This is a genomic window from Ruegeria sp., from assembly GCF_965199275.1.
Taxonomy (GTDB): domain Bacteria; phylum Pseudomonadota; class Alphaproteobacteria; order Rhodobacterales; family Rhodobacteraceae; genus Ruegeria.
On sequence record NZ_CBDAQX010000015.1, the window covers coordinates 342,749 to 455,344 of the forward strand.

A 112,596-nucleotide genomic window follows, 5' to 3' on the forward strand; every position below is an offset into this window, starting at 1 on the left:
TCTTAGGGCATTGTGACCCTGTTGAGGAGCTTAGCTTTCGCCTGTTTCCGAACAGCCCCCATAGGGCCCGGTTTTGGCCGGTGATCCTGCATAGGAGCTTGGTTTGGCCGTTCACGCCCCATTGGGGGCTCCGCCTCCTTGAGCAGGGAGTATAGCCATGGCTTACATAGGTGTCGATCTTCATACGAATTCCTTCACGATCTGTCGGCGTGAGACGGACGGATCGGAAACATTCCAAACCTTTCATCTGTCCGCGCAGGCGCTTGAGCGGTTCTGTCAGAGCCTTGATGCGGATGACGAACTGGCGGTCGAGGCCACCGGCAACACGGCCTGGTTCTGCGGTGAGGTGGAACCCTGTGTCGGCCGGATCGTTGTGGTCAACCCGCGCCAGTTTAAAGTGATCCGCACATCGGTGAAAAAGACCGACAAGAACGATGCGCGCGCTTTGGCCTTCTTCCTGTCGAAGGACATGCTGCCGGAAACCCGGCTCAAGTCCACTCAGGAAAGCGAACTGGCCTCGCTGACCCGGACGCGTGACATGCTGGTCAAACAGCGCACCATGCTGCTGAACGGCATCCACGCGATGTTTGTCCGTCACGGCATGAAGCTGAAGAAGGAAGGGTTGTCCAGCAAGAAGCGCCTGCGCGACCTGGATCTCAGCCGCTTCACACCGCTTGAGCAGGTCGAACTGGCGGCATTGCGGGACCAGGCGCTCGGCCTGACCGAGACCCTGAACCGTATCGACAAGGCCATCGAGGAGGCCGCCTCGGCCATGAAAGGCTTTGAGGGGCTCACCAGCATCAAGGGGATCGGTGCGCGATCTGCCGCGGTCCTGCTGGCGGGGATCGGCAGGGTTGAAGACTTCTCCGACGCGGACAAGCTGGCCGCCTATGTCGGCATCGTGCCCAAGGTGAGTAACTCGAACGAAACCGAACATCACGGGCGGATCACGAAGCGCGGCAACAAGCTCATGCGCACCACGCTGGTGCAATGTACGCTCATCGCGATCCGCTATTCGGGATATCTCAACAGTTATTATCGGCGCATCAAGGAACGCCGTGGCGCGGGCAAGGCGATCATAGCCACGGCCCGCAAGCTGCTCAAGATCATCTATGACACGCTCAAGAACGGCTGGGTCTTCGACGATTTTGCCGAATTTAAAATCAAACAAAATCAATGCCCTGCTTGACAATCATCATAGGAGGTCATTTTCGCCGATGGTGCTCCTTCGGAGAGTTTGTTTACAGGCCCCGAAGCAATCAAGACAATATCGGAAGAGGCCCGAGAAGAAATCTTTATCCTCTTCCCGGAAGTGCAACGTCAGGGCTACGCCCCGGAAACGGCATATCCTGTACCAGCCGGTCGCTTGCAGAAGAAATTCGTCGAGCGGCATCTCAAGAACGGAAAGCTGGTTCTCGACGACGCGTCCACGCCATCGAACCGCCTGCATTAATTGTTCACAACTCGGTCATTTCGCTATTCGTTTCGAAAGTCCGATTTGGTGTAGTCTTCAACCTCCGCGATTGGCCAAGGCCCAGGCGCATTTTAGCTGGAAATTGCCTCGGAAAATGCGGTCAGGCGATCGCTCAGATCGCTCTGCCCATCGGCGCCGATGATCATGTAGCCATAGCCGTCTTCCGCCCAAGTGGCCGTTGCCAACCCGCTGAGAACGGCAAGGTTCACATCCTTGTCCGGTGCCCCTGGCCCTTGACGGATCACGCAAAAGGCAAAGGGCCGCCCCTGATCATCCGCAAAGACGACCTGAACCAGTGGCTTTCCCTTGAAAGACAGAACCTGAGCGCGTTTCAGCTCTGCACCCGGTAAGACGCTCAGGGCTTCGCGATTCAGGGACCGGCCTAGCGTGGCCTCGGCCTGAGCAAACTGGGCCTCAAGCGCCTCGGGTGCGGTGTCTAGTGTGGCAATTGTTTCAGGTGCATAGAGCGATTGGTAGATCGCCGCCTGTTGCGCCCAGCCCAACGGCGCGGGTCGTGTCGCCCACAACGTCGCCGAAACCGCCACAATCGCGACCGAGGCCGCGACGGCCAGCAATCGAAAAGGTTGAGACGCGGGCTGAGACCTCGCGCGATCCGGCAAGGTGATCTGAGGCGCATCCTGCGGAACATCCTTGAAGACCGAATGCACAACGGGTGCAAACGGATCAAGTGCCATTAGGCGCTGTTCCAGTTCTGGATCGGCTTGGACCGCGCTCTCGATCTCTTGCGCGTCAGTCTCGTCCAGATTTCCATTCAGATACGCCAGCAGCGTTTCATCGGAAAACGTCATTTGCCACCCCGTCGAACGGCGTCCACAGCCTCGTGCTGCATCACGGTTTTCAGTTTCTGCCGAGCCGTAGAGAGTCGGCTCATGATTGTTCCAATCGGCACCTCAAGCAAGGCTGCTGCCTCGCGATAGCTATACCCTTCCACGAAGACAAGCATCACGGTCTCGCGCTGCGCTTCTGGTAGGTGCATCACTTGAGTAAACACTTCAGCCGCGAAAATATTCGTTTCTGAATCCGGTCCTGTTGCAATTAATTCGGTTTCGGGGGTCACAGACAAGGCCTGCGCCTTGCGAACCGAACGCGCGCGCACCTCATTCAGCCAGATCGAGCGGCAGATCGTCATCAACCAGCTGTCCAGCCTGTCATGGGATGTCACCTGATGGTGACGCTCAAGCGCGCGCAGGCATGTGGATTGCAAAAGGTCGTCGGCCACATCCGAGGCGCCCGACAGGGCAAGCCCGAACCGCCACACGCGTTTCGAATGCGTCTGGATCGCGCCGCGCACGGCCTGTTCAGAGCTGATTTCACCACTCATCGAATAAATCGCGACCTGTGTGTGTTTGTCTTTCACGGACCGGGCCCGCGGGGTCAGAAATTACATAACCTGAGGAGGGGGTATGAATGATTTGTGATCGGCCAAACGCCCTGAATCTGTTAGAGGATTCGGGGAGGCGGATAGGTCTCAGGCTGAATTGTGTCTTAGGGCATTGTGACCCTGTTGAGGAGCTTAGCTTTCGCCTGTTTCCGAACAGCCCCCATAGGGCCCGGTTTTGGCCGGTGATCCTGCATAGGAGCTTGGTTTGGCCGTTCACGCCCCATTGGGGGCTCCGCCTCCTTGAGCAGGGAGTATAGCCATGGCTTACATAGGTGTCGATCTTCATACGAATTCCTTCACGATCTGTCGGCGTGAGACGGACGGATCGGAAACATTCCAAACCTTTCATCTGTCCGCGCAGGCGCTTGAGCGGTTCTGTCAGAGCCTTGATGCGGATGACGAACTGGCGGTCGAGGCCACCGGCAACACGGCCTGGTTCTGCGGTGAGGTGGAACCCTGTGTCGGCCGGATCGTTGTGGTCAACCCGCGCCAGTTTAAAGTGATCCGCACATCGGTGAAAAAGACCGACAAGAACGATGCGCGCGCTTTGGCCTTCTTCCTGTCGAAGGACATGCTGCCGGAAACCCGGCTCAAGTCCACTCAGGAAAGCGAACTGGCCTCGCTGACCCGGACGCGTGACATGCTGGTCAAACAGCGCACCATGCTGCTGAACGGCATCCACGCGATGTTTGTCCGTCACGGCATGAAGCTGAAGAAGGAAGGGTTGTCCAGCAAGAAGCGCCTGCGCGACCTGGATCTCAGCCGCTTCACACCGCTTGAGCAGGTCGAACTGGCGGCATTGCGGGACCAGGCGCTCGGCCTGACCGAGACCCTGAACCGTATCGACAAGGCCATCGAGGAGGCCGCCTCGGCCATGAAAGGCTTTGAGGGGCTCACCAGCATCAAGGGGATCGGTGCGCGATCTGCCGCGGTCCTGCTGGCGGGGATCGGCAGGGTTGAAGACTTCTCCGACGCGGACAAGCTGGCCGCCTATGTCGGCATCGTGCCCAAGGTGAGTAACTCGAACGAAACCGAACATCACGGGCGGATCACGAAGCGCGGCAACAAGCTCATGCGCACCACGCTGGTGCAATGTACGCTCATCGCGATCCGCTATTCGGGATATCTCAACAGTTATTATCGGCGCATCAAGGAACGCCGTGGCGCGGGCAAGGCGATCATAGCCACGGCCCGCAAGCTGCTCAAGATCATCTATGACACGCTCAAGAACGGCTGGGTCTTCGACGATTTTGCCGAATTTAAAATCAAACAAAATCAATGCCCTGCTTGACAATCATCATAGGAGGTCATTTTCGCCGATGGTGCTCCTTCGGAGAGTTTGTTTACAGGCCCCGAAGCAATCAAGACAATATCGGAAGAGGCCCGAGAAGAAATCTTTATCCTCTTCCCGGAAGTGCAACGTCAGGGCTACGCCCCGGAAACGGCATATCCTGTACCAGCCGGTCGCTTGCAGAAGAAATTCGTCGAGCGGCATCTCAAGAACGGAAAGCTGGTTCTCGACGACGCGTCCACGCCATCGAACCGCCTGCATTAATTGTTCACAACTCGGTCATTTCGCTATTCGTTTCGAAAGTCCGATTTGGTGTAGTCTTCAACCTCCGCGATTGGCCAAGGCCCAGGCGCATTTTAGCTGGAAATTGCCTCGGAAAATGCGGTCAGGCGATCGCTCAGATCGCTCTGCCCATCGGCGCCGATGATCATGTAGCCATAGCCGTCTTCCGCCCAAGTGGCCGTTGCCAACCCGCTGAGAACGGCAAGGTTCACATCCTTGTCCGGTGCCCCTGGCCCTTGACGGATCACGCAAAAGGCAAAGGGCCGCCCCTGATCATCCGCAAAGACGACCTGAACCAGTGGCTTTCCCTTGAAAGACAGAACCTGAGCGCGTTTCAGCTCTGCACCCGGTAAGACGCTCAGGGCTTCGCGATTCAGGGACCGGCCTAGCGTGGCCTCGGCCTGAGCAAACTGGGCCTCAAGCGCCTCGGGTGCGGTGTCTAGTGTGGCAATTGTTTCAGGTGCATAGAGCGATTGGTAGATCGCCGCCTGTTGCGCCCAGCCCAACGGCGCGGGTCGTGTCGCCCACAACGTCGCCGAAACCGCCACAATCGCGACCGAGGCCGCGACGGCCAGCAATCGAAAAGGTTGAGACGCGGGCTGAGACCTCGCGCGATCCGGCAAGGTGATCTGAGGCGCATCCTGCGGAACATCCTTGAAGACCGAATGCACAACGGGTGCAAACGGATCAAGTGCCATTAGGCGCTGTTCCAGTTCTGGATCGGCTTGGACCGCGCTCTCGATCTCTTGCGCGTCAGTCTCGTCCAGATTTCCATTCAGATACGCCAGCAGCGTTTCATCGGAAAACGTCATTTGCCACCCCGTCGAACGGCGTCCACAGCCTCGTGCTGCATCACGGTTTTCAGTTTCTGCCGAGCCGTAGAGAGTCGGCTCATGATTGTTCCAATCGGCACCTCAAGCAAGGCTGCTGCCTCGCGATAGCTATACCCTTCCACGAAGACAAGCATCACGGTCTCGCGCTGCGCTTCTGGTAGGTGCATCACTTGAGTAAACACTTCAGCCGCGAAAATATTCGTTTCTGAATCCGGTCCTGTTGCAATTAATTCGGTTTCGGGGGTCACAGACAAGGCCTGCGCCTTGCGAACCGAACGCGCGCGCACCTCATTCAGCCAGATCGAGCGGCAGATCGTCATCAACCAGCTGTCCAGCCTGTCATGGGATGTCACCTGATGGTGACGCTCAAGCGCGCGCAGGCATGTGGATTGCAAAAGGTCGTCGGCCACATCCGAGGCGCCCGACAGGGCAAGCCCGAACCGCCACACGCGTTTCGAATGCGTCTGGATCGCGCCGCGCACGGCCTGTTCAGAGCTGATTTCACCACTCATCGAATAAATCGCGACCTGTGTGTGTTTGTCTTTCACGGACCGGGCCCGCGGGGTCAGAAATTACATAACCTGAGGAGGGGGTATGAATGATTTGTGATCGGCCAAACGCCCTGAATCTGTTAGAGGATTCGGGGAGGCGGATAGGTCTCAGGCTGAATTGTGTCTTAGGGCATTGTGACCCTGTTGAGGAGCTTAGCTTTCGCCTGTTTCCGAACAGCCCCCATAGGGCCCGGTTTTGGCCGGTGATCCTGCATAGGAGCTTGGTTTGGCCGTTCACGCCCCATTGGGGGCTCCGCCTCCTTGAGCAGGGAGTATAGCCATGGCTTACATAGGTGTCGATCTTCATACGAATTCCTTCACGATCTGTCGGCGTGAGACGGACGGATCGGAAACATTCCAAACCTTTCATCTGTCCGCGCAGGCGCTTGAGCGGTTCTGTCAGAGCCTTGATGCGGATGACGAACTGGCGGTCGAGGCCACCGGCAACACGGCCTGGTTCTGCGGTGAGGTGGAACCCTGTGTCGGCCGGATCGTTGTGGTCAACCCGCGCCAGTTTAAAGTGATCCGCACATCGGTGAAAAAGACCGACAAGAACGATGCGCGCGCTTTGGCCTTCTTCCTGTCGAAGGACATGCTGCCGGAAACCCGGCTCAAGTCCACTCAGGAAAGCGAACTGGCCTCGCTGACCCGGACGCGTGACATGCTGGTCAAACAGCGCACCATGCTGCTGAACGGCATCCACGCGATGTTTGTCCGTCACGGCATGAAGCTGAAGAAGGAAGGGTTGTCCAGCAAGAAGCGCCTGCGCGACCTGGATCTCAGCCGCTTCACACCGCTTGAGCAGGTCGAACTGGCGGCATTGCGGGACCAGGCGCTCGGCCTGACCGAGACCCTGAACCGTATCGACAAGGCCATCGAGGAGGCCGCCTCGGCCATGAAAGGCTTTGAGGGGCTCACCAGCATCAAGGGGATCGGTGCGCGATCTGCCGCGGTCCTGCTGGCGGGGATCGGCAGGGTTGAAGACTTCTCCGACGCGGACAAGCTGGCCGCCTATGTCGGCATCGTGCCCAAGGTGAGTAACTCGAACGAAACCGAACATCACGGGCGGATCACGAAGCGCGGCAACAAGCTCATGCGCACCACGCTGGTGCAATGTACGCTCATCGCGATCCGCTATTCGGGATATCTCAACAGTTATTATCGGCGCATCAAGGAACGCCGTGGCGCGGGCAAGGCGATCATAGCCACGGCCCGCAAGCTGCTCAAGATCATCTATGACACGCTCAAGAACGGCTGGGTCTTCGACGATTTTGCCGAATTTAAAATCAAACAAAATCAATGCCCTGCTTGACAATCATCATAGGAGGTCATTTTCGCCGATGGTGCTCCTTCGGAGAGTTTGTTTACAGGCCCCGAAGCAATCAAGACAATATCGGAAGAGGCCCGAGAAGAAATCTTTATCCTCTTCCCGGAAGTGCAACGTCAGGGCTACGCCCCGGAAACGGCATATCCTGTACCAGCCGGTCGCTTGCAGAAGAAATTCGTCGAGCGGCATCTCAAGAACGGAAAGCTGGTTCTCGACGACGCGTCCACGCCATCGAACCGCCTGCATTAATTGTTCACAACTCGGTCATTTCGCTATTCGTTTCGAAAGTCCGATTTGGTGTAGTCTTCAACCTCCGCGATTGGCCAAGGCCCAGGCGCATTTTAGCTGGAAATTGCCTCGGAAAATGCGGTCAGGCGATCGCTCAGATCGCTCTGCCCATCGGCGCCGATGATCATGTAGCCATAGCCGTCTTCCGCCCAAGTGGCCGTTGCCAACCCGCTGAGAACGGCAAGGTTCACATCCTTGTCCGGTGCCCCTGGCCCTTGACGGATCACGCAAAAGGCAAAGGGCCGCCCCTGATCATCCGCAAAGACGACCTGAACCAGTGGCTTTCCCTTGAAAGACAGAACCTGAGCGCGTTTCAGCTCTGCACCCGGTAAGACGCTCAGGGCTTCGCGATTCAGGGACCGGCCTAGCGTGGCCTCGGCCTGAGCAAACTGGGCCTCAAGCGCCTCGGGTGCGGTGTCTAGTGTGGCAATTGTTTCAGGTGCATAGAGCGATTGGTAGATCGCCGCCTGTTGCGCCCAGCCCAACGGCGCGGGTCGTGTCGCCCACAACGTCGCCGAAACCGCCACAATCGCGACCGAGGCCGCGACGGCCAGCAATCGAAAAGGTTGAGACGCGGGCTGAGACCTCGCGCGATCCGGCAAGGTGATCTGAGGCGCATCCTGCGGAACATCCTTGAAGACCGAATGCACAACGGGTGCAAACGGATCAAGTGCCATTAGGCGCTGTTCCAGTTCTGGATCGGCTTGGACCGCGCTCTCGATCTCTTGCGCGTCAGTCTCGTCCAGATTTCCATTCAGATACGCCAGCAGCGTTTCATCGGAAAACGTCATTTGCCACCCCGTCGAACGGCGTCCACAGCCTCGTGCTGCATCACGGTTTTCAGTTTCTGCCGAGCCGTAGAGAGTCGGCTCATGATTGTTCCAATCGGCACCTCAAGCAAGGCTGCTGCCTCGCGATAGCTATACCCTTCCACGAAGACAAGCATCACGGTCTCGCGCTGCGCTTCTGGTAGGTGCATCACTTGAGTAAACACTTCAGCCGCGAAAATATTCGTTTCTGAATCCGGTCCTGTTGCAATTAATTCGGTTTCGGGGGTCACAGACAAGGCCTGCGCCTTGCGAACCGAACGCGCGCGCACCTCATTCAGCCAGATCGAGCGGCAGATCGTCATCAACCAGCTGTCCAGCCTGTCATGGGATGTCACCTGATGGTGACGCTCAAGCGCGCGCAGGCATGTGGATTGCAAAAGGTCGTCGGCCACATCCGAGGCGCCCGACAGGGCAAGCCCGAACCGCCACACGCGTTTCGAATGCGTCTGGATCGCGCCGCGCACGGCCTGTTCAGAGCTGATTTCACCACTCATCGAATAAATCGCGACCTGTGTGTGTTTGTCTTTCACGGACCGGGCCCGCGGGGTCAGAAATTACATAACCTGAGGAGGGGGTATGAATGATTTGTGATCGGCCAAACGCCCTGAATCTGTTAGAGGATTCGGGGAGGCGGATAGGTCTCAGGCTGAATTGTGTCTTAGGGCATTGTGACCCTGTTGAGGAGCTTAGCTTTCGCCTGTTTCCGAACAGCCCCCATAGGGCCCGGTTTTGGCCGGTGATCCTGCATAGGAGCTTGGTTTGGCCGTTCACGCCCCATTGGGGGCTCCGCCTCCTTGAGCAGGGAGTATAGCCATGGCTTACATAGGTGTCGATCTTCATACGAATTCCTTCACGATCTGTCGGCGTGAGACGGACGGATCGGAAACATTCCAAACCTTTCATCTGTCCGCGCAGGCGCTTGAGCGGTTCTGTCAGAGCCTTGATGCGGATGACGAACTGGCGGTCGAGGCCACCGGCAACACGGCCTGGTTCTGCGGTGAGGTGGAACCCTGTGTCGGCCGGATCGTTGTGGTCAACCCGCGCCAGTTTAAAGTGATCCGCACATCGGTGAAAAAGACCGACAAGAACGATGCGCGCGCTTTGGCCTTCTTCCTGTCGAAGGACATGCTGCCGGAAACCCGGCTCAAGTCCACTCAGGAAAGCGAACTGGCCTCGCTGACCCGGACGCGTGACATGCTGGTCAAACAGCGCACCATGCTGCTGAACGGCATCCACGCGATGTTTGTCCGTCACGGCATGAAGCTGAAGAAGGAAGGGTTGTCCAGCAAGAAGCGCCTGCGCGACCTGGATCTCAGCCGCTTCACACCGCTTGAGCAGGTCGAACTGGCGGCATTGCGGGACCAGGCGCTCGGCCTGACCGAGACCCTGAACCGTATCGACAAGGCCATCGAGGAGGCCGCCTCGGCCATGAAAGGCTTTGAGGGGCTCACCAGCATCAAGGGGATCGGTGCGCGATCTGCCGCGGTCCTGCTGGCGGGGATCGGCAGGGTTGAAGACTTCTCCGACGCGGACAAGCTGGCCGCCTATGTCGGCATCGTGCCCAAGGTGAGTAACTCGAACGAAACCGAACATCACGGGCGGATCACGAAGCGCGGCAACAAGCTCATGCGCACCACGCTGGTGCAATGTACGCTCATCGCGATCCGCTATTCGGGATATCTCAACAGTTATTATCGGCGCATCAAGGAACGCCGTGGCGCGGGCAAGGCGATCATAGCCACGGCCCGCAAGCTGCTCAAGATCATCTATGACACGCTCAAGAACGGCTGGGTCTTCGACGATTTTGCCGAATTTAAAATCAAACAAAATCAATGCCCTGCTTGACAATCATCATAGGAGAAATGAAATGAAACTTCTGTTGAAAGCAGTCACGATTGCGTCTGCAATTGTTGCAACCCCGGCTCTTTCGGAAAGTTGGACTTTGTCCTCGGATGCCTCTCATCTGGCCTATGGCACGATTAAGAAAGACACCGTGGGCGAGGTCAATTCCTTCACCTCGCTGAGCGGTCATGTCAGCCCTGATGGCAAGGCCGAGATCGAGATTGATCTGTCCTCGGTAGAGACCAATATCGACATCCGCAATGAACGGATGATCGAATACGTGTTCCGCAAGGCAGGCACCGCTGCCTTGATCGCTGAATTCGACATGGATGAGGTCTCGGGCCTTGCCGTGGGCGCATCGTCGATCATCGATGTCGAGGCCGCGTTGTCTCTGGTCGGGACCGAGATCGAGTTCGACGCCGAGATGTTCGTGGTCCGACTGGCCGAGACGTCGGTGATGGTTTCCACCAATGATATGGTCTTTCTCAGCACCGAGGATGCAGGCGTGGATGCAGGCGTTGACAAGCTGATGGAACTGGCCGACCTGCCCGGCATCACACGGACCGTACCGATCACCGCGCGTCTTGTGTTCAACATGGACGACAACAAGGCCGAAGCCGCGACCGCCGCTCCGGTTGCAATCGCCGCAGTGGACGGGGATCTCAAAGCGGGCAAGAAGGTCTTTCGCAAATGCAAGGCCTGCCATCAGTTGAAAGAAGGCCGCAATGGCGTAGGGCCCTCGCTGTTCAATGTGGTGGGTGCCACTGCTGGGCAGGTGGACGGGTTCAAATATTCCGGCCCGCTTGCCAATGCCGATCTTGTCTGGACACCGGAAAATCTGGCGGCGTTTCTGACCGACCCCAAAGGGTTTCTGCCGGGGAATAAAATGCAGTTCCCCGGCCTGAAGAAAGAGGCCGACATCACCAATGTCATCGCCTACATGCAGGATGAGGCACAGGGCTAAGGGAAATCAGAGGGAGTGTGGCAGGCCCTGCCACACCCGTTGATACACGCAATGTCTACTGCACGAATTGTTCTGCAACGACCTCGCCAAACTTGTCGAAGAACTTGGCCGAAAGCTTTTTGGCCGTCCCTGCGATCAGGCGGCTGCCCAATTGCGCGATCTTGCCGCCGATCGTGACCTTGGCGGTGTAGGACAGAACCGTCTCATCCCCGTCACCTGACTTCCGACATTTTTTCGTATAAGTCATTGATATTATTATGCCTTGGTTGCCAAAAGGCACTACACGGACTTTTTTCGCCAGCGATTGTTTCGGAGTGTTGAGGGAGCTCAGGCTTTGGTCTGGCCAGTTTTTCGGGTGCGCCCGGGGGGTATCTTGAAAGGGGCTTCGTTCCAGGTCAGGCCGACGCAGGTGAGGATGCGTCTGGCATCGACCGTGGCATGGCTTGGCATGCCGTAGCGGTCAGGGGTGCCTTTGTGGCGCAGGATCGAGAGCTGCAATGCGTTCAACTCGTTGCGGATACGAGCCGGGCTCATCGGGTGTCCGAGCAGGTCCAGATGCTTGCGCAGGTGCTGCAGGCAGCAGAAGGCCATGTAGCAGATGGCGATATGGGCCCGGACCCGACGCGGCGACCAGTGATAGATGGGCCGGATTTTCAGATCGTGCTTGTTGGTGCGGAAGCAGGCTTCGATCTCCCACAACTGGTGATAGCGGGCAATGACGTCCTGTGCCTCCAGTTCGTCCGCACCATGAACAACAATGGCATGCAGCCCGTCCCATTGTGCCGCTGCCTTGATCTTTGCATCATCCAGCGTGACGTCCCCGCTGTCGGGGAAGGCCAGGAAGCGGCCATATCCCCGGCTGCTGAAGCTGCCGGGTTTGCGAGAGCGCTTGAGCTTCTTGTGCAGCTTTTCGATTGCCTTGTCGCGCTTGTGGGCATCATTGCGTGCCCGGGTGGGTGACCAGGTCACAATGACCCGCGCTCCCTCCTGGTCGATCACCTTGTACCAGCCCTTCTCGGTTGCCTCTTCAGAACCGTGTCCAGCCCAAGGCTGGCGTCCCTCCGGGCTCAAAATGTTCGCCTTCACGGCGGCCGGGGCGGACTTCATGCGATAGCCGAGGATGTAGGGCAGACCCTTGTTCTGCAACATCTGCTGGTTGTCCTTGCTGAGCATGGCGGCATCGGCCACGAACGTGACCCTGGCCACGTCGAAGCGTCCCTCCAACGCCTTCAGCGCAGCTTCCAGCGTATGACCTTCCCAGGTGTTTCCCGGGAAGAGTTCATAGCCCACAGGCAGCCCATCGGAGGTGACGATCAGCGCCAGCATGACCTGAGCGCGGTGATGCTTGCCATCCTTGCTGAAGCCCTTGGCCAGAAGATGATCCTGCTCGACCCCGTCCGCATCCTCGGCCGGGTCCTCGCGCTCGGTGTCAAAGGCCAGGGTCGTGCAATCGTAGAACAGCACGGTCACTGGCCCGCCCAGCAACTTCTCTGCCGCCGCGTGAGAGGTTTTGCAAATCCCGTCTATCACCGGCGTATTGATGTAATCCATGCTCCGATAGACCACGTCCAGATTGAGCGTGATGCCTGCCTGGTTCTCCAACGCCTCCACGGTCGCGCGCTTGCTCTCGGGCTGTGCGATCCGCGCCATAACCAGCTCTTTCACAATGCGATTGGCACTTTTACGCGCCGCCCCCAGAAGGGCCCCCCAACCCAGTTGGTCATACATCGTCCCCATGACATCCCGCAGACCCAGAGAGACCCGCGCCTCCTCACGGCACTCGGCAAGATCAACGCCAAGCTTGTCCGGCCGCGGAGCGCGGCGCACCAGCGCCTGCAGATCGGCATATTCCGTGGGCGTGAACAGTTCCATTTGCGGCGAGCGATCAATGCGTAATTGCTCCATCAAGCGGCCCGCCAGACGCTTGATATCCTCAATCTCGCTGTCGTTATGGGCCACACCCACATGGCGCAGGATCTTCTGGCGTACCTTGGAGCCGGTGCGGACGGATTCAACGATCTGGATCCGTGTGCGGTTGAGCTTTGCGTCATGTTTGGTGCGGATGAACATGGGCGAAGAGGTTAGCCATCTGAAGGCCCATGTCAATACTTTTTATAATAATGGGGCACTACAACGCGCCTCTGAGCAACCACACCTGAAAACAAACCAAAAACCCAGTCAGATCAACAAAAAGGTCGGAAGTCAGGAAATATTCCGGCCCGCTTGCCAATGCCGATCTTGTCTGGACACCGGAAAATCTGGCGGCGTTTCTGACCGACCCCAAAGGGTTTCTGCCGGGGAATAAAATGCAGTTCCCCGGCCTGAAGAAAGAGGCCGACATCACCAATGTCATCGCCTACATGCAGGATGAGGCACAGGGCTAAGGGAAATCAGAGGGAGTGTGGCAGGCCCTGCCACACCCGTTGATACACGCAATGTCTACTGCACGAATTGTTCTGCAACGACCTCGCCAAACTTGTCGAAGAACTTGGCCGAAAGCTTTTTGGCCGTCCCTGCGATCAGGCGGCTGCCCAATTGCGCGATCTTGCCGCCGATCGTGACCTTGGCGGTGTAGGACAGAACCGTCTCATCCCCGTCAGTAGTCAACGATACATCCGCGCCGCCCTTGGCAAAGCCAGCAGCACCGCCTTTGCCTTCGCCAGACAGCGAAAACGCATCTGGCGCCTGGGAGTTGTCCAGCGTCACCTCGCCGTTGAAGCGGGCTTTGACCGGGCCGATTTTCAGGACGACTTTGGCCTCGAGATGTTCGGGCGAATGCTGGATCAACTCTTCGCAGCCCGGAATGCATTCGCGCAGCACATCGGGATCGTTGAGTGCACGGTAAACGGTGTCCTTCGGGGCTTTGATGCGGATTTCGTCAGTGAGTTCCATCTGGGTGGTCCTTTTTCAACAACATTTCGGAAAGACACGGAGGGCTTTTTCGGTCGCCTCCTCCGCGGTCACCTCGGGCTGCGCCGCTTTGAAAGCGTGCAGCCAGTTAAGCCATTTTCTCATCATGGGATGTCTCCTGGGATTTGTCAGAATTGCGCCACAGGATGATTTCAGCCAAAATCGAAAGCGCGATTTCATGCGGGTCGATGGCGTGAATATCCAACCCGGCGGGCGATTTCAGGCGATTGGTCTGCTCAGTGCTCAGCCCTTGTGTTTCCAGTTTGGCACACAGCACCTCGGCCTTACGGCGGCTCGCAACCATCGACACGCGGTGCGCAGGTGACTGCAGTGCAGCTTTCAATGCCGCTCCGTCGCCTTTGCCTTGCGACGCCACCACAACAAAATCACGCCCTTCAACGCCCAAAGCGTTCAGATCGTTGGGATCAAAGGGGGTGTATTTCACCGTGTTTTCAGCACCCTCAGGCAAACACACGCGCAACCCAGCCAGTACCGCATGGGACGCCAACGCCTGCGCGATCGGAGAGTCTCCGAATATGATCAAGCGCGGGGCGTGTTGATAGGGTTCGATCAGCATGTCCACTGTCCCTCCGGATGGGCACCCGCTTTTGTAGGTCTGAACACCGTCCGGGTCGGCCATTGACACAACCTTCTCCGAGGGTTTGACGCGGATCATTTTCGGCTCACCTGACACCTGCGCCTCTTGCGCTGCGGCGCGAACCGCGCGTTGCACGCAGGCACCCCCCAGATGGCCTAGAACCGTACCGTCGCGGGTGATGGCGGCCTTGCCTCCGGCCTTGGCTGAGGTCGCATCCGCGGTGCGCAGAACTGTCGCCACGCAAAAGGCATCGCCGGTGCGCCGCAGTTCTTCAATCGTGTCGAAAATGTCGAAACCTGCCATCGGTATATCCTTTCACAGTTTTCTGAATTCAGGTTCCAGCGCCGCCAGCGCCTCAAGCGTATTGGCGGGCAGATGGGCGTCCAAATGAGGTTCTGCGGCCTGCATGGCAGCGGCAACAGGTTGGTAATTCTGCCAGCCTTTCAGAGGGTTCAGCCAGACGACCCGGCGCGCTTTGCGTTGAATCCGTTCCAGAACCTGCCCCAATGCCTGCGGAGCCGTGCTGCAATACCCATCCGACAAGATCAGCACGATCGTCCGTCCATTCAGAGCCCGCGCGCCATAGCCGTCAAGAAAACTCTCAAGACTGCCAGAGATATCGGTCCCGCCGCCAAACCCCTCGGCCATCAGTGAAAGCCGCCCGGCGGCGCGGATTGAGTCGTGATCGCGCAGCGCGTCCGTCACGCGCATCAGACGGGTGTGGAACAGATAGGCGTCGGCTTCAGTTCCGCTGCCGATCAGGCCCTTGAGAAACGCCAGGAAAACGCGGGAATATACGGTCATCGACCCACTGACATCGCATAGCGCAACGATCCGCATCGGTCGCGGCGGTCGCGCACGGCGATAGAGGTCCATCGGCTCTCCACCCCGCGCCAGACTGGCCCGTTGTATCCGTCGCATGTCCAACGTCCGACCACGCTGCGCCTGTTTATGTCGACGCGAGCGGCGGTCGCGGATCGCCCGGGCCAGCTGGGTTGCGGCCCGTTCGGCCTGTCTCAGCGACTCGTCATCCATCAATTCACGCAGATCCCGGCGCGACAGGTTGGCCGTTCGGGTCGCAATTAGCTTCCCATCCATCCCTTCGGCCTCCCCGTCGCCCGGATCAAGAGTGGCGGCTGCCTGATCTCTATCCGTTTGCGGATCCTGTTCGTCTTGTGTTTGCTGCTGCCAGATCTTCGGTTTCGCCGACTGCACCCGTACATGAGCGGTCTGCGCTGTCCCACTGCGCTGCTTGCCGACATTGAACCAGTAGGCGTCGAACAGCTCATCAAAGCGTCGCCAATCCTCGGCGCTGCCTGTCAGCAACACGCACAAGGCCTGCCTGGCCTGTGTCGCATCGGTTGCTTCGACCGCCGCCAAGGCGGCCAGCGCGTCACAGGTTTCGGCGGGACCCACGCGCAATCCGTTCATCCTAAGATGGGCCATGAAGCCGCTCATGCGGTCCGACAAGCTTGCCGCGCGGGAAGGGAACCGGGTGACCTGCATCACGCAACCTTCCCGATCAAGCGATCCAGAACCTCAGGCGGGGCAGCATCATAGTCGGCGGCCGTTTTCAGCAGACACACCAGTGTCGCCTGCACTTCGCCCCGAGACTGGGCCATGTCGTTCACACCTAGCCCAGACAGGGCGGCGGCCCAGTCCAGCATTTCGGCAATGCCCGGCGTTTTCTCGAGGTCTTCCTTGCGCATGGCCTGAACAACCCCGACGATCTGACGTGCCAACAACCCTTCAACAGAGGGCATACGCGCCTTCAGAATGGCCATCTCTGTCTCGCGCGAAGGATAGCCGAGATAGCTATACAAACACCGCCGCCGCAATGCGTCGGAAAGGTCCCGCGTGCCATTGGCCGTCAGGATCACAATCGGGCGGGAGCGCGCCTTGATCGTCCCAAGCTCCGGGATCGTGATCTGAAAATCTGACAATATTTCAAGAAGGTAGGCCTCGAACTCCTCATCTGCACGGTCAATCTCATCAATCAAAAGAACCGGAGGGTCGTCTTCACTGATCGCCTCCAAAAGTGGTCGTTTCAGAAGATAGTCATCCGAGAACAACTGCGCTTCGCTCGTGCCGCCTTGCGCTTCGCTCGCACGGATGGCCAGCAATTGTCTCTGATAGTTCCATTCATAGATGGCATGACTGGCATCCAGCCCTTCATAGCACTGCAGGCGGATCAACCGCGCGTCGTGTTGGGCAGCCAGAGCCTTCGCGACTTCGGTCTTGCCAACGCCTGCCGGACCTTCCAGCAGCAAAGGCCGCCCCAAAGCCTGCGCCAGATGCAGCGCCATCGCCAACCGATCATCAGCGACATAGCCCTGCGCGGCCAATCCGTTCTGCACGTCACTCAAAGTCAAAACCAGGATCCATTCTTCATCTGGCTAAAAATATCCCGGGGGAGGTTCGGAGGGGGCTGGCCCCCTCCGTTCAGTCGGATCGGTCAAGCCGATCCGAACCCTATCACCCATGCATCCCCAACCCATTGGCGATCTTCCAGATCCGCCAGTGGTCATGCGGCATATGGCTCTGCACCAACCCGAAGGGTCGGAACGCATCATGCACCGCATTCGAGAAACAGGGCACGCCACCCACATTCGGGCTTTCCCCAACCCCCTTCGCGCCAATCGGATGGTGCGGGGAAGGGGTCACCGTGTAGTCGGTGATATAGTTCGGCGTCTCCCACGCGGTCGGCAGGAAGAAGTCCATCAGCGTGCCGGTCTTCACATTGCCCATCTCATCATAGGCAATCTCCTGACCCATTGCGATGGCCAAGGCCTCGGTTACGCCACCATGGACCTGCCCGTCGATGATCATCGGGTTGATCCGGGTGCCGCAATCGTCCAGCGCATAGAACTTTCGCACGTCCCACTCCCCGGTATCCACGTCGATCTCCATGACGCAGATATAGGCCCCGAACGGGTAGGTCATGTTCGGCGGGTCATAATAACTGACCGCCTCCAGACCGGGTTCCAACCCCGGTATCGCTTGGTTATAGGCGGCAAAGGCGATTTCTTTCATAGTCTTGAACCGCTCGGGCGCGCCTTTGACAGAGAACCGATCCACGTCCCATTCGACATCGTCGTCGTGGACCTCAAGCAGATATGCGGCAATCATCTGCGCCTTGGCGCGGATTTTGCGCGCGGCCATAGCTGTCGCCGCACCAGCCACAGGCGTGGATCGAGACCCGTAGGTCCCAAGACCGTAAGGTGCCGTGTCAGTGTCGCCTTCTTCCAGTGTGATATCATCGGCGGGCAGGCCGATCTCACTGGCGATGATCTGTGCAAAGGTCGTGGCATGGCCCTGACCCTGAGAGATCGTCCCTAGCCGCGCAATGGCCGAACCAGTTGGGTGGATGCGGATTTCGCAGCTGTCGAACATCCCCAAGCCGAGGATATCGCAGTTTTTGACCGGTCCCGCGCCGACGATTTCGGTGAAATGCGTCAGACCAATGCCCAGCAGTTTGCGGGTTTTGCCAGCTTTAAAGTCTTCGACCCGCTGCGCCTGTTCGGCGCGCAGACCTTCGTAGTCGACAGCCTTCAATGCCTTGTCCCAAGCGGTATGGTAATCGCCCGAGTCATACTCCCAGCCCAGAGCCGACTGGTACGGGAACTGATCGGCCTTGATGAAGTTGATCCGGCGCAGCTCGGCCGCGTCCATGTTCAGCTTGATGGCCAGAACCTCGATCATGCGTTCGATGAAATAGGCGGCCTCGGTCACACGGAAGGAACAGCGATAGGCCACCCCGCCCGGAGCCTTGTTGGTATAGACACCATCCACTGCCAGGTAAGCGGTGGGGATATCATAGGACCCGGTACAAATGTTCATGAAGCCTGCCGGGAACTTGGTCGGGTCTGCACAGGCGTCAAAGCCACCGTGATCCGCGGTAGTATGGCACCAAAGGCCGGTGATCTTGCCGTCCTTGGTGGCCGCGATCTTGCCCTGCATCCAGTAGTCGCGGGCAAAGGCGGTGGACATCAGGTTCTCCATCCGGTCCTCGACCCATTTCACCGGCTTGCCGGTGACAATCGAGGCAACGACCGAGCAGACATAACCTGCATAAGCCCCAACCTTGTTGCCGAACCCGCCACCGATATCAGGGCTGATCACTCGGATATTGTGCTCGGCAATACCGGAGATCAGCGAGACAACCGTCCGGATCGCGTGAGGAGCCTGAAACGTACCATACAGCGTTAATTTTCCGGTCACCTTGTCCATGCTGGCCACAGACCCGCAGGTCTCCAGCGGGCAAGGATGGGTGCGGTGGTAGTAGACCATCTCTTCCGCCACCACGTCGGCTTCGGCCAGAATGGCTTCGGTCGCGTCCTTGTCGCCTTGTTCCCAAGTGAAGACGTGGTTGTGATGCTTGCGAGGGCCGTGCGCGCCTTCGGTCTGACCTTCAAGGTCTTCGCGAAGGACCACATCGGACTTCAACGCCTCGAACGGATCGGTGATCACAGGCAGTTCTTCGTAGTCAACCTCAACCAGCTCCACCGCATCGGCTGCGATATAGCGGTCTTCGGCGACGACAAAAGCGACTTCCTGGCCTTGGAACAGCACCTTGCCGTCGGCCAGAACCATCTGCTTGTCACCGGCAAGCGTCGGCATCCAATGCAGGCCCAGCGGAGCCAGATCCTCGGCGGTCAGAACAGCGATCACGCCGGGCATCGCCAGGGCGGCCTCTTTGTTGACGCTTACAACACGGGCATGCGCGTAGGGGGAGCGCACGAAGTCGCCGAACAGCATGCCGTCCAGCTTGATGTCATCGACATAGTTGCCCTTGCCTTGGGTAAAGCGCACATCCTCGACGCGTTTGCGCGAGCTGCCCATCCCTTTGAGATTGGCGGCGCGTTCTTCGGGGGTCAGTGTCTGGTCGTTCATTCCGCAGCCTCCTTCTGAGCGTTCAGCATGTCAGCCGAGGCCGAGATCGCCTTGACGATGTTCTGGTATCCGGTGCAGCGGCACAGGTTTCCAGCCATGCCGAAACGGATATCCTCCTCAGAGGGGTTCGGGTTTTCCTGCAGCAAACGGTGCGCGCGAGTAATCATCCCCGGCGTGCAGAAGCCGCATTGCAACCCGTGATGTTCGCGGAACATCTCCTGCAATACGCCCAAGCTGCCGTCGTCGTTGGTGAGGCCTTCGACGGTGGTGATATCGGCGCCATTCACCTGCGCCACAAAAGTCGTGCAGGATTTGACGGATTTGCCATCAATATCGACTGTGCAAGCTCCGCAATGGCTGGTCTCGCATCCGATATGAGGGCCGGTGATTTTCAGATCTTCCCGCAAGAAGTGGATCAGCAGCGTGCGCGGCTCGGCCAGACCTTCGACCTGTTTGCCGTTCACGGTGAGTTTGACGTGCATTTTCGACATGGTTTCCTCCCCTCAACCCGCGCGGCTTTGCGCGCGGTCGATGGCGCGGCGCAGCATCACGCCCGCCACATGTTTCTTGAATTCGACAGGTCCACGGTTGTCGGCCACGGGCTCAATGGCATCCAGCATGGCGGCAACGCAGGCGTTCACATCGCCGTCGGCCAATGCAGCGCTGGCGTTTTCTGACCAGATTGGGGTGTCCGCAAGGTTGGTCATTGCAACCGAGGCCGCGCCGTTACCGACCATAACAGCGGCGGCAGCCGTCGCATAATCCCCGATCTTACGCTTTTGCTTCTCATACGCCTGACCGACACCGGCCCCCGGCACAGGGATCGAAATCCGGGTCAGGATTTCCTCATCCTCACGCGCGGTGAAATAGGCGGCCTCGTAAAACTCACGTGCGGCGACACTGCGTGCCCCATCGGGGCCGGACAATTCAAACGTCGCGTTCAGGCATTGCATCAGGCCCGGCATGTCATTGCCAGGATCACCATTGGCGACATTGCCACCGACGGTGCCCATATAGCGAACCTGAGGGTCGGCGATCTGCAAGGCCGCCTCGCGGATCAGCGGAATGGCAGCGGCGAGACCGTCATGGGTGATCAACTCATGCTGCGTCACCATGGCGCCAAGGGTCACGGTATCGGACCCGACCTCGATGCCTTTTAGTTCATCGATGGCCTGAAGATCGATCAGGTGGCCCATCTCGGCCATGCGCAGCTTCATCATCGGGATCAGGCTATGCCCGCCCGCGATCACGCGCGCCTCGTCTCCATGTTCTTGCAAAATGCCGATGGCCGAGGCGATGTCGCCTGGCCGGTGATACTCAAAACCGGCTGGTATCATGTTTTTCCTCCCTGGGTCCAAGTGGTATACCTTGGGGTACCTTCAGTCAGGAAAGACGGACGCGCTCAGCGGTTCCAGCCGCAGGGAACGGGGCGCGCAGCTTGTTTCACGAAATGCGAATGAGCTGCACGAGTTGCGATCACAGGCCCAAAGCGTCGCGGATGTCTGAAAGTCGAGATCGGCTGACAGGTACCTTGCTGAGGGCCTCGACAGAGTCGAAATAGCATGTCCCGTTGTCTTTGTGCCTCTCGAAGCTTGAGACATGTTTGGGGTTCACCAGATAACTTCGGTGGGCGCGGAGGAAGCCATCGGGTTGCAAGCGTGTCTCGGCCTCGGTGATGGACCAGGGGCAGAACAGTTTCTCGGAATCGATATAGAGGATAGTGTAATGCCCCTCGGCCCGGATGGCGGCAATTTGGGCGGGTTCGGCAAAGAAGGTCTGACCTTCGCGTTCAAACGGCACTCCGGCGCGAAGGGTCGGGGTGGGATCGGGCTGCGGTGCAGGTTCCGGTACTGCGGCCGGTTCTGGCTTGGGTTCAATGAAAGTGATCCCGGTCAGAAGGAAGGCCCCACAGATCAGGAAGACTGCAACCGTGACGCCCATCGCCAGAATCTGGTTGTCCAGCGCAGGCCCGGCGGCCCCGGCAGTCTCGGTTGCGACGAAATCCGTGAGACCGGTCGCGACGAAGTGCATGGAAAACACCGCGATGCCGAAACAGGCCGTGCCCAGTAGGATGTTCCGATGGGTTCGGCTGTCATAGGCCACCCAGATCGCCAGAACCGACAGAACAACCGAGGCCGCGGTCGACAAAACGATATCGAACAGGCTGTAGACGGGTCGGCACAGCTGCATCCCGGCCATGCCGACATAGTGCATGACAACGATCCCAAGCCCCACGATCACCCCCGCGCCAACTATGGTCGGCGGTGTTCTGGGACGGAAATGCAAAAGCAGCAGCGCCAGCCCCACCATAAGGATGGCAACCAGCGCCGAGATCAGCGTCACCAGCGCGTCGTAATAAAACAGGATCGGCAGTTGCAGGCCCAGCATGGCAACGAAATGCATGGACCAGATACCGCCACCCAGTATCACGGCTGCGAGGGCGACGATGAATTTGCGCCGTTGATTGTCCAGTTTCGACGCGCCATGCGTCAGGTACAGACCGGTAAAGCCGGCCATCAGCGCCACGGCCAACGAGGCCGCCACGAGCCACGCATTGTGCGAATAGTCCAACATTGAGATGCCGCGCCCTCCCCAGCGCGATCATGACGTTATCAAACTGAAATTCTCCGCACAATCTTTGTTGGACACAGCGGAAGACACCTGTTTCGACTGAGGCGCATAAACGGGTCTCGCCGGTTTTTAGGCTACAGGTCAGCCCCGCTTTTTCGGCGCAAGGTAGGTCCATGTCGGCCCGGCTGTCTCGCCCGATCCGTCCGGCAATGGGATGCGCATCAGTTTTTGCGCCAGCGACTTGATCGAATACATCGTTGGACCAAGGTCGCGCAAAGCGGATTTATCTTCGTTGAAGGCGATGTGCAGACCGTCCAGCAAACCGGACCACGCGGCGTTGAATTCGGCCGAGATCGCGGCGATTTCGGGGGCGGACTTGTAGTTCTCCTCGCTTGGGTCGTCTTTCATCGGAGAGACTGCGCTCCAATCGACGATAAGGTCACCGCCAGTCGGAGGGTCGGTCACAAGATCTTCGGGGCGATAGTAGCGGCTATGTAGGATTTCGTTGAACTTGAAGAAATGTGCAACGTCCTCATGGCCAGCTGGCCCCGGAATGGTGTCTCCGTCGCCAGCTTTGCCACCCCGATCTGCGCCTTCGCCCTCTTCCATGATCTTTTGGATGGCATCAAAAGCCGCCTTGCGACGTTGCGCGGGGGTGCCGGTGATCTCGACAACTTCACCGCCCGCGCCGAAATAGTCGTCATTGGAGATCTGACGCGCGGGGTCGCCGATGAAGATCTCTTTGTCCCCGAACTCCTTACACGCTTCTTCCAGCAGCTTCCTGACATAGGCGTAGAACCCGCCGATGGTGGAATAGTGCCCCCTCAATGCCTTACGGAGGTCTTTCGGCGCGGTTTCGATCTTGCGAAAGCTTTTGACCTGTTTGGGCGAGAATTTGCGCAGACGCACCTCTGGCCCGGCCCCGTTCAAAAGCTCTGTCGGGTATTTCGGCAGCAAGTTGGGATTGTTCAGCTGAGGCGTGCCCCCGATCGCGTTCATCACATTCGCCGCAAGAACCATATGCAACATCTCTTCGACCATGACCTGACGGATCACCTCGATCGGTTCGGCGTTGACGATGGTCGGCTCGGACCGGTCGTATTGCCCTTGCTCGAGGATCGAATAGCAGGCCGTCGCGTAGGGCGGTATTGTCGAAAGCTCTAGCATCAAGGCGTCTTGCAGATGTTTGCAGAGATTTTTACGCGCGGCGTCCAGTTTCTTTTTCGAACTCATTTCGCACCCCTTTTCCGAACGGCCTTCTGGATGGCTCTGGCGGCCCTGAAGGCCATGGCAGACATCGTCAGTGTTGGGTTGGACGTGGCAATCGTCGGCATCGAGCCCGCGCCCACCAGCCACAGATTGTCGTGGTCCCATGCGCGCATCTCGTCATTGGTGACCGAGTTGTGCCTGTCGGTTCCAATCCTGTGCGTACCGACCAGATGGCCTGCACCGAAGAAGGTGTAACCCTTTCCATCATAAGTTAAATACCCCGCATCCGATGGGCTGTAGGAGGTATGGTTCTTGATACCCAGCCGCTGGAAAATCTGCGCGCAGGTGTCATTGGCGGCGGCCAGCCCGGCGCGGGAATAGTTGTCCAGATCATAGCTGATCACCGGGCGGTATTCGCCCATGGGCGTGCGGTAGGCTGGGTCGATGGTCACGCGGTTGGTAGCTCTCGGTAGTTGCTCGACCATCGTGCCAATTCTGACCTGCCGCTGGACATCGTGATAGAGCTTGTCGCGCAGGGCTGTGCCATAGAGGTTGTCCTGCTCGACCAGCCGCGCCACGTCGGAGTTCGGAGAGCCAGCGGCAAAGTTCCATCCCCAATTGCCGATTTCCAACCGGAAGGCTGCGTTCTTGTTCCTAAAGTTCCCGTCCCGGAAATTGGCATAGCTCGAGGTCGATCCCGGCCCACGAAACGGTCCAACCGGCTCGGGCGCGGCACCCCAAGTCATCATGTAAGGGTGATCCATCAGGTTGCGGCCCAGCTCGTCACTGCTGGTGCAAATCCCTGAGGCCAGCGCTAGAGTGACGTTTTCCACCGCACCGCCAGCCAGCACATATTGCTTCCCTCTGGCCCGGCGCAGTTCGTACTGAGGCACACCAGGGAAAGGGTATTTCTTGTAAACGATGCCAGATACACGCCCGCTTTCGGCCAGTTCGACCTTCGAGGCGATGGCCTGCGTGATCGTCTCCATCTGATGCTTGGCTTCGTGCTTGGCATCTTCGAGCGTTTTCATCGCGTTGTATTTGGCCTGAATCGGGCAGATCGGTATGCAACTTGAGTTCCCCTCGCATCGCTGACCCATATAGGCGAATGGTCCGGTTGCGCCGCGCGGGCGGAATTGCTGCCTGCGCTTGTCGCCAACCTGAATGCCCTTGGCAGTTCTTGGCTTGCGCGGAGTTGAGTTCCGGCCCTGCGGCGTGCGCGAGACTTTCAGGTGAACCGTGCTGGTGGCATCCTCGCCGATTTCGATGGGCATCCCATCTGCCTTGGCAAAGAAGCCATCCACGTAAGACGACGGGATCGAATGCATCGGGTAGTCGTATTCCTTGTCGAAATACCCGACATTGTCGTGCCGTCCTGACGTGCGAATACCCAGTGCCTTGGGCGTCTGTTCGTCGGCATCGGCCGAGACACCGATCTCCCACTCGGCGCGCTCATAGTCTGCGCGCAGGTCCTGATAGCCAAAGGGCCAGTCAACGCCTTTGCCAAAGCGGCTTTGCATCTCGAAATCCGCAGGCATCATGCGCAGGCTCGTGCCCAGCCAATGCAATGAGGTTCCCCCAAAGGCCATCAGGTAGTTGCTGCCAAAGGGCAGGGGGCCGCGTTGCACGAAATACCCGTTTGTGTCGGGCTCGGTGCCCCGTACCGCGGTGATGTCTAGCACCGAAGGTGACGGCAGGGTTGGTAGGTTCGGATAGGGAGAGTTCGGCGTCTTAGCCAGCGACAGATAGTATTGATCAAGGTAGGAGCGATAAGTCTCCCACGTCTTGCCATGGTCTTCTCCGGCTTCGAGGATTAGAACCGAATGACCGGCCGAGACCAGCTCCTTTGCCAGAATGCCCCCGGCAAACCCGGCCCCCACGATGACCACATCATAGGTCCGATCGTCATCTGCAATTGCGCTCATTTGCCTGCCCCCCGCTGTTTTGGAGGTTCAAGGCCCCATGCGCCAAAGCCCTGTTGCTTGGCCCCTTGGGGATGCGCTCCGATGGCGTCCCAGACCAGCCCTTCTTTGTAGGACCGGGTCGAGATGATCTTGACCACATCAAACCGCGACGCGCCGTAGCTTTCGCGCCATTCCTGTGAAAGCGGCACCCATTGACCGGTGTACCAAAGCTGGATCAGCGTGCGTGACAGCGGGCCGAGGCATTTGTCCGACAGATAGGTCTGACGCATGATCCGGTCGTCGTCCTGCTTGCCCAGCTTGTCGGAATGGGACAGGAACTCGTTGAGGATTTCGGCGGGCAACACTTGCCGGAACTGATGCCAGTATTCGCCTGCGCATCCGGTGCCTTGCAGCTCGGCGCTGCTGTAGCCTGTCAGGGCGGCGCTGACGGTCAGAAAGGCGTTAAATTCGGGGGTGTCATCATGCGTCTTCATGGCGATCCCCATCAATTGCGTCCACATAGAATCCACGAGGCTCAAAGCAGGCGGGCGGGCTTTCAAAGACCTGCACGGCCACCGGCGTCATATCGGTGAACAGCGTGTGCATGTCGCGGGTCATCGGGAAATCGTTGTTCCCCAGTTTCAGCTTGAAGCTCTTTGCGATGCGTTTGCCCTCTTTCGTGGTCAACATCGCGGTTTCAAACAGGCCCGAGATGGTCCAGCGGGTCCAAACAGTGCGTCCAAGCCCGGTGGCGAATTCGGGGATCGGAGTGCAGTTGGTCAGAGTCCAGTGATCGCCCTTGAGTTTGCCAAGATCCGCCGTCAGATCATAGACGATGGTTTGCGGATCGTCTGGATTGACCAGCTGAATCCACCATTTCTTAGGCGAGATCGGAGGGTGTCCCTTCATCTTGGCATTCAGCGAAGGAACCTTGTAGTTGAACTGGCCCAAAAACTTGGGCTCTCCGAACGCTTGCCGTCCGGCCTTGACGGCCATGGCGTTATCGGCGGCAACGTGAACCCGTAGATGGCCGATGGTTTTCGTCTGATCTCGGCCGTGAAGATACTCGGTCAGGGTCATCTTCGGCACGCCTGGCACCCGGTTCTTGGGATAGGCCAGCAAGTTGAATTCCACCTCGTTCACGAAGCCCAGCGAGTTGTCATAATGCGCGGTATAGCGTTGGAAGTTCAGCAGGATGACTGCCTTGTTCTCGCCGTCTTCATCGGGAAACTCGGCGACACACAGGCCGGTGCCTTTCACAAACTGGCGGGCGACTTCGACCGAGGTGTACCAATACATCCACTGGCATTGCAGCGAGGCATAATAGAAGGGGAACGTGTCAAACTGCTTTGGCAGTTTCGGCATGACGCCGGTGACATCCGTCTGATGGCACGGGTCGCTTTTGGCTTTTTTCTTTGTCATTTGGCTGTGATCTCCCCCACTGGCTGTGACAATTCTACTTGCTCAAACTCCGCCCGATCATGCCTCCGGCTGTTTTGTTTTTAGGGTTTTCAAAATGGCTTTTGCCTCGACCAGCGCGGGTGCCTTGGTCTTGTCGGCTGCCACGGCTTTCGAGATCTCACCAAGGCAGTTTGACGAGGTCTGAAGCTCGGCCAATTCTCGAATGACATGCAAAAGCGGGCCGTAATGGCCCAGTTGCAAAGCCACCATAGCAGCCTCTTTGAGGTGACCGATCCCGGCGCTTTCGTCCCCGTGGGCCATCGCCAACCGACCGCGCAGGCAGGTCAGGCCGACAATCCAGAACTTCTCACCGCTGTCACTGGCGAAGGCTTCGGCTTCGTCCAACAGTTCCTCGGCCAGTTCCAGTTTGCCGTGTAGAATAGCCGCATCCGCGTAGAGGCACAGGAAGAAACTCAGGCCAAGGCGGCAACCGGTATCGCGCCATTCGCGCAGGCCCAAGGCGATCTCTTCCAAGGCCTTTTCGCCATCGGTGCTTCGGCGCACCCAGCCATTCATGACCCGCGCCCAACCGCGCCAGAACTGGAAAGAATACTCCTCAGACAGGGCGATCAATATGGCCGAACTTTCTTGAACCGTCGCCTCATCGCCCCGGAAATGGGAAATCCATCCAAGGAAAGCATTGGCGAAGGACTGGCTGAACGGGTGCGCGGTTTCTTCGGCATGGACCAGCGCTGCCTTGATCGCTGTCAGCGCGCTAGATTCGTCGCCAGACAGCCAGTAGGAAAGCGCGCGATAGCCCTGAAGAGCCACTGCAAGGTCAACAACATCGAAATCGAGGCCCATGAAGCGATGTTCGATGGACAAATTAACCTCAAGCCCGGCCTCAAGATGCTTCAACGCGTCCTTGGGATGGCCCAGATAGGTCTGAAGCGACCCCATGGAACGTTCGGCCGAGACAATGGTCAGCGGGCTCGATAAATCCTGACAGAGCGAGACCAGCCGGTCTGCATTCTGTTTCGAGATCTCATATTCCCCGCCCAGCATGGTCGAGCGGAACTGACCGTAGACCACCTTGAACAGTCGCTCTGTCTCGCCATATTCGCGGCAGAGGGACTGCGCCCGCGCATAGGCGGACAGAACCGATTTGTGCGCATAACCCCGCACGAAGGCCAATGGCACGGCGATCATGATCTGCATGTCGATCTCACGCCGGTCGCGTTTCTGTGACTGCGGCATTTCCTGCAAGCATTCCAGAGCATGCTGCAAATGTGTGATCGCCTCGACATTCGCCGAGTGGTCCAATGCCTGCCGCGCGGCGGTCATCAGTTTGCCCTCGGCGGCGGGGTAATTGCCAGCACGCCAGTAGTGATGGCCCAGAATTTCAGGCTCTCGCGCGACTGTTTCGGCGTATTTCTCCTCAAGAACCGCAGCGATTTGGCCATGCCACCTTGAGGCTGTCGAGCGCAGCATAGATTGATAGGCCGCATCCTGCACCAGGGCATGGCGGAACCGGTAAGCGTCTGCCGTACCCGGTTGGCCTGCGGGAACGATCAGTTCGGTCTCTAGCAGCTGGTTCAGCGCTTCGGTGATGTCGTTTTCGGTCCAGTCCAAAACCTCGGATAGCAGCCTGCGCTCAAAGTTTCGGCCGATTGCGGCGGCGACCTGCACGATCTCGCGGCTGGCCGACAAACGGTCCAATCTGGCCATCAGTGAGTCCTGCAGCGATTCCGGAATCGCCATGGACAATTCGGCCTGACTCTGGCCGCGGTTGACCAAAAGGCCGGATTCCATCGCCATCTTGGTCAGTTCTTCGACGAATAGCGGCACGCCATCCGTACGGTCAGCCAGTTGGCTGAGAACTTCCGGCGACGGCCGCACGCCTGAGATGCTTTCAACCAGTTTGTAGATGTCACGGCGTACAAGCCGGTTGAGCTCCAGGCTTGTGACATGGGATTGGTTGCGCCATGGCGACTGGAACTCGGTCCGGGCGGTCATCAGGATCAGGCAGCGGCGGTTCGACACCTGTTCGATCCAGCCGTTGACGAATTCCAGCGTTGAGGCATCGAACCAATGCACATCGTCGAGCAGCAGCAATAGCGGCTGATGCTGTTCCAGCCCCGCGCATAGCTGCAAAAGTGCCTCGATCAACGCGCCCTTCTCCCGCTCGGGCCCCATCGGCGCGACCAGAGAGGTGCTGTCTTCCAGTCCCATCAGGCGCAGGATAGGTGCGGCGCAGGTTTCAGCATCAAGGTTCAGATCGGTCAGAAACCGGGTGACTTTATCCCGGCTTTCCTCAGGAGGCGCATTGGGCAGCATGCCCGTCAGCGTCGTCAGCGCATTCTTGATCGGGAAAAACGCGCTGCTTTGATGCAATGGCGATCCGAACAGGGTGAACTGGGTGGAATCATCGCTGGTCAGTTTGTCTTTCAAGCCGAAGGCGATCTTGGATTTGCCAACGCCCGCGTCGCCGGTCAGCAGCAGAACCTGCCCCTCTCCGTCCAGCGCGCCGTCCCATCTGGACTGGACCAGAGCGATCTCGGCAGTGCGTCCGATAGTCGGTGTCTTGTCGTGCGCGAAGTCCTTGCGCCCAGTGTCAAAGCCGGAAATCTTCGGCCCGACCACATAAAGCTGCAACGGTGTGCTGACGCCTGCCAAGGGCGGGCTGCCGATCGAGGTGAAATCCAGACGCTCTCCGATCAGTCTACGTGTCACTTCCGAAACAACCACTTGGCCCACATCCGCAGCAGCCTGAATCCGCGCCGCAACGTTCGGTGTATCGCCAAACAACCAGACCTTTTCCGAGCTTGATGTGCCGGCCGCCGTGCCCACCACTACAGGTCCAGTATGGATTCCGATCCGCACATTTGTCGAAACCGATTTGTCCGTCAGCCCCGCATTCCCTTCGCGTGTCGCGCCCGCAATCTCAAGCGCGCAAAGAGCGGCGGAGTAGTGGCTAAGTTCCTGCGCGGTGGGATAGCCGAAGATGGCGACCACACCGTCTCCGGCATAGTTGGCAATCTCGCCGCCGAACTTGGTGACGGTCCGGCCAACCAACTCGCGGTATTGCGTGATCAGTTCACGGTAATCCTCGGGGTCGAGTCTTTCGGACAAGGCCGTTGAACCCACCAGATCGCAGAACATGACGGTCAGTTGGCGACGTTCGGCCACGTCTTCTGGGGAATCCTTGGGCGATGGCGCAGGCGCAACAGGTAAGGGACTGTCCTGACCCGCCAGCGCGGCCCCACAAGCGGTGCAGAACTTTGCATGCGCCATCGCTGACGCACCGCAGGACCCACAGGCTAGGGTCAGTGCATTGCCGCAGCCGTGGCAAAAGTTGGACCCGGCAGGATTGGCCGCACCGCATTTGCTGCAATTAACATTCGGACGTCCCAAAATGGCTGCCCCTGAGCGCTGTAATTGCGCCGAATATGAAACAAAGAAACAATTTCGCGTTCTTTAGTATCACAAAATCTACAATTCGTCGCCCATGAATTGTGCTCGGGTTTTGTGCGCCCGCAAAGGGTTACTCACTGGTGCGGGCTGGCACTGTGGTTAGGACCCCGCCTGCGGTCGCAAAAACCCTCCAATTCTGTCGATGTTTTCGACCAGAAAGAACGGGCTGTCAGAGCCTGGTATGGGCTGAAAAAGCTGCCCATGGTCTTTTTTGAATGCGGTAAAGATCGGGCCGGTCACATGGTCCATAAAAGCTTGGAAGTCCTTGTAGATTTCGATGAAAACGACGGTGCCGTCACTGGAAGGCGGTGCCGAGTTTTCGCCGCCCGTGTGGATGAGGTAGCCCCAGGTGTCCTCTTCCTGCTTCACATCTTGGGCCAGTTGCTTCAGGGCTGCAATCCCCTCGGCCTCCTGTTTGGGCTTCAAATACCAGGTCGCGATTATGCTATACATATCGATAGTCCTTTCGAGAGGCAGGTCTGCGTCCGATCCGTGATCATCCCTACCCAGACGGGTCAAATTGATTGATCTTTGTGGCGCGGCAGCCCCCGGGAAATGAGGGTTCAATATGCCGAAAGATAGCCTGCAATAGGCTCGTTGGATGAGGGCCACGCACCCTTATGCTAGCATATTGTGCGCCGGGCTGGCAAAACTCAGATGTTGCCTGAGGGCTTGAGCGGTCCTGGCTGCCACTGACCGACGGCCTGAATATCAACCCCGCGAGGAGATCTGCCGCAGAGGTCCGTAGGTGGCTTTGAACTGTGCCTTGGCTGCCTCGTAATCTGCGGTTTTGCTGCCGTCGGGCAGAACGCGTTCGCCGATGCCAGGGGGTTTTAGGATGTCTTCCGGGGACGCTCCTGTTTCTGCGATCTGGGCAAGACGTGCGGCTCCTAGTGCCGCGCCGAACTCTCCGTCCTCGGGCAACTCGATCGGGACGTTCAGAACGGTTGCGATCAACTTGACCCAATAGTGCGATTTTGTACCGCCGCCGATGCCGATCAGCCGATCAATCCGCGCGCCGGTCTTCACCAGCGCGCCATACGAGTCGCTTAGGCCATAGGCGACCCCCTCAAGTACGGCGCAGGTCAGATCGCTCTGGTCAGTGTCTTTTCCCAGCCCGGTAAAGCCGCCGCGAATGTTGGCGTCGTTGTGCGGGGTGCGCTCACCTGAGAGGTAAGGGTAGAACTGCACGCGCCCCGGCGCACGTAGCTCCTCGCCCAATGCGCGGGTCAGGTCGGCGGGTTTTTGGCCGGTGATCTGCCCCAGCCAATTCAGGCTGTCGGTTGCAGACAGCATAACGCCCATCTGATACCAGCGATTGGGCACGGCATGGCAAAACGTGTGCAAAGCCGAGGCCGGGTCAGGGTGATAGCCATCGCGCGTAGCCAGCAGCACTCCGGAGGTGCCAAGCGAAATGAACCCGTCCCCCTCGTTCATTGCACCCAAGCCACAGGCAGCTGCAGCGTTGTCTCCCGCGCCTCCTGCGACGGTGACGCTATTGCGCAGACCCCAACGGCTGGCAAGATCGGGGCGAAGGGTACCTGCGGGCTGACATCCCTCGACCAGACGAGGCATCTGAGATTCCGACATCTGCCCAGCGGTCAACAGCTCCTCGGACCACGCGCGGCGCGAGACGTCCAGCCAAGATGTGCCAGCGCTGTCCGACATGTCAGCGACGTAGTCGCCTGTCAGATAGTAGTTCATATAGGCCGCAGGCAGCAGAACCTTCGCGATACGGGAGAAATTCTCCGGCTCATGTTCCTTGACCCAGAGCAGTTTGGGGGCCGTGAAGCCGGGGAAAACGATATTGCCCGAAATCTCGCGAATTCCAGGCAGGGCGTCCAGATGCTGGGCCTCGGCATCCGCGCGCGTGTCGTTCCACAGAATACAGGGCCGGATCACGTCACCTGCGGAATCCAGAAGCGTTGCGCCATGCATGTGGCCCGCCACGCCGACGGCTCGCAGATCGGCAAATTCAGGATGGGCGTCGCGTAGCGCGGCAACCGCCCCTCCAGAGCCGCGACCCAATCGGCGGGGTCCTGTTCGCTCCAACCGGGATGCTTATGTTCCGACGAGCAGGAATGCTCTGCCGAGCCGAGCACACTGCCGTCCTCTGCCAATAGCAGGGCGCGCAGCCCGGACGTTCCCAGATCAATGCCAAGGTAGCTCATACTGCGTCGCCTCTGAATTCACATATTTGCAAACGGTTTATTCTGTTTTTGAGGAGTCTGCAAAGCGCGGATCAGCCCCCGACATAGCTGCCGGTCTTTGGGCGATAGAAAATCTTCTGGTCATGCAGCTTGCCCAGAAGATCATGCATCCGGCGGATGGTGTCTTCGTTGATCTCATTCGCTTCAATAGAATAAGAGGCCATCGCCTGTCGCAGGGCTTGTTCGATCAATTCCATATCCTCGATGGAGAGTTCGAACATGTCATTATATTGCGGCATTGGAGGTCCTCCGGCTGCGGGTGTGAAACCAAAGCATGCCCGGAAAACCCCGAGTTTACCAGATTACCGTCCGTATCAGTCCCTTTGCATCCGCGCTGCATAATATTGTGCAATGGCTTGGGTCCGGTTTTTGACGCCTAGCTTGTCGTAGATGTTCGACAGGTGGAACTTTACGGTGTTCGTCGAAATCTCGAGCTCTTTTGAAAGTTCGCGATTGGACATGCCCTGCGCCAGCGCCTCGAGGATGGAGCGTTCCTTGCGCGACAGACTTTCGATTGGGTCCTGCTGCATTTTCCGGACGTCTATGAACGGAAACACCATCTTGCCCGCGGCCACCTTCTCGCAGGTGTCCAGAAGCCCTTCAACCTCGCCCGAGCGTGCGGCAAACCCAGCTGCCCCGGCCTGCATCGCCAGTCGTGGAACGTCGGCATTGGCGTCGCCATAGACCACGAAGCGCGGTGCACTGACCTGATCGCGCAGCACCTCGATCAGTTTGGCAGCGCCAAGGGCGGGCAATGTCCAGTCCACCACGCCGACCTGAACAGGCACCCGCATGACCGTGCCAAGGAATCCTTCGGCCGTGGCCGAAGTCGCGACCAATGAGAATCGCGGGTCGCGTTCAAAGATCTCTGACATCGCCGACAGGACCAGAGGGTTGCCGTCTGCCAGCATGACGTCGATGGGCTTTGATGGAGCTTCAGCCATATGAATTTGCCCTTAAAGCTCAAAAACTACCCAAATGGGTGGGTACTTTTTTGGTATACTATCGTATTTTTACACCTTTGGGTAGGTAATACCCCATCCTATTAGGCATGCTAAATCAGTAGTAAGTTACGTTGCGTGATCTGGCAAGACCACGTTTTCTACACGGCAACTCAACCAAACGGGCCGCTGAGCCTGAGAAACAGCCGAGGAAGCCGCACAATGACTTTCCAGATTTTCCCTCCGCTCGAAATCCCCGAGACCCTTGCAGCGGGTCCCGGACCCGGCAACACGGATGCTCGCGTTCTGCAGGCCTTTGCAGGGGCAGGGGTCGCCGATCATATGCAGGGCGACGTTCTGCGCGGAATGATCGAGTGCAAGCATATGCTGCGCGAAATCTGGGGCACGCAGAACGCCTATACTTTTGCCGTCGCCGGCACGGGTTGGAGCGCGCTGGACACCATGTTCTCGGCCGTCATGCCGGGCGACAAGGTTGTGGCTTTTGCCAACGGCACATTCTCGGGCATTGATGCGCTGACCCTGCGGATTAAGGCGGCGACGCCCACCGAACACGCAGCCAATCCGCTTGACCCTCAAGCCGCCAGCGTCACCGTGATCGAGGTTCCCCATGGCCAGCCCGTCACCGGCGAAATCGTCGAAGCGGTCCTGGCCGAGCACAAGCCCAAATGGGCGTTCATGGCCCACTGGGAAACCGGGTCCGGCCGGATCAACGATGTTCGCGGCTTTTCGGACGCGTGCGAGCGCCACGGCGCGATGGGTCTGATCGATGCGGTGTCGTCGCTGGGCGTGGATGATTTTTCGATCGACAACTACCCCGGCATCGCGGGTTGGGCCTCTTGCCCGCAGAAAGGTCTGTGCTGCCTGCCGCTGACCTACGCTCCGGTCAGCTTCACCGATGCCTTCATCGACAGCCTCAAGACCAGCGGTGCTTACACCTATGTGCACAACCCGATTTTCGAGGCCCGCCATTGGGGTATCGTCGACGGCCAGGACGTCGAGAAAGGCACCTATCACCGGACGCATTCGGGCTATGCCGTGGCCGCCTTCCACGAGGCGCTGCGTCTGACATTGCAGGAAGGTCTGGCCAAGCGCGCAGCGTCTTACCGCATTCATGAACGCGTCCTGCGTGATGCCGTGGTCGAACTGGGGTGCGAAGTTACCTCGGACATGCCCAGCCTGATCGTTCTGAACCTGCCGCCGGAGCTTGCTGGGCGTGAGATGGAGTTGGTGCAGAACTGCCGTGCGCGCGGATTTGGCATCTGGCCCACGCTCAGCGCGCCGGTGCAGGTGCGGATCGGTATCCTCAACCAATTGAACCGGAAATCCGTCAGCCGGATCGTGCGCCTGTTTGCCGAGGCGATGCGAGAACTGGGCGGGCAGATTGATCGGGACGCAATCGAAGCCCTGCTGGAAAGCCGCTACGGCACTTCGATGGCTGCTTAATTTCACTGCAAGAACGGGAGGATTGCAGATGGATATTCACGAATATCAGGCGAAAGAACTACTTTCGAATTTCGGTGTCGACGTGCCACCCGGTGCTTTGGCCTATAGCCCGGAACAGGCGGCCTACCGGGCGCGTGAACTGGGGGGTGACAAATGGATCGTCAAAGCGCAGGTCCATGCAGGCGGGCGCGGCAAGGCCGGAGGGGTCAAGCTGTGCAACACCGAAAACGAGATCTACACAGCCTGTGATGACATGTTCGGCCGCAAGCTGGTCACGCATCAGACCGGCCCTGAAGGCAAAGGGATTTACCGCGTTTACGTGGAAGCTGCGGTGCCGATTGATCGCGAAATCTATTTGGGTTTCGTGCTGGACCGTTCCAGCCAGCGGGTCATGATCGTTGCATCCTCGGAAGGCGGGATGGAGATCGAAGACATCTCGGCCGAGCGTCCGGACAGCATCGTGCGGTCTATCGTTGAACCCGCTGTGGGTCTGCAAGAGTTCCAGGCCCGTGAAATCGCTTTCCAACTGGGGCTGGAGCCGAAGCTGATCCAGCACATGGTCCGCACGCTGCAGGGCTGCTACGCCGCCTTCAGCGATCTGGACGCCACTATGGTCGAGATCAACCCTCTGGTCATCACCGGGGACGACCGCGTTTTGGCGCTGGACGCGAAGATGAGCTTTGACGACAACGCCCTGTTCCGTCACCCGCAGATCGCCGAACTGCGCGACAAAAGCCAGGAAGACCCGCGCGAAAGCCGTGCCGGTGACCGGGGCCTGTCCTATGTTGGTCTTGGCGGCAATATCGGCTGCATCGTGAACGGCGCCGGTCTTGCGATGGCGACCATGGACACGATTAAACTGGCTGGCGGAGAGCCGGCGAACTTCCTCGATATCGGCGGCGGCGCCTCGCCCGAGCGTGTGGCCAAAGCCTTCCGTCTGGTTCTGTCGGACGACAATGTGCAGGCCATTCTGGTGAACATCTTCGCCGGTATCAATCGTTGCGACTGGGTGGCCGAGGGCGTCGTACAGGCGTTGAAAGAGCTGGATATCGACATCCCTGTCATCGTGCGCCTGGCCGGTACCAATGTGGAAGAGGGTCAGAAGATACTCGCCAAATCCGGTCTTCCGATCATCCGCGCCACCACTCTGATGGAGGCTGCCGAACGCGCCGTGGGGGCATGGCGCAACGACCTTACCCAAGGCACCAAGATGAGGGCTGTGTAATGAGCATTCTTCTCGATCGTAACTCGCGCGTGATCGTGCAGGGTATCACCGGCCGCATGGCGCGGTTCCACACCAAGGACATGCTGAACTACGGCACCAATGTGGTGGGCGGCGTGGTTCCCGGCAAGGGCGGCGAAACCGTCGAAGGCGTTCCGGTCTTTGACACCGTCAAGCAGGCGGTTGAGGCCACTGGTGCGGATGCCAGCCTTGTGTTCGTGCCGCCGCCCTTCGCGGCCGACTCGATCATGGAGGCCGCAGATGCCGGTATCCGCTATTGTGTCTGCATTACCGACGGTATTCCTGCGCAGGACATGATCCGCGTGAAGCGCTACATGTACCGCTACCCCAAGGAAAAGCGCATGGTCCTGACCGGGCCGAACTGCGCGGGCACCATCTCGCCTGGCAAAGCGCTGCTGGGGATCATGCCGGGGCACATTTACCTGCCGGGCAATGTGGGCATCATCGGTCGCTCGGGGACGCTGGGCTATGAGGCCGCGGCGCAGTTGAAAGAGCGCGGGATCGGTGTTTCGACCAGCGTTGGCATCGGCGGCGACCCGATCAACGGCTCGTCCTTCAAGGATATTCTCCAGCGTTTCGAAGAGGATGAAGACACCCACATCATCGCCATGATCGGTGAGATCGGTGGCCCTCAGGAGGCCGAAGCCGCTGAGTTCATCCGCGATCACATCACCAAGCCTGTGGTGGCTTATGTTGCTGGTCTGACCGCTCCAAAAGGCCGGACCATGGGCCATGCCGGTGCAATCATCTCGGCCTTTGGCGAAAGCGCCAGCGAGAAGGTTGAAATCCTGTCGGCCGCCGGTGTGACCGTGGCCGAAAACCCAGCCGTGATCGGTGAAACGATCGCCCGCGTGATGGAGGCCGCGTGATGGTCAAACCCTCGGTCCTTGTTACCCGTCGCTGGCCTGCCGCCGTCGAGGCGCAGCTGGCCGAGACCTACAACACTGTGCTGAACACCGGGGACAAGCCTATGTCCCCGGCCGAAATCCGGCACGCGCTGAAATCCTATGATGCGGTCCTGCCGACCGTGACCGATACCCTCAGCTCCGAGGCTTTGGACGTTCCCGGTGCGCAGACGAAAATCCTGGCAAATTACGGCGTTGGCTACAGCCACATCTGCGAGCCCTCAGCGCGTGGGCAGGGCATGACCGTCACCAACACGCCGGACGTGCTGTCCGAATGCACCGCCGATATCGCAATGACCTTGCTGCTGATGGTGGCGCGCCGCGCGGGCGAAGGTGAACGCGAGCTGCGGGCCGGCAATTGGACCGGCTGGCGCCCCACGCATCTGATCGGCACCAAGGTCAGCGGCAAGGTTCTGGGCATCATCGGCTATGGCCGCATTGGGCAGGAAATGGCCCGGCGTGCCCATCACGGCTTCGGCATGCAGATCGTTGTCTACAACCGCAGCAAAATCGCGCCCGAGGTTCTAGCCCAGTGCAATGCCACGCAGGTCGAAACCGTGGATGATCTGCTGCCGCAATGCGATTTCGTCTCGCTCCATTGTCCAGGCGGGGCCGCAAACCGGCACCTGATAAACGCGCGCCGTCTGGACCTGATGAAACCGGATGCGGTCCTGATCAACGCGGCCCGTGGCGAGGTGATCGACGAACGCGCCCTGATCCAGTCCCTGACCTTCGACATGATCGGAGGCGCAGCTTTGGACGTGTTCGACGGTGAGCCCCGGATTAACCCCGACCTTTTGCAATGCGACAACCTTGTGATGCTGCCTCATCTGGGCAGTGCCACCCGTGAGGCGCGCGATCGCGTGATCTAACACGCCCGCATATCAATTCCCTGCTCTGGTCCCTCCGTGGGGCCGGGCTTCGTACCGTTCAGGAGGAAAGCGTCATGAACGCGCCTAATCGTTCAAATGGTTTTTTCACCCAGTCTTTGTCGGACCGTGATCCTGAGCTATTTGGCTCGATCACGTCCGAACTGGGCCGTCAGCGCGACGAGATCGAGCTGATCGCGTCGGAAAACATCGTCTCTGCCGCCGTGATGGAGGCGCAGGGCTCGGTGATGACTAACAAATACGCCAAAGGCTACCCCGGTCGTCGCTACTATGGCGGCTGCCAGTTCGTCGATATCGCCGAAAACCTGGCCATCGACCGCGCGAAAGAGCTGTTTGGTTGCGGTTTCGCCAACGTGCAGCCGAACTCGGGCAGCCAGGCGAACCAGGGCGTGTTCCAGGCGCTGATCCAGCCCGGCGACACCATTCTGGGCATGAGCCTGGATGCCGGTGGTCACCTCACCCACGGTGCCCGCCCGAACCAATCGGGCAAGTGGTTCAACGCCGTACAATACGGTGTCCGCAAAGAAGACAACATGCTCGACTACGATCAGGTCGAGGCGCTGGCGAAAGAGCATAACCCTAAGCTGATCATCGCAGGCGGCTCGGCCATCCCGCGTCAGATCGACTTTGCCCGCATGCGCGAGATCGCTGACATGGTTGGCGCCTATCTGCACGTGGACATGGCGCATTTCGCCGGTCTTGTGGCCGCAGGCGAGCATCCCAGCCCCTTCCCGCACGCGCATGTCGCGACGACGACAACCCACAAGACCCTGCGTGGGCCTCGTGGGGGTATGATCCTGACCAATGATGAAGATATCGCTAAGAAAGTGAATTCGGCGATCTTCCCCGGCATTCAGGGTGGCCCGCTGATGCATGTCATCGCAGGTAAAGCCGTTGCCTTCGGCGAGGCTCTGCGCCCCGAGTTCAAGACCTATATCAGCCAAGTCATCACCAACGCGCAGGCGCTGTCGGATCAGCTGATCAAGGGCGGTCTGGACACGGTGACCCACGGCACCGACACCCATGTGGTGCTGGTCGACCTGCGCCCCAAAGGTGTGAAGGGCAACGCGACCGAGAAGGCTTTGGGCCGGGCGCATATTACCTGCAACAAGAACGGCGTGCCGTTTGACCCCGAGAAGCCGACCATCACCTCGGGCATCCGTCTGGGTTCCCCAGCCGGCACCACACGCGGCTTCGGCGAGGTCGAGTTCCGCCAGATCGCGGACTGGATCATCGAAGTGGTCGACGGTCTGGCCGCCAATGGCGAAAACGGCAATGCCGAGGTCGAGGCCAAGGTCAAAGCCGAAGTCGCCGACCTCTGTGCCCGCTTCCCTATCTACCCGAACCTTTAAAACCAAGGATTCTTAACCATGAGCTTTCACCCAATCGAACAGGCTCCGGCCCGTCTGAACCGCAGCGAACTGGCTGTTCCGGGTAGCCAGCCCGGCATGTTTGAAAAAGCGGCCAAGTCGGATGTGGATGTGATCTTCCTGGATCTGGAAGACGCCGTCGCGCCCGACGAAAAAGAACAGGCCAGAACGAACATCATCGAGGCCCTGAATGACATCGACTGGGGCAACAAGACCATGTCGGTACGGATCAACGGGCTGGATACTCATTACATGTATCGCGACGTGGTGGATGTGGTCGAACAGGCCGGTCAGCGTCTGGACCTGATAATGATCCCCAAGGTCGGCACCGCCGCGGATGTTTACGCCGTCGACATGCTGGTCACCCAGATCGAGGACGCCAAAGGCTACAAAAAGCGGATCGGGTTCGAACATATCATCGAAACCGCGCTTGACATGCAGAATGTCAGCGAGATTGCTGCCGCATCGAAACGCAACGAAAGTCTGCATTTCGGGGTTGCCGACTATGCGGCCTCGACCCGCGCGCGGACAACCATCATTGGCGGTGTGAATCCGGATTACTCGGTGCTGACCGATGCCGACCCTGAGGGCGGCCGCATGACCCATTGGGGTGATATGTGGCACTACGCGCTGGCGCGTATGGTTGTTGCGGCGCGCGCAAACGGCCTGCGCCCGATCGACGGCCCGTTCGGTGATTTTCAGGACCCCGCTGGCTATCGCGCGGCGGCAAAGCGCGCAGCGGTTCTGGGTTGTGAGGGCAAGTGGGCCATTCACCCCAGCCAGATCGCACTGGCCAATGAGGTCATGTCGCCTTCGGATGCCGAGGTGGACAAGGCCAAGCGGATTCTCGTCGCGATGGCCGATGCAGAGGCGGCAGGCAAGGGCGCTGTCTCGCTGGACGGTCGCCTGATTGACTATGCCTCGATCCGGCAGGCGGAGGTGCTGGTTGAAAAGGCAGGTCAGATCGCTGCCGCGTGATCTGCCAAGCGTTAGACGGAGCGGGCTGTCCCATCGAACGGCCCGTTTCGGTTTTGCGGGCGAAAGGCGCTGATCGGGCGGCCGAATTCACGGGTGAACGACCGCCCCAAGGCCGACGCACAGGAAAACCCGCATCTTAGGGCAATCTGTTCGACACTCAGTCGCGTTTCCTGCGCCAGATAGCGCGCATGTTGCAGACGATAGAGCTTGTAGTATTTGCCAGTCGTCATCCCCAGCTCATCTGCAAACGCGCGGCTGAGGCTGCGCTCGGATAGCGAGACGCGTTCGGCCAGTTCAAAGGTTGTCAGCGGAGTCTCGACGTTTTCGGCAATGACATTCAGGGCGTCCAGCAGTTTCGGCGACCCACGATCCTGCAATTGTTGCGAACCGCGCTTCAGCTCGGATTGGCGGGCAGGGTCGTAGATGAACATGTTCGAGGCATCAAACGCGGCGGCGGGACCGAACAGGTTCTGGATCAGGTCAAGTGTAAGTTCCAGCGCTGTGCTGGCCCCTCCGCAGGTCAGAAACGGGCCGGAATGGACAAACCGGGCGCTGGACACGTTCACTTTGGGAAAACTCTCGCGGAATGCATCAAACTCCTGCCAGTGAATCGTGGCTTGGTGCCCGTCCAGAACCCCGGCTTCGGCCAAAATCCAAGCCGCGGTATCCAGGGCCAGAACGCGCTTGGCAGTCCGAACAGCCTGTCGGATCGCAACTAGAAGCTCTCTATTGATTTGCTGCCGGACGCGGTAACCGGCCACAATGACCAGCGTTCCGGTCGATATTGCTGGGTCGAAGACCCGATTGGGAGAAACTTGTATTTCGCTCGAGCTTTCCACGGGTTCGCCGTTCAGGCTGGTGATCTCCCAACTCGGACTGGCGTAGAGCGCGCGCATCTTTACGTCCCGCAATGGCTCCAGCGCGCTGGCCAGAACCATGTTGGAAAACCCGTCCAGCAACAAGAACTCAAAATGCTCATGAGGGGATGACGACAAAAGTATTCCTCCTGACGAAAAATGTATCGTTTGTTCCGGAGTTTTGAAAGTAGCGTTGCCGCATTCAGTCGCCTGCCAAGGCGCGATTCCTGCTGATCGAAGGACAAAGATATGCCCCTTGCCATGAACCGCGAAGTTTTCATCACCTGTGCCATCACCGGATCGGGTGGGACGCAGGACAAGTCTCCGCATGTGCCGCGCTCGCCCGAGCAGATTGCCAATTCGGCGATTGATGCGGCCAAAGCAGGGGCCGCTGTTGTGCATTGCCACGTACGCGACCCCGAAACCGGCGTGCCCTCGCGCGATCTGGGCTTGTACCGCGAGGTGACAGACCGCATTCGCGATGCTGAGGTCGACGTGGTGCTGAACCTGACGGCTGGTATGGGCGGTGATATTGTGTTCGGCCCGACCGAAAGCCCGTTTCCGGTCAATGAAGCGGCCACTGACATGATCGGCGCGACGGAGCGGATGGCGCATATTGCCGAATGTCTGCCGGAAATCTGCACGCTCGATTGCGGTACAATGAACTTTGCCGAGGCAGACTATGTGATGACCAACACCCCCGGCATGTTGCGGGCGATGGGTCAGATGATGACCGATCTTGGCGTAAAGCCCGAGATCGAAGCCTTCGACACCGGCCACCTATGGTTCGCCAAGCAGTTGGTGAAAGAGGGTATTCTGGAACCCAACGCTCTGGTTCAATTGTGCATGGGTGTGCCGTGGGGTGCCCCCAATGACATCAACACCTTCATGGCGATGGTCAATGCGGTGCCGTCTGATTGGACATGGTCGGCCTTCTCGCTGGGTCGCGATCAGATGCCCTATGCTGCGCAATCGGTTCTGGCGGGTGGCAATGTCCGCGTCGGGCTTGAGGACAACCTGTTTCTGGAAAAAGGCGTTCTAGCCACCAATGCACAACTGGTCGAACGTGCCGTGACGGTGATCGAGAACATGGGCGCCAAGATCATCGGCCCGGACGCCGTGCGCGAGAAACTGGGCCTGACCAAGCGCGCTCCCGTCGCGAAATGAGCAGGCGCGTTCTTGTAACCGCAGGCGCGGCTGGCATCGGCCGCGTCATTGCGGAGCAATTCCTTCAGGATGGATCGCGGGTCGCGGTTTGCGATGCAGACCCCGCAGCTGTTCAGAGCTTTGCCGACGCGCATCCCGGCAGTATCGCCGTGGTGGCCGATGTCACCTCTGAATCCGCTATGGACGCTTTCCTAAGTTCGGTTGAGGACGAATGGGGCGGCATTGATGTGGCCTGCGCCAATGCCGGTACCGGTGGCCCCGCCGGGCCAATCGAAGATCTGGCCTATGACGCGTGGCAGCAATGCCTCGCCACCAACGTGCACGGCGCATATCTGACCTGCCGTTGGGCGGCGCGGGTCATGAAGGCGCAAAAATATGGCCTGATCGTCATGACCTCGTCCACCGCTGGGATCATGGGCTATCCGATGCGGTCCCCATATGCGGCAGCGAAATGGGCCCTGATCGGTCTGACCAAAACCCTGGCGATGGAGCTTGGCCCTTTTGGCATCCGCGTCAACGCGATCTGCCCTGGCGCTGTTGAAGGTGACCGGATGGAGCGCGTTTTGGCCAACGAGGCCGCAGCCCATGGTCAGAGTATTGAGACCATGCGCGCCGCCTATGTGACTGGCGTGTCCATGAAAACATGGGTCACGGCGCAGGACGTGGCGAACAGCATTCATTTCCTTGCCTCGGAGGCGGGGACCAAAATCTCGGGGCAGGTTCTGTCCATTGATGGCCATACGGAGACACTTGCGCCATGACACAAAAAGCAACCATCATCGGCGGCGGCGTGATCGGCGGGGGCTGGGTTGCCCGGTTCCTGCTGAACGGCTGGAACGTTTCGGTCTTTGACCCGGACCCGGAAGCCGAGCGTAAAATCGGCGAAGTGCTAGCCAATGCCCGCCGCGCCTTGCCCGCCCTTTATGACAAGGCGCTACCGGCCGAGGGCACTCTGACCTTTCATGACGATATGGGCGAGGCTTTGGCCGGTGCCGTATGGGTTCAGGAAAGCGTGCCCGAGCGTTTGGACCTCAAGCACAAGATCCACGCGCAGATCGACGAGTTGTCGCCTGCGGATGCGGTGATTGGGTCCTCGACCTCGGGGTTCAAGCCCTCTGAACTGAACGAACACGGCGGTCGCGTCGTCGTCGCGCACCCGTTCAACCCCGTTTACCTGCTGCCGCTGGTCGAGCTGGTGGGGGACGCGAATACTTGCGCCAAGGCGTCAGATATCCTGCGGTCCATCGGGATGTATCCGCTGACCGTCCGCAAAGAGATCGACGCGCATATTGCCGACCGCTTCCTCGAGGCTGTCTGGCGTGAGGCGCTTTGGCTGGTCAAGGATGGCGTCGCCACGACCGAAGAAATCGACGAAGCGATCCGCATGGGGTTCGGCATCCGCTGGGCGCAGATGGGTCTGTTCGAAACCTACCGCGTCGCGGGTGGCGAGGCGGGAATGAAACACTTCATGGCGCAATTCGGCCCGGCGCTGCAATGGCCTTGGACCAAGCTCATGGATGTGCCGGAATTTACCGATGAACTGGTCGACCTGATCGCCGGTCAATCGGATGCGCAATCCGGCCATATGTCGATCCGCGAACTGGAGCGTCTGCGCGATGACAACCTGATCGGGATGATGCGAGCGCTGAAGAAAACCGGCAGCGGGGCAGGCGGCGTTCTGAACGCGCACGAAGCGACGTTGCCTGACCCCGAAGGTGATGATCTGCCGATCACCGTGGATCGTGTCATCCCGCAAAGCTGGACAGACTATAACGGCCACATGAATGAGGCCCACTATATCGAGGTCTCGGCCCAGGCGACGGACAATTTCATGCTGATGATCGACGCGGATGCAGATTATATCGCGGCGGGCAACAGCTACTTCACGGTTGAGAACTTCGTGCAGTACCACGCGGAATTGCATGCGGGGGATCGTCTGACCGTCACAACGCAGGTTCTGCGGGGCGAAGGCAAGAAAATGCACCTGTTCCACCGTCTGCACGGACCGGATGGAGAGGTCGCGGCCACTGTCGAAACCCTGCTGCTGCATATGGATCTGAACGCGCGCAAGACCTCTCTGCCGACCGCGGATGTGGCCGCGAAACTGACCGCTTTCGCCGAAGATCACGCCAAGCTGCCAGCCCCTCAGGGGGCGGGCCGCCATGTGGGGCAACGGGGCTGATAGCAACGCGTGCCGCCTCTGGGTTCATGAATCCGGCGGCGGCATCTACTGGCGGGTCGATCTGCAAAGATCCTGATCCGCCTTTTTTCCGCAAGCCCGGCGGCGTTGTGTTATAATTTCCTCCAATTGTTGTTGTGTTTTGGAGGTAAATTATGATTTTTCGTTTAGTGGCAGCACTTTGTTTGACCTTCGCTTTGTCTACCGCGAATCCCCAGATTGCCAGGGCAGATGCGGGTGACTTCATTGGCGGCGCTGTTGTCGGAGGCGTGGTTGGCTACGCAATCGGCAAAGATCAGCAAAAGAAGAAAGCGCAGCGCTCGACCACCCGGACATATCGGCCAAGCATTCCATCTACTTCGGAAGGGGCGCAGACGCAAACGGCGCTCAACTATTTCGGCTACAATGCCGGACGGGTTGATGGTCAGGTGGGTGGCGGAACGCGGGCTGCAATCCAACGATATCAGGCGTCCATGGGATACCCGGTCAACGGGTATGATTTCCAACCCTATCAGCGCGATTTCCTGATGCAGGCTTATTACTGGGGTACAAGTGGCGGTCAGGCCAGCACTCAGCTCTCTGGTCAGCCATTGTTGATGGCCTATCGTCGGCAAGTTCAAACGGGCACGGCCGTGGCCGCTGCTCCACAACCCGCGCCGCAACCCGTGGCACCTGTGACTGCAACGGCGGCACCTGCCGAACCGGCGCCCGAACCGGAAGCGACCGAAACGGCCACTGCAGCCCTGCCGAGCTTGTTTGCGGGCGGTACAGGTGGCCCGTCGCTGGCCAACCGTTGTAGTGCGGTGATGCTGCAAACCTCGACCAATGGCGGCTACACGACGCTGGCGAACATGTCGGACCCCGATTTCGCCCTGAGCGAGCAGTTCTGTCTGGCGCGCAGCTACGCCATGGCAAGGGGTGAGGATCTGATGGAGGACATTCAGGGCCTGACGCCGGATCAGGTGGCAGCGCAATGCGAAGCCTATGGTGAGATGCTCGCCCCTCAGGTCGTCTCGCTATCGTTGACGTCGAAGGCCGACGCCGAAACGCAGATGCGCAAGCTGGCTCTGGATTCTGGCCTCAGCCCTGAAGACCTTGCCGCGACCAGCAAGGTCTGTCTGGCGATGGGCTACCGTCAGGACAATATGGACAGCGCAGTAGGCTCGGCCTTGATGCTGGTTGCCATGGGTGAACCTGCCTACGGAGAGCTGATTGGCCACCACCTGCGCGAAGGTTTCGGCGTGCAAGAGCGTCGCGATCTGGCGATGCAATGGTATGATGCGAGCCTGTCCGCGCTGGATGCCGGATCTCAGGCCGTGTTCCTGCCATCACAATCGGATCGCCCGGAATTGCTACGTGCGGCGATGACAAAAACACAGTAGGTCTGGCTGACCTATTCCGCGGGCGCATGGATCGCCCGCGGTTTTTTCCAGCGCTTCGATAGCAGGAACTATGATCGGGTGCCGCGCAGACCGGTGCTCTGCGTGACCTGTTCGAAGACTTAGTATCGTAGGGGCTAGTGACAAACCCTTTGGTGCGGGGCAATTCCTATCGCCAAGGGTGTGTCAGCGATCCGCGATCGGTCCCTTGCTTCATTATGCTTGCCTAGGGTTGGTCCACGTTCGAAATTCGCGGGGCGTGCACATGGGTTCGGACGAGTAAGGCCGCGGCTACGCCTGCGATTGCGCCGAACAGATGCGCCTCCCACGAGACGCCGGGCTGGCCGGGCAGAACGCCCCAAAGGATTGATCCGTAAAGCACCCCAACCACCATGGCCACGGCAAGGGTCACGGGCGACCGATCAACCAATCCCCGCGCGACCAGAAAGCCGAACCACCCGAACACCAGCCCGGATGCGCCGATATGGATGGCCGTGTTTCCGAACAGCCAGACCAGCGCTCCGCCCAAAGCGATGATGACGGCGTTCACGACCAATAGCGCCCGTGTTGCCGTTGCCGCCAGCAAAGCCCCCATCAGAATCAGCGGGGGCGTGTTTGAAATGAGATGCGGAAAGCTGGCATGCAGAAGTGGCATGCCAACGATCCCGTCCAACCCGGTGACCTGCCTTGGGATCAGCCCGAATGCGAGGTTCAAGCGGTACCCTATCGCCCAGTTGAGAACTTGAATCGCCCAAAGCACCGCAATGAAGAGCGCCAGGACCTTGAACCGCGAAAAAACAACACGTTTACCGTTTTTATCAATCATCTGAGATAGATAATCCCGGCAGTGAGAACGATCAATACGCCTTGCAGGATGGTCGGATCAGAGTGTGGGCGCTGACGCGCTCAGGTGGCAAAGACCTCGAAATGGATCTGGTTTTCCCCGACCTCTAACGCTTCAAGACCGGATTTCAGGTCGGTCATGAAATCCAACGGACCGCAGAGCAAATACTGAGCGTTGGGACCGGCGTTCAATGCGATCAACTCCTGCGCCGTGATCCGGCCTTTGATGTCAAAATCCGGTCCCGCCACGTCTTGGGCTTCGGGCGCACTGTAGTAGATCCGTTTCCGTGCGGTCGGGCTGGTGGCAATCAGGTTGTCAACTTCGCCGCGCAGCGCGTGAAACCGTCCGTTGCGCGCGGCATGTATGAACCAGACCGGACGGTCAGGGTGCTGTGCCACAGTCTGATGCAACATTGCGATCATCGGGGTCACGCCAACGCCGGCGCTGACGAGGACAAGGGGCGTGTCTCCTGACGGGATCAGGAAATCCCCGGCTGGCGGTTTGCCCTCGATTATGTCGCCCACTTGCACCTTGTCGTGCAGAAACCGGGACGCCGAGCCATTTGGTTCGCGCTTCACAGTGATCCTGTAGTGGTCCTCGGATGGGTTGCCGGACAGGGTATATGTCCGCCGCAGTTTAGTATCATGCGTCGGAACGCTGAGCACAATCGGCAGGTGCTGCCCCGCCTCAAAAGCGGCAAGTGGACCTCCATTTGCAGGTCGCAAGTGAAATGAGGTGATCCCCTCAGCCTCGGCAATCTTATCCGTAACCACCAGCTGTCTCGATGGTGTCGGTTCAGCCGACCATCTCAACGACAGCGCGTTTGGTCGGTCGATCACGGCGTCGACCTGAACGTCGATCATGCGCAGAATATTGGGGTCACGTGCCTCGGCCGGAGCCCAGTCGATCTCGGCTCGCCCGGACAGATGCAGCAGCCCTCCGGTCGCGAAGTCGACGAAGAGCAGCCCGATGCGGGGGTTCTCCAACAGGTTGCCAATCGTGTTGAAGAAGTTGTTGCCGGAATAGTCGGGAATACGCAGACGGTTTGGGCCGACCACGCGGACAAATCCGGGTGTCCCTCCGCGATGAGAGGCATCAAACCCGTTCGACGCCGTCTGTTGCGGACCATGTCGACCGGACCCGATGAACAAGGTATCCGAGGCGCTGATACGGGCCATCTGCGCGGGGTTGAGGTGGTCCGATACCAGCGCCTCTGCCGGTTTATTGCCGGCCACCCGCCGCCAGTCACGTTCATTGATGTACTGAGGGCAGTTGCCGAAGCTCTGACGAATGTCGATAGCAAAACCGGTGTCGGTTGGGCGGGTCCGACCGCTGAACCTATTGCGTCGGCGCGTCGCCAGCTCGATGCCGACAACGCCGATATCAGCCCCTTTTCGCAGGCTTTCTGCCAACGGATCACGCGGGTCGATCACGGTATCAACCGTCAACGTTTGGGCGTCAGGCGAATGAACGAACCCGTCCTCGCCTTCAATGATTGTCGCCCATATGCGGCCTTCTGCATCGCTGGACGCAGCCACCAGAAACGGCTGCGCCTGATAGAAGGCACGATGCTGGTCCGGCAAGTGGTCGCGAATGTACGGAGCGGCCCTGTGGGCTATATCGCCCGCACCCGCCCGCACCTGCGCCGCCAGTTCGCCCGCGTGAAACGGAGTATCCGTGCCAGACATCGTCTTACCTCCTTGGTGTGTGTTTAAAGGCCCAGATCGCTCAGCCCCGGATGGTCGCCCGGGCGACGGCCCAGAGGCCAGTGGAACTTGCGCTCATCCTCTGTGATCGGCAGTTCGTTGATGCTGGCAAACCGGTTGGCCATGTAGCCACTCTCGTCGAATTCCCAATTTTCGTTGCCGTAGGCCCGGAACCAGTTTCCGCTGTCATCTCGGAATTCATAGGCGTATCGCACCGCGATCCGGTTGCCGTCATGGGCCCAGAGCTCCTTGATCAGGCGATAGTCCAGTTCCTTGTTCCACTTGCGGGTCAGAAATGCCTCGATCTCGGCGCGGCCAACAGGGAATTCGGCCCGGTTGCGCCATTGGCTGTCCGGCGTGTAGGCCAGCGCGACCTTGGCCGGGTTACGGTCATTCCAGCCGTCTTCGGCCAGACGGACCTTTTCAATCGCGGTTTCGCGGGTGAAGGGCGGCAGAGGGTGGCGGGGGGCTTCTTGTGTCATTGCACGTCTCCGATGCGGTGTCTGGCGCAAATGTTCAGGCGACGAGGCCCACGGCCGTGGCTGGCATCGGCTCGAATCCGTCCAGCGCCTCGAACCGGGCGATCCATGCCCGCACATTCGGATAGGGGTCGAGCGAGACGTTCCCCTCGGGTGCGTGGGCAGTGTAGGAGTAGGCGGCGACATCTGCGATGGTCGGTCGGTCGCCAACCAGCCAGTCGCGGCCTTCCAATCCCTTTTCAAGTTTTTGCATCGCCTTGGCTGCGGTTGCGGCGGCGAAATCGACGTCCAGAGGTGCACCAAACACCGTGATCAACCGCGCTGCGGCGGATCCGAACGCGATCTCTCCTGCGGCGAGGGTCAGCCAGCGCTGCACCGCAGCTTCGCCCACCGCATCGGTCGGCATCCAATCTGGCGCGTATTGCCGCGCGAGGTATACGAGGATCGCGTTGGAATCCGAGACCACAACATCGCCATCCTCAAGCACCGGGACTTGCCCGTTGGGGTTCATCGCCAGAAACTCGGGCGATTTGTGTTCGCCTGCGACGAGATCGACGAAAACGGCCTCGTGGGCGATACCGGCCAGCTTGGCAAAGACCAAAGCGCGGTGCGCGTGGCCGGATTTCGGGAAGTGGTGGATACGTACTGCGTTCGACATTTGTCAGCTCCTGTCATGCGCGGAATTGCTTCTGCGGCTATAGATACAGCTTGCCATCAGGGGTGATAATGCGCAGTTTCAGGGGATCATTGAGCCCTAGGAGGGCGTAATAACATGGACAAGATCGACCGAATGCGCGCCTTTGCGCTGGTGGCGCAGAATGCCTCGTTCACTTTGGCAGCCCAGCGGCTGGGGCGGTCGTCGCGTCTGGTCAGCAAATACGTGGCCGATCTGGAGGAGGCGCTGGGCGTGCAGCTTCTGAACCGAACTACCCGCAGCGTATCCCTGACCGATGCCGGGGCGACCTACCTGGCGATGTGCGAACCGCTTCTGGATGGGTTTGACGAAATGGAGGAGGCGGTGCGCAATGCGCAGACCTCTTTGCGCGGTGTGATACGGATTTCTGCGCCGACAGGATTTGGCTCTCTACGGCTTGCGCCGTCGCTGGCGGCTTTTGTCGAAACACACTCAGAGGTTGAGATTGATCTCAACCTTTCAGACCGCCGGGTGTCGATCATCGAAGAAGGTCTGGATTTGGCGATCCGGATTGGGCCAACGCGGGACAGTTCCCTCAAGATGCGCCGGTTGGGGCCGATGCCGCTGATTGTGTGCGCGTCTCCGGCCTATCTCGAACGTGCGGGTGTGCCCGCGCATCCAAGCGCCCTTGCCACGCATGAGTGCATTCTGGACGGCAATATGAGCGACCCTGCAGTCTGGCGGTTTGATGTCGATGGCAACGAGGTGGCGGTGCACGTCAATGGTCGCCTTCAGGCCAATGCGCCTGCGGCCTCGGCGCGGCTAGCCGCTGCAGGAGTGGCTGTTGCCAGATGCCCGGCCTACACGGTGGCGGATGCGCTCAGGTCTGGGGAATTGGTCGAGCTATTCGCCGAACACCGCGTCACGCCTTACGTCGTGGCGGCACTTTTCCCGCAAAACCGCAGGCTGACCACGCGGGTCCGCGCGTTGATCGACCATCTGGCAAGCGATGACTTGATCTGCAACGCCGGGGCGTAACGGCTATGCCTTCTGGTGCCTAGGCCCTTGACCAATCCCTAGCCCCTTGTTTTCGTAGGTGCGAGCGATGGGCAACCCTCACTGCACTAAGGGGTCGCCTGCAGCCGGGGAAGGGATGGTATGGCTGAAATCGAACGTTGGCTGAGCAAGCACGGACTGGCCAAATACGCCAGCGCCTTCGCCGACAACGAGATTGAACTGGGCGACCTGACAGAGCTGACCGACGAAGACCTCGTGACCATTGGCCTGCCTCTGGGACGCCGGCGGCGGTTCATGAAGGCGGTGCGCGCAACCACTGATGGCAACGCCCGGCCGCAAAACACGGCGCTGGGCGCGTCAATCGTGGCCGAACGCCGTCAGCTGACGGTCATGTTCATTGATCTGGTCGGTTCGACCGAGATATCGCAGCGGGTCGATCCCGAAGATCTGGCCGAGGTTCTGCGGCTGTTCAAAGAGACCTGCGCGGCGTCCGTCGCTGATTTCGATGGTCAGATTGCGAGCTATTACGGCGACGGGATCATGGTGTTCTTTGGGTTCCCGCTGGCCCATGAAGAAGATCCCGAGCGTGCCATTCGCGCCGGCTTGCGTATCATCCGCGAAGTACCCGAAATCCGCACTCACGCAAAACTCCAGGTGCGGATCGGGATCGCCACCGGTCTGGTCGTGGTTGGTGATTTGCGCGGCGAAAAGATGTTCGAAGACGGCACCGCGATGGGTGAGACGCCCAATCTGGCCGCCCGTCTACAGGCGATGGCGGAACCCGGCACCATGATCGTGTCACCTCGGACGCATCAGTTGGCGGGTGGGGCCTTCGATTATGTGCTGCAAGGGTCCTTCAAGTTGAAAGGGTTCACGAAAGAAGTTGAGGCGTGGCAGGTGATCGGCGCGCGCGATACGGACAGCCGTTTCAGACGTGTTGAGGGTGCTGCCCTCGGCCCTCTGATCGGGCGCATCACGGAATATGAGACGCTCAGCGACAAGTGGAAGCTGGCCAGTGAGGGCGAAGGCCAAATCGTTCTGGTGTCCGGAGAGCCGGGGATCGGGAAATCGCGCCTGATTGAGGAGTTGCGGCAGAAAGCCCCCCAAGGCGCGCATGAGCAAATTCGGCTGCAGTGTTCACCGTATCATTTTGCCAGCTCGTTTTATCCGATCATCCGGCGGCTTCACCATGTTGCCGACCTGAGGTCTGAGGACTCGGATGAGGCAAAACTGGACAAGATATCATCGATTTTGAAAGACCCTTCAGATCAGGTTCTGCGATTGGCTGCGTCCCTATTATCGGTCCCGTTCGAGGATCGGTTGGGGCCGCTGACCCTGACACCGCAGCAGATCATGGATGAGACACATGAGATATTGCTGGACCATTTGCTGGCCGATGCATCCGATAAGCCGGTTTTGCTGTTGTTTGAGGACGCGCACTGGCTAGATCCGACAACAAAGGCGCTGATGGATCGGCTTGTGGACCGTCTCCGGGATCTTCCGATGATGGTCGTGATGACCTTCCGGCCCGAGTTTGACCCAGGTTGGGCGTTGCAATCCAACCTGACAAAAGTGGTTCTCAGGCAGCTTGATTTTCAGGACGTTAAACGCATCGCAAATGAGGGGTCGATTACGGGACAGTGATAAATCGTACGCTAAGCGATTTTGTGCCTCATTTCTCGCCAGATGTACTGACCTATGAGCAAAATGTGCTCCCATCCCAAGGGCGATATGTGCCTGAGCAGGTGTTCGGGCGTGTCCAGGCCTTCGCTTTGCCGCTGCAGGATGGCTTTGCCGATCTGGTCCGTATTCCAGAATATGATGATCGCCGTGAGCAGATTGAGGCAAGCCAGGCGGAAATGCTGGCTTTCCGTGGTCCGATCGCGGATCTCGCCCCGACGGCCGATCCACAAGGCATTCTTCAGCGCATGGTGCGCTTCGCCTTTATTGAGCCCGACAGTAGAGCGGCGCTGCATGTCCATATCAAGGGTCCATTCGATGATGAACAGTGTCCGTTCGATCTGTCCGATTTCCCGCATCGCGATGGCCAAATCGTTCTTGCGCGGCCGGGCTGACAATCGCTTCAGCAGCTGGCTTGGCGGTACCTTCCCGGACCGCATCGTGGCCGTGCATCTCAGCACATCGCCCCAGTTGTCGATGAAGGTTTGTTCCCGGACCTTGCCCCCGACCAGGCACTTGAGTTCCTTGGGAACGCTTTTACGATCGAAGACGTAGAACCGCTTGGATTTCAGATCGCGGATCCGGGGAATGAAGCGATAGCCCAGCAGCGCGCAGGCGGCGAATACGAGATCAGTGAACCCACCCGTGTCGGCGTAGTGCTCCTTGATCTTCTTGCCGATCTCGCTCAGGCACAATCCGTCCAGAATATATGGTGCCTCGTTCACAGTGGCCGGGATCGAATTGATCCAGTACGGCCCGTACAGGTCGGACACATGGGCGTAGGCTTTCAGCCCCGGAACATGCGTGTCGTACTTGGCGTTGATGAGATTCATTGCTTCGCCCTGGCGCGTGGTCGGGAAGAACTGCCCGTCGCTGGATGAGGTCTGACCCGAACCCCAGTATTGGGCCATGGGAAGCCTGGACTGCGCGTCGAGAACGATGGCCAGCGCCTCGTTGATCGCATCGCTTTCGACATGCCAACGCGACAGACGGGAGAGCTGGGAATACTCATGGTCGGCGGTCGCGGCGGCCATCTTGCTCAGACCAACGTTCAAGCCCTCACCGAGAAGCACGGTCAGCAGTCCGATGATGTCCTTGCACGGTGCGCCTGTGCGCAGATGGGTGAACGCGTCCGTGAAGCCTGTGGCTTCGGCCACGTCCTGAAGGATATCGGTGATTTTCGCAGGGGGCAGGCGCCGATAGAGATCGAGAACCAGATCGGCAGCTTCCGCCGGAACATCCGCCTTGAGGCGTTCAATGCGCAACTCACCGGCTTCGATGAGGCCGTTGGGAAGGGTGCCGTCCCTGACAGCCTCCGCAAGCCGCTCCAGACCAACCTGCAACCGATGCTTGCGATCCTCAAGCCAGACCTCGGGATCCAGCGGAAGATCAAGACCTGGCATCGTCTTCGCCGCTTCCAGCGGCACCAGGACTTTCCTGTCATCGGCATATCGGCGGGCATGATCCAGCCAGATATCGTTGGACCGGAAGGCTTCTTGCAAGCGGCACATCACCGCCACGATCCAAAGCCGCTGCTCGTTGGTTTCCGGCTTGCGCAGCTGTTTGTCCCACTTTGAGCGGGCTGGAAGAAAGGCCCGGGATTTGGTCGGGATATCTGCGTCTTCCCGGATGACCGTCGCAGCGTCGAGCAGCGGTTGGGCCACGGTGGCACCCCTGATATCCAGCGCTCTCAACATGCGTTTGCCATAGAGTTTGAAACAGTGAATAGCCTTTTCGATGTGATCCATTGGCTCGGCCATGGCGGGCTTGATCAACTGGGTCGCCATCGCCACGAGTGTTTCCAATCCATCCCATGAGCAGGATGCATCGACGGCACCGCGCAGGGCCGCCTCATCGCCCCGGGCCATCAGCAAGGTCGTTCCCAATGATTGGAACCCGACCAGTGTGTTGGCGATATCTGCCTGCGCCTGTTCGAAGTGTAGCGTGCTGAGTTTCTTCGCCTCCCGCCACATCTTGACTACGATCCGGTCATGGGTGTCGACAACGGTATCTGCGATGGAGGCCGACCACTCCACCACGCAGGTGGCCAGAATGGCAAGGCGACGATTGCCGCTGATGTCCTGCAGGCCGCCCGTGAAGTACCGCTCGCCCTGGCGGCGCAGGATTTTGATCCGGTGTGGCGGGATGTCATTGAGGACGTCAGGCGATAGCTCAATTGCCTTGAGGGCGTCCACCCGATCAAGCAGGCGGTTCATATCGGCCGTGTTCTTGCCAACCTCGAAACCGCGCAGCCACAAGAACACACTCTGCCAGCCGTTCTCCGCCGCGCCCAGCAGATCATTTAGGCGGCGGCGCATCCGGCTGTCCAGGCGCGCGGCAATCCGGCCCTCAATCCGCCGCTCGGCCGCCACAAGGGCATCGGCGCACAGCCGCTCAATGGTCGTGATCCCCGGCAGAATGATCTGCCGGTTTCGGCATTCCTCCACAAAGACCCGCACCAGCCCTTCGCCGGTTTCGGCGGCCTCGGCCTGCTGACCGAGCCAGGACTGCATCTGCTTCGCGCGCTTGCCAGCGAACGGCTTGTAGCCGTAGATTTTGCGCAAGGCACCGAGATGTTCTCGACGGGTTACATCGCGGACAGCGTAGGGCAAGAGATCTTCAGGTTTCAGCCCGAGTTGGGCTGCGATGTAATTGGATACGGCTTCCGGGATCACCTCTCCCGGTTTCAGAAGACGTCCAGGATATCGCAACGCGCAAAGCTGGAGCGCAAAGCCGATCTGGTTTTGCGCGCGCCTGCGCGTTTTGATGTACGCGATGTCATCGTCTGCGAGCGTGTAGTGGTATTCCAGCGATGCCCGGTCAGTGGGCAGGTCGAAGAGAGTATCACGCTGACGTTTCGTCAGAACAGTTCTATGGGCCATGTGTTACCTTTTCAGAGAGAGTGTTGAGGGTCAGATCCCGGGCCTTCGTTATGTTTTTGCCTGTTCGATAGACCTACCTTCAGCGCACAACTCAGACCTCGGAATCCGCACCCATGAAAACAAGGTCTCAGAGTGTCGCAAATAACCCGTCCGATAAAAGTTGCAGTGAAGGGGGTTCAAACGTACAGTCGAGCAATGGAAAAAATCGGATATGCGCGCTGCTCGACCTACAGTCAGGACTTGACCGCGCAGCGGCAAGCGTTGAGTGACCTCGGGGTTCGCAAGGACCGCATCTACACGGATCACGGATTGACCGGCACCAATCGGGAGCGGCCCGGACTTGAACAAGCGCTGGCCGCCGTGCGAAAAGGCGACACTCTGGTCGTGACGAAGCTCGATCGTCTTGCCCGATCTGTTCCGGATGTTCGGGCCATCAGCGATCAACTCGAAGCTAAAGGCGTGAAACTTGCCCTGGGAGCAGCTATCTACGATCCCAGTGACCCGATGGGGAAGATGTTTTTCAACATCGTCGCCACATTCGCCGAGTTCGAGGCAGATCTGCTCAAAATGCGCACCCGTGAAGGCATGGCCATCGCCAAGGCAAAGGGGAAAATGCGAGGAAAGAAGCCAAAACTAACTGAAAAACAACAGAAAGAGCTTCACAAGATGCACAAAACCGGAGACCATTCGATCAGCGATCTCGCCGAGATATTCTCCGTTTCAAGGGCTACCGTCTATCGCACATTGCAGAGAGACCAGAGCGCTTAGCGTACGATTTATCACTGAGCCGTAATCGACCCCAATGAGGTAGCGCGAGGGCAGGACATCCCCGACGCCATGTATGAACTGGTGGCGGCCCGATCCGATGGGGTACCGCTTTACGTAGAAGAGGTGACGAAGGATCTACTGGAAGCAGGCGATATGCCCGATGCTCCAATCGCTCGGGCCAGCGGAGGGGCCTCTGCTGCAAGCTCGGTTCCCAGTGCCTTGCATGATGCGTTGATGGCACGTTTGGATCGTCTGAGCTCGGCCAAGGAAGTGGCGCAGATCGGGGCTGTGATCGGGCCTCAATTCTCGTACCCGCTTATCTCGAAAGTGTCGCGATTCAGCGATACTGTGTTGCGGTCCGGTTTGGACCTGTTGGTTGAGGCTGGCATCGTCACGACCTCAGGAGATGACGAGTTGCAGACCTTCAGCTATCGCCACGCCCTGATCCGCGACACCGCCTACAACAGTCTTCTAAAAACCGAACGCCGGGTTCTGCACGAACGGGTTGCCAAGACGCTGGACCAGAAAACCTCGGCGGTCGAGGATGCAGGCCCCGAAGTTCTGGCCCATCACTACACCCTTGCAGGTATGGTGGATGAGGCGATCGACTGTCGCTATCTGGCCGGTCAGCGCGCTGTCAAATGCTCGGCCAATACCGAGGCGAATACGCAGCTGTCCTTGGCGCTTGATCTGCTGGGCGACCAAACGACCAGTGTTGAGCGTGACAAGCGAGAGATCGAGATACAGACGCTGCGCGCAGGGGTTCTGCGCTCGACGGCAGGTATCGCCGCGGATGAGACCGGTTCGACCTATGCCCGGATACGGGACTTGTGCGAACGCATGGATGAGACAGAGAACCTGTTCCCGGTCCTCAACGGCCTCTATTCCTTTCATTTGGTTCGGGGTGAGTATGATTTGGCGCGGGTTGTGGCGCGGCAACTTTTGGATTTGGCGGAAACATCAGGCGAAACGCAACATCAGATGGTGGCCCATCGGGCGATGGGCGCGGTGCTGTTTCATATCGGAGAGCTGGACCCCGCCCACGCGCATCTCAAACAGGCGCTGGCGCTGTACCGCCCCGACCGCGATGCGCATCTGGCCTATGTCTATGGATCCGACCACGCGGCCATAACCTCTTGCTTTCTGAGCCTTGCCACCTGGATGCGTGGTGAGCCGGACAAGGCGCTGGAAATACAGACTCAGGCGGTGGCCGCAGCCCGCGACCTAGATCATGCCCATAGCGTGGCGCAGGCTCTGACTTACCTGTGCATGCTGCATCTTTTGCGCCGCGATCCGAACTCTGTGACCCGAGAGATGGAGCAACTGGAAGAGCTGTCGAACAAGCACGCTTTCACCTTCATGACCTTGACGGCCAATGTCTGGAGAAGCTGGGTCAAGGCCTACGCATCCCCTGGTCCGCACACCATCAAGGACCTCAAAAGGGCGACGGATGCATGGTGGGCCAGCGGAGCGGGAAATCACAAACCGTTCTTCATGACACTGATTGCCGAAGTAACGCTTGCGATGGGCGACCACGAAGGTGCTTTGACCGCTTTGGCGGAAGCGCGTGAACATCAGCGATTGACTAACGAGGGGTGGGCACAGGCAGAAACCGACCGGGTTTATGCGTTGGCCAAATCCTCGACCAGTCCAGCCGAGACGGATTTCCGGCAGGCATTGTCCCGTGCACTGGATCAGAAGGCGCGGATGTTCGCCCTGCATACGGCCATAGATTTCGCCCGGACATGCGAGCGGTTTCACTGCGCGACGATTGCAAACTCAGAGCTTCAGGCGGCGGCTGAGGCGATCTCGGGCGGGGATCAAACGGTTGAGATGCGCCTCGCTCGTGAATTGTTGGCCGGGGAGGAAACGGCCTAGGCGCGCATCCGTGCGTGTTCAGGATCATAGGGTGAGGCGGGCACGACCTGTGCGTCGACCAAATCGCCGTACATGTCGATCTGCACACTGGTTCCTTCGCCCGCCAGCGCGGGATCAATGAACGCGTAGGCCAGGTTCTGCCCGACCCGATGACCCCAATCGCCCGAGGTGACAGTTCCCACCACAGTGTCGCCTTGCATCAACGAAGCCCCGCCATGAGCAGGCGCGTGGGTGGCGTCAATCTGTAGCGTCACGAGTTGCTTGCGCTTGCCGCTGGTGCGGCGTTCCAACAGGGCCTCCTTGCCGATGAATTCGCCTTTGTTCAGGTTTACGAACCGATCCAAGCCGGTCTCATATGGGTCGAATTCCGTGAGAATGTCGGATTTCCAATGCAGAAAGCCCTTTTCCATCCGCATGGATTCCACCGCGCGGGCCCCGAATAGCTTCAGCCCATGCGCCTCACCGGCGGCTTGTAGCGCCAGATAGGCGGCATAGAGCGAGGCGTTGGGCACGTGGATTTCATAAGCCAACTCGCCCGAGAAGCTGACACCCATAATCGTGGCCGGGGCGAACCCGACGAAGCATTCGCGCACGGACAGCCAGGGGAAGGTCTCTTTCGAAAAGTCGCCCCGGGCGCAGGCCGACAGAACATCGCGGGCCTTGGGACCGGCCAGAACGAGAATGGTCTGGTCATTGGTCAGGGACCGGATCTGAACATCCTCATCTTCACGGATGTGTTGGGTCAGCCAGTCCATGTCATGATACTCACTGGCCGCAGCCGAGCCGTACCAAACACGCTCTGGCCCCCGATCCGAGGCCGGTAGGTTTGCCACAGTGGCTTCGGCCTTGACCATGCCGTGGTGGTTCAGTAGATAGCCTAGACCCACGCGGCCATCGCGCTTGGTGACCGTGCCACAGATCATTCGATCGAGGAAAGCGTGGCGATCGGTGCCGGTGATCTCAAACCGGTTGAAGCCGTTGACTTCGCACAGGCCAACATTTTCCTGCACGTTCTTCACGTCTTCGGCGACGATTTCGAACGCCTCATCGAAGTTGAAGGTGAGTGTGGGGTGAAAATCGGGCGATGGCTTTATGTAGTCCATCCGCTCCCACCCGTTCACGACGGTAAACTCGGCCCCTTCTGCCGCCAAGATGGGCGTCAGCGGGGTTGTCTTGGCCGGTCGTCCGGCGGGGCGATGTTCATGCGGGAAGTGGAACCGGAATTCGTTCTGATAGTCTTCGATAGCCTTCAGTGAGGTCAATTCCACATTTGTATGGCCGGTGAACCGGCGCGGATCGAGGCACCATGTGTCATAGCAAGCCTCACCATGCACGATCTGCTGCGCCAGCAGCCAGCCATGGCCGCCGCCCTCGCCCAGCCCTGCGCGCAGGCCAATGATGCAGAAGGCGTTGCGTTTACCGGGGATCGGCCCGACCAGAGGGGCCCCGTCGATGGTATAGGTGATCGGTCCGTTCACGATGGATCGAATGCCTGTTTCTTCCAGAGCAGGCATGCGTTCAAACGCTCCGGCAAGAACGTCCATGACACGTTCCAGATCATCGGGGCAGAGCGCGTTTACAAAGTTTGGATCAATCCCGTCCATGCCCCAGGTTTTGCAGTCCTGCTCATAGAACCCGACCAGTAGCCCGCCCTTTTCCTGCCGGCAGTAATAATCACTGATTGGGCAGCGCAGTAGAGGCATCCGGTGACCGGCTTCGGCAATACCAGGGATATCCTCGGTCAGGAAATACTGATGCTCCATCGAGGCGACGGGGTGGTGAACCCCCATCATCGCACCCACTTCGTTCACGCGGTAGCCACAAGCATTGACGACGATGTCACAATCAATGTCGCCATGTTCCGTATGCACAGTCCAAGTGTCATCCTTGTGTTGGGTCAGCGCGATGACCGGCGTATTGCGATGGACCTCGGCGCCAGCTTTGCGAGCGTGATAGGCCAGCGCCTGACACAGCTGGGCCGGGTCGATGTCACCGTCCAGAGGGTCCCACAATCCGCCCAAAAGGTTGGTGGTCGAAATCAGAGGGTGCCGGCGTGCGCATTCCTCGGCATTGATCACCTCAAAATGCACGCCCATCCCACGCGCCATTGACGCGAAGTGGCGGTAGCCCTGCATCTGCGCTTCGGTATTGGCCAGTCGGATGCCGCCATCGGCGTGGTGGTAGTTGATCGGATATTCGGGGTTTTCGGAGAGTTCCTTGTACAGATTGATCGAATGCGTCTTCAGCCCGACCATGGTCTGGTTCATGCCGAAATTCGTCACCTGCGCCGCCGAATGCCATGTGGTACCGCTGGTCAGCTCGTTCCGCTCAACCAGAACCACGTCGCTCCAGCCTTCCTGCGTCAGGTGGTAGAGTGTCGAGCAACCAGCAATGCCGCCGCCGATGACAACAACTTTGGTACGGGATTTCATGACGGTTGAGCCTCCGGAGTTCGCCTGCCCTGCATACGAAGTCCGTTTGTCGCCATGTTGCAATTGTAGAGTGATATATTGAGACGTTATCAAAATTAGAAATCTATTTTTTCGAAGTAAAAGAGATGATCTTGCGCCACGGGCAACAATTCCTCTTGCTTGATGTCACAAACCCCCTGTTTCAAAGGACTGGGAAATGGCTGGACAGCGTATCAAGCGAGGTGGACGCAAAGGGCGTCTTGCACAGCGAGCAGCCAAGCCCGCGTTTGATCCATGCCCGCCCGGTCAGATCGGCGGGATGTACAAGCCGCTCAGCGAAGCCGACCTGCGCCACATCTATGATACTGCCCTCGATTTGCTTGAGAAACTGGGTATCGGTGAGGTGCCGGAGAGACTGCGCAACGATCTGTTGGCCGTGGGTGCCGTGGACAACAGTAGAGGACGCGTTCTTTTCCCGCCTGAGCTCGTCGAAGAGGCGATTGATCAAGCCGCAAAGACCTTCACCTTGCATGGCCGCGATCCCAAGAGGTCGATCGAGGTTGGTGGCAATAAAGTGTATTTCGGAACCGGTGGGGCCGCTGTGCAGACGCTTGATATGGAAAGCGCGCTCTATCGGCCGTCGACCCTGAAGGACCTGCATGACTTTACGCGGCTACAGGACACGCTGGCCAATATCAGCTGGTTCACACGTTGTTGCGTGGCGACCGATGTGCCGGACAATTTCGATCTGGATGTGAACACCGTTTTCGCGCTGCTCAAGAACACTACCAAACCGACGGCGACGTCGTTCACGCTGGCCGATTATGTTGCTCCGATTGTCGAGATGTTGGACATCGCTGCGGGAGGGCCCGGAGAATTTGCCAAACGCCCGTTCATGAAGGCGCATATCAGCCCGATGATATCGCCCATGCGCTATGGCGAAGATGCGGTGGATGTCACTTACGCATGCATCAAACATAACATTCCGATCTCGTGCATCACGGCGGCGCAGGCCGGAGCAACGGCGCCTGCGACCTTGGCGGGGTTTCTGGCGCAATCTCTGGCGGAAACCTTGGCAGCCCTATTGATGGTCCACGCAATCCAGCCCGGGTTTCCAATGGTTTTTTCGAACTGGCCTTTGGTCATCGACCTGCGCACCGGGGCATTTTCCGGTGGTAGCGGAGAGACCGCGGTGTTGAATGCCGCGTCGGCGCAGCTGTCCAATTGGCTTGGTTTGCCGTCTGGCGTGGCCTGTTCGATGACCGACGCCAAGGCAATAGATGCGCAATATGGGATGGAGAAAGGAATAACCTCCATGGCAGCGGCCTTGGCGGGTGGGAACTTGATCTACGAAAGCTCCGGCATGACCGCATCGTTGTTGGGGGCCAGTTTTGAGGCTTTCGTGCTGGATGATGAGATGCACTCCAACACCTATCGCGCCTTGCGCGGGGTCGAGGTGACGGATGAGAACCTCGGGTTCGATGCGATTTGTGATGCCGTTCTGGGGGATGGTCACTTCTTGGGGGGGCAGCACACTCATGTGGCGATGGAGCGGGATTACTTCTACCCCACTCTTGCTGATCGAGCCGAGCCGCGCACATGGGCTGAAAATGGTGCGCAAGATGCATGGGGCAGGGCAAGGGCCCGCGCGGATGAGATTCTTCGCGACCACAAGCCTTCTTACCTGACGCCCGAACAGGAGGAGGCTATCCGGTCTCGGTTCAATATTCTGATCTGATCATTCCACCAGTTTGAAGCTATCCGCCAGCCACGGAGTTTTCTCATATTGCGCAGTCAAAGCGTGATCTCGGATCAGCGCGCGCAGCTTGCCATCTATCAGGTCCAACACGGACCGCGAACAATCGGGTGTAGAGACAATCGCAAGCGTGCGGGCAAAGCTTTTGCCCGGAAATTTGTGCATGCTAAGATTTGGGTGAAACCTTTTGGCACGCGAGAACAGCAAAGGGGTGGTGATGGTCCAGCCCGCACCTGCGGCGACCATAGCCATCAAAGTCTGGTTGTTGCTGCATTCGAAATTGGACTGCGGTGAAAGCCCCAGCCGCCGCATTTGGGACTCGATCTGCCGGGCGATGATCAGATTGCCGGAAAACCGCAAGAACGGAAGTTTGGTGCGCCCTTCGACAACGTCGGAAAGGGATTTCTCGCTGAACCGAGGGAGGACCACCACAAACGGGTCTCGTAACAACGGGCGATCCTGCAGGTCCCGCAGCCGTTCCTCTGGGGTGGTCGTGATCCCTAGATCAAGATGCCGGTTGCGCAGCATCTCGACAATCGCGTGGCTGGAATCGGTATGGTACATGAAATCACAGGTCGGCATATGGCCCGAAAGAAAGACGGCGAGCTCTGGGATAATATCGCTGTCGAAATCTTCGATCGTGCCGATCCTGAGGTAACTCGCCTCGGCTATATTTCCGGCAGATGCTTCGGCCTTGGCCTTGCGGATGGCATAGAGCGCGTCGCTGATATTGCGCAGAAAGACCTGCCCTTTTGGCGTCAGTACCATCGGCCTTCGCGCGTGATTGAACAGCTCCACCCCAAGGTGGTCTTCGAGATTGCGCAAGTGATGCGAGACGGTGCTGATGGTCAGGCCAGTTTCCTCGGCTGCGGCCTGAAGCGATCCTTTCTGGGCGCAGATCTGAAACAACTCCAAGCCTTTAAGGTTCAGGTCTTTGGAGGCTGAATGGCGGGGCATGTTTCCTCGGCGCGAACTCGGCGTGAATTAGCTACAATGATTTGAAATTATTGTTGGCAAATAATCAAATCAACGAAAAGCCGCACCTACTAACCGGAACGCCACAATCTTCTCGTGTTGCAGATGACACAACAGCGTGAAGATGCGGTATTCCTTTTTTCTTTCACCGCTTCGTTCTTTAAGCGTACCCAAGTAAAATGGCACGATCCTGCGGATGTCGTGCAAACAGGTAGTGAGGCAACTCAGGTTGGAATACGGCCTTCTCTTTTCAATTCTACCCAATGCCACGGCATGTAAAAACTGCATCTCCGTGCCAATTGTCTGCAGCCACGAGTCCAACCATGCTTGATGCCCGCATCCGCCCTCTGATCGATCCGCCGCTGAACGCGATTGGGCGGGGGTTGGCGGCGCGTGGTGTCTCGGCTGACCTTGTGACTCTGGCGGGGCTGGGCTTCGGCCTGTTTGCAGCTGGGGCGATTGTTCTGGGTCTGCAGGTTCTGGCGGTGCTGTTCATCCTCTTGTCGCGTCTGGCGGATGGGTTGGATGGGGCAATCGCGCGCGCTGGGCGCAAGACCGACTTTGGCGGCTATCTCGATATCACCTGTGACTTTCTGTTCTACGGCGCGATCCCCATGGCGTTTGTCTGGGCGGACCCGTCGGCAAATGCCCTGGCCGGAGCATGGCTTCTGGTCAGCTTCTACTTCAACGGCGCGACCTTTCTGGGCTATGCGATCCTGGCCGAAAAACGGGGGCTGGAGTCGCAGAAACACGGGTCCAAGTCGCTCTACTTCACTGGTGGTCTTCTGGAAGGCACTGAAACCATTGCCTTCTTCATCGCGATTTGCCTGCTGCCCAACTGGTTCGGCCCGATGGCATGGGCGTTTGGCGCCGTTTGCTTTGTCACCGCCATTTCGCGCATCCTGTTGGCGCGGCAGGTCTTCACTAACTCGGAATAAACGCAAGGAAAACCCATGAAACATCTATTTGCTGCCCTCTGCGCGGCGCTGGCCGGAACAGCATGGGCGGAACCTGATCCCGCAAACTGGCAGGACGTTCTGGATGAGGCCAATGGCCAGACAGTCTATTGGAACGCATGGGGTGGTTCGACCACGATCAATGACTTCATCGAATGGGTCGGAACCCGCGTCGAAGAGGAACATGGCGTCAAGCTTGAGCATGTGAAACTGACCGATACCGCAGACGCGGTCAGCCGGGTGATTGCCGAGAAGTCCGCCGGTCAGGACAACGAGGGAGCAATTGATCTGATCTGGATCAACGGCGCCAATTTCAGTGCCATGAAAGAGGCCGATCTTCTGTTCGGCCCGTTCGCCGAGGCTCTGCCCAACTGGCGGTTCGTAGACGTGGACGGCAAAACTGTCACCACCGATTTCACCGTCCCGACCGAAGGGTTTGAAAGCCCTTGGGCCATGGCGCAAGTCGTGTTCATCTATGATAGCGAGGTTCTGCCCGAACCCCCCAAATCCGCTGAGGCAATTCGTGAATGGGCGGCTGCGAACCCGGGTCGGTTCACGTTCCCTCAGCCCCCTGACTTTCTGGGAACGACGTTCCTGAAACAGATGCTGATCGAATTGGTCGACGACCCGACTATCCTGCAGCAGCCCGCCGGTGACGACTATGCGCAGGTGACGGCGCCGCTGTGGGACTGGCTGCAGGATGTTACGCCCGACCTCTGGCGCGCAGGTCGGGCCTATCCGCAAACCGGGCCGAGCCAGCTGCAACTGATCAATGATGGAGAGGTCGACATGGCGATCAGCTTCTCTCCGGGTGAGGCGACAACGGCCATCGCCAACCAACAACTGCCGGAAAGCGCGCGGACTTTCGTTCTGGAGGATGGAACGCTGGGCAATGCCAGCTTTGTTGCGATCCCCTACAATGCCTCGGCCAAGGCGGGCGCCATGGTCGTTGCAGATTTCCTGATGAGCCCCGAGGCGCAACTGCGCGCGCAGGACCCGGAGGTATTGGGTTTCAGCACCGTGCTGGACATGGCCGCCCTTTCGGCGGAGGACCGGGCCGGCTTCGACGCGTTGGAGCTGGGCGTGGCAACCTTGTCGCCCGCTGAGCTGGGCCAAGCCCTGCCCGAGCCGCATCCCAGCTGGATGACCCGAATCGAAGCGGATTGGGCCGAGCGTTACGGCGTTGGCAACTGACCTCAGCCCTGGCAAACGATGGGGGCTGGCACCGACGCTGACCATGGCGTTGCTGCTGGGTCCCATCGCAGCCGGGCTTTTGGGAACGATCCTCCCGGCCTTCGGAAGCATGCGCCCGGACGGGGAAAACGGGTTTTCATTTGACCCGTGGATGCGCCTGTGGGCAGAGCCCGGCGTGGGTCAGGCCCTCTGGCTGTCATTCAAAACCGGTTTCCTTTCGACGCTTGGGGCGCTGATCGGGTGTTTTCTGCTGATCGCAGGTTGGCAGGGCACACGCGCGTTTTCGCGGCTTGAGGGGCTGCTGTCGCCCCTTTTGTCCGTACCCCATGCGGCAGCCGCCCTGGGGCTGGCGTTCCTGATTGCACCATCGGGGTGGATTGCGCGGCTGATCTCGCCAGGTTTGACGGGATGGACCCGCCCTCCGGACGTGCTGATCCTGCAAGACCCCGGCGGGTGGTCTTTGATTGCTGGGCTGACGATTAAAGAGCTGCCATTTCTGCTGCTGATGTCGCTGGCCGCGCTGCCTCAGATCAAATCGGCCGAGCGGATGCGCGTGACGCAGGTGCTTGGCTACGGCAGGGTCCGAGGGTGGTTTCTGGCCGTGATGCCCGCGCTTTATACGCAGATCCGGCTGCCGATCTATGCGGTCCTGGCTTATGCGATGTCAAATGCGGATGTCGCGATGGTTCTGGGGCCGTCGCGCCCGCCGACTTTGTCCATGTTCATCCTGCGTTGGATGACGGACCCCGATCTGGCCCTGCGCGCGCCTGCTGCTGCGGCTGCCTTGGTTCAGTTGGGGCTGGTGGCCGCGGCCATCATGGTCTGGCGCGGTGGTGAAAGGGCCGTGGCCGGGCTGATCAACCGTGGTGTTGAAAGCGGAACGCGCGGCATGGGCTTGCGCGACACGGCCCTCAGAACCGTTGGCCTCGTGGTGTCACTCACGGCGGGAATCGCGGTGTTCGGCGGTTTGATCAGCCAGTTCATCTGGTCCTTTGCCGGACGTTGGAGGTTTCCCGACGCGCTACCGAGCAGCTTCAGTCTGATGTCCTGGGCGCGCAATGGCCCGGACGCGGTTGAGGTTACCCTGGTCACCTTGGCACTAGCCTTTGCCACCGCACTGATCGCTTTGGTTCTGGTGATCGGCTGCCTGAACGCGGAGCTCCGCGCCGGGCGTGCAATGAACAGGACCGGGATAGTTATTTTGTACCTGCCACTCATCCTGCCTCAGATCGCTTTCCTGCCGGGTCTGCAGATCCTGATGATCCAGATCGGAGCGGCGCAGGGCATCCTTCCCGTGGTCCTGACCCACTTGGTCTTCGTTCTGCCCTATGTGTTTCTGGCATTGGCCGGCCCTTACCGCGCGCTCGATCGCCGCTATGCCATGATTGGCGCCGCCATGGGGCTGGGACCGGTTGGAGTGCTCTGGCGCATCCGACTGCCAATGTTGCTGGCTCCGATCTTGACCGCGCTTGCGGTGGGGATGGCGGTGTCAGTCGGCCAATATCTGGCCACTCTTCTGGCCTCTGGCGGGCGGTTGAACACGTTGACGACCGAGGCTCTAGCCCTGTTTTCAGGCGGTGATCGCCGTGCGATAGGGGTCTGGACCATCGCGCTGGCCTTCACGGCATGGCTGCCGTTCCTGCTGGCCTTGATGATCCCCAGAATTGTCTATCGCAACAAAAGCGGACTGCGTCATGATTGAAAACGGCCTCTCTTTGGATCAGCTTTCGATCTCTCATGCCGATGGTAGAGGGCTGGTGCAGCTATCAGCTGACATTGCGCCGGGAGAGGTTCTGAGCCTGATGGGGCCATCCGGGGTTGGGAAATCAACCATACTTGCGGCAATCACCGGAACTTTGTCGCCCGCCTTTCACATGGCGGGGCGCATCACGTTGAACGGGCGGGTTCTGAATGCCCTACCTCCTCAGAAACGGCGCGTTGGGATCCTGTTTCAGGATCATCTGTTGTTTCCACATCTGTCGGTGGGGCAGAATGTCGGCTTTGGCCTGCCGCCCCGCACCCCGGACCGGGCCGCGCGCATTCAGGCCGCCCTGTCCGAGATCGGGCTGGACGGGTTTGAAACCCGCGATCCCGAGACCCTGTCCGGAGGTCAGCGCGCCCGAGTGGCCCTGATGCGGATGCTTCTGGCGGAGCCCGATGCCTTGCTTTTGGATGAGCCTTTCTCGCGTCTCGATGTCGGTCTCCGGGACAGAATGCGGGACCTCGTCTTTACCCGAGCCGGCGCGGCGCGGCTGCCAGTTTTGTTGGTGACCCATGACATCGCCGATGCCGATGCCGCAGGAGGCAGGGTTGTGACTCTGCCTCAATAGCGGTTTTGGTCGAGATGTTCGGCTTTGTCTGGTTCCGGCTCGCCCTAGCCTAGTTCGTCAATCCGGACAGGTACTTGATCGCCGTCAGGCTCGGCAGGAACGTGTACGCGCCACCGCGAGTATGGATCAGTCGGGGAAAGCCGTGCAGTCGGATCGTGCCCCCATCGGGCAGGCTGAGGTCGAACCAGCTGGTTTCCGGCGTGTTCGCCCCCAGCAGAGGATCATTGGCACCCGTGATCGTCGGGTCGTGCAGGCCGAGGTTGATCCAGTCGCACATCACCGCTTCAAACTGTGCGCCGATATTGGCGCCGATGAAGCTGCCTAGCAGGCCGCGCTCAGCCGTGTCGGGGTTTTGGGGGTCGAAGTCTGGACCGTAGGACATGCCGCGCCGCACCAGTCGTCGCGTATAATTGGCGATGCGCTGTACGATCCGACCGCCGCGCGGGTTGCCTCTCCGCAGATGCGATCCGGCAGGACAGCGGGAATGGGCGTTGTAGTTGAAATTGGTCAGCGAGACCTCATGCTCAGGCCATTGCGCGTCCGGTGACAGCTCGTATGGAACGCCGTTGCCCCAGCGCCCGCACATCTGGGCTGCGACGACCTCACGCAGCGCGCCGTGGATGTCCAGGCCTTCGCCGATGCGATCCAGATTGTTCGGATCGACCAATTTATCGCGATCCGGGTGACCCATCAGATCATCGGCGGCTTTGTCCAGATAGGCCTCGAAACCGGCCGCATCCTGCGCCAGAACACGGAACGCATTGAACGACCCGTTGAAACCAAGCGCATTGGGCGAGGGGACGCGGAACACCACGCCCTCTTGTCGCGTGGGATAGCCCAGAAGGGCGGTGCCCAGCGGGTCGATCGGTTCGTCGACACCGGCCTGTTCGGGGTCAAAAACCTGCTCGAACCGGGGCTGGGAAATGCCATCGACATAGCCGAAGAACACCTTGCTGTCGGCCAGATTGCGGCCGTCGCGTTTACCCAAAATAGTGAAGGCCGCGCCAACCTGTTTCTCGACCAGGTCGAGGTGATCCTGAACGTCGGAATAGACCGACGCCATGATGTGAACCCGGTCAGGCTGATCAAACGGAGCAGGCCAGTGATCCGGCCCGCTGGTGCCGAAATCGCCCAGTTTCATCGCGCGCTTCGTCATGCCCTGCACGAACTCGCTGGGGAAGGTTTTCAGATCCTCGGGCGCGGTGCCAAGAGCGCGCAGCCCGGCATAGGTGAGGCCGATGTTGAAACAGAAGGGCGGTTTGACCTCCCACAACACCCCTCGGGTGATTTCGGGGACCGCGTCACTGCCGCCATCGACGGCGGTTGCCAGAAACTGACGGGCCGCGGCGCGGTCGGTGACTTCAAGAAACAGATGGCGCACCAGATCGCGGCGATAACCGCGCAGGATGTTGCCCTGAATGTCGGCGAGATCGAGTTTTGCAGTCACCAGCCTTGTCCAAATTTTTGGCGCACTTGCGCGGCGGAAACGCCCGGATAGGCGCGATAACCGCCCCCCAGCGACAGGTTAGGGTTCGCGTAGAGTTGCAGAACAAACGCACGCGGAAGGGTTTCCAGCCGATGCGGCGGCTGGTTCGGAGGCAGCCCTTTGGCCTCATCCTGAAGGCCGAACAGGTCGGTCGGGAAATCGGGGGCCTGAAACAGGTCGTGCTCATGGACCCAGTCGATGAACTCTTCGACGTTGTGTTCGGTTGGGATCAGGTGCTCCGCCCCGTCCACAAGCGAAATGACGTCGTTGAACACACTGCCGATGGTGGTGATGAAATCCCGAATGTAGTTGCTGAAATCGCCATCATAGACCGAAATCATGCAGATCTTGTCGTCGATCAGCAGAAACCGGGCGAAATGCACCGTTCCGACATTGTCGAGCCCTGCAAATATCTCTTCGACATTTTGCGCGATGGCCAGTGCAGCATGGGCACGTCCGGCGGGCGAGGGGTCTTTCAGCGGCATGATCAGGTTCATCATGCGCTGCACGTTCTCGCTGGGTTGCGGCGAGGGACGCGGGCCGCCGGACAGTTTCGGCTTGGGGTCGCGCCAGTGCCAATAGGGCACAACGATGTAGCGCGACAGAAACTTGAACCATCCCCGATCCGGCAGGGTGTTGACATAGCGATTGAACCAGCTGTTCTGACGAGTCATGGTCTTATCCCTTCGAAAACGGGCAGGGGGACCCACCGCGCCAAGCGCTTGAGATTTTGTACGAGTCGATGCGCATTTTCAGCACCGGATCATCCGAAGCCTCGATGCCGGTGGTCAGCAAACCGGGATTGAAGCTGAGCTTCTCAGACTGTTCTATCTGATCTTCAGGCACGGCGTTCAGCGTGAGAACGCCCATCATGATCCGCTTGCGATGGGGCGGCCAGGGGCGCGAGGAGTTGTTGAAATCGTCTCCGACCTCACCGATTGTCATCATCAGCGAGAACCGCGCAGGTTCTTTAGCAAGACGCTCCCTAAGTTCAGCCTGCAGATAGTCATCCACGGGGGTCTCATCCGGGTCGGTGTTCAGCACGCCTGCGATGGGTTGCCACGAAAACCGCACCCAGCGGCGTACGCCCTCCGCTCCGGTCACGATGAATGTATGGCAGGCGTGATAGGCCGCCCGCGCATAGCTGGTCGGCGCTCCGATCTGGGCGGCCTGCAATACACCAAGCTGAGAATAGGCGTTCCGGTCGGCAAACCCGATGGCACCTTCGTCCGGGCTGATCGTCTCGCCCGGATAGGGGTCGCGTTCAGGCAGCATCAGCTGAAGGTAGCTCCAGATTTTCTGCCAGGGGGTCTGACCGTTGTAGAGCTTGGGCTTGGCGGCCTCGGCGAAATCCAGAAACGTCTCGGGCGTCGGGGTGAAGAACTCGGGCAGATTCATCGCGATCAGGTCGGTATCGGACCCGTCCGACAAGTGAAACCGAACCGCCAGACCCCGCACATCGGACCAGCCGTCATGCACCACAGCGCAGCCCGACCCGTTCGAGAATCGAACAATCACATCCGTCTTTTCCGTGGTGAAGTGATCCGCGGCGCAGAAATTCCGGGCGATGGGTGTGGGCTTGAAATAGCCGGTCGCACTGATCCCGATTGTGTGAACGGGGCGTAGAGCCAGATCACCATCAGGACGATGCAGAACTTCTACCAGCTTCTCGGCAAGGCCGGGATCGCTCATGACTTGACCACCTGTTAACTGAAGTTACCCCAAAAATGTGGCGTTATCCATAAACACTGGTCTGTCAAAGGCAACAGGAAGAATGCATAAAACCCGGCGAAGCCACTGTTTGATCAAGCAAAACTGAGGTCGGCTACCATTTTTTCAGCATGTCTTTGGCATGGGTCCAGTATTCACTTTGCCGGCAGGTGTAGAATGCCTTCTCCATCAGATCATAGGATTCAGGTCGGTGTGTTGCCAGTCCCACGACCTTGGGCAGCGGAGGGTTCAGACGCACCATCCGCTCTTTCAACACAAGATGGGCCATCCAATACTGGTTCTCAGCCGATGTGGTTAGCAGCAGTTCGATCAAAGCACCACGAGGCGCGCCCGAGGTGATCCCGAACCACTTCAGCAGGCCCCAGTCGTCGGGGTTCTTGATCATCTCCTCCGAGATATCTGTGGGCTGTTGGCCAGTGCCGATCGACAGAGCCTCGATATGCGCCAGCCCTTCGGCGCGACCAGCCGCGATGGCCACGTTGATGCCGTTCATCACTGGATTGTTGGCAAAGGCCCCGCCATCAGCGAAATAGCCATAGTCTACCCCGTCCGAGATGATCTGATGCGGCGGGAAATAGGATGGCGCGGCCGAGCTTGCCATGGCGACATCCAGCAGGCCGACATCGCTCATATCCAACCATTTCTCGTAGCCCAGCGTCTGGTTGGTGATGGTGAACGGGGACCACCCCACCTTGTCGCTGCGATGCAGGCAAACGGTGTTGACCGCGAGAACCAGATCCGGGGACAGAGAGTTGACTTTGCGGTCTCCAACTAGACTGCGCCCGATCTCCTCGAGCCCGGTCGCATTGTATTGCGAGGCGGTGATGCCCGGACCGCCGCCTAGTTTGAACCGCCGCAGCACCTCATCCAGCGCCTTGTCCAGAAAGCTGTGTTCGTTTTCGCGGAATATCTTGTCGGCATCTTCGCGGTAATGCGCGGCAAGGTCGCCGATCAGCCGGCCCATATCCTTGCCCTGCGTCCGGCCATCCGCCAGCGCCACGGCGATCAGCCCACCGGTCGAGGTGCCGGCGAACCCGTCCGCCTTGTCCAGAACGCCGGTCTCCTCCTGCAAGCTTTGCAGGATCAAGCAGGTCAGGTAGCCCCTGATCCCCCCGCCATCGCAGGACACAAGTTTGAATACCATTCGATGCGCCTCATCGCTTTTTAGTTGTAGGAGGTTTTAGGATAACTGGGCTGGGAAAAGCCAGCCGTTTTGCGACCCGTTGAGGCTTATCCCGCATAGCAAATTGGAAAAAGCCTTGCGAAAACCTGTATTTGTCAGCACAGTTCGCCGCGAAAAGGACGGGCTTGGCCCGCAATGGCCGACCCCACCGGGGCCACGGCGCAATTAGGGAGTTGAGGCTATGGCGTTGGAACTACATGAGATGTGCAGCGGGCTGGGCTTTCCAGAAGGTCCGGTTGCGATGAATGATGGCTCGGTCCTGTTCGTGGATATCAAAGAGCAGACCCTCGTGCGCCTGTCCGTCGATGGCACCGTCAGTGTGGTGGCCGAAATCCCCGGCGGCCCGAATGGCGTGGCAATTGGACCGGATGGAGCTGCCTATGTCTGCAACAATGGCGGTGTCTACAGTTTCGTGCCCTACGGACCCGACGATATCACCGTTCCCGCACCTATTCGCCCGCAATACAAGGGTGGGTCGGTGCATCGGGTCGATCTTGAGACCGGAGAGGTCACGATGCTGTTTGACTCCTACGAGGGGAAACGGCTCATCGCGCCCGACGATCTGGTCTTCGACAAGGATGGCGGGTTCTGGTTCACGGACACCGGTATCGAGGATGCGGAGTCCACGCGCTATGGCGGGCTGTACTATGCCACGATCGACGCCAAGACCCTGATCAAGGCCGCCACGATTCCGATGCCTAATGGGGTCGGATTATCGCCGGATGGCGGCACCGTCTATGTCTCGGACACGGTGTTTGGGCGGCTTTGGGCGATGAAGATAACGGGCAAGGGCCAAGTCGAGCCCGGCCCGATTCCGGGGATGCCAGGACAGGTGGTGCAGACCTTGCCGGGGTACCAATGGCTCGACAGTCTCAAGGTTGAGGCCGACGGACGGGTCTGCGTGGCGACGATTTTCAACGGTGGGATCACGGTGTTCAGCCCTGACGGGTCAACGGAACATGTCGCCATACCCGATCTTTTCACGACCAATATGTGTTTCGGAGGCGAAGATATGCAGGATATCTGGATCACAGCCTCCAGCACGGGCAAGATCTACAAAGCCAGATGGCCTCGTCCGGGATTGAAATTAGAGTTCACAGCTTGATGCAAAGGCCGTCTGCCTTGCGCGGGCGAGATCAGCAGATATTTGAGCGATAGCCAGAAGCGGAGCGAGATACCGGTGTTTCGCAGGTGTAACCCGGCGACACGGAACAAGAAGCACAAGGCCTTGGCCGGGTTGCGAATGCTCAGCCTGCCGGCACGGGTGTGACAAGCCAGGTAATGACGCTGCGGTCCAGTTGTCGGTAGCCGATGTCGAAGACTGTCCCTGCCGTGACTGTATTCTTTAACGGCTTGGTCAACCGCAGCCGTAGGACGGTTTCGCCGGGCACGCGGTGCAGTTCAGCATGGTTAAAGCCAAAGAACTGTTGAACTGCCGGGAATAGGGCTTTGTAGAGTGTCTCTTTGGCCGAGAATACAATCGTAGCCATCAACGCCTGCGCGTCGCTTTCCCGGATCAGCCGGGTTTCTTCGGGCTGCAAAGCGACCTTGAAAATCGCATCCAGTGAGGATCCTTCGGCGATGTCCTCAATATCGACGCCAACCAAAGTGCCGGGCTGATCGGTGACAATCGCCGCACATCGCCCTTTGGAATGCGTGATCGAACCTGCCATGCCTGCGGGCCAGATCGGTTCGCGGTTGGATCCTGTTGCGATCTGCGTAGGCGCATGCCCTGTTGACGCCAAAGCGGCCATCGCTACGGCACGGCCTGCCAGATACTCGGCCTTTCGCTTTTCAATGGCCCTGTCTAAACGATCCGGGCGATCGACGTCCAACGTCGTGAAAAGGCCATCTGCAAAACGGGATTCATCAAACCTCGCGATCACAGCAGAAGCTGTTGCAGACCCAATGTCCATGGTCCGCACGTCCATCAGGAACCCGTCGGAGAGCGTTTCAAGGGAAGAGAGGTGTTGGGCGGACGGTGTCATGGCCCCCTTGGCTTCCCCCAAGCATCGCGCCACGTCAATCGGGTTTTTCAAATTGTATGAGATCTGCACAGTGGGGCAGCTTAAATTGTCGCGAACCATTTGAGAGCACCCGCCAAAACCCACCGCTCGCGCAGAGGGTTGGGGGGCTAAGCACCCCTCATGTCTTCAAAACGCTTAGACGCGTGCCAGACTACGACCGGAATTGGATCATGTGTCAGAACGCGCGGAGATATCGGCCTTTGTCCAAACGCAGTCGTGGTCGGAAAGCGGTGTGCCATTGGCCGAGATTGAGCTCAGCACGCCCTTGTCTACGGGCGTGAAACCCCGCCCGGCCAGCCAGTCCAGTTTCATCTTTCGGTCCGGGTGTGGCGTGATCAGACTGGGGCGGGTCGTGTCGCCCTCGGCCGTAAACGCCCACGAATAGCCCTGATCTTCGGCCAGTACGAACAAGGTTTCGCGGCGCCAGTCGAAATCGGGGGGAAGGTGGTTGCCGGTGTTCAGATCTCCTCCGATCAGAACGGGCATGTCGGGGGCGAAGGCGTCAATCTCCTCTAGCAGAAGTTCGAACTGAACTTGCCGGTGTTCAGCGGCGGAATTGCTTTCCAGATGGGTGGAGACCACGCAGATCGGCCCCCGTTCGGTTGGCACCACGGCGGCAATGGCCATGCGCCCGCCGACCCGGGGTTGTTCAGGGTCTGCTGCCCCGCTTTCGGGGGTGAACCAATGGCCGTGGTCGTCCAATCGGATCAAAGCTGTGCGCTCAAACGGGACCGAGGATAGAACGGCGTTGCCGTGCCAGCCGGTTGTGTTGAAATCATCGGTGCAAAAGGCGCGCTCGGTCGGGCCGCCCAGGTCAAGCTCGTGAAACTCGACGCCAAAGGCGTAGGTCATGCCAAGGGCACGAGCGACCTCTTCGGTGGTGTGGCGTTGCGCGGTGCGGGCCATGCCGCAATCGACTTCGGACAACAGAACGATATCTGGCGCGATCGGGGCCAGATGCGCGGCGGTTTCTTCGGGAAACAGGCAGCGTTCAACATTCCAGGCAGCGACGGTGATCTGCGCCGGCAGTTGGGCCGCTTTGGCCTCGCCGCCCAATTGCAGCGTGTTCATCGCCGGCAAGGATGCCATTAGCGAGCGATGCGCCTGCGTTGTGCGCGGGGCGGCCATGATTTCAGCCCGCTGGTCTGATGTGACAGCGGGCAAAGTCGCGACAGTCTGCGTGATCAAAGGACTTTTCCCGTTTCCACGTCGAACAGACGCAGGGCGTCGTGTTTCAGGGTGATGCGGGTCTCGCCTGTGTGGACGCTATGATCTTTGCCGACCATGACGGTAAACGGCTGATCCGCAAGCGTGCCGTGCAGCAGACGATGCGCGCCAAGTTCTTCGAGGATGTCGACCTGGAACGAGACGGATCCGTTCTCATCCAGTTCGACATCCTCGGGACGTACACCCATGGTCACCGGGCCGCTGACGGCCTGTGGCGCGGGCATCAGCCCGTCATAGCCGTTGAGGCGCACCTGTCCGTCTGACGCTTCGGCCTCGATCAGGTTCATGGGTGGGGCACCCATGAACGAGGCGACGAAGGTAGATGCCGGATTGTGGTAGATCTCGGAGGGGGTGCCGATCTGTTCAATCCGGCCTGCGTTCAAAACGATGATCCTGTCGGCCATCGTCATCGCCTCGACCTGGTCATGGGTTACGTAAACTGCCGTCGTGCCAAGACGACGCTGCAGGGCTTTGATCTCGATCCGCATCTGGTTGCGCAGCTTTGCATCGAGGTTCGAAAGAGGTTCATCAAAGAGGAACAAGGCGGGGTCGCGCACCACCGCGCGCCCCATGGCGACGCGCTGGCGTTGACCACCGGACAATTGCGCCGGTTTGCGGTCCAGATATTCAGACAGGTTCAGCATCTTGGCGGCGTCTTCGACCTTGGCTGCGATCTCGGTCGCTGGCGTGCCGCGGTTCTTCAGGCCATACCCGATGTTTTTGCGCACCGTCATATGCGGGTAAAGCGCGTAGTTCTGGAACACCATCGCGATGTCCCGATCCGCAGGGTCCACATCGTTGACCACCCGGTCGCCGATTTTCAGCGTGCCTTCGGTGATATCCTCAAGCCCCGCGATCATGCGCAGCAACGTGGATTTGCCGCAGCCCGAAGGGCCAACCAGAACGACAAACTCGCCGTCCTGAATGGTGAAGCTGGTGGTCTGAACGGCCTTGAAGCCGTTGGGATAGACCTTGCGGATGCCCTCTAATGATACCTGAGCCATGCGCGTATTCCTTATTTGTCGGATTCTGTGAGGCCCTTGACGAACCAATTCTGGAAGAAGATGACGATCGCCACCGGCGGGATCATCGCAACAATCGCCAGCGCCAACGCTTGTCCATGCTCGGGGATCTGACTGTCGGTGTAGGTCAGCACGATCTGTTTGATGCCCCGGACCAGCGTGAAGAAGCTTTCATCCGTCGTGATCAGCGTTGGCCACAGGTACTGGTTCCAGCCAAAGACGAACATGATGATGAAGATCGCGGCAATCATCGTGCGGCTGAGCGGGACGAGGATGTCGATAAAGAACTTCCACGGCCCTGCGCCGTCGATCCGGGCCGCCTCGGCCAGTTCTTCGGGGACGGACATAAAGAACTGCCGGAAGAAGAACGTGCCTGTGGCAGATGCGATCAGGGGAACGATTAGACCGGTATAGGTGTTGGTCAGGCCCAGTTTCTGGATCGCTTCGTAGGAGGGCAGGATGCGGACCTCGAGCGGCAGCAACAGGGTGGTGAAGATCACCCAGAAGGCCAGCGTTGCAAAGCGCAGACGGAAATAGACGATGGCATAGGCCGCCATCATCGAGATGATGATCTTGCCCACTGCAAAACCGATGCCTAGGATGAATGAGTTCATCAGCATCAAGGTGCCATCAACCGTCTGAGTGAACCCGCCTTTTTCAAACATGGCGGCGTTGAAGTTCTTGCCCAAGTCGTCGCCTAGGCCCAGTTGGATGCCCTCGCGGTGAATGGTGACCGCGTCGTGGCTGGCTGTGGTCAGCGCCAGCAGCGGCGGCAGGATCATCAGCAAGGACCCAAGGATGAGGACAAAGTGATCTCCGATCGTTTCCCAGCGGATTCTGCGGGGTTTACGGGTCACGGCGGGTGTGTCGAGTGTGGTGTCGGCCATGATATCCTCCCTCAGGTATAGTGAATCCGGCGTTCCACCAGCCGGAACTGGAAGACGGTCAGGATCAGAACAAGGGCCATCAACACAACGGATTGCGCGGATGATCCGCCAAGGTCGTTGCCGCGGAAGCCATCCAGATACACCTTGTAGACAAGCGTCATCGGGTTGTTGCCCGGCTCACCCTTCATCAGTGCGTCGATGATGCCGAATGTATCGAACAGGGCATAGGTGATGTTGATGATCAGGAGGAAAAACGCGGTTGGGGCCAGCAGAGGAAAGGTCACGTCCCAGAACCGCCGCGTGGATGAGCGGTTGTCGATCATGGCCGCCTCGCGAACTGAACGTGGGATGGATTGCAGGCCCGACAGGAAAAAGATGAAATTGACCGGGATCTGTTTCCACACCGCGACGATGATCATTGCCGTTGCGGTGGCGTTGTAGTCAACGCCCAGCTTGAAATCCCAGCCGAACAGTCCGAAGAACTTGGTCATGGGGCCGGTACTTTGATCAAAGAACAGAATGCCCAGAAAGCCCGCGACGGGTGGCGCAATTGCGTAGACCCACATCAGCAGGGTGCGATAGGACCTCGCCCCTCGGATCACCTTGTCGGCCTTGACCGCCAGCAACAGCGCGATGGCCAGCGAAAAGAAAGTGACCAGAATGGAAAAGACAACCGTAAACCACGCGATGCGTTTGTACTGATCATTGCCCAGCAATGAGGTGTAGTTGTCCGCCCCCACAAAGGTCGAGCCGAACCCGAACGGGTCCTGCAGAAAGAACGACGATTGCAGCGCCCATCCAGCGGGCCAGTAGAAGAAGATGGCGATGATCATGAGCTGCGGCAGCAGCAGCGCCACAGGAAGCCAGATAGTGTCGAAGCCCGCGCGTTTCATTGTTCGTCCAGTTGCAAAAAGGGGGATGGCCGCGCCCAAAGGCGCGACCATCTTGGGGGTGATCCCAGAACCTTAGCCCTGAGTCTTGGCGAAGCGTGCCAGCAATTCGTTGGCTTCGGCTTCGATGTTCTGGAAGGCGCTTTCCACGTCGGTCTCACCGGTCAGGATACGGCCATACTCGCGGTTCATGATGTCGCGGATCTGAACGTAGAAGCCCATGCGGTAGCCCTTGGTGTTGTCACCGGCCTTGGCTTGCAGCTGGTTCACACCAACTTCGGCGGCAGGGTAGCGGTCATAGTGGCCGTCTGCCTTGGCGGCTTCATAAGCGGCCTCGGTGATCGGGACATAACCGGTTTCCTGATGCCAGAAATACTGGGTCTCAGGCGCGGTCAGGAAGCGGAAGAACTCGGCAGTTGCCTTGTTTTCCTCGTCCGACTTGCCCGACATCGCAAACAGAGCTGCGCCGCCGATCCTGACTTCCGACCTTTTTGTTGATCTGACTGGGTTTTTGGTTTGTTTTCAGGTGTGGTTGCTCAGAGGCGCGTTGTAGTGCCCCATTATTATAAAAAGTATTGACATGGGCCTTCAGATGGCTAACCTCTTCGCCCATGTTCATCCGCACCAAACATGACGCAAAGCTCAACCGCACACGGATCCAGATCGTTGAATCCGTCCGCACCGGCTCCAAGGTACGCCAGAAGATCCTGCGCCATGTGGGTGTGGCCCATAACGACAGCGAGATTGAGGATATCAAGCGTCTGGCGGGCCGCTTGATGGAGCAATTACGCATTGATCGCTCGCCGCAAATGGAACTGTTCACGCCCACGGAATATGCCGATCTGCAGGCGCTGGTGCGCCGCGCTCCGCGGCCGGACAAGCTTGGCGTTGATCTTGCCGAGTGCCGTGAGGAGGCGCGGGTCTCTCTGGGTCTGCGGGATGTCATGGGGACGATGTATGACCAACTGGGTTGGGGGGCCCTTCTGGGGGCGGCGCGTAAAAGTGCCAATCGCATTGTGAAAGAGCTGGTTATGGCGCGGATCGCACAGCCCGAGAGCAAGCGCGCGACCGTGGAGGCGTTGGAGAACCAGGCAGGCATCACGCTCAATCTGGACGTGGTCTATCGGAGCATGGATTACATCAATACGCCGGTGATAGACGGGATTTGCAAAACCTCTCACGCGGCGGCAGAGAAGTTGCTGGGCGGGCCAGTGACCGTGCTGTTCTACGATTGCACGACCCTGGCCTTTGACACCGAGCGCGAGGACCCGGCCGAGGATGCGGACGGGGTCGAGCAGGATCATCTTCTGGCCAAGGGCTTCAGCAAGGATGGCAAGCATCACCGCGCTCAGGTCATGCTGGCGCTGATCGTCACCTCCGATGGGCTGCCTGTGGGCTATGAACTCTTCCCGGGAAACACCTGGGAAGGTCATACGCTGGAAGCTGCGCTGAAGGCGTTGGAGGGACGCTTCGACGTGGCCAGGGTCACGTTCGTGGCCGATGCCGCCATGCTCAGCAAGGACAACCAGCAGATGTTGCAGAACAAGGGTCTGCCCTACATCCTCGGCTATCGCATGAAGTCCGCCCCGGCCGCCGTGAAGGCGAACATTTTGAGCCCGGAGGGACGCCAGCCTTGGGCTGGACACGGTTCTGAAGAGGCAACCGAGAAGGGCTGGTACAAGGTGATCGACCAGGAGGGAGCGCGGGTCATTGTGACCTGGTCACCCACCCGGGCACGCAATGATGCCCACAAGCGCGACAAGGCAATCGAAAAGCTGCACAAGAAGCTCAAGCGCTCTCGCAAACCCGGCAGCTTCAGCAGCCGGGGATATGGCCGCTTCCTGGCCTTCCCCGACAGCGGGGACGTCACGCTGGATGATGCAAAGATCAAGGCAGCGGCACAATGGGACGGGCTGCATGCCATTGTTGTTCATGGTGCGGACGAACTGGAGGCACAGGACGTCATTGCCCGCTATCACCAGTTGTGGGAGATCGAAGCCTGCTTCCGCACCAACAAGCACGATCTGAAAATCCGGCCCATCTATCACTGGTCGCCGCGTCGGGTCCGGGCCCATATCGCCATCTGCTACATGGCCTTCTGCTGCCTGCAGCACCTGCGCAAGCATCTGGACCTGCTCGGACACCCGATGAGCCCGGCTCGTATCCGCAACGAGTTGAACGCATTGCAGCTCTCGATCCTGCGCCACAAAGGCACCCCTGACCGCTACGGCATGCCAAGCCATGCCACGGTCGATGCCAGACGCATCCTCACCTGCGTCGGCCTGACCTGGAACGAAGCCCCTTTCAAGATACCCCCCGGGCGCACCCGAAAAACTGGCCAGACCAAAGCCTGAGCTCCCTCAACACTCCGAAACAATCGCTGGCGAAAAAAGTCCGTGTAGTGCCTTTTGGCAACCAAGGCATAATAATATCAATGACTTATACGAAAAAATGTCGGAAGTCAGGAAATACTGGGTCTCAGGCGCGGTCAGGAAGCGGAAGAACTCGGCAGTTGCCTTGTTTTCCTCGTCCGACTTGCCCGACATCGCAAACAGAGCTGCGCCGCCGATGAAGGTTTGGGTTGGCTCAGCCGTGACAGCTTCCCAATAGGGCAGCTCAACCGCGCTGAATTCAAAGCCCAGGTCTTTCTGCAGCAACCCGCCGAAGGAACCCGACGAACCCAGCCACATCGCAACTTTACCTTCTTCGAACGGTTTTGCGTTGTCACCCCAACCGGTGCCATACCATTCGAACATTCCGTTGTCTTTCCACTCGGTCACGGCGGTGAAGTGCGCCTTGATCGCGTCGTTGTTGACGAGGATCTCGGTGTCCATGCCGTCATAGCCGTTGTTGTTGGTCGCAAACGGCAGGTTGTGACGCGACATGAAGTTCTCGGTGAAGATCCAGGGCAGGTGCGACTGGCTGAGCGGGATGTAGCCTGCCTCTTTCAGCGCCGGAGCGGTGGTAGACTGGAACTCTTCCCATGTCTTCGGCGGGGTCACGCCAGCAGCTTCCAGAGCGTCGACATTGTAATACAGGATCGGGGTCGACGAGTTGAACGGCATCCCGATCATCTTGCCATCGCTGTCGGCATAGAAATAACGCACACCGGCAATGTAGTCGTTGATGTCGAATTCGACGCCGTTTTCAGCCAGCAGGTCCTGAACCGGAACGGTCGCGCCTTTGGCCGCGATCACGGTGGCGGCACCTGCGTCAAACACCTGCATGATGTTGGGCTGCTCGCCCGCGCGGAAGGCAGCGATCCCTGCGGTCAGCGTTTCTTCGTAGCTGCCCTTGTAGATCGGAGTGATTGTGTATTCGTCCTGGGACTCGTTGAATTTCTCGGCAACCTTGTTAACGGTTTCCCCCAGCTGCCCGCCATGGGCATGCCACCAAGTGATTTCGGTTTCTGCAAAAGCTGCGGTCGCGGTGAACGCGAGCGCGGCAGCTGTTGCGCAAAACTTCAGATTGTTCATTTCGATCCTCCGGTTCGGTATCGGCCCTTTGCAGCAAAAAGACCGTTGGCATTATGTGCCAGTTTTCATGCAGGCTCCCCTGCGGCGTTTTTCGCGCGCAGCCTCCGACCCGCATCAGTGGAACACGTCCGCAAACTGCACACGTGACCACATACTGTTAACGTATGACAGTTCGATGAAAGATTTCTAGCAATATTGACAAATTAAACAAAAAAGATGGACAGCTTAGGCGTGGTTGATGACAGCAAAAAACAACTGGACAGACCGCGCCGCGTTACGGCGCAGGCGGTTGCCGATGCGGCGGGCGTGTCCCGCTCGGCCGTGTCCCGTGCGTTTACGCCCGGCGCCTATCTTGATGCTGAAAAACGTATAAAAATCATGCATATGGCTGACCGTATGGGGTATCAACCCAACGCGTTGGCGGCAGGGTTGAAGGGGGGGCGATCGCACCTCGTAGCGGTCTTTGTAGGCAACAAACGGAGCACCTACGACTCAGAGTTTGTGAACCGGTTGGTCGGGCAGTTGAACGCTCTGAACAAGTGGCCGATTCTGATTGATGGCAGTGGAGAGAGCGCTGAATCAGCCATGGATCAGGTTTTGCGCTATCCGCTGGATGCTCTGATTCTGCGCGGAGGTAGCATGCCCGGCGCGCTTGTGGAGCAATGCAGCAAATTCGGGGTCCCCATGATCTCATCCGGGCGCATCGTGGATGCGGCGGGGATCGACAATGTGTGCTGCAAGAATGCCGACGGGATGACCATCGCGACCCGTGTTTTGTTGGACAAGGGCCGCACACGGTTCGGGTTCATTGCGGGCGCGGCCGAGTTCGGATCTTCAGATGATCGGAGGGCCGGGGTGGTCAACACTTTGGCGTCGGCAGGATTGTCCCTGATCGCGGAAGAGGTCGGAGATTTCACGGTTGGGGCTGGATACGACGCAGCGCAAAAACTACTGCGGGAAAACAGTCTTGATGCGCTGATCTGTGCCAATGATGCCAGCGCCATCGGAGCGTTGACCGCGGCACGGGAGTTGGACGTGGACGTGCCCGAAACACTCTCGATTGTGGGCTTTGATGATATTGAAATGGCCGGGTGGCCCGCGTTCAATCTCAGCACGATCAACAATCCGATCGACCTTTCGGTCGAACATGTGATCACCTTGCTGGAAAAACGTCTGGCTGAACCGGCAAAGGACAGTGAGACCCTTCTGATCGAGCCCTTCTTTGTCCCGCGCGGTACCCATTGACGCTGATACGGCCCGAGGTGCCTGAAATCGCGAAGGGTTCGTCGGCGCGTGTTGGATTTTGATATTCTTCACACCGCCTCTCACCCGATTTTGCCGTCAAAGGGAGACAGGTTTCGACAAAGGTGCCTTTCTGCTGCCGCAAGTTGTTGTGAGTGTGGGTCGGGGCCTGTCTCAGACCTCTTTGATCGACGTCTCTGACAGTCTTTCTACCAAGCTCTGCTCAATCTCTTCCAGAACGCCGCGCACGCGTTTTTGCAAGGCATGTTCGACAGAACAGGTTGGCGCCTCATCTTCACTGCCGCTTGCGACAAGGCGCTCGTCCAGCGCAAGGTAGACGTCGGCTAGCGTGATTTCGCTCGGAACGCGGGCCAGACGCCATCCGCCTGCATGGCCTTTCTCGGATGTCAGTAGACCGGCGGCGCGCAATTTTCCCAAAACGCGACGCACAACAACCGGGTTGGTTCCGGCATGATCCGCAATTTCGGTTGAGGTGCGCACACGGTCCGGCTCTCCGGCCATGTGGCTGAGCGTATGCAGGGCAAGTGACAGGCGGCTATTGCGCTTCATATGACGGGGTTCTCCAAACCTGCTGGCAACGTAACTTTGGCTGTTGCATTAATCTAGTAACTATGAAAGTTACAAGAACCGCATCCAGAGCTATGGAGACTCATATGTCAGATACGCGCCTTCCCGTCACGGTGCTTTCCGGATTTCTTGGGGCTGGCAAGACCACCTTGCTGAACCGGGTTCTCAACAACCGCGAAGGTCGCCGTGTCGCGGTGATCGTGAACGACATGTCCGAGGTGAATATCGACGCCGACCTTGTGCGCGCCGATACCGAGCTGAGCCGGACGGACGAGACGCTGGTTGAAATGTCGAATGGCTGTATTTGCTGCACCCTACGCGATGACCTTTTGGATGAGGTCCGCCGACTGGCGGCCGAGGGGCGCTTTGACTATCTGCTGATTGAATCAACGGGTATTTCCGAGCCTCTGCCGGTGGCTGCGACCTTTGATTTCCGCGATGAGTATGGTGAAAGCCTGTCCGATGTGGCGCGTCTGGACACGATGGTGACGGTTGTCGATGCGGTAAACCTGCTCGGGGATTTCTCCTCGCATGACTTCCTGCAGGATCGCGGTGAGACCATGGGCGAGGAAGACGAACGCACTCTCGTCCATTTGCTGACCGATCAGATTGAGTTCGCCGATGTCGTGATCCTGAACAAGGTCGACGATGCCGGGCCGGAAAAGGTCGACGCGACCCGCAAGATCATCCGCAGCCTTAATGCGGATGCCGAGATCGTCGAGGTCAATCACTCCGCTGTGGCGGCTGAGAAAATCCTCGATACCGGGCTGTTTGACTTCGAAAAAGCCCATGAGCATCCGATGTGGGCCAAAGAGCTGTATGGCTTTGCTGACCACGTGCCGGAGACTGAAGAATATGGTGTTGCGTCTTATGTCTACCGGGCGCGTCTGCCCTTCGTGCCCGAGCGTATCCTTGAGGTTCTGAACGGCGATCTGCCGGGTGTGATCCGGGCCAAGGGGCATTTCTGGATTTCTACGCGTCCCGATTGGGTGGCTGAGTTTTCGCTGGCCGGAGCGCTCTCTAGCGTGCAGCCTTTGGGCACTTGGTGGGCTTCGGTTCCGGAAGAACGCCGACCGACCCATGACAGCGCCCGCGCCTACATGCAGGCTCATTGGCAAGAACCATGGGGAGACCGCCGGCAAGAGATCGTGTTCATCGGGGCAGGGATCGACTGGCCGACCCTCAGGGCGCGATTGGATGCCTGCCTCGTACCTGCTGTTGCGGGTTTGGGTCCCGACAATTTGCCGGACTATCCCGACCCGTTCCCGATCTGGCGTCGGGCTGAGGCGGCAGCATGAGCGTTGTACGCCAAACCGTGATCGGTGCGGCCGTTGGGGTTGGCGTTGCGGATACGCCCGAGGCGCTGAGCGCCTTTCTCAACCCAGGCTGCGCCGCAGCACTTTGGCGGCGTCAAACTCCGCCCAGTGTTCAAAGCTGGCTAAATGATCTTGAACCCGAGGACCTGCCGAAGGGGCGGGTGATCCTTCCGTTGGGCAAGGTGACCGAAACAATCAGCCATCTTTGCGACATGTCCGGTTTGCCAGCATGCCCTGAGCGGGACTGGCTGGAGGCGGATATCGCCTTACTGGCAGACGTGTTTTCAGATCTGGTCTCGGCCCGGTATTTGCGGTTGCGGCTGGATGTTGTCACAACCAACGCCTGCCGTAAGTTCCATATCGATGCCATCACGGCGCGACTGGTTTGCACCTATCGTGGTACCGGCACGCAATACGGCATTTCGCGTGATGGCGCTGAGCCTCAACGTGTCTTTACGGTGCAAACCGGTTCTCCGATCCTGTTGCGCGGGACACGCTGGCCGGAAACACCGCGGTCGGGCCTTTTGCACCGTTCCCCTCCGATCGAAGGCACCGGCGAGACCCGGCTCGTACTGGTATTGGATCCGATCAACGACCCGGAAGAGGCTGCATGACCGGAAATCTGGGGCAAAGCAGCTTGCGGCGCAGGAAGCGCGCGGGCGATCCCATGGCCGTATTTGACAGCCTGCCCGCCCCGTTGCGGCAGTGGTTGTCCGAAGCGGCCCTGCCATGGTCGCCCGTCTCGGCGCGCCGGATTTGGGTCAAAGCACTGGCCAAAGGTCTTACGCCGGAAGAAACGTTGCTATCGCTGAATCGGGCCGAGGCGAGTACGCTGGCACGTGACAAGGTGATGGCCCTGCCGCGCGGTTAGTGCACCCAGGCTCTGGGGTCGCTTTGACTTGAAACTGTTACGCTCAGCCGTCACCATCCGATCATTGTTGATTGATGAATTACGGAGGGCGCAATGGCCTATAAGCTGATTAAGGGCGAGTTTCATATTTTCTATCCCGACATTCCAAAGCAGGGCCCGGAACCTGACGGTGATACTCTGAAATTCAAACCAGATGACCCGTCGCTTGTTCAGGACCTTTGGCGTTCGGGTCAGCCCCGGCCCGGCTTCAATGGGCGCGGGATGATCAATCTGCGGTTTGAAGGTCTGGATGCGCTCGAAACCCATTTCCGCAGCGCGCATCAGAACAAACCCCTTGCGGAGGCGTCGCGCGATTTTCTGTTGGATTGGGCCGGGTTCGGAGGCGTGGTGTTCTGGGATGACAAGCCAAACAAGGTACAGCAGGTCGAAAACAACCCGGTTCGCGGTTACATCCTGACCAATGGTCTGGACGGCCACGGCCGGATTGTGGCCTTTGTCTACTCGGGTGATGCGCCCGAACCGGACGGTGAGGTATTCAAACTGATGCCGGACCGCGTGGATCAGAGCTTCAACGCTCGCAGCCTGGAGGCTGGTCAGTCCTATCCGCTGTTCTACCTGACGCTGCCGATCTCACTTGCCCGGCATCTCGGAGGGATTGCGGATCAGGCCCGTGCGGCGGGGAAGGGTCTGTATCCTGATGACGCTTCTGCCCCCGGGCAAGACTTCGAAGTAACCCCTGCGAATTATCAAGATCTGGTAATCTGGCCCAAGCTCTTCCGGCGCCTGCATGACTATTTCGCGGATGAATTCGACGATTTGACCGGGTTCGATACCTGGCTACGCGCGGACCCGAGGGACCGGGACGATCGAATGCTTCTGCCCGAAGACTATGACGCCCATTTCCATAATGTGGTCGAGGTGACCTCGCCCGCGTCGATGAGGTTGACAGTCGACCCCAAGGATATCGTGATCCTGCCGGACGATTTCACCATGCCCGAAACCGGCCTGCCGTCGCACTAGGGATAAGACTAAAGCTCTGCCGAAGGTGCCGGGCCGTGCGAGTTCAGGCTGAGATCATGGAGTAGGCTATTTGGGAAGGGGATCATCCGATTGGCATCCTCGTCCCACAGCCTCCATTTCAAGCAACTGAGCGCGCCTCGGACGTCGATCGCCGCGCTGTTCCAGTCCTGCGCAATTGAGGCGTTGCAGGTCTTGAGGTGATAGCAGGGGATTTTGGCGTTCAGGTGATGCAGGTCATGGAAACCGAAATTTAGCAGAACAAAATCCACAACCGGTCCTAGTCGGAGCGAACTTGCACCGCGCAGAGCGGCTGCATGGGCGGTTTTGTCGCCCGACGGCCGCCAATAGGTTTCTTCGAAGTTGTGCCCGACATAGACGACAAATATTCCGAAACTGCCTGCAAGAAGGCTGCCAAGGATCAGGGCGTAAAAACTCCACCAACCCAGAAATGTGATGATCAGGCCCCAGAAGACAAACATGGCGATATTCTGCAATAGAACATCCCGGACGCTGACTTTCAGTGTGTTTCGGGGCCAGCGGTATTGGACAAAGTAAATCAGAACCGGGCCGATCAGGAACAAGGTGATAGGGTGCCTGTAGGCGCGATAGAACAGTTTCCTGGACAGGGGCGCGCTCTCATATTCGCGCCGGGTCATGACATAGACCTCGTGGGCGTCCCGGTGATCCAGATTGCCCAGATGCTGGTGATGCAGGTTGTGATTATACCTCAGAACGCTATGCGCGATCCCGGAAAAGAGGCACAGGAGGTTCCCAAGGAGATCATTCCACGTGCGGTTTGTGAAAAAGCTGTAGTGCCCGCAGTCATGCTGGATGGAATAGAGCCGCAGGATTCCTGCCGCAAACAGGATCGAACCTAAGGTCAGGGAAAGCCATGCCCCGGGAAAAAGGGCAGGGATAGCAAGCGCCGCAGCGACAACGCCTGCGCTGATGGCCAGCGCTTTGCAGGCCATCCTATCGTCTGGTTTTGTGAATTCCCTCGGAACCTTGATCGAACTCATTACCGTCACTGAAAATGATTGAGACTATGAAAACGCTTAGCGTCCCCAATCGTTAGCATGGCTTTGGATTTCCGCCAAATTCGATGAGGTGCGCGGCTCAGGCATCGGTTTGGGACAGCTCCAGAAACATATAGGGCTGTATGTTCTCAAATGGCCACAGGCGAACAACCTGCGTGAGGCCCAATTTTTTTGCCCCGCGCCCGATCGCGTTGAACACGCCGATATGTTCCTGAAATACCGGATCATCGTTGAATCTGTCGATCATGCGATCGGTGATCTCAGACCGCACGCGCAGGCGCAGGCCGGACCCCTTCAGGTGACGTTTGATCTGGGCCAGACGGACGAAGTTGAGGCTGTTCCACAACCCATGAACTTCGTAAGTGTCCTCAACCCATGTAATCCGCTTTCGAAACAGTCGCCCTGTCAGGGTCTTTGAGCGAAGCGCGGGGATGTTGAAATGCGGCTCATAAGGGAAACCGTAGTTGGGGCAGAGGATCAGGCAGCGGCCCTGTGTGTCCAGAAATCGCGGCAGAGTATCCAGGAAATGCCGCCAATCCGGCAAATGCTCCAGCACGTTGACCATGTAGATCAGGTCATAGGGTTGCGAGGGCGTGTAGGCCTCATAGGTGCTGCGTTGGATATCTCCACCCAGTTTGGCGGCGTGATCCAGAACATGCTCCATCGGTGCGAAGCCTTCGGCGAAAGGCTCGATGGCGTCCAGTGCGATGTTTGGGTTCCGTTGGCGCAGCATGGTTAGTAGGATACCTGCCCCGCAGCCGATCTCTAACGCCCGCGCGCCGGGTGGTAGTGCGCAGATTTCAGGGTCGAGATTCTGGAAATGAAACCGGGCTGCGCTAAGCCAGATGTCTTTCAGGGGAAAGTCGAACCGCGCGAAATCCTCAAGAATGTCGTCGACCCAAAAAAGGCTTTCTTGAGGGCTGACCGAATGCATACTGATCCCAAGACGAGTGGTTTGAAGGATTGATATAGCAATGTGTTGGAGCGGGCCAGCGTCCTATACCATCGCTGCCGTCGGGGTGATCGCCACCGTCAAGGCCATACGCCAAGGAGAGAGCCCTTTGCTCTGGTCGCCGCTGGTGTATTTCACCGCGATCGAAGTGCTGCAGGGTTATTCCTATTCCGTCGAGGGGCAATGTGCGTTGCCCCAAAACCAGGTCGCCGCGTTACTGGCCTATATACACATCGCCTTTCAGCCGCTGTTTACCGGCATTCTCGCCTTGTATTTCATCCCAAAGGATGTGCGCGGTATGATAGCGCCGGTTGTCTTCGGCCTCGGCGCTTTGACCGGAGCGTATTTGCTGCTGCAAATTTATCCGTTCGACTGGGCAGGCCCATGCCGACCGGGGCGCCTTTTGTGCAGCGATCATCTATGTGTGAAGGCGGAAAGCTGGCACATAGGGTGGCATCTGCCACTGAATGATCTGGGTGAAAGCCTGCCTGCCACGATTTTCGGGCAGCAATATGATCTGAACTTCCCGGTTTATTTCACGGTGATGTTCCTGCTGCCCGCCGCTCTGGGCGCATGGAAAGTCGCGGGGTTTCAACTGCTTATCGGGCCCACGCTGGCCTTGGCCTCAACCGATAGCCCTACGGAAATGCCTGCGATCTGGTGTCTGTTCTCGCTGGGCATTGTCATGATGATCGTGTTCACGCCGCTCAAATCGGCGCTGCAAGCAAGATCATGGCCTTTGTGGACTGTGCTGCGCTGGGTGAACGGGACCAATAAAAAACCACTCTAATACCCTAACAAACCGTTCACCCGCGCATCACTTTCTTTACCTCGTGCCTAACCTGCGAACCGCAGTTCCGATCTGGTCGGAGACCCGGTTCCCCCTCAAGCCGGTGGGAGGCAAGAAACTCTATGGAGGCACGACTACGTCTCGGCGTCATCCTCCAGTTGATACAGAACCCAATCGTCACGCAGGCCTTTCAGCTGTTTGGGGCCAATTTCCTGAAACTCCAGTCCCAGACCCAAAACCAGATCGCGCACGGTGCTGGAAACCCATGTCTGCCCTCCCGGTGTCAGGCTAAGAACACGGGCCGCGATTGCGATCGCGATGCCGGTCACATCGTTGGTGGTGCGCAGACACTCTCCACAATGAATACCGGCCCGAAGCTTTAGGCCGAGCGCGTCTGCCGTGGCCCGAAAGGCCTTGGCGCAAGCGATGGCGGCACTGGGGCGAGGAAAGATCGCCAGCATGCCGTCACCCATCAGTTTCACAAGTGTGCCTTCGTGTTCTGCGACAGTCTCAAGCGCTGCCGTATCCAGAGTGTCCATGATATCGCGCCACTCGGCATCGCCTAGACGCGCGACGATCTCGGTCGAGTTTACCACATCGGTCATCATGATTGTGACCAACAGGCTTTTGTTTTCACCATCAGCCTCGTATTCGGCGATATTGTCCTCGAACGTTTGGTCGATCAATGCGCTCGGCTGAGGGTGGATGATCGTCGGGCGAACCGGAAAGGTCTTCACGACCGCCTGTAGAAAAGCGTGCAATTTTGACCCCCTAAGCGGGGAAATCGGCGTCCAAATTTGACCCCTCCCTATGGTTGTAGACATCCTTTTCATTGGGGAATTATATACTTAAGTAACATTTATGATTGACGGACTCCGACGCATTTGTTACATTTTAATAACATTCAGGAGTGTAAAAATGACAAAAGCACCGGGAAAATCAAACCGCAAGGGCCTGACCTTCCTACAGGTTGCTGCAATGTTCGGTAATGAAGAAAAGTCGCGTAAGTGGATTGAGGAACTACATTGGCCAGATGGTCCGTTTTGCCCGCATTGCGGTTCTTTCAACGTGCAGTCAGGCATCAGGCATCCAAGCATGACGCACAGGTGTCGTGAGTGCTCCAAAAAACCCATGTTTACGGTTCGGGTCGGCACGATCCTTGAGAATACCCGGCTACCATATCGCACATGGGCCATTGGTATTTACTTGTTCACAACTAACCTTAAGGGCGTATCTTCGATGAAGTTGCACCGTGAGCTTGGTGTTACGCAGAAGTCCGCGTGGTTCATGCTGCATCGTCTTCGGGCTGCAATGGAGGCAAACATGCCTTGGTTTAATGGCCCAGTCGAAGCAGATGAAACCTACATAGGCGGCAAGGAAGGCAACAAACACGCGAAGAAGAAACTCAAGGCTGGACGTGGCGCTGTTGGCAAGGCTGCTGTTGCTGGTATCAGGGATCGCGAAACGGGTCAGGTTGTTGCCAAAGTGGTAGAGAGCACAGACAAAGAGACCTTGCAGGGGTTTGTGAACGAGCATGCCGTCGAAGGAGCAACACTCTATACCGATGAGGCTAGTGCCTACAAGGGCATTGACAGGCCGCATGAGGTGGTAAAGCACTCAGTGGGTGAATATGTCCGCGATCAGGCGCACACCAACGGGCTGGAAAGCTTTTGGGCTCCTATGAAGCGGGGTTATAATGGCGTCTATCACAAGATGTCGCCCAAGCATCTGCAACGCTATGTGGACGAGTTTCAGCACCGTCACAACAACAGGCCAAAGGATACAATCGACCAAATGGGCGGCGTTGTGCATGGGATGGCTGGAAAGAACCTGCCTTACAAGAAGCTAATCGAGGATAACGGATTGAATAGCGGAGCGCGGTCATGAGCGTCGGAACTTCGCAAAGTACTGCCGGGGTATTTTCCAACACGCGCACGGTGACCGTGCCAAAGCTGGTGCTTCCCGATGTCCTTAAGCCCAACACGCGCCTTAAGATGGACGGTCTTGAGTTCCTTTCCGCTATACCTGCGGACGCAGTTCCAGTCGCATTCTTCGATCCCCAATACCGTGGCGTGCTTGAAAAGCTGGCATATGGGAACGAAGGCAAAGTTCGTGGAAAACGCCGCAGCGCCCTACAGCAAATGCCGGAGGAGGCCATCGCCAATTTTATTCGCGGAATAGATCGTACGCTTATCCCATCAGGCCATCTCTTTTTATGGGTGGATAAGTTTCACCTTTGCCAAGGTATTCACCCGTGGCTGGACGGAACGAGGCTGGACATTGTGGATCTTTTAACGTGGAACAAGGGTACATTTGGTATGGGCTATCGCACTCGGCGCAGAGGAGAATACTGCATAGTACTACAGAAACAGCCGCGTAAGGCAAAAGGCGTGTGGAAAATACATAACATTCCAGATGTAATTCAAGAACAAGTATCCCAGCGGGATCACCCACATTCCAAACCAATAGACATACAAGGTCAACTCATGGCCGCCGTGAGCCACGAAGGCGATTTTGTAATTGATCCGGCTGCCGGGTCGTTTTCGGTTCTGCAAGCGGCACGAAACCATGGCCGCACCTTCCTTGGTTGCGACTTGAACGGTTAGATTATGGCACGATTACGGGATGCCAAACCAAAGAACACATCTGGTTCTTACGCCCGGTTGTTTGGGAATGAAGCGTTAGGTGAATTGGCCAGCAAGATACAGTCAGCTGTAATCTCATCGGGGTCAGAACTGGAATCGATGATCGTGGAAGCTGTTCCCAACATCCCTAATCTGGACACCTTTTTGGAACAAGAAATCATGCCTGAGGGCGTGTTGCTTGCCCGAAAACGTGAAATTAAACGAAGTCGGACCTTGGATTTTTCGGGATCAGAGCCTGACTTTATGGTTTTCAAGCGCCGAAAAGGCGAGCAAAACTGCCATATAGTTGAGTTGAAGGACGGTCATGTGTTCGACACAAAAAAAGCTAGCGCAGAGAGGCAGTCAATGCACGGGTTCATTCAACGCAACGCCCAGCATATTCAATATCGGTTCCAGGCACACTTTTGTGCTTTCAATCAAGAAGACAAGCAAGCGATCTGGGAAGGATTCAAGAAGAGAATTTCAATCGATGAGGCAATGACAGGTCGGGAGTTTTGTGATTTGTTGGAAATTGATTACGACAGTATTGTGCGGGCGCGTCAGGCCGACGGCCCCGACAACGTAGAGTTTTTGTTGACCGAACTGGCTAAAATTGAACCAATCCAAACCCGCTTGCGAGAACTTCTCGGCTAAAACCAATGTATTCAATTTAGGAATTCGCATGACAAACCAACGTTACAATGCAGACCTGCCTGAACCCGCCGATCTCCTGACTTCCGACCTTTTTGTTGATCTGACTGGGTTTTTGGTTTGTTTTCAGGTGTGGTTGCTCAGAGGCGCGTTGTAGTGCCCCATTATTATAAAAAGTATTGACATGGGCCTTCAGATGGCTAACCTCTTCGCCCATGTTCATCCGCACCAAACATGACGCAAAGCTCAACCGCACACGGATCCAGATCGTTGAATCCGTCCGCACCGGCTCCAAGGTACGCCAGAAGATCCTGCGCCATGTGGGTGTGGCCCATAACGACAGCGAGATTGAGGATATCAAGCGTCTGGCGGGCCGCTTGATGGAGCAATTACGCATTGATCGCTCGCCGCAAATGGAACTGTTCACGCCCACGGAATATGCCGATCTGCAGGCGCTGGTGCGCCGCGCTCCGCGGCCGGACAAGCTTGGCGTTGATCTTGCCGAGTGCCGTGAGGAGGCGCGGGTCTCTCTGGGTCTGCGGGATGTCATGGGGACGATGTATGACCAACTGGGTTGGGGGGCCCTTCTGGGGGCGGCGCGTAAAAGTGCCAATCGCATTGTGAAAGAGCTGGTTATGGCGCGGATCGCACAGCCCGAGAGCAAGCGCGCGACCGTGGAGGCGTTGGAGAACCAGGCAGGCATCACGCTCAATCTGGACGTGGTCTATCGGAGCATGGATTACATCAATACGCCGGTGATAGACGGGATTTGCAAAACCTCTCACGCGGCGGCAGAGAAGTTGCTGGGCGGGCCAGTGACCGTGCTGTTCTACGATTGCACGACCCTGGCCTTTGACACCGAGCGCGAGGACCCGGCCGAGGATGCGGACGGGGTCGAGCAGGATCATCTTCTGGCCAAGGGCTTCAGCAAGGATGGCAAGCATCACCGCGCTCAGGTCATGCTGGCGCTGATCGTCACCTCCGATGGGCTGCCTGTGGGCTATGAACTCTTCCCGGGAAACACCTGGGAAGGTCATACGCTGGAAGCTGCGCTGAAGGCGTTGGAGGGACGCTTCGACGTGGCCAGGGTCACGTTCGTGGCCGATGCCGCCATGCTCAGCAAGGACAACCAGCAGATGTTGCAGAACAAGGGTCTGCCCTACATCCTCGGCTATCGCATGAAGTCCGCCCCGGCCGCCGTGAAGGCGAACATTTTGAGCCCGGAGGGACGCCAGCCTTGGGCTGGACACGGTTCTGAAGAGGCAACCGAGAAGGGCTGGTACAAGGTGATCGACCAGGAGGGAGCGCGGGTCATTGTGACCTGGTCACCCACCCGGGCACGCAATGATGCCCACAAGCGCGACAAGGCAATCGAAAAGCTGCACAAGAAGCTCAAGCGCTCTCGCAAACCCGGCAGCTTCAGCAGCCGGGGATATGGCCGCTTCCTGGCCTTCCCCGACAGCGGGGACGTCACGCTGGATGATGCAAAGATCAAGGCAGCGGCACAATGGGACGGGCTGCATGCCATTGTTGTTCATGGTGCGGACGAACTGGAGGCACAGGACGTCATTGCCCGCTATCACCAGTTGTGGGAGATCGAAGCCTGCTTCCGCACCAACAAGCACGATCTGAAAATCCGGCCCATCTATCACTGGTCGCCGCGTCGGGTCCGGGCCCATATCGCCATCTGCTACATGGCCTTCTGCTGCCTGCAGCACCTGCGCAAGCATCTGGACCTGCTCGGACACCCGATGAGCCCGGCTCGTATCCGCAACGAGTTGAACGCATTGCAGCTCTCGATCCTGCGCCACAAAGGCACCCCTGACCGCTACGGCATGCCAAGCCATGCCACGGTCGATGCCAGACGCATCCTCACCTGCGTCGGCCTGACCTGGAACGAAGCCCCTTTCAAGATACCCCCCGGGCGCACCCGAAAAACTGGCCAGACCAAAGCCTGAGCTCCCTCAACACTCCGAAACAATCGCTGGCGAAAAAAGTCCGTGTAGTGCCTTTTGGCAACCAAGGCATAATAATATCAATGACTTATACGAAAAAATGTCGGAAGTCAGGAATATCGGTTCCAGGCACACTTTTGTGCTTTCAATCAAGAAGACAAGCAAGCGATCTGGGAAGGATTCAAGAAGAGAATTTCAATCGATGAGGCAATGACAGGTCGGGAGTTTTGTGATTTGTTGGAAATTGATTACGACAGTATTGTGCGGGCGCGTCAGGCCGACGGCCCCGACAACGTAGAGTTTTTGTTGACCGAACTGGCTAAAATTGAACCAATCCAAACCCGCTTGCGAGAACTTCTCGGCTAAAACCAATGTATTCAATTTAGGAATTCGCATGACAAACCAACGTTACAATGCAGACCTGCCTGAACCCGCCGATCTGCACATCAGATCGAACAAATATCAACCGACCAAGGCTGAGTTGGAAGAAGAAATCGACATGCCTGAAATGTCATTGGATGAAATCAGGGCTGCATTCATGCGGCCAATGAGTATCAAGAAGCCTGATTAAAGAGAGCGCAGAGTGCTAAAATACCTTGCGCGGTTTTCGTTTTTATCGCGTCAATATGCGACAGTCCACTATAAAAATGTTACTTAAGTATATAATTCCCTTTCATTGAGCAGTCGATGGAGAGGCAAGCGGGATGATTTGCGTGGAAACTATTAGAAAAGTGCGTCGCTTACACCTGATCGAAAAAAAGAGCATCAAGGAAATTTGCCGTTCGCTCAATTTGAGCCGTGCAACGGTTCGAAAGATAATCCGATCGGGAGTGACGGAGTTCAAATATGAGCGCAAATCGCAGCCATACCCGGTGCTCGGGCCTTGGCGCGCGCGTCTGGATGAAACGCTTGAGGAGAACGAGGCGCTTCCGAAGAAACACCGCAAGCGGATGACCAAAATCTGGAAGGAACTCTCCGATGATGGTTTTGGCGGCGGGTATGACAGTGTTCGACGCTACACAAAGAATTCCTGACTTCCGACCTTTTTGTTGATCTGACTGGGTTTTTGGTTTGTTTTCAGGTGTGGTTGCTCAGAGGCGCGTTGTAGTGCCCCATTATTATAAATAGTATTGACATGGGCCTTCAGATGGCTAACCTCTTCGCCCATGTTCATCCGCACCAAACATGACGCAAAGCTCAACCGCACACGGATCCAGATCGTTGAATCCGTCCGCACCGGCTCCAAGGTACGCCAGAAGATCCTGCGCCATGTGGGTGTGGCCCATAACGACAGCGAGATTGAGGATATCAAGCGTCTGGCGGGCCGCTTGATGGAGCAATTACGCATTGATCGCTCGCCGCAAATGGAACTGTTCACGCCCACGGAATATGCCGATCTGCAGGCGCTGGTGCGCCGCGCTCCGCGGCCGGACAAGCTTGGCGTTGATCTTGCCGAGTGCCGTGAGGAGGCGCGGGTCTCTCTGGGTCTGCGGGATGTCATGGGGACGATGTATGACCAACTGGGTTGGGGGGCCCTTCTGGGGGCGGCGCGTAAAAGTGCCAATCGCATTGTGAAAGAGCTGGTTATGGCGCGGATCGCACAGCCCGAGAGCAAGCGCGCGACCGTGGAGGCGTTGGAGAACCAGGCAGGCATCACGCTCAATCTGGACGTGGTCTATCGGAGCATGGATTACATCAATACGCCGGTGATAGACGGGATTTGCAAAACCTCTCACGCGGCGGCAGAGAAGTTGCTGGGCGGGCCAGTGACCGTGCTGTTCTACGATTGCACGACCCTGGCCTTTGACACCGAGCGCGAGGACCCGGCCGAGGATGCGGACGGGGTCGAGCAGGATCATCTTCTGGCCAAGGGCTTCAGCAAGGATGGCAAGCATCACCGCGCTCAGGTCATGCTGGCGCTGATCGTCACCTCCGATGGGCTGCCTGTGGGCTATGAACTCTTCCCGGGAAACACCTGGGAAGGTCATACGCTGGAAGCTGCGCTGAAGGCGTTGGAGGGACGCTTCGACGTGGCCAGGGTCACGTTCGTGGCCGATGCCGCCATGCTCAGCAAGGACAACCAGCAGATGTTGCAGAACAAGGGTCTGCCCTACATCCTCGGCTATCGCATGAAGTCCGCCCCGGCCGCCGTGAAGGCGAACATTTTGAGCCCGGAGGGACGCCAGCCTTGGGCTGGACACGGTTCTGAAGAGGCAACCGAGAAGGGCTGGTACAAGGTGATCGACCAGGAGGGAGCGCGGGTCATTGTGACCTGGTCACCCACCCGGGCACGCAATGATGCCCACAAGCGCGACAAGGCAATCGAAAAGCTGCACAAGAAGCTCAAGCGCTCTCGCAAACCCGGCAGCTTCAGCAGCCGGGGATATGGCCGCTTCCTGGCCTTCCCCGACAGCGGGGACGTCACGCTGGATGATGCAAAGATCAAGGCAGCGGCACAATGGGACGGGCTGCATGCCATTGTTGTTCATGGTGCGGACGAACTGGAGGCACAGGACGTCATTGCCCGCTATCACCAGTTGTGGGAGATCGAAGCCTGCTTCCGCACCAACAAGCACGATCTGAAAATCCGGCCCATCTATCACTGGTCGCCGCGTCGGGTCCGGGCCCATATCGCCATCTGCTACATGGCCTTCTGCTGCCTGCAGCACCTGCGCAAGCATCTGGACCTGCTCGGACACCCGATGAGCCCGGCTCGTATCCGCAACGAGTTGAACGCATTGCAGCTCTCGATCCTGCGCCACAAAGGCACCCCTGACCGCTACGGCATGCCAAGCCATGCCACGGTCGATGCCAGACGCATCCTCACCTGCGTCGGCCTGACCTGGAACGAAGCCCCTTTCAAGATACCCCCCGGGCGCACCCGAAAAACTGGCCAGACCAAAGCCTGAGCTCCCTCAACACTCCGAAACAATCGCTGGCGAAAAAAGTCCGTGTAGTGCCTTTTGGCAACCAAGGCATAATAATATCAATGACTTATACGAAAAAATGTCGGAAGTCAGGAAACGCTTGAGGAGAACGAGGCGCTTCCGAAGAAACACCGCAAGCGGATGACCAAAATCTGGAAGGAACTCTCCGATGATGGTTTTGGCGGCGGGTATGACAGTGTTCGACGCTACACAAAGAATTGGCGCATTGCGCACGGCCGACAACAGGCGCAGGCGTCCTGACTTCCGACCTTTTTGTTGATCTGACTGGGTTTTTGGTTTGTTTTCAGGTGTGGTTGCTCAGAGGCGCGTTGTAGTGCCCCATTATTATAAAAAGTATTGACATGGGCCTTCAGATGGCTAACCTCTTCGCCCATGTTCATCCGCACCAAACATGACGCAAAGCTCAACCGCACACGGATCCAGATCGTTGAATCCGTCCGCACCGGCTCCAAGGTACGCCAGAAGATCCTGCGCCATGTGGGTGTGGCCCATAACGACAGCGAGATTGAGGATATCAAGCGTCTGGCGGGCCGCTTGATGGAGCAATTACGCATTGATCGCTCGCCGCAAATGGAACTGTTCACGCCCACGGAATATGCCGATCTGCAGGCGCTGGTGCGCCGCGCTCCGCGGCCGGACAAGCTTGGCGTTGATCTTGCCGAGTGCCGTGAGGAGGCGCGGGTCTCTCTGGGTCTGCGGGATGTCATGGGGACGATGTATGACCAACTGGGTTGGGGGGCCCTTCTGGGGGCGGCGCGTAAAAGTGCCAATCGCATTGTGAAAGAGCTGGTTATGGCGCGGATCGCACAGCCCGAGAGCAAGCGCGCGACCGTGGAGGCGTTGGAGAACCAGGCAGGCATCACGCTCAATCTGGACGTGGTCTATCGGAGCATGGATTACATCAATACGCCGGTGATAGACGGGATTTGCAAAACCTCTCACGCGGCGGCAGAGAAGTTGCTGGGCGGGCCAGTGACCGTGCTGTTCTACGATTGCACGACCCTGGCCTTTGACACCGAGCGCGAGGACCCGGCCGAGGATGCGGACGGGGTCGAGCAGGATCATCTTCTGGCCAAGGGCTTCAGCAAGGATGGCAAGCATCACCGCGCTCAGGTCATGCTGGCGCTGATCGTCACCTCCGATGGGCTGCCTGTGGGCTATGAACTCTTCCCGGGAAACACCTGGGAAGGTCATACGCTGGAAGCTGCGCTGAAGGCGTTGGAGGGACGCTTCGACGTGGCCAGGGTCACGTTCGTGGCCGATGCCGCCATGCTCAGCAAGGACAACCAGCAGATGTTGCAGAACAAGGGTCTGCCCTACATCCTCGGCTATCGCATGAAGTCCGCCCCGGCCGCCGTGAAGGCGAACATTTTGAGCCCGGAGGGACGCCAGCCTTGGGCTGGACACGGTTCTGAAGAGGCAACCGAGAAGGGCTGGTACAAGGTGATCGACCAGGAGGGAGCGCGGGTCATTGTGACCTGGTCACCCACCCGGGCACGCAATGATGCCCACAAGCGCGACAAGGCAATCGAAAAGCTGCACAAGAAGCTCAAGCGCTCTCGCAAACCCGGCAGCTTCAGCAGCCGGGGATATGGCCGCTTCCTGGCCTTCCCCGACAGCGGGGACGTCACGCTGGATGATGCAAAGATCAAGGCAGCGGCACAATGGGACGGGCTGCATGCCATTGTTGTTCATGGTGCGGACGAACTGGAGGCACAGGACGTCATTGCCCGCTATCACCAGTTGTGGGAGATCGAAGCCTGCTTCCGCACCAACAAGCACGATCTGAAAATCCGGCCCATCTATCACTGGTCGCCGCGTCGGGTCCGGGCCCATATCGCCATCTGCTACATGGCCTTCTGCTGCCTGCAGCACCTGCGCAAGCATCTGGACCTGCTCGGACACCCGATGAGCCCGGCTCGTATCCGCAACGAGTTGAACGCATTGCAGCTCTCGATCCTGCGCCACAAAGGCACCCCTGACCGCTACGGCATGCCAAGCCATGCCACGGTCGATGCCAGACGCATCCTCACCTGCGTCGGCCTGACCTGGAACGAAGCCCCTTTCAAGATACCCCCCGGGCGCACCCGAAAAACTGGCCAGACCAAAGCCTGAGCTCCCTCAACACTCCGAAACAATCGCTGGCGAAAAAAGTCCGTGTAGTGCCTTTTGGCAACCAAGGCATAATAATATCAATGACTTATACGAAAAAATGTCGGAAGTCAGGACCCTTTCAGGAAGACTTCAGCGCCGCCCCCGCACCCTGCGCCGCACTGGGCCTTGCAGAAATCAATGGCCACCGCCTCGGGCTGGTTGCCCTCAAGCCGGACCGGGACATCCCCGCCCCGGTGTTTCAGAAGGGCATGGCCTTCGGACACGGGCTCCTGGGAACGGGGCGCACCGTGCTCTGCCAGTTCGGGTTCCATTTCTATGATTTCGCCTGCTTTACCACGCTGATCAACCCGGCAAACCCGGTCATGCGCCCGATCCTCCTGACTTCCGACCTTTTTGTTGATCTGACTGGGTTTTTGGTTTGTTTTCAGGTGTGGTTGCTCAGAGGCGCGTTGTAGTGCCCCATTATTATAAAAAGTATTGACATGGGCCTTCAGATGGCTAACCTCTTCGCCCATGTTCATCCGCACCAAACATGACGCAAAGCTCAACCGCACACGGATCCAGATCGTTGAATCCGTCCGCACCGGCTCCAAGGTACGCCAGAAGATCCTGCGCCATGTGGGTGTGGCCCATAACGACAGCGAGATTGAGGATATCAAGCGTCTGGCGGGCCGCTTGATGGAGCAATTACGCATTGATCGCTCGCCGCAAATGGAACTGTTCACGCCCACGGAATATGCCGATCTGCAGGCGCTGGTGCGCCGCGCTCCGCGGCCGGACAAGCTTGGCGTTGATCTTGCCGAGTGCCGTGAGGAGGCGCGGGTCTCTCTGGGTCTGCGGGATGTCATGGGGACGATGTATGACCAACTGGGTTGGGGGGCCCTTCTGGGGGCGGCGCGTAAAAGTGCCAATCGCATTGTGAAAGAGCTGGTTATGGCGCGGATCGCACAGCCCGAGAGCAAGCGCGCGACCGTGGAGGCGTTGGAGAACCAGGCAGGCATCACGCTCAATCTGGACGTGGTCTATCGGAGCATGGATTACATCAATACGCCGGTGATAGACGGGATTTGCAAAACCTCTCACGCGGCGGCAGAGAAGTTGCTGGGCGGGCCAGTGACCGTGCTGTTCTACGATTGCACGACCCTGGCCTTTGACACCGAGCGCGAGGACCCGGCCGAGGATGCGGACGGGGTCGAGCAGGATCATCTTCTGGCCAAGGGCTTCAGCAAGGATGGCAAGCATCACCGCGCTCAGGTCATGCTGGCGCTGATCGTCACCTCCGATGGGCTGCCTGTGGGCTATGAACTCTTCCCGGGAAACACCTGGGAAGGTCATACGCTGGAAGCTGCGCTGAAGGCGTTGGAGGGACGCTTCGACGTGGCCAGGGTCACGTTCGTGGCCGATGCCGCCATGCTCAGCAAGGACAACCAGCAGATGTTGCAGAACAAGGGTCTGCCCTACATCCTCGGCTATCGCATGAAGTCCGCCCCGGCCGCCGTGAAGGCGAACATTTTGAGCCCGGAGGGACGCCAGCCTTGGGCTGGACACGGTTCTGAAGAGGCAACCGAGAAGGGCTGGTACAAGGTGATCGACCAGGAGGGAGCGCGGGTCATTGTGACCTGGTCACCCACCCGGGCACGCAATGATGCCCACAAGCGCGACAAGGCAATCGAAAAGCTGCACAAGAAGCTCAAGCGCTCTCGCAAACCCGGCAGCTTCAGCAGCCGGGGATATGGCCGCTTCCTGGCCTTCCCCGACAGCGGGGACGTCACGCTGGATGATGCAAAGATCAAGGCAGCGGCACAATGGGACGGGCTGCATGCCATTGTTGTTCATGGTGCGGACGAACTGGAGGCACAGGACGTCATTGCCCGCTATCACCAGTTGTGGGAGATCGAAGCCTGCTTCCGCACCAACAAGCACGATCTGAAAATCCGGCCCATCTATCACTGGTCGCCGCGTCGGGTCCGGGCCCATATCGCCATCTGCTACATGGCCTTCTGCTGCCTGCAGCACCTGCGCAAGCATCTGGACCTGCTCGGACACCCGATGAGCCCGGCTCGTATCCGCAACGAGTTGAACGCATTGCAGCTCTCGATCCTGCGCCACAAAGGCACCCCTGACCGCTACGGCATGCCAAGCCATGCCACGGTCGATGCCAGACGCATCCTCACCTGCGTCGGCCTGACCTGGAACGAAGCCCCTTTCAAGATACCCCCCGGGCGCACCCGAAAAACTGGCCAGACCAAAGCCTGAGCTCCCTCAACACTCCGAAACAATCGCTGGCGAAAAAAGTCCGTGTAGTGCCTTTTGGCAACCAAGGCATAATAATATCAATGACTTATACGAAAAAATGTCGGAAGTCAGGAAAGAATTGGCGCATTGCGCACGGCCGACAACAGGCGCAGGCGTTCATCCCGCTGATCTTTGATCCTGGGGAGGCGTACCAGTTCGACTGGAGTGTGGAGACGGTTTTGATGGACGGTGCACTCACGACCGTGAAGGTTGCCCATTTCAAACTTTGCCATAGCCGCATGCCATTCTCCATTGCCTATCCGCGCGAGACGCAGGAGATGGTCTTTGATGCCCACGACGAGGCCTTCAAATTCTTTGGTGGAGGCTGCATCAACGGGATCTACGATAACATGACGACCGCCGTCGATGCGATCCTGTCGGGCAAGGAAAGAAAGTTCAACAAGGCATTCTCCCGGATGTGTTCTCATCATCTGGTGAACCCGATCGCCTGTACGCGCGCGGCCGGTTGGGAGAAGGGTCAGGTTGAGAATCTGGTCAAGGAGAGCCGCGCCTATAGTTTTACACCGCGTCTGGAGGTGGCCGACTTCGATGAATTGAATGCCCGGCTGCAAAAAGACGCGATCAAACGCGCAAAAGAACTGCGGCATCCGGAAAACCTGGAGGTGACGGTCTGGGAGGAGTTCCAGCAGGAAAAGCCGCTGCTGACGCATCTGCAGAAGCCCTTCGTCGGGTTCCGTGAAAAGACGGTCGCCGTGAGCCGAACCTGCCTGATCAACTTCGAAAGAAACAAATACAGCGTTGAGGCAAGAGCTGTTGGACGTCAGGTCCAGTTGCAGGTCTACGCCACGCGGATTGTCCTGCGCCAAGACGGTGAGATTGTCGGAGAGCACGAACGGTGCTTCGGCCGAGGAAAAACGATCTTCAACCCTTGGCACTATGTGCCCGTCCTCAAGCGCAAGCCTGGCGCTCTGCGCAATGGAGCACCGTTCCGTGACTGGGACCTACCACCGGCAATGACGCAGATCTGGACCCATCTGCGGGGCACATCCGACGGAGACCGGCAACTTGCCGATATTCTTTTCGCTGCTTACCAGCACGACATTGATGTGGTCGAGGCTGCCTGCGAAGAAGCTCTAAAATCTGGCCTGCGCAAGGCCGATGCGATCCTGAACATTGTCTCTCGGCGCACCAATCCCCCGCCGCCAAAGGCGATTGAGCCGCCTGCCCACCTGCAGCTGAAAATGGCACCGATCGCGGATTGCGCTCGCTATGACAGGCTTGGAGGCTCCCATGCAACTGCGTAAGGAAATTCTCGAACTTGCCCGTCAACTGAAGTTGCCAGGCATCGTCAACTGCTTTGACGAAGTGATGCAGGCCGCAGCCAAAAACAACTGGCGGCCCCAACAGGTCGTGGCCGAACTCCTCACGGCCGAACTGGCCGAAAAGACTGCGCGCTCGATCCGGTATCAGATGGGTGCCGCAAAGTTCCCGGTCTGCAAGTCCTTACCTGAGTTCGACTTCACGGTCAGCCCCGTCAACGAGGAAGTCGTGCGCAATCTTCATGACGGCGATTTTATGGACCAGGCCAGGAATGGCGTGCTGGTCGGTGGAACCGGATCGGGCAAAACGCATCTCGCAACAGCGATCGGGGGCCACGCGGTCAATAACCGCCGGCGGGTCAGGTTCTTCAGCGCTGTGGATCTCGCGAACAAGCTGGAGGCTGAACATCGCGAAGGCAACGCCGGGCGGCTCAGCGAGCAGCTGATCCGCGTCGACCTCGTGATTATAGACGAACTCGGTTATCTGCCGTTCGCAGAGTCTGGTGGACGATTACTCTTCCATCTCATCAGCAAACTGTACGAGCGAACGTCTATTCTGCTAACAACCAACCTCGCATTTGCTGAATGGCCGAGTGTGTTCACAGATGCCAAAATGACCACTGCTCTCCTGGATCGACTGACACACCATTGCGATATCATCGAAACCGGGAACGAAAGCTGGCGAATTAACCACCGCGACTAACCTCGAAATCGGGGAATAAATTCAAAACAGACAGCAGGTCAAACCTTCAGTCGAGCTACGCTCTCTTTTCGGTTTGACCTGCTGTCCACCCCCTCCTGAATCAACCTAAACACGACCCCCTCAACGCCCCTCTTAGCTCCAAGGGGGGTCAAATTTGGACGCCGATGGGGGGTCATTATTCAATGCCGATTGACAGCCAATGCAATACGTTTCAACAACCTGGTGCTCATGGCGGCCGGTTTCCCGCGTACTGCAGATGCTTTGGACAAGGCTGGATATGAGGTCGTCCAAATCGACAACACCGATTGCGCCAAGTTGGATGGCGGCATGTCATGCCTGTCTCTGAGGTTTTGATGGTAGCGAAGGATCATCCGGCAAAATAACCGAGTTCAGCTGGAGTGCCGAGGCTGTCCGCATGCGCGCCGCACCTGCTTCCGTCCAGCCAACGAGCGCAAAAGAGCAGTCCGCGCCGCCCAAACACCCTAAACACGATTAGCATGCAATCGCGTTTTTCGCCTTAGCGCTCGGCTAAGTGCGAGAGCACCAAGGTATTTGGCCCAAGCTGGCAAGTGCGAGGCAGTACCAAACAATAGTGCAATCGACAGCTTGGCAGCGCCCCCCTCCTCTACCTCAACCGCTCAAGCAAACGAATGGACGCATAGCCATCTGGCAGCAGTCCTTGTGCCAGTTGATAGGCCCGCACCGCATTCACTGTATTCGGTCCGGTACGCCCGTCTATGCCCTGGGTATCAAACCCGGCCTGCGTTAACCGCGTTTGCAATTCCTTTTTCTCGGTAAAACTCAGCACCCGGTCGCCACGCGGCCAACTGGCCAGAAACGGAGCCTCTCCGCTCAGCCGATCCGACAGGTGACCAATTCCGATCACATAGGCATCCGCACCGTTATACGCCTCGATCACGCTGAAATTGTCGAAGATCATCAGCGCTACACCCTGCCCGCCTGCTGGCAATAAGATCGCAGACCGTCCATGGTCTCGCACCGGTTTGCCATCAAGCCCGACCACACCACGTGCCGCCCAGTCAGACGGCATCAGAGTGTAGTCCCGCTTGGCAGTCGCATAGTCGAATCCCTCAGGCAGACGCACCTCGACACCCCAGGGCTGCCCCTTGGTCCACCCATGCCGGGCCAGATAGGCGGCGGCCGAGGCCAGCGCGTCTGTCGGATCCTCAGACCAGATATCACGCCGACCGTCGCCATCGAAATCAACCGCGTGATCCAAATACGAGGTCGGCATGAATTGCGTGTGCCCCATTGCGCCAGCCCAGCTGCCCACCATACGACCCGCACTTATATCCCCGGCCTGAATGATCCGCAAAGCAGCAATCAACTGGGTCTCGAAAAACGAAGCGCGACGGGCATCAAAGGCCAATGTCGCCAGTGAGCGGATCGTCTGGTTGCTGCCACGATACGACCCGAAGGAGGTCTCTAGGCCCCAAATGGCAGTTACGACCTCTTTCTCGACGCCATATTGCGCCTCGATCTGCCGCAGGACTTTCCGATGCCGGTCCAATGCCGCGCGACCATTGGAGATGCGCGTGTCCGAGACGGCCGCGTCCAGATACTCCCAGATCGGCTTTGAAAACTCTGCCTGATTACGGTCCCGCTTGATGACCTTTTGGTCATAGCTCAGCCCGGCTAGTGCCTGGTCCAAAGTCTGCTGAGTGATCCCCTGCGCAACCGCCCGCCGCTGAAACGCGCCAAGCCATGCCTGAAAGCGGGCATTGCCTTCTACCGACACCCGAACGGCCTCAGCCGAAGGTCGCGGCACCGGCCGGAGGGAGATCACCACATCCGCCGAGGCCAGTTGTATCGTATTGTCCAAAAGTCGATTTTCTGACCCTTGAGAAGTTTCTGCTGAACCTGCCTGCATCATGGATGCCCACAATGCGGCGGTCATGACGCCGCCTATGCATTTACGCATTCCGTTTTTTCCTGATTACTGCTCCGCCTCAGGATAGCGCAAAATGGGCGGTTTTCAAAGCACGCAGACCGGTTCTGTGTCGCTAACACGCGATATGTCCGGTGTATGTAACATGCGATCTGTCCGGTTCTATTCTGTCTCTGAGAGGAGGCGTTATGAACCGAGCAGAAGTGTTACAGGAAGTTCGACTGATGAAGTTTGAAGATGTGTATTCGCGGCGAAGCGCGAACAAGCTGACGCAAGAACAGGCGGCTGAGATACTGGGTGTATCCGTGCGCACCGTCAGGCGTTGGGAGGATCGATTTGAGGCGGATGGTGCAGAAGGTCTGTACGACCGTCGGCTTGGCAAACTGGCCAACAATCGTGTTGCCACGGATAAGGTCATGGAGATGCTTGAACTGTTTGATACCAAGTACTGGGATTACACGCCGAAGCATTTCCACGAGAAGCTGGTGGCCCACCATGGTTTCACACAGAGCTACAACTGGGTGCGGCTTACACTGCAGCGCCACGGCCGGGTTCAGGCAGCACCCCGACGAGGTGCCCATCGGCGCAAGCGGCCCCGCCGTCCGATGGTTGGCATGATGTTGCATCAGGACGGCTCCAGCCATGAATGGGTTCCGGGTCAGTGGTGGGATCTGATCGTCACCATGGACGATGCCACCAACCGGGTTTATTCGGCATTCTTTGTCGAGGAAGAAGGGACGATGAGCAGTTTTCAGGGGCTGACAGAGGTGATCGAGGCGCAAGGTCTGTTTTGCTCGCTCTATGCCGATCGGGGCTCTCATTACTGGCATACGCCCGAAGCGGGCGGCAAAGTGGACAAGGACAATCTGACCCAGGTCGGGCGCGCCTTGCAGCAACTCGGCATTGAGCTGATCCCGGCCTATTCACCGCAGGCCCGTGGACGGTCTGAACGCATGTTTGGCACGTTCCAGAACCGATTGCCGCAGGAACTGCGGTCCCATGGGATCACAACCATTGAAGAGGCCAATCAGTTCCTGAAAGAGGTCTATCTTCCCGAACACAATGCCCTGTTTGCAAAGGAGCCGGAGGATACGACCTCGGCCTTCGTGCCGTTTACAGGCAATGTGCGCGACACCCTGTGTGTGCAGGAAGACCGCGTCGTCGGCAACGACAATACGGTGCGCTACAAGGGCCTGGTCATGCAGATCGCGGCAGACAGGCACCGTCATCATTTCGTCAAGGCGAAGGTCAGGGTCCACGAATACCCCGATGGTCAACTGGTCATCTTCCACGGCCCGAGATGCATTGGCCGCTACCAGCCTGACGGATCACCCATCACACAGGAGGATAGCAAACACAAAGTCGCGTGACCCGCTTCGACGTGGCGCGAACGCGGTGGCCCAAATCTACGGTCGCCTACGGCTCCCTCCGAATTGGGCCACCGCGCAATCAACTGAAGCGGACAATTGGCATGTTACCTACACCGGACAATTCAGAATGTTCTCGACAGCACGCAGACCGGTTCTGCCGATAGGGTCATCCGAGGATTTTCTGCCCGTTCTGCCAGACGGCCAGCAGATCCCCCTCAGGGCCGATATGCAAGACATGTGCCAGCGCGCCTCTGGTCAGACGTCCGATCTGACGATTGCCGATCAGATTCGCAGGCACAAGGCTGGTCATGTGCAGGGCTTGTTCAAACGACACACCGACCTGCTCGGTAAGATTCCGCGCCGCTTGAAGCAATTCCAGATGCGCGCCTGCCAGCGTTCCATCCGCCAGCGTCAGCCGGTTGTCCTCGCGGTGGATTTCGCGGCCATTAAGCTCAAACACGCGGATATCCGACCCTGCCGTCGCCATTGCATCACTGACCAGAAAGATTTCACCGGGTCCCTGCTTGGCATTCAGCGCATTTCGGATCATGGCGGGATGCACATGGATCATATCCGCAATCAGACCCGCCGAGAATTCCCCCTCAGCCAATGCCGCGCCAACGGTTCCCGGCGCGCGTCCTTGCATCTGGCTTTGCGCGTTGAACAAATGCGTCACACAGCGCGCACCAGCCTTGGCGGCAGCAACGCAAACCTCATAGCTGGCGTCCGTGTGCCCCAAGGAGACCAATACACCTGCCGCCGTCAGCGTTTCAATCTGGGCGCTTGTGACGCTTTCTGGTGCCAACGTCACTTTAAGCACCGGCAATTGGGCGGCGGCCTCAAGCAGGGTCGCGACATCTGCATCTTCCATCGGGCGGATAAAGGCAGCGTCATGCGCGCCTTTGCGGGAGACGGCCAGATGCGGGCCTTCCAGATGCAGGCCAACGATCCCCGGAACGTCTTGCCGCACGGCCTCAATCGCGGCCGATATGGCATTTGCAGTGACCTCGGGCGAATCCGTGATCAAGGTCGGCAGGATCGAGGTCGCCCCGATCTGCGCATGAGCCCCAGCCATGATCTGCAGCGCGTCAACATCCGGCTGGTTGTTGAACATCACCCCACCGCCGCCATTGACCTGCAGATCGACGAAACCCGGCGCGAGAAGTCCACCCTCCAGCGTGACTGGCACATGACCAGAGCCAAGTTCCGACATGGGAACGACGCCATCAACCCGCCCACCCCGATGCAACAGCGCGTGGTCTTTCACGATGCCGTCCGGCGTCAGAATATCCGCTCCGATCAGTGCGTGGGTCGTCTCGGTCATACCGTCTCCGTCACCTTCTTGAGGTGCCGGGGGGCATCCGGGTCAATGCCGCGCGAGGCGGCGAAAACCTCGACCATGGAGTAGAACGAAACGATCAGGCTCAGCGCGTCGGTCAGCGGGTGTAGCGTGCGGATATGTTCGACCGGTGACGCAGATTTGACCTTGGTCGTGGTGGCAAAAACGCGGGCCCTTTTGGTGCTGATCGCGTCGGCGACCTCGGACAGCGCGGATTCTGCAGCATCGGCAGCCGCAAAGCTGAGGACAGGAAACCCTTCTTCGACAATCGAGACCGGCCCATGCAGCACTTCGGCCGAAGAATAGCTTTCGGCATGCAACTGGCAGGTCTCTTTGAACTTCAACGCGGCCTCGTTGGACATGGCGAGCACCTGCCCGCGCCCCAAGGTGAACAGCGACGGGTTCGCCCCAATCGCAGCCCGTACCTCGGGCCAGTCGATACGCGCAGCCTCCGCCAGCCGTTCTGGCAAATCGCGAATGGCATCCAAAAGTGCCTCGTCCCGCGCCCATTCGGCTAAGACCCAAAGGCCTGCCACAGCAGAGGACACAAATGTCTTGGTCGCAGCCACACTTAGTTCGGGGCCTGCCTGCATATCAATCGTATGGGCACAGGATGCCGCCAGCGGAGAGGCCGCGTCATTGGTCAGCCCGATGGTCAGCGCGCCATCACGATCCGCGCTGCGCACCATCGCCAGGATATCCGGGCTTTGCCCGGACTGGGACACGGCCAGACACAGGCTGTTTTGCAACCGAAGCGGCGCGTTGTAGATCGACGCGACAGAAGGTCCAACCGAGGCCACCGGCAGGCCCAACAGGATTTCCGACGCGTATTTGAGATAGGTGCAGACATGATCCGACGACCCCCGCGCCACGCTTGTCAGAAAGGCAGGGTCAAGGCTCCGGGCGACCTCAGCCGTGGACGCGATGTCCTGTTGACCCCGGCTGAGCAGCCGTTCAACCGCGTCAGGTATCTCATCGATTTCCCGGCGCATCCGGGTGATCTGCTGTTGCATGTGCTTTCCTAGCTGTTTGCAAGGCGCAGTTCGGCCACGAAATCGTAGGCATCACCGCGATAGACAGAGCGGGTGAACTCCACCACGCGTCGATTGGACAGGAACGAGGTCCTGACGATCCGCAGCCCGGCCACGCCCGGCTCGACCCCCAGAACAGCGGCGTCGTTGGCCTCAAGGTTGATCGCTGAAATCCGCTGCATGGCGCGCACCGGGCGGTTGCCGTCGCGTTCCAGCACTTCATAAAGCGAGGATGTTACACCTTCGGGATGCGGCAGGATGTCGACCGGCAGGGCCGCACGCTCAATTGCCATTGGCTTGTCATTGGCCATGCGCAGGCGCGACAGCCGCGCCACCTCTTCGCCTGAGGACAGGGCTAGCGCCATAACCTCTTCCGGTGAAGGTGTGTGGATGCCCCGGTCCAGCCACTCGCTGGTCGAATCCAATCCGCGGCGGGTCATATCTTCGGTAAATGAGGTCAGCAAAGACAGCGATTGTTCGACCCGAGGCGTTCCGTCCGCTACAAAACTGCCCGAGCCCTGACGCTGCACGATGATGCCACGCTCGACCAAATCCTGCAGCGCTCGCCGGACGGTGACACGGGACAGGCCGGTCAGGTGGGCCATCTCGCGCTCGCCCGGCAGCGGGGCGCTTTCGGCCAGAACTCCGGCCTCGATGCTTTGCTCAAGTCGCTTGCGCAACCGCACATAGAGTGGGCCTGTTGCCTCCTGCAGCCAATCGGCGGGTTTCAGGAATGTCTCGATCGTGTCGCTCATCAGCCCGCCCTTACCTTTGCCCGCTCAGCCAGGTGACGCGCCAATATCAGGGCTCCGTCTAGCGGCGAGCCCTTGGCCTCGGTCAGGCAGGCCTGCATGTGAGGCGGCAGATACTCCGCATAATGCGGTGCGACTCCGCCGATCATGCAGATGGGCGATCCGTCGGTGTGACCGAGGGCGCGCAGCCCCTGCGCCAGATAATCGGCCCCGCCTTGCATCAGATCTTGCGCCACGGGATCGCCACCAGCCGCAGCCGCGATGATCTCGGGGGCGAGGCCTGCGAAATCCGAGGGGTTCGCCTGGCCAACAAACGCAACGATTTGCATGGGATCGTCGTCATATTCCGCGCTGATTTTTCGGGTCAGCGCGCTGTGCGGTTGAATGCCGTCCATCGCCAATAGAACGCGTTGCAGCAGCTGAACGCCTAACCAGTTGCCCGAGGCCTGATCGCCGATCAAAGCTCCGTAGCCGCCAATAAACTGCGTTCGCCCATCGGCCTGACGGGCCAGAAAGGATCCCGTTCCAACGCCGATCACAGAACCGTCCTGCGCGCCCAACGCCCCCACAACCGCCGATCTGCGGTCATCTTCGACTTCGACAATCCACGAGGGCAGACTGCGCGCAACCTCCGACGCCGCAACGGCATCCGTCACCCCAGCCAGCCCTGCATAGGTCGGAATCTCGGCCAGATGTGCTCGGGATAATTGCGCTTTATCGGCCAAGGCCTGCAGCCCCTCATCGAGGGTACGCAGCGCTTTCTGACGATCCGAGAAGGCATTGGCACTACCCAATGTCACCTCGACCCGACCGTCAGGTGTGACCATCGCGAACCGGCATTTTGTGCCACCGCCGTCGATTGCAATCAGGTATTGGAAGGACTCATCCATATAGATACCTTTAGGATACCTTTTGCCGAAAAAAAAGACCTCAACTTATAGAAACTGGGAATTATCGGCCAAATCATGGGTTTTTAGCATATTTTCCCAACGAGAGGTAGACAAAAGGTATTATATAGGTATTACTCTCATCTGGGGAGGAATCAAATGCTGCCGCAAACGGAAATGCTGCGCGACGAGGTCGAAGGGCTCGACCTGAGGCCAAATGCCGACATCCTGGGCTATCTGCTTGAGGCACAGAAGGCGGCATTGCGTGGGCTTGACGGCTGCTTGGATGTCCTTTCAGAGGGAGCCGCCATTCTAACGCAGACTGTGCGCCGGGGCGGCAAGATTTACTACGCTGCAGCCGGTTCGTCGGGCCTGATGGGGCTGGCGGACGGGGCCGAGTTGTCCGGAACATTCGGCCTTTCGCCTGAGACCATGGCGATATGCATGGCAGGCGGGATACCGCAGGGCGCAGCAATGCCCGGTCATACCGAAGATGATGAAACTGCGGCGCAAACTGCGGCGGCCAAGGTACAACCGGGTGACGCTGTAATCGCCCTTTCCGCCAGTGGCAGCACGCCCTATGCCGTCCAATTTGCGCGCCGTGCGCGCGCGCAGGGTGCCAAAGTCATCGGAATCGCCAACAATGCAGAGGCACCGCTGTTCGCCTGCGCAGACTGCGCTATCCACCTGAACACGCCGCCCGAACCCATTGCAGGCTCAACGCGCCTTGGGGCCGCGACGGCGCAGAAAGTGGCTCTGAACATGATGTCCACGCTGATGGGTATCCGCCTTGGGCATGTGCATGACGGGATGATGATCAACGTAATCGCCGACAACCATAAACTGCGCCAACGCGCCGAAGGGATCGTTGGAAAAATCGCCGGGGTTTCGGCAGAGCAGGCCAGTGCTGCGCTTACGCAGGCGTCCGGTAACGTGAAACAGGCAATCTTGCTGGCCGCGGGCGCCGACAGCCCGGACCGGGCCGAGGCGCTTTTGGCACAATCTGATGGCCACCTACGCCCAGCGCTAAAACAACTTTAAAACCAAACAAAATACCAAGGGAGAAAAGACCATGAAGAAAGTATCACTAAGCGCCGTTTTGCTGGCGTCGTCGGCCCTTGCAGGCGCCGCATATGCCGAAACGGTTCTGACTATCGAAAGCTGGCGCAATGACGATCTGGCGCTCTGGCAGGAAAAGATCATCCCCGCGTTTGAGGCACAGAACCCGGATATCAAGATTCGATTCACGCCTTCGGCGCCTGCAGAATACAACGCCGCCTTGAACGCCAAACTGGATGCCGGGTCGGCCGGAGACCTGATCACCTGCCGTCCGTTCGATACCTCGCTTGGTCTTTATGAGGCCGGTCACCTGACAGATCTGTCCGATCTGGGCGGCATGGCCAATTTCTCGGACGTTGCGAAATCTGCGTGGCAGACCGATGATGGTGCGGCGACCTTCTGCGTTCCCATGGCCTCGGTCATTCACGGCTTCATCTACAACAAAGACGCCTTCAATGAGCTGGGCATCGACGTGCCCACAACCGAGGCTGAGTTCTTCGCGGCGCTCGACAAGATCAAAGAGGACGGCACCTATATCCCGATGGCCATGGGCACCAATGACCAGTGGGAAGCGGCCACCATGGGCTACAACAATATCGGCCCAAACTACTGGAAAGGTGAAGAGGGGCGTCTGGCGTTGATCGAAGGCTCGCAAAAGCTGACGGATGAAGCATGGGTCGCTCCCTATCGCCAATTGGCGAAATGGGGTGAGTACATGGGCGACGGGTTCGAAGCCCAGACCTATCCGGACAGCCAGAACCTGTTCACTCTGGGCCGGGCAGCCGTCTATCCGGCG

At 58.7% G+C, this 112,596-nt stretch carries 106 protein-coding genes and 5 pseudogenes (1 of these 111 running past the window's edge); 53 read left to right on the forward strand and 58 right to left on the reverse strand.

What is annotated here, in order from left to right; genetic code table 11:
* Nucleotides 1–157 precede the first annotated feature (157 nt).
* The gene (locus tag ACOERD_RS12875; RefSeq protein WP_419737613.1) at nt 158–1,189 is read left to right on the forward strand and encodes an IS110 family transposase; all 1,032 of its coding nucleotides are present in this window, start codon (nt 158–160) and stop codon (nt 1,187–1,189) included.
* Between the two features lie 48 nt (nt 1,190–1,237).
* Entirely contained in the window at nt 1,238–1,453 is a 216-nt protein-coding gene (locus ACOERD_RS12880; protein ID WP_419739287.1) for a hypothetical protein, read from the forward strand.
* A gap of 92 nt (nt 1,454–1,545) precedes the next feature.
* Here the strand turns inward: ACOERD_RS12880 and ACOERD_RS12885 are convergent, their stop codons facing one another.
* Nucleotides 1,546–2,283, reverse strand: a complete 738-nt coding sequence (locus ACOERD_RS12885; RefSeq protein WP_419739285.1) for a hypothetical protein — start codon at nt 2,281–2,283, stop codon at nt 1,546–1,548.
* Nucleotides 2,280–2,852 carry an RNA polymerase sigma factor gene (locus ACOERD_RS12890; protein WP_419739286.1) on the reverse strand — a complete coding sequence of 191 codons (573 nt, stop codon included), beginning with the start codon at nt 2,850–2,852 and terminating at the stop codon, nt 2,280–2,282. Before ACOERD_RS12890 ends, ACOERD_RS12885 begins: the two co-directional genes overlap by 4 nt.
* Before the next feature lie 283 nt (nt 2,853–3,135).
* On the opposite strand from ACOERD_RS12890, the gene ACOERD_RS12895 reads away from it, so the two are divergent.
* Nucleotides 3,136–4,167, forward strand: a complete 1,032-nt coding sequence (locus tag ACOERD_RS12895) for an IS110 family transposase (RefSeq protein ID WP_419737613.1) — start codon at nt 3,136–3,138, stop codon at nt 4,165–4,167.
* Between the two features lie 48 nt (nt 4,168–4,215).
* A complete protein-coding gene (locus tag ACOERD_RS12900) occupies nt 4,216–4,431 on the forward strand; it encodes a hypothetical protein (protein ID WP_419739287.1) in 216 nt (71 codons plus the stop codon).
* Between the two features lie 92 nt (nt 4,432–4,523).
* Here ACOERD_RS12900 and ACOERD_RS12905 read toward each other — a convergent pair whose 3' ends face one another.
* Together ACOERD_RS12905 and ACOERD_RS12910 are read right to left on the reverse strand one after the other, a co-directional pair.
* Nucleotides 4,524–5,261 carry a hypothetical protein gene (locus tag ACOERD_RS12905; RefSeq protein ID WP_419739285.1) on the reverse strand — a complete coding sequence of 246 codons (738 nt, stop codon included), beginning with the start codon at nt 5,259–5,261 and terminating at the stop codon, nt 4,524–4,526.
* Nucleotides 5,258–5,830, reverse strand: coding sequence for an RNA polymerase sigma factor (locus ACOERD_RS12910; RefSeq protein WP_419739286.1), 573 nt, complete (start codon nt 5,828–5,830; stop codon nt 5,258–5,260). Before ACOERD_RS12910 ends, ACOERD_RS12905 begins: the two co-directional genes overlap by 4 nt.
* 283 nt (nt 5,831–6,113) lie before the next feature.
* On the opposite strand from ACOERD_RS12910, the gene ACOERD_RS12915 reads away from it, so the two are divergent.
* Together ACOERD_RS12915 and ACOERD_RS12920 are read left to right on the forward strand one after the other, a co-directional pair.
* Nucleotides 6,114–7,145 (forward strand): IS110 family transposase, encoded by a 1,032-nt coding sequence (locus ACOERD_RS12915; protein ID WP_419737613.1) that lies wholly within the window; start codon nt 6,114–6,116, stop codon nt 7,143–7,145.
* Between the two features lie 48 nt (nt 7,146–7,193).
* Nucleotides 7,194–7,409: a hypothetical protein gene (locus ACOERD_RS12920; RefSeq protein WP_419739287.1), complete on the forward strand. Its 216-nt coding sequence runs from the start codon at nt 7,194–7,196 to the stop codon at nt 7,407–7,409.
* Nucleotides 7,410–7,501: 92 nt separating this feature from the next.
* Here ACOERD_RS12920 and ACOERD_RS12925 read toward each other — a convergent pair whose 3' ends face one another.
* Together ACOERD_RS12925 and ACOERD_RS12930 are read right to left on the reverse strand one after the other, a co-directional pair.
* Complete coding sequence (locus ACOERD_RS12925; RefSeq protein ID WP_419739285.1) at nt 7,502–8,239, reverse strand: hypothetical protein; 738 nt, start codon at nt 8,237–8,239, stop codon at nt 7,502–7,504.
* Nucleotides 8,236–8,808 carry an RNA polymerase sigma factor gene (locus tag ACOERD_RS12930; protein WP_419739286.1) on the reverse strand — a complete coding sequence of 191 codons (573 nt, stop codon included), beginning with the start codon at nt 8,806–8,808 and terminating at the stop codon, nt 8,236–8,238. Before ACOERD_RS12930 ends, ACOERD_RS12925 begins: the two co-directional genes overlap by 4 nt.
* Nucleotides 8,809–9,091: 283 nt before the next feature.
* On the opposite strand from ACOERD_RS12930, the gene ACOERD_RS12935 reads away from it, so the two are divergent.
* A complete protein-coding gene (locus ACOERD_RS12935; protein WP_419737613.1) occupies nt 9,092–10,123 on the forward strand; it encodes an IS110 family transposase in 1,032 nt (343 codons plus the stop codon).
* A 22-nt stretch (nt 10,124–10,145) separates the two neighbouring features.
* On the forward strand, nt 10,146–11,084 hold the full coding sequence (locus ACOERD_RS12940) for a c-type cytochrome (RefSeq protein WP_419739288.1): 939 nt from the start codon (nt 10,146–10,148) through the stop codon (nt 11,082–11,084).
* A gap of 55 nt (nt 11,085–11,139) precedes the next feature.
* On the opposite strand, the pseudogene ACOERD_RS12945 reads toward ACOERD_RS12940, so the two are convergent.
* Nucleotides 11,140–11,310 (reverse strand): annotated as a pseudogene (locus ACOERD_RS12945) (SRPBCC domain-containing protein); the annotation flags it as partial.
* Nucleotides 11,311–11,411: 101 nt separating this feature from the next.
* Nucleotides 11,412–13,154 carry an IS1634 family transposase gene (locus ACOERD_RS12950; RefSeq protein ID WP_419737624.1) on the reverse strand — a complete coding sequence of 581 codons (1,743 nt, stop codon included), beginning with the start codon at nt 13,152–13,154 and terminating at the stop codon, nt 11,412–11,414.
* Here ACOERD_RS12950 and ACOERD_RS12955 point away from each other — a divergent pair.
* Nucleotides 13,147–13,389, forward strand: coding sequence for a hypothetical protein (locus ACOERD_RS12955; RefSeq protein ID WP_419739289.1), 243 nt, complete (start codon nt 13,147–13,149; stop codon nt 13,387–13,389). The genes ACOERD_RS12950 and ACOERD_RS12955 overlap by 8 nt on opposite strands.
* 134 nt (nt 13,390–13,523) lie before the next feature.
* On the opposite strand, the gene ACOERD_RS12960 is transcribed toward ACOERD_RS12955, so the two are convergent.
* The 17 genes and pseudogenes from ACOERD_RS12960 to ACOERD_RS13040 all read right to left on the reverse strand — a co-directional run bounded on the left by ACOERD_RS12960 (nt 13,524) and on the right by ACOERD_RS13040 (nt 33,198).
* Complete coding sequence (locus ACOERD_RS12960; RefSeq protein WP_419739290.1) at nt 13,524–13,976, reverse strand: CoxG family protein; 453 nt, start codon at nt 13,974–13,976, stop codon at nt 13,524–13,526.
* Nucleotides 13,977–14,082: 106 nt separating this feature from the next.
* Nucleotides 14,083–14,895 carry an XdhC family protein gene (locus ACOERD_RS12965; protein ID WP_419739291.1) on the reverse strand — a complete coding sequence of 271 codons (813 nt, stop codon included), beginning with the start codon at nt 14,893–14,895 and terminating at the stop codon, nt 14,083–14,085.
* Between the two features lie 12 nt (nt 14,896–14,907).
* On the reverse strand, nt 14,908–16,038 hold the full coding sequence (locus ACOERD_RS12970; protein ID WP_419739292.1) for a vWA domain-containing protein: 1,131 nt from the start codon (nt 16,036–16,038) through the stop codon (nt 14,908–14,910).
* A 59-nt stretch (nt 16,039–16,097) separates the two neighbouring features.
* The gene (locus tag ACOERD_RS12975) at nt 16,098–16,964 is read right to left on the reverse strand and encodes an AAA family ATPase (RefSeq protein ID WP_419739293.1); all 867 of its coding nucleotides are present in this window, start codon (nt 16,962–16,964) and stop codon (nt 16,098–16,100) included.
* Nucleotides 16,965–17,067: 103 nt separating this feature from the next.
* Nucleotides 17,068–19,485, reverse strand: a complete 2,418-nt coding sequence (locus ACOERD_RS12980) for an aerobic carbon-monoxide dehydrogenase large subunit (RefSeq protein ID WP_419739294.1) — start codon at nt 19,483–19,485, stop codon at nt 17,068–17,070.
* Complete coding sequence (locus ACOERD_RS12985) at nt 19,482–19,976, reverse strand: (2Fe-2S)-binding protein (protein WP_170515285.1); 495 nt, start codon at nt 19,974–19,976, stop codon at nt 19,482–19,484. Before ACOERD_RS12985 ends, ACOERD_RS12980 begins: the two co-directional genes overlap by 4 nt.
* 12 nt (nt 19,977–19,988) lie before the next feature.
* Nucleotides 19,989–20,822 (reverse strand): FAD binding domain-containing protein, encoded by an 834-nt coding sequence (locus ACOERD_RS12990; RefSeq protein ID WP_419739295.1) that lies wholly within the window; start codon nt 20,820–20,822, stop codon nt 19,989–19,991.
* Nucleotides 20,823–20,961: 139 nt separating this feature from the next.
* The gene (locus ACOERD_RS12995; RefSeq protein ID WP_419739296.1) at nt 20,962–22,059 is read right to left on the reverse strand and encodes an MHYT domain-containing protein; all 1,098 of its coding nucleotides are present in this window, start codon (nt 22,057–22,059) and stop codon (nt 20,962–20,964) included.
* A gap of 138 nt (nt 22,060–22,197) precedes the next feature.
* The gene (locus ACOERD_RS13000) at nt 22,198–23,289 is read right to left on the reverse strand and encodes a ferritin-like domain-containing protein (protein WP_419739297.1); all 1,092 of its coding nucleotides are present in this window, start codon (nt 23,287–23,289) and stop codon (nt 22,198–22,200) included.
* Nucleotides 23,286–25,190, reverse strand: a complete 1,905-nt coding sequence (locus ACOERD_RS13005; protein ID WP_419739298.1) for a GMC family oxidoreductase — start codon at nt 25,188–25,190, stop codon at nt 23,286–23,288. The genes ACOERD_RS13000 and ACOERD_RS13005 overlap by 4 nt, the downstream gene beginning before the upstream one ends.
* The gene (locus ACOERD_RS13010; RefSeq protein WP_170463367.1) at nt 25,187–25,663 is read right to left on the reverse strand and encodes a hypothetical protein; all 477 of its coding nucleotides are present in this window, start codon (nt 25,661–25,663) and stop codon (nt 25,187–25,189) included. The genes ACOERD_RS13005 and ACOERD_RS13010 overlap by 4 nt, the downstream gene beginning before the upstream one ends.
* Nucleotides 25,650–26,591 (reverse strand): hypothetical protein, encoded by a 942-nt coding sequence (locus ACOERD_RS13015; RefSeq protein ID WP_419739299.1) that lies wholly within the window; start codon nt 26,589–26,591, stop codon nt 25,650–25,652. The genes ACOERD_RS13010 and ACOERD_RS13015 overlap by 14 nt, the downstream gene beginning before the upstream one ends.
* A 57-nt stretch (nt 26,592–26,648) precedes the next feature.
* Complete coding sequence (locus ACOERD_RS13020) at nt 26,649–29,984, reverse strand: adenylate/guanylate cyclase domain-containing protein (protein ID WP_419739300.1); 3,336 nt, start codon at nt 29,982–29,984, stop codon at nt 26,649–26,651.
* Between the two features lie 159 nt (nt 29,985–30,143).
* Nucleotides 30,144–30,497, reverse strand: a complete 354-nt coding sequence (locus ACOERD_RS13025) for a putative quinol monooxygenase (protein ID WP_419739301.1) — start codon at nt 30,495–30,497, stop codon at nt 30,144–30,146.
* Between the two features lie 258 nt (nt 30,498–30,755).
* Nucleotides 30,756–32,215: pseudogene (gene xylB / locus ACOERD_RS13030) on the reverse strand (xylulokinase).
* A gap of 71 nt (nt 32,216–32,286) precedes the next feature.
* Nucleotides 32,287–32,493: a hypothetical protein gene (locus tag ACOERD_RS13035; RefSeq protein WP_419739302.1), complete on the reverse strand. Its 207-nt coding sequence runs from the start codon at nt 32,491–32,493 to the stop codon at nt 32,287–32,289.
* Between the two features lie 75 nt (nt 32,494–32,568).
* Complete coding sequence (locus ACOERD_RS13040) at nt 32,569–33,198, reverse strand: LuxR C-terminal-related transcriptional regulator (RefSeq protein ID WP_419739303.1); 630 nt, start codon at nt 33,196–33,198, stop codon at nt 32,569–32,571.
* A gap of 219 nt (nt 33,199–33,417) precedes the next feature.
* Here ACOERD_RS13040 and ACOERD_RS13045 point away from each other — a divergent pair, with 219 nt between their 5' ends.
* The 6 genes from ACOERD_RS13045 (at nt 33,418) to ACOERD_RS13070 (ending at nt 40,045) form a co-directional block, all read left to right on the forward strand.
* Nucleotides 33,418–34,659, forward strand: a complete 1,242-nt coding sequence (locus tag ACOERD_RS13045; protein WP_419739304.1) for an aminotransferase — start codon at nt 33,418–33,420, stop codon at nt 34,657–34,659.
* A 28-nt stretch (nt 34,660–34,687) separates the two neighbouring features.
* Nucleotides 34,688–35,884: a malate--CoA ligase subunit beta gene (locus ACOERD_RS13050; RefSeq protein WP_419739305.1), complete on the forward strand. Its 1,197-nt coding sequence runs from the start codon at nt 34,688–34,690 to the stop codon at nt 35,882–35,884.
* A complete protein-coding gene (gene sucD, locus ACOERD_RS13055; protein WP_170380404.1) occupies nt 35,884–36,771 on the forward strand; it encodes a succinate--CoA ligase subunit alpha in 888 nt (295 codons plus the stop codon). The genes ACOERD_RS13050 and sucD overlap by 1 nt, the downstream gene beginning before the upstream one ends.
* Nucleotides 36,771–37,679, forward strand: coding sequence for a 2-hydroxyacid dehydrogenase (locus tag ACOERD_RS13060; RefSeq protein WP_419739414.1), 909 nt, complete (start codon nt 36,771–36,773; stop codon nt 37,677–37,679). The genes sucD and ACOERD_RS13060 overlap by 1 nt, the downstream gene beginning before the upstream one ends.
* Before the next feature lie 74 nt (nt 37,680–37,753).
* Entirely contained in the window at nt 37,754–39,049 is a 1,296-nt protein-coding gene (glyA, locus tag ACOERD_RS13065; RefSeq protein ID WP_419739306.1) for a serine hydroxymethyltransferase, read from the forward strand.
* An 18-nt stretch (nt 39,050–39,067) separates the two neighbouring features.
* Entirely contained in the window at nt 39,068–40,045 is a 978-nt protein-coding gene (locus ACOERD_RS13070) for an HpcH/HpaI aldolase/citrate lyase family protein (protein ID WP_419739307.1), read from the forward strand.
* An 11-nt stretch (nt 40,046–40,056) separates the two neighbouring features.
* Here the strand turns inward: ACOERD_RS13070 and ACOERD_RS13075 are convergent, their stop codons facing one another.
* Nucleotides 40,057–41,040 carry a GlxA family transcriptional regulator gene (locus tag ACOERD_RS13075; RefSeq protein ID WP_419739308.1) on the reverse strand — a complete coding sequence of 328 codons (984 nt, stop codon included), beginning with the start codon at nt 41,038–41,040 and terminating at the stop codon, nt 40,057–40,059.
* A gap of 111 nt (nt 41,041–41,151) precedes the next feature.
* Here ACOERD_RS13075 and ACOERD_RS13080 point away from each other — a divergent pair, with 111 nt between their 5' ends.
* The 4 genes from ACOERD_RS13080 to ACOERD_RS13095 all read left to right on the forward strand — a co-directional run bounded on the left by ACOERD_RS13080 (nt 41,152) and on the right by ACOERD_RS13095 (nt 45,630).
* Nucleotides 41,152–42,069 (forward strand): 3-keto-5-aminohexanoate cleavage protein, encoded by a 918-nt coding sequence (locus tag ACOERD_RS13080; RefSeq protein ID WP_419739309.1) that lies wholly within the window; start codon nt 41,152–41,154, stop codon nt 42,067–42,069.
* Nucleotides 42,066–42,830: an SDR family oxidoreductase gene (locus ACOERD_RS13085; RefSeq protein WP_419739310.1), complete on the forward strand. Its 765-nt coding sequence runs from the start codon at nt 42,066–42,068 to the stop codon at nt 42,828–42,830. The genes ACOERD_RS13080 and ACOERD_RS13085 overlap by 4 nt, the downstream gene beginning before the upstream one ends.
* On the forward strand, nt 42,827–44,251 hold the full coding sequence (locus tag ACOERD_RS13090) for a carnitine 3-dehydrogenase (RefSeq protein ID WP_419739311.1): 1,425 nt from the start codon (nt 42,827–42,829) through the stop codon (nt 44,249–44,251). The genes ACOERD_RS13085 and ACOERD_RS13090 overlap by 4 nt, the downstream gene beginning before the upstream one ends.
* A gap of 152 nt (nt 44,252–44,403) precedes the next feature.
* Nucleotides 44,404–45,630, forward strand: a complete 1,227-nt coding sequence (locus ACOERD_RS13095; protein ID WP_419739312.1) for a peptidoglycan-binding domain-containing protein — start codon at nt 44,404–44,406, stop codon at nt 45,628–45,630.
* Between the two features lie 223 nt (nt 45,631–45,853).
* On the opposite strand, the gene ACOERD_RS13100 is transcribed toward ACOERD_RS13095, so the two are convergent.
* From ACOERD_RS13100 to ACOERD_RS13115, 4 genes are all read right to left on the reverse strand, one after another.
* Nucleotides 45,854–46,453 (reverse strand): rhomboid family intramembrane serine protease, encoded by a 600-nt coding sequence (locus ACOERD_RS13100; protein WP_419739313.1) that lies wholly within the window; start codon nt 46,451–46,453, stop codon nt 45,854–45,856.
* Between the two features lie 80 nt (nt 46,454–46,533).
* On the reverse strand, nt 46,534–48,159 hold the full coding sequence (locus tag ACOERD_RS13105) for a pyridoxamine 5'-phosphate oxidase family protein (RefSeq protein WP_419739314.1): 1,626 nt from the start codon (nt 48,157–48,159) through the stop codon (nt 46,534–46,536).
* Nucleotides 48,160–48,182: 23 nt separating this feature from the next.
* Nucleotides 48,183–48,659, reverse strand: coding sequence for a DUF1348 family protein (locus tag ACOERD_RS13110; RefSeq protein ID WP_419739315.1), 477 nt, complete (start codon nt 48,657–48,659; stop codon nt 48,183–48,185).
* A gap of 34 nt (nt 48,660–48,693) precedes the next feature.
* On the reverse strand, nt 48,694–49,314 hold the full coding sequence (locus ACOERD_RS13115; RefSeq protein WP_170554830.1) for a glutathione S-transferase: 621 nt from the start codon (nt 49,312–49,314) through the stop codon (nt 48,694–48,696).
* 114 nt (nt 49,315–49,428) lie between these two features.
* On the opposite strand from ACOERD_RS13115, the gene ACOERD_RS13120 reads away from it, so the two are divergent.
* Nucleotides 49,429–50,328: a LysR family transcriptional regulator gene (locus ACOERD_RS13120; RefSeq protein ID WP_419739316.1), complete on the forward strand. Its 900-nt coding sequence runs from the start codon at nt 49,429–49,431 to the stop codon at nt 50,326–50,328.
* 120 nt (nt 50,329–50,448) lie between these two features.
* Complete coding sequence (locus tag ACOERD_RS13125; protein WP_419739317.1) at nt 50,449–51,951, forward strand: AAA family ATPase; 1,503 nt, start codon at nt 50,449–50,451, stop codon at nt 51,949–51,951.
* An 11-nt stretch (nt 51,952–51,962) separates the two neighbouring features.
* Here the strand turns inward: ACOERD_RS13125 and ACOERD_RS13130 are convergent, their stop codons facing one another.
* Nucleotides 51,963–54,869, reverse strand: a complete 2,907-nt coding sequence (locus ACOERD_RS13130) for a Tn3 family transposase (RefSeq protein ID WP_419739318.1) — start codon at nt 54,867–54,869, stop codon at nt 51,963–51,965.
* Nucleotides 54,870–55,064: 195 nt separating this feature from the next.
* On the opposite strand from ACOERD_RS13130, the gene ACOERD_RS13135 reads away from it, so the two are divergent.
* Both ACOERD_RS13135 and ACOERD_RS13140 read left to right on the forward strand, forming a co-directional pair.
* Nucleotides 55,065–55,637: a recombinase family protein gene (locus ACOERD_RS13135; RefSeq protein ID WP_419738674.1), complete on the forward strand. Its 573-nt coding sequence runs from the start codon at nt 55,065–55,067 to the stop codon at nt 55,635–55,637.
* 69 nt (nt 55,638–55,706) lie between these two features.
* The gene (locus ACOERD_RS13140) at nt 55,707–57,515 is read left to right on the forward strand and encodes an ATP-binding protein (protein WP_419739319.1); all 1,809 of its coding nucleotides are present in this window, start codon (nt 55,707–55,709) and stop codon (nt 57,513–57,515) included.
* On the opposite strand, the gene ACOERD_RS13145 is transcribed toward ACOERD_RS13140, so the two are convergent.
* Nucleotides 57,512–59,947: a GcvT family protein gene (locus tag ACOERD_RS13145; protein WP_419739320.1), complete on the reverse strand. Its 2,436-nt coding sequence runs from the start codon at nt 59,945–59,947 to the stop codon at nt 57,512–57,514. The two genes, ACOERD_RS13140 and ACOERD_RS13145, sit on opposite strands and share 4 nt — an antisense overlap.
* A 196-nt stretch (nt 59,948–60,143) precedes the next feature.
* On the opposite strand from ACOERD_RS13145, the gene ACOERD_RS13150 reads away from it, so the two are divergent.
* Nucleotides 60,144–61,664 carry a trimethylamine methyltransferase family protein gene (locus tag ACOERD_RS13150; RefSeq protein ID WP_419739321.1) on the forward strand — a complete coding sequence of 507 codons (1,521 nt, stop codon included), beginning with the start codon at nt 60,144–60,146 and terminating at the stop codon, nt 61,662–61,664.
* On the opposite strand, the gene ACOERD_RS13155 is transcribed toward ACOERD_RS13150, so the two are convergent.
* Nucleotides 61,665–62,639 carry a LysR family transcriptional regulator gene (locus tag ACOERD_RS13155; protein ID WP_419739322.1) on the reverse strand — a complete coding sequence of 325 codons (975 nt, stop codon included), beginning with the start codon at nt 62,637–62,639 and terminating at the stop codon, nt 61,665–61,667.
* 341 nt (nt 62,640–62,980) lie between these two features.
* On the opposite strand from ACOERD_RS13155, the gene ACOERD_RS13160 reads away from it, so the two are divergent.
* The 4 genes from ACOERD_RS13160 to ACOERD_RS13175 are packed head-to-tail and all read left to right on the forward strand — an operon-like array spanning nt 62,981 to nt 67,137.
* Complete coding sequence (locus ACOERD_RS13160) at nt 62,981–63,595, forward strand: CDP-alcohol phosphatidyltransferase family protein (protein WP_419739323.1); 615 nt, start codon at nt 62,981–62,983, stop codon at nt 63,593–63,595.
* Nucleotides 63,596–63,610: 15 nt separating this feature from the next.
* Nucleotides 63,611–64,807, forward strand: coding sequence for an ABC transporter substrate-binding protein (locus tag ACOERD_RS13165; protein WP_419739324.1), 1,197 nt, complete (start codon nt 63,611–63,613; stop codon nt 64,805–64,807).
* Nucleotides 64,797–66,509, forward strand: a complete 1,713-nt coding sequence (locus tag ACOERD_RS13170) for an ABC transporter permease (RefSeq protein ID WP_419739325.1) — start codon at nt 64,797–64,799, stop codon at nt 66,507–66,509. Before ACOERD_RS13165 ends, ACOERD_RS13170 begins: the two co-directional genes overlap by 11 nt.
* Entirely contained in the window at nt 66,505–67,137 is a 633-nt protein-coding gene (locus ACOERD_RS13175; RefSeq protein ID WP_419739415.1) for an ATP-binding cassette domain-containing protein, read from the forward strand. Before ACOERD_RS13170 ends, ACOERD_RS13175 begins: the two co-directional genes overlap by 5 nt.
* Before the next feature lie 49 nt (nt 67,138–67,186).
* On the opposite strand, the gene ACOERD_RS13180 is transcribed toward ACOERD_RS13175, so the two are convergent.
* The 4 genes from ACOERD_RS13180 to ACOERD_RS13195 all read right to left on the reverse strand — a co-directional run bounded on the left by ACOERD_RS13180 (nt 67,187) and on the right by ACOERD_RS13195 (nt 71,498).
* Nucleotides 67,187–68,584, reverse strand: a complete 1,398-nt coding sequence (locus tag ACOERD_RS13180) for a Dyp-type peroxidase (RefSeq protein WP_419739326.1) — start codon at nt 68,582–68,584, stop codon at nt 67,187–67,189.
* Entirely contained in the window at nt 68,581–69,297 is a 717-nt protein-coding gene (locus ACOERD_RS13185; protein ID WP_419739327.1) for a hypothetical protein, read from the reverse strand. Before ACOERD_RS13185 ends, ACOERD_RS13180 begins: the two co-directional genes overlap by 4 nt.
* Nucleotides 69,298–69,301: 4 nt before the next feature.
* Nucleotides 69,302–70,315, reverse strand: coding sequence for a catalase (locus ACOERD_RS13190; RefSeq protein WP_419739328.1), 1,014 nt, complete (start codon nt 70,313–70,315; stop codon nt 69,302–69,304).
* A gap of 133 nt (nt 70,316–70,448) precedes the next feature.
* A complete protein-coding gene (locus tag ACOERD_RS13195; protein WP_419739329.1) occupies nt 70,449–71,498 on the reverse strand; it encodes a patatin-like phospholipase family protein in 1,050 nt (349 codons plus the stop codon).
* A gap of 220 nt (nt 71,499–71,718) precedes the next feature.
* Here ACOERD_RS13195 and ACOERD_RS13200 point away from each other — a divergent pair, with 220 nt between their 5' ends.
* The gene (locus ACOERD_RS13200) at nt 71,719–72,642 is read left to right on the forward strand and encodes an SMP-30/gluconolactonase/LRE family protein (protein WP_419739330.1); all 924 of its coding nucleotides are present in this window, start codon (nt 71,719–71,721) and stop codon (nt 72,640–72,642) included.
* A 142-nt stretch (nt 72,643–72,784) separates the two neighbouring features.
* Here ACOERD_RS13200 and ACOERD_RS13205 read toward each other — a convergent pair whose 3' ends face one another.
* The 7 genes and pseudogenes from ACOERD_RS13205 to ACOERD_RS13235 form a co-directional block, all read right to left on the reverse strand.
* The gene (locus tag ACOERD_RS13205; RefSeq protein WP_419739331.1) at nt 72,785–73,525 is read right to left on the reverse strand and encodes a 4'-phosphopantetheinyl transferase family protein; all 741 of its coding nucleotides are present in this window, start codon (nt 73,523–73,525) and stop codon (nt 72,785–72,787) included.
* A gap of 207 nt (nt 73,526–73,732) precedes the next feature.
* Complete coding sequence (locus tag ACOERD_RS13210) at nt 73,733–74,692, reverse strand: endonuclease/exonuclease/phosphatase family protein (RefSeq protein ID WP_419739332.1); 960 nt, start codon at nt 74,690–74,692, stop codon at nt 73,733–73,735.
* A 56-nt stretch (nt 74,693–74,748) separates the two neighbouring features.
* Nucleotides 74,749–75,795 (reverse strand): ABC transporter ATP-binding protein, encoded by a 1,047-nt coding sequence (locus ACOERD_RS13215; protein ID WP_419739333.1) that lies wholly within the window; start codon nt 75,793–75,795, stop codon nt 74,749–74,751.
* Between the two features lie 11 nt (nt 75,796–75,806).
* Nucleotides 75,807–76,700, reverse strand: a complete 894-nt coding sequence (locus ACOERD_RS13220; protein WP_170376923.1) for an ABC transporter permease subunit — start codon at nt 76,698–76,700, stop codon at nt 75,807–75,809.
* A gap of 11 nt (nt 76,701–76,711) precedes the next feature.
* On the reverse strand, nt 76,712–77,593 hold the full coding sequence (locus ACOERD_RS13225) for an ABC transporter permease subunit (RefSeq protein WP_170463282.1): 882 nt from the start codon (nt 77,591–77,593) through the stop codon (nt 76,712–76,714).
* 72 nt (nt 77,594–77,665) lie between these two features.
* Nucleotides 77,666–78,064, reverse strand: a pseudogene (locus tag ACOERD_RS13230) (extracellular solute-binding protein); the annotation flags it as partial.
* Entirely contained in the window at nt 77,973–78,209 is a 237-nt protein-coding gene (locus ACOERD_RS13235) for a hypothetical protein (protein ID WP_419739334.1), read from the reverse strand. The pseudogene ACOERD_RS13230 and the gene ACOERD_RS13235, both read right to left, overlap by 92 nt.
* On the opposite strand from ACOERD_RS13235, the gene ACOERD_RS13240 reads away from it, so the two are divergent.
* Complete coding sequence (locus tag ACOERD_RS13240) at nt 78,202–79,944, forward strand: IS1634 family transposase (protein WP_419737624.1); 1,743 nt, start codon at nt 78,202–78,204, stop codon at nt 79,942–79,944. The two genes, ACOERD_RS13235 and ACOERD_RS13240, sit on opposite strands and share 8 nt — an antisense overlap.
* Before the next feature lie 6 nt (nt 79,945–79,950).
* On the opposite strand, the gene ACOERD_RS13245 is transcribed toward ACOERD_RS13240, so the two are convergent.
* Nucleotides 79,951–81,066: an extracellular solute-binding protein gene (locus ACOERD_RS13245; RefSeq protein WP_419739335.1), complete on the reverse strand. Its 1,116-nt coding sequence runs from the start codon at nt 81,064–81,066 to the stop codon at nt 79,951–79,953.
* 216 nt (nt 81,067–81,282) lie between these two features.
* Here ACOERD_RS13245 and ACOERD_RS13250 point away from each other — a divergent pair.
* Nucleotides 81,283–81,468: pseudogene (locus ACOERD_RS13250) on the forward strand (transcriptional regulator); the annotation flags it as partial.
* A 99-nt stretch (nt 81,469–81,567) separates the two neighbouring features.
* On the forward strand, nt 81,568–82,311 hold the full coding sequence (locus tag ACOERD_RS13255) for a substrate-binding domain-containing protein (protein WP_419739416.1): 744 nt from the start codon (nt 81,568–81,570) through the stop codon (nt 82,309–82,311).
* 171 nt (nt 82,312–82,482) lie between these two features.
* On the opposite strand, the gene ACOERD_RS13260 is transcribed toward ACOERD_RS13255, so the two are convergent.
* The gene (locus ACOERD_RS13260) at nt 82,483–82,878 is read right to left on the reverse strand and encodes an Rrf2 family transcriptional regulator (protein WP_170376931.1); all 396 of its coding nucleotides are present in this window, start codon (nt 82,876–82,878) and stop codon (nt 82,483–82,485) included.
* Nucleotides 82,879–82,982: 104 nt separating this feature from the next.
* On the opposite strand from ACOERD_RS13260, the gene ACOERD_RS13265 reads away from it, so the two are divergent.
* From ACOERD_RS13265 to ACOERD_RS13280, 4 genes are all read left to right on the forward strand, one after another.
* A complete protein-coding gene (locus ACOERD_RS13265; RefSeq protein WP_419739336.1) occupies nt 82,983–84,194 on the forward strand; it encodes a GTP-binding protein in 1,212 nt (403 codons plus the stop codon).
* Nucleotides 84,191–84,826, forward strand: a complete 636-nt coding sequence (locus ACOERD_RS13270) for a DUF1826 domain-containing protein (RefSeq protein ID WP_419739337.1) — start codon at nt 84,191–84,193, stop codon at nt 84,824–84,826. Before ACOERD_RS13265 ends, ACOERD_RS13270 begins: the two co-directional genes overlap by 4 nt.
* Nucleotides 84,823–85,083 carry a DUF6525 family protein gene (locus ACOERD_RS13275; RefSeq protein WP_419739338.1) on the forward strand — a complete coding sequence of 87 codons (261 nt, stop codon included), beginning with the start codon at nt 84,823–84,825 and terminating at the stop codon, nt 85,081–85,083. The genes ACOERD_RS13270 and ACOERD_RS13275 overlap by 4 nt, the downstream gene beginning before the upstream one ends.
* Before the next feature lie 93 nt (nt 85,084–85,176).
* Nucleotides 85,177–86,103 (forward strand): thermonuclease family protein, encoded by a 927-nt coding sequence (locus tag ACOERD_RS13280; RefSeq protein WP_419739339.1) that lies wholly within the window; start codon nt 85,177–85,179, stop codon nt 86,101–86,103.
* An 8-nt stretch (nt 86,104–86,111) separates the two neighbouring features.
* Here ACOERD_RS13280 and ACOERD_RS13285 read toward each other — a convergent pair whose 3' ends face one another.
* Together ACOERD_RS13285 and ACOERD_RS13290 are read right to left on the reverse strand one after the other, a co-directional pair.
* Nucleotides 86,112–87,122: a fatty acid desaturase gene (locus tag ACOERD_RS13285; protein ID WP_419739340.1), complete on the reverse strand. Its 1,011-nt coding sequence runs from the start codon at nt 87,120–87,122 to the stop codon at nt 86,112–86,114.
* A gap of 97 nt (nt 87,123–87,219) precedes the next feature.
* Entirely contained in the window at nt 87,220–88,074 is an 855-nt protein-coding gene (locus tag ACOERD_RS13290; protein ID WP_419739341.1) for a class I SAM-dependent methyltransferase, read from the reverse strand.
* A gap of 85 nt (nt 88,075–88,159) precedes the next feature.
* Here ACOERD_RS13290 and ACOERD_RS13295 point away from each other — a divergent pair, with 85 nt between their 5' ends.
* Nucleotides 88,160–88,882 (forward strand): DUF5765 domain-containing protein, encoded by a 723-nt coding sequence (locus ACOERD_RS13295; RefSeq protein ID WP_419739342.1) that lies wholly within the window; start codon nt 88,160–88,162, stop codon nt 88,880–88,882.
* 134 nt (nt 88,883–89,016) lie between these two features.
* Here ACOERD_RS13295 and ACOERD_RS13300 read toward each other — a convergent pair whose 3' ends face one another.
* Nucleotides 89,017–89,643: an adenylate/guanylate cyclase domain-containing protein gene (locus ACOERD_RS13300; RefSeq protein ID WP_419739343.1), complete on the reverse strand. Its 627-nt coding sequence runs from the start codon at nt 89,641–89,643 to the stop codon at nt 89,017–89,019.
* Nucleotides 89,644–89,800: 157 nt separating this feature from the next.
* Between ACOERD_RS13300 and ACOERD_RS13305 the strand changes: the two genes are divergently transcribed.
* From ACOERD_RS13305 to ACOERD_RS13315, 3 genes are read left to right on the forward strand one after another with little or no spacing between them, the layout of a single operon-like run.
* Nucleotides 89,801–90,769: an IS1595 family transposase gene (locus ACOERD_RS13305; RefSeq protein WP_419737678.1), complete on the forward strand. Its 969-nt coding sequence runs from the start codon at nt 89,801–89,803 to the stop codon at nt 90,767–90,769.
* Nucleotides 90,766–91,488, forward strand: coding sequence for a DNA methyltransferase (locus ACOERD_RS13310; protein WP_419737677.1), 723 nt, complete (start codon nt 90,766–90,768; stop codon nt 91,486–91,488). Before ACOERD_RS13305 ends, ACOERD_RS13310 begins: the two co-directional genes overlap by 4 nt.
* Nucleotides 91,489–91,491: 3 nt before the next feature.
* On the forward strand, nt 91,492–92,160 hold the full coding sequence (locus tag ACOERD_RS13315; RefSeq protein WP_419737676.1) for a hypothetical protein: 669 nt from the start codon (nt 91,492–91,494) through the stop codon (nt 92,158–92,160).
* Between the two features lie 16 nt (nt 92,161–92,176).
* Here ACOERD_RS13315 and ACOERD_RS13320 read toward each other — a convergent pair whose 3' ends face one another.
* Complete coding sequence (locus ACOERD_RS13320) at nt 92,177–92,380, reverse strand: hypothetical protein (RefSeq protein ID WP_419739344.1); 204 nt, start codon at nt 92,378–92,380, stop codon at nt 92,177–92,179.
* Here ACOERD_RS13320 and ACOERD_RS13325 point away from each other — a divergent pair.
* The 4 genes from ACOERD_RS13325 (at nt 92,373) to ACOERD_RS13340 (ending at nt 95,146) form a co-directional block, all read left to right on the forward strand.
* Nucleotides 92,373–94,115: an IS1634 family transposase gene (locus ACOERD_RS13325; RefSeq protein WP_419737624.1), complete on the forward strand. Its 1,743-nt coding sequence runs from the start codon at nt 92,373–92,375 to the stop codon at nt 94,113–94,115. The two genes, ACOERD_RS13320 and ACOERD_RS13325, sit on opposite strands and share 8 nt — an antisense overlap.
* Nucleotides 94,116–94,346: 231 nt before the next feature.
* Nucleotides 94,347–94,478, forward strand: coding sequence for a hypothetical protein (locus ACOERD_RS13330; RefSeq protein ID WP_419739345.1), 132 nt, complete (start codon nt 94,347–94,349; stop codon nt 94,476–94,478).
* Nucleotides 94,479–94,506: 28 nt separating this feature from the next.
* On the forward strand, nt 94,507–94,683 hold the full coding sequence (locus ACOERD_RS13335; RefSeq protein WP_419737675.1) for a hypothetical protein: 177 nt from the start codon (nt 94,507–94,509) through the stop codon (nt 94,681–94,683).
* Nucleotides 94,684–94,816: 133 nt separating this feature from the next.
* On the forward strand, nt 94,817–95,146 hold the full coding sequence (locus ACOERD_RS13340; RefSeq protein ID WP_419739346.1) for a hypothetical protein: 330 nt from the start codon (nt 94,817–94,819) through the stop codon (nt 95,144–95,146).
* Here ACOERD_RS13340 and ACOERD_RS13345 read toward each other — a convergent pair.
* The gene (locus ACOERD_RS13345) at nt 95,128–95,286 is read right to left on the reverse strand and encodes a hypothetical protein (protein ID WP_419739347.1); all 159 of its coding nucleotides are present in this window, start codon (nt 95,284–95,286) and stop codon (nt 95,128–95,130) included. The two genes, ACOERD_RS13340 and ACOERD_RS13345, sit on opposite strands and share 19 nt — an antisense overlap.
* Here ACOERD_RS13345 and ACOERD_RS13350 point away from each other — a divergent pair.
* On the forward strand, nt 95,279–97,021 hold the full coding sequence (locus ACOERD_RS13350) for an IS1634 family transposase (protein ID WP_419737624.1): 1,743 nt from the start codon (nt 95,279–95,281) through the stop codon (nt 97,019–97,021). The two genes, ACOERD_RS13345 and ACOERD_RS13350, sit on opposite strands and share 8 nt — an antisense overlap.
* Before the next feature lie 224 nt (nt 97,022–97,245).
* On the opposite strand, the gene ACOERD_RS13355 is transcribed toward ACOERD_RS13350, so the two are convergent.
* A complete protein-coding gene (locus ACOERD_RS13355) occupies nt 97,246–97,440 on the reverse strand; it encodes a hypothetical protein (protein ID WP_419739348.1) in 195 nt (64 codons plus the stop codon).
* Here ACOERD_RS13355 and ACOERD_RS13360 point away from each other — a divergent pair.
* Nucleotides 97,433–99,175, forward strand: a complete 1,743-nt coding sequence (locus ACOERD_RS13360) for an IS1634 family transposase (protein WP_419737624.1) — start codon at nt 97,433–97,435, stop codon at nt 99,173–99,175. The genes ACOERD_RS13355 and ACOERD_RS13360 overlap by 8 nt on opposite strands.
* 107 nt (nt 99,176–99,282) lie before the next feature.
* On the opposite strand, the gene ACOERD_RS13365 is transcribed toward ACOERD_RS13360, so the two are convergent.
* Nucleotides 99,283–99,696 carry a hypothetical protein gene (locus ACOERD_RS13365; protein ID WP_419738660.1) on the reverse strand — a complete coding sequence of 138 codons (414 nt, stop codon included), beginning with the start codon at nt 99,694–99,696 and terminating at the stop codon, nt 99,283–99,285.
* Here ACOERD_RS13365 and ACOERD_RS13370 point away from each other — a divergent pair.
* The 4 genes and pseudogenes from ACOERD_RS13370 to ACOERD_RS13385 form a co-directional block, all read left to right on the forward strand.
* Nucleotides 99,689–101,431 (forward strand): IS1634 family transposase, encoded by a 1,743-nt coding sequence (locus ACOERD_RS13370; protein ID WP_419737624.1) that lies wholly within the window; start codon nt 99,689–99,691, stop codon nt 101,429–101,431. The two genes, ACOERD_RS13365 and ACOERD_RS13370, sit on opposite strands and share 8 nt — an antisense overlap.
* 80 nt (nt 101,432–101,511) lie before the next feature.
* Nucleotides 101,512–102,735, forward strand: coding sequence for an IS21 family transposase (istA, locus tag ACOERD_RS13375; RefSeq protein ID WP_419739349.1), 1,224 nt, complete (start codon nt 101,512–101,514; stop codon nt 102,733–102,735).
* Nucleotides 102,722–103,453 carry an IS21-like element helper ATPase IstB gene (istB, locus tag ACOERD_RS13380; RefSeq protein ID WP_419737606.1) on the forward strand — a complete coding sequence of 244 codons (732 nt, stop codon included), beginning with the start codon at nt 102,722–102,724 and terminating at the stop codon, nt 103,451–103,453. Before istA ends, istB begins: the two co-directional genes overlap by 14 nt.
* Before the next feature lie 195 nt (nt 103,454–103,648).
* Nucleotides 103,649–103,807 (forward strand): annotated as a pseudogene (locus ACOERD_RS13385) (dimethylarginine dimethylaminohydrolase); the annotation flags it as partial.
* Nucleotides 103,808–104,078: 271 nt separating this feature from the next.
* On the opposite strand, the gene ACOERD_RS13390 reads toward ACOERD_RS13385, so the two are convergent.
* Entirely contained in the window at nt 104,079–105,344 is a 1,266-nt protein-coding gene (locus ACOERD_RS13390; RefSeq protein ID WP_419739417.1) for a lytic murein transglycosylase, read from the reverse strand.
* Between the two features lie 206 nt (nt 105,345–105,550).
* Here ACOERD_RS13390 and ACOERD_RS13395 point away from each other — a divergent pair, with 206 nt between their 5' ends.
* On the forward strand, nt 105,551–106,732 hold the full coding sequence (locus tag ACOERD_RS13395) for an ISNCY family transposase (RefSeq protein ID WP_419737631.1): 1,182 nt from the start codon (nt 105,551–105,553) through the stop codon (nt 106,730–106,732).
* A 166-nt stretch (nt 106,733–106,898) separates the two neighbouring features.
* Here ACOERD_RS13395 and nagA read toward each other — a convergent pair whose 3' ends face one another.
* The 4 genes from nagA to ACOERD_RS13415 are packed head-to-tail and all read right to left on the reverse strand — an operon-like array spanning nt 106,899 to nt 110,744.
* Nucleotides 106,899–108,056 (reverse strand): N-acetylglucosamine-6-phosphate deacetylase, encoded by a 1,158-nt coding sequence (nagA, locus tag ACOERD_RS13400; protein ID WP_419739350.1) that lies wholly within the window; start codon nt 108,054–108,056, stop codon nt 106,899–106,901.
* Nucleotides 108,053–109,084 (reverse strand): SIS domain-containing protein, encoded by a 1,032-nt coding sequence (locus ACOERD_RS13405; protein WP_419739351.1) that lies wholly within the window; start codon nt 109,082–109,084, stop codon nt 108,053–108,055. Before ACOERD_RS13405 ends, nagA begins: the two co-directional genes overlap by 4 nt.
* 8 nt (nt 109,085–109,092) lie before the next feature.
* Entirely contained in the window at nt 109,093–109,857 is a 765-nt protein-coding gene (locus tag ACOERD_RS13410; RefSeq protein WP_419739352.1) for a GntR family transcriptional regulator, read from the reverse strand.
* Complete coding sequence (locus tag ACOERD_RS13415) at nt 109,857–110,744, reverse strand: BadF/BadG/BcrA/BcrD ATPase family protein (RefSeq protein WP_170552187.1); 888 nt, start codon at nt 110,742–110,744, stop codon at nt 109,857–109,859. Before ACOERD_RS13415 ends, ACOERD_RS13410 begins: the two co-directional genes overlap by 1 nt.
* Before the next feature lie 156 nt (nt 110,745–110,900).
* Here ACOERD_RS13415 and ACOERD_RS13420 point away from each other — a divergent pair, with 156 nt between their 5' ends.
* Together ACOERD_RS13420 and ACOERD_RS13425 are read left to right on the forward strand one after the other, a co-directional pair.
* The gene (locus ACOERD_RS13420; RefSeq protein ID WP_419739353.1) at nt 110,901–111,782 is read left to right on the forward strand and encodes an N-acetylmuramic acid 6-phosphate etherase; all 882 of its coding nucleotides are present in this window, start codon (nt 110,901–110,903) and stop codon (nt 111,780–111,782) included.
* Between the two features lie 31 nt (nt 111,783–111,813).
* On the forward strand, nt 111,814–112,596 hold the 5' portion of the coding sequence (locus ACOERD_RS13425; protein WP_170678115.1) for an ABC transporter substrate-binding protein. The gene runs 468 nt beyond the window's last position; only the first 783 of its 1,251 coding nucleotides appear in the window; its start codon is at nt 111,814–111,816; its stop codon lies off the right edge, out of view.

Excerpts from the sequence above, each read along its gene's own strand:
- ACOERD_RS12875 (WP_419737613.1), top strand. The coding sequence starts at position 158 with ATGGCTTACATAGGTGTCGATCTTCATACGAATTCCTTCACGATCTGT.
- ACOERD_RS12885 (WP_419739285.1), bottom strand. The coding sequence starts at position 2,283 with ATGACGTTTTCCGATGAAACGCTGCTGGCGTATCTGAATGGAAATCTG.
- ACOERD_RS12895 (WP_419737613.1), top strand. The coding sequence starts at position 3,136 with ATGGCTTACATAGGTGTCGATCTTCATACGAATTCCTTCACGATCTGT.
- ACOERD_RS12905 (WP_419739285.1), bottom strand. The coding sequence starts at position 5,261 with ATGACGTTTTCCGATGAAACGCTGCTGGCGTATCTGAATGGAAATCTG.
- ACOERD_RS12915 (WP_419737613.1), top strand. The coding sequence starts at position 6,114 with ATGGCTTACATAGGTGTCGATCTTCATACGAATTCCTTCACGATCTGT.
- ACOERD_RS12925 (WP_419739285.1), bottom strand. The coding sequence starts at position 8,239 with ATGACGTTTTCCGATGAAACGCTGCTGGCGTATCTGAATGGAAATCTG.
- ACOERD_RS12935 (WP_419737613.1), top strand. The coding sequence starts at position 9,092 with ATGGCTTACATAGGTGTCGATCTTCATACGAATTCCTTCACGATCTGT.
- ACOERD_RS12940 (WP_419739288.1), top strand. The coding sequence starts at position 10,146 with ATGAAACTTCTGTTGAAAGCAGTCACGATTGCGTCTGCAATTGTTGCA.
- ACOERD_RS12955 (WP_419739289.1), top strand. The coding sequence starts at position 13,147 with ATGAACATGGGCGAAGAGGTTAGCCATCTGAAGGCCCATGTCAATACT.
- ACOERD_RS12950 (WP_419737624.1), bottom strand. The coding sequence starts at position 13,154 with ATGTTCATCCGCACCAAACATGACGCAAAGCTCAACCGCACACGGATC.
- ACOERD_RS12960 (WP_419739290.1), bottom strand. The coding sequence starts at position 13,976 with ATGGAACTCACTGACGAAATCCGCATCAAAGCCCCGAAGGACACCGTT.
- ACOERD_RS12965 (WP_419739291.1), bottom strand. The coding sequence starts at position 14,895 with ATGGCAGGTTTCGACATTTTCGACACGATTGAAGAACTGCGGCGCACC.
- ACOERD_RS12970 (WP_419739292.1), bottom strand. The coding sequence starts at position 16,038 with ATGGCCCATCTTAGGATGAACGGATTGCGCGTGGGTCCCGCCGAAACC.
- ACOERD_RS12980 (WP_419739294.1), bottom strand. The coding sequence starts at position 19,485 with ATGAACGACCAGACACTGACCCCCGAAGAACGCGCCGCCAATCTCAAA.
- ACOERD_RS12985 (WP_170515285.1), bottom strand. The coding sequence starts at position 19,976 with ATGTCGAAAATGCACGTCAAACTCACCGTGAACGGCAAACAGGTCGAA.
- ACOERD_RS12990 (WP_419739295.1), bottom strand. The coding sequence starts at position 20,822 with ATGATACCAGCCGGTTTTGAGTATCACCGGCCAGGCGACATCGCCTCG.
- ACOERD_RS12995 (WP_419739296.1), bottom strand. The coding sequence starts at position 22,059 with ATGTTGGACTATTCGCACAATGCGTGGCTCGTGGCGGCCTCGTTGGCC.
- ACOERD_RS13000 (WP_419739297.1), bottom strand. The coding sequence starts at position 23,289 with ATGAGTTCGAAAAAGAAACTGGACGCCGCGCGTAAAAATCTCTGCAAA.
- ACOERD_RS13005 (WP_419739298.1), bottom strand. The coding sequence starts at position 25,190 with ATGAGCGCAATTGCAGATGACGATCGGACCTATGATGTGGTCATCGTG.
- ACOERD_RS13010 (WP_170463367.1), bottom strand. The coding sequence starts at position 25,663 with ATGAAGACGCATGATGACACCCCCGAATTTAACGCCTTTCTGACCGTC.
- ACOERD_RS13015 (WP_419739299.1), bottom strand. The coding sequence starts at position 26,591 with ATGACAAAGAAAAAAGCCAAAAGCGACCCGTGCCATCAGACGGATGTC.
- ACOERD_RS13025 (WP_419739301.1), bottom strand. The coding sequence starts at position 30,497 with ATGTATAGCATAATCGCGACCTGGTATTTGAAGCCCAAACAGGAGGCC.
- ACOERD_RS13035 (WP_419739302.1), bottom strand. The coding sequence starts at position 32,493 with ATGCCGCAATATAATGACATGTTCGAACTCTCCATCGAGGATATGGAA.
- ACOERD_RS13040 (WP_419739303.1), bottom strand. The coding sequence starts at position 33,198 with ATGGCTGAAGCTCCATCAAAGCCCATCGACGTCATGCTGGCAGACGGC.
- ACOERD_RS13045 (WP_419739304.1), top strand. The coding sequence starts at position 33,418 with ATGACTTTCCAGATTTTCCCTCCGCTCGAAATCCCCGAGACCCTTGCA.
- ACOERD_RS13050 (WP_419739305.1), top strand. The coding sequence starts at position 34,688 with ATGGATATTCACGAATATCAGGCGAAAGAACTACTTTCGAATTTCGGT.
- sucD (WP_170380404.1), top strand. The coding sequence starts at position 35,884 with ATGAGCATTCTTCTCGATCGTAACTCGCGCGTGATCGTGCAGGGTATC.
- ACOERD_RS13060 (WP_419739414.1), top strand. The coding sequence starts at position 36,771 with ATGGTCAAACCCTCGGTCCTTGTTACCCGTCGCTGGCCTGCCGCCGTC.
- glyA (WP_419739306.1), top strand. The coding sequence starts at position 37,754 with ATGAACGCGCCTAATCGTTCAAATGGTTTTTTCACCCAGTCTTTGTCG.
- ACOERD_RS13070 (WP_419739307.1), top strand. The coding sequence starts at position 39,068 with ATGAGCTTTCACCCAATCGAACAGGCTCCGGCCCGTCTGAACCGCAGC.
- ACOERD_RS13080 (WP_419739309.1), top strand. The coding sequence starts at position 41,152 with ATGCCCCTTGCCATGAACCGCGAAGTTTTCATCACCTGTGCCATCACC.
- ACOERD_RS13085 (WP_419739310.1), top strand. The coding sequence starts at position 42,066 with ATGAGCAGGCGCGTTCTTGTAACCGCAGGCGCGGCTGGCATCGGCCGC.
- ACOERD_RS13090 (WP_419739311.1), top strand. The coding sequence starts at position 42,827 with ATGACACAAAAAGCAACCATCATCGGCGGCGGCGTGATCGGCGGGGGC.
- ACOERD_RS13095 (WP_419739312.1), top strand. The coding sequence starts at position 44,404 with ATGATTTTTCGTTTAGTGGCAGCACTTTGTTTGACCTTCGCTTTGTCT.
- ACOERD_RS13100 (WP_419739313.1), bottom strand. The coding sequence starts at position 46,453 with ATGATTGATAAAAACGGTAAACGTGTTGTTTTTTCGCGGTTCAAGGTC.
- ACOERD_RS13105 (WP_419739314.1), bottom strand. The coding sequence starts at position 48,159 with ATGTCTGGCACGGATACTCCGTTTCACGCGGGCGAACTGGCGGCGCAG.
- ACOERD_RS13110 (WP_419739315.1), bottom strand. The coding sequence starts at position 48,659 with ATGACACAAGAAGCCCCCCGCCACCCTCTGCCGCCCTTCACCCGCGAA.
- ACOERD_RS13115 (WP_170554830.1), bottom strand. The coding sequence starts at position 49,314 with ATGTCGAACGCAGTACGTATCCACCACTTCCCGAAATCCGGCCACGCG.
- ACOERD_RS13120 (WP_419739316.1), top strand. The coding sequence starts at position 49,429 with ATGGACAAGATCGACCGAATGCGCGCCTTTGCGCTGGTGGCGCAGAAT.
- ACOERD_RS13125 (WP_419739317.1), top strand. The coding sequence starts at position 50,449 with ATGGCTGAAATCGAACGTTGGCTGAGCAAGCACGGACTGGCCAAATAC.
- ACOERD_RS13130 (WP_419739318.1), bottom strand. The coding sequence starts at position 54,869 with ATGGCCCATAGAACTGTTCTGACGAAACGTCAGCGTGATACTCTCTTC.
- ACOERD_RS13135 (WP_419738674.1), top strand. The coding sequence starts at position 55,065 with ATGGAAAAAATCGGATATGCGCGCTGCTCGACCTACAGTCAGGACTTG.
- ACOERD_RS13140 (WP_419739319.1), top strand. The coding sequence starts at position 55,707 with ATGTATGAACTGGTGGCGGCCCGATCCGATGGGGTACCGCTTTACGTA.
- ACOERD_RS13145 (WP_419739320.1), bottom strand. The coding sequence starts at position 59,947 with ATGAAATCCCGTACCAAAGTTGTTGTCATCGGCGGCGGCATTGCTGGT.
- ACOERD_RS13150 (WP_419739321.1), top strand. The coding sequence starts at position 60,144 with ATGGCTGGACAGCGTATCAAGCGAGGTGGACGCAAAGGGCGTCTTGCA.
- ACOERD_RS13155 (WP_419739322.1), bottom strand. The coding sequence starts at position 62,639 with ATGCCCCGCCATTCAGCCTCCAAAGACCTGAACCTTAAAGGCTTGGAG.
- ACOERD_RS13160 (WP_419739323.1), top strand. The coding sequence starts at position 62,981 with ATGCTTGATGCCCGCATCCGCCCTCTGATCGATCCGCCGCTGAACGCG.
- ACOERD_RS13165 (WP_419739324.1), top strand. The coding sequence starts at position 63,611 with ATGAAACATCTATTTGCTGCCCTCTGCGCGGCGCTGGCCGGAACAGCA.
- ACOERD_RS13185 (WP_419739327.1), bottom strand. The coding sequence starts at position 69,297 with ATGACTCGTCAGAACAGCTGGTTCAATCGCTATGTCAACACCCTGCCG.
- ACOERD_RS13190 (WP_419739328.1), bottom strand. The coding sequence starts at position 70,315 with ATGAGCGATCCCGGCCTTGCCGAGAAGCTGGTAGAAGTTCTGCATCGT.
- ACOERD_RS13195 (WP_419739329.1), bottom strand. The coding sequence starts at position 71,498 with ATGGTATTCAAACTTGTGTCCTGCGATGGCGGGGGGATCAGGGGCTAC.
- ACOERD_RS13200 (WP_419739330.1), top strand. The coding sequence starts at position 71,719 with ATGGCGTTGGAACTACATGAGATGTGCAGCGGGCTGGGCTTTCCAGAA.
- ACOERD_RS13205 (WP_419739331.1), bottom strand. The coding sequence starts at position 73,525 with ATGACACCGTCCGCCCAACACCTCTCTTCCCTTGAAACGCTCTCCGAC.
- ACOERD_RS13210 (WP_419739332.1), bottom strand. The coding sequence starts at position 74,692 with ATGGCCGCCCCGCGCACAACGCAGGCGCATCGCTCGCTAATGGCATCC.
- ACOERD_RS13215 (WP_419739333.1), bottom strand. The coding sequence starts at position 75,795 with ATGGCTCAGGTATCATTAGAGGGCATCCGCAAGGTCTATCCCAACGGC.
- ACOERD_RS13220 (WP_170376923.1), bottom strand. The coding sequence starts at position 76,700 with ATGGCCGACACCACACTCGACACACCCGCCGTGACCCGTAAACCCCGC.
- ACOERD_RS13225 (WP_170463282.1), bottom strand. The coding sequence starts at position 77,593 with ATGAAACGCGCGGGCTTCGACACTATCTGGCTTCCTGTGGCGCTGCTG.
- ACOERD_RS13240 (WP_419737624.1), top strand. The coding sequence starts at position 78,202 with ATGTTCATCCGCACCAAACATGACGCAAAGCTCAACCGCACACGGATC.
- ACOERD_RS13235 (WP_419739334.1), bottom strand. The coding sequence starts at position 78,209 with ATGAACATGGGCGAAGAGGTTAGCCATCTGAAGGCCCATGTCAATACT.
- ACOERD_RS13245 (WP_419739335.1), bottom strand. The coding sequence starts at position 81,066 with ATGAACAATCTGAAGTTTTGCGCAACAGCTGCCGCGCTCGCGTTCACC.
- ACOERD_RS13260 (WP_170376931.1), bottom strand. The coding sequence starts at position 82,878 with ATGAAGCGCAATAGCCGCCTGTCACTTGCCCTGCATACGCTCAGCCAC.
- ACOERD_RS13265 (WP_419739336.1), top strand. The coding sequence starts at position 82,983 with ATGTCAGATACGCGCCTTCCCGTCACGGTGCTTTCCGGATTTCTTGGG.
- ACOERD_RS13270 (WP_419739337.1), top strand. The coding sequence starts at position 84,191 with ATGAGCGTTGTACGCCAAACCGTGATCGGTGCGGCCGTTGGGGTTGGC.
- ACOERD_RS13275 (WP_419739338.1), top strand. The coding sequence starts at position 84,823 with ATGACCGGAAATCTGGGGCAAAGCAGCTTGCGGCGCAGGAAGCGCGCG.
- ACOERD_RS13280 (WP_419739339.1), top strand. The coding sequence starts at position 85,177 with ATGGCCTATAAGCTGATTAAGGGCGAGTTTCATATTTTCTATCCCGAC.
- ACOERD_RS13285 (WP_419739340.1), bottom strand. The coding sequence starts at position 87,122 with ATGAGTTCGATCAAGGTTCCGAGGGAATTCACAAAACCAGACGATAGG.
- ACOERD_RS13290 (WP_419739341.1), bottom strand. The coding sequence starts at position 88,074 with ATGCATTCGGTCAGCCCTCAAGAAAGCCTTTTTTGGGTCGACGACATT.
- ACOERD_RS13305 (WP_419737678.1), top strand. The coding sequence starts at position 89,801 with ATGACAAAAGCACCGGGAAAATCAAACCGCAAGGGCCTGACCTTCCTA.
- ACOERD_RS13310 (WP_419737677.1), top strand. The coding sequence starts at position 90,766 with ATGAGCGTCGGAACTTCGCAAAGTACTGCCGGGGTATTTTCCAACACG.
- ACOERD_RS13315 (WP_419737676.1), top strand. The coding sequence starts at position 91,492 with ATGGCACGATTACGGGATGCCAAACCAAAGAACACATCTGGTTCTTAC.
- ACOERD_RS13325 (WP_419737624.1), top strand. The coding sequence starts at position 92,373 with ATGTTCATCCGCACCAAACATGACGCAAAGCTCAACCGCACACGGATC.
- ACOERD_RS13320 (WP_419739344.1), bottom strand. The coding sequence starts at position 92,380 with ATGAACATGGGCGAAGAGGTTAGCCATCTGAAGGCCCATGTCAATACT.
- ACOERD_RS13335 (WP_419737675.1), top strand. The coding sequence starts at position 94,507 with ATGACAAACCAACGTTACAATGCAGACCTGCCTGAACCCGCCGATCTG.
- ACOERD_RS13340 (WP_419739346.1), top strand. The coding sequence starts at position 94,817 with ATGATTTGCGTGGAAACTATTAGAAAAGTGCGTCGCTTACACCTGATC.
- ACOERD_RS13350 (WP_419737624.1), top strand. The coding sequence starts at position 95,279 with ATGTTCATCCGCACCAAACATGACGCAAAGCTCAACCGCACACGGATC.
- ACOERD_RS13345 (WP_419739347.1), bottom strand. The coding sequence starts at position 95,286 with ATGAACATGGGCGAAGAGGTTAGCCATCTGAAGGCCCATGTCAATACT.
- ACOERD_RS13360 (WP_419737624.1), top strand. The coding sequence starts at position 97,433 with ATGTTCATCCGCACCAAACATGACGCAAAGCTCAACCGCACACGGATC.
- ACOERD_RS13355 (WP_419739348.1), bottom strand. The coding sequence starts at position 97,440 with ATGAACATGGGCGAAGAGGTTAGCCATCTGAAGGCCCATGTCAATACT.
- ACOERD_RS13370 (WP_419737624.1), top strand. The coding sequence starts at position 99,689 with ATGTTCATCCGCACCAAACATGACGCAAAGCTCAACCGCACACGGATC.
- ACOERD_RS13365 (WP_419738660.1), bottom strand. The coding sequence starts at position 99,696 with ATGAACATGGGCGAAGAGGTTAGCCATCTGAAGGCCCATGTCAATACT.
- istA (WP_419739349.1), top strand. The coding sequence starts at position 101,512 with ATGACTTATACGAAAAAATGTCGGAAGTCAGGAAAGAATTGGCGCATT.
- istB (WP_419737606.1), top strand. The coding sequence starts at position 102,722 with ATGCAACTGCGTAAGGAAATTCTCGAACTTGCCCGTCAACTGAAGTTG.
- ACOERD_RS13390 (WP_419739417.1), bottom strand. The coding sequence starts at position 105,344 with ATGCAGGCAGGTTCAGCAGAAACTTCTCAAGGGTCAGAAAATCGACTT.
- ACOERD_RS13395 (WP_419737631.1), top strand. The coding sequence starts at position 105,551 with ATGAACCGAGCAGAAGTGTTACAGGAAGTTCGACTGATGAAGTTTGAA.
- nagA (WP_419739350.1), bottom strand. The coding sequence starts at position 108,056 with ATGACCGAGACGACCCACGCACTGATCGGAGCGGATATTCTGACGCCG.
- ACOERD_RS13405 (WP_419739351.1), bottom strand. The coding sequence starts at position 109,084 with ATGCAACAGCAGATCACCCGGATGCGCCGGGAAATCGATGAGATACCT.
- ACOERD_RS13410 (WP_419739352.1), bottom strand. The coding sequence starts at position 109,857 with ATGAGCGACACGATCGAGACATTCCTGAAACCCGCCGATTGGCTGCAG.
- ACOERD_RS13415 (WP_170552187.1), bottom strand. The coding sequence starts at position 110,744 with ATGGATGAGTCCTTCCAATACCTGATTGCAATCGACGGCGGTGGCACA.
- ACOERD_RS13420 (WP_419739353.1), top strand. The coding sequence starts at position 110,901 with ATGCTGCCGCAAACGGAAATGCTGCGCGACGAGGTCGAAGGGCTCGAC.